Source organism: Hymenobacter terricola (assembly GCF_017921975.2).
GTDB classification, from domain to species: Bacteria; Bacteroidota; Bacteroidia; order Cytophagales; family Hymenobacteraceae; genus Hymenobacter; species Hymenobacter terricola.
The window spans coordinates 1-113821 of the sequence record NZ_JAGEMO020000009.1 but is presented as its reverse complement, the minus strand read 5'-3'; the positions used below and the strand labels follow the sequence as shown (position 1 = coordinate 113821).

Genomic DNA, 113821 nt, shown 5'->3' with positions numbered 1-113821 from the left:
GTGCTCAGCAATGAAATCCTCACCGAATACGAGGAGACTCTAGCGGCTCACTACTCCGCCACTACTGCCCGGCGCGTAACCGAAATTCTGCTGAACGCCCCCAATACGTCTTTTCAGGAAGCCTACTTCAAGTGGCAGCTCATCGAAGCCGACCCGGACGACAATAAATTTGTGGACGTAGCCATCGCGGCCAATGCCGACTACCTGCTGACCAATGACCGGCACTTTGAAGTATTGCGGCAGATTGACTTTCCGCGCGTACCGCTCATTGGCTTGCAAGCGTTTCTGGCAGAAATGCAGTAACGCCGCCCCGCCCCCCGGCCGCCACCCCAGCGGCGCAAGTAGCCGTAGTTTCTGCTGACGCCGCCGCCCACCCCCGCCCCCCAACCGCCACCCCAGCGGTACCAGTCGCGGGCGTTTCTGCTGCCCCCGCCCCCCGGCCGCCCGCCGCCCCCGCGCCCCAGCCACCACCCCAGCGGCGCAAGTAGCGGGAGTGTCTTAAAACGCGTGTACAAACACAGCAACAACAGTTGCAGCAAAGTAAGCCACGGAAATGATTACAAGAAGCCATTGCACTCGAAAACAATAGATTACACGTTCTGCAACAAGTAATTTTGGGTCATGATTTATCCTATCCGAGCTACCGCCGAATATAAAGGCGAAGCGGACAAGCCAAGACTTGTTCCGGGAATACGTTATGTTATTAACGTAGAGCCACACCCAATCTTTAAGAATGGGAATGAGTACCAAGTGACAACACTCGGTTTGGACCCACCCAAAGCTCATCACACCGAAGAAATGAGAGCAAGGATTATGGAAGCAGCCGCTGATTATCCATTTACTCAATTTGGCTATCACCACATCCCTGCCAAGATTGGCTACTACTACGAGTCAGCCAATGCATTCCATGATTCATGGAGTAATTTATTAGGGCAGGATAGTCAACCGCTTCCCGATGAGTTATCTGTGATGCTACCGTTTTAGACAAAAAATTCAGGCCGATTTCTAATAAAATCGGCCTGAATAAAAAAATCAATATCGTTTTTACTAATCAATATTCCAGTATGCCTCAGGTTCGCCATCAAAAGCGTCATCTATGAGTTTATCATTTACGTATCCACCATAACCATCAGAATAGTTATACTTAGATTCTGTCTCGTCATTTTCATTATATGATTCTTCGGAATTCAAAGTGTAAGTTATTGCTTCAAACAACCGCCATTTTTTTTCATTCAGTGACACCAGAGAATCAGGGGTGAATTCTTTCCTTTTCGTAATCAATGCACGTATCGGTAATATACTTTCAGTAATTTTATTTACTTGGAAGCCTAAAAAACTATTTACATCAAGCTTTGCTAACGCAATTAAATCGGATGGTCGCAAAGAAAAGAATTCAACATTTTTAATTAACCAATGGATGTAAGAAGGTTTACCAAAATGCAATGAGTACCTATCCTCCTCTAAATAGTATTCTTTACCAACCACTTCATTGTAATCAACTATTCCAGCCCTCGAAATATCTTCGAAGTACTGCTCACTATACATTACTATTGAACCTTGCGGGTCGTTTTGAGGCAATCCAAAATAATATTCTGCCAAAAAATTATTTATTTCTGTATGATAATCAAAATTAGTTAAATCAATTCTGGCCATCGCAGCAATATATTCGTGCCCTGCCTTTATCTTCAAAATCATTTGATTTCCTAAAAACGATACACTGAGATGGCTACAATATTTTTTCCCTGTTGACATGAAAGGAGAATCATGCTTCGAGAATATCCTTCTCAGTATTTCACGGCACCAAACTACAGGTAGAACTGCTGCACCACAATATATCTGTTGAATGGTTAGTTTTGAATATTGACCAAAGCCTATTGGCTCGTGAAGTTCAAAAACTCGTTTCTGGTATTTCATTTTGCGATTCAGATTAAACCAATCTACCACTCAAACATACATAAGAAAGCCCCGCCGACTTCACGCCAGCGGGGCTTTCCCACTCAAAACCAAACGCAATTACACCGCCGGCATCTCCACGTTCTCAAACTTTACCGCGCCGTCTTCCAGCACGGCTTCTACCACGGCATCTTTCGTCACGCGGCCGGAGAGGATGTCTTTCGACAGCTCGTTCAGAATCACGCGCTGGAGCACGCGCTTCAGCGGGCGCGCGCCGAATTGCGGGTCGAAGCCGGCTTCGCCGAGGAAATCGAGGACTTCGCTGGTGGCTTCGAGCTGGATGCCGGCCTCGGCCAGGCGCTGCTGGATTTGCTTGAACTGGATGTCGACAATTTTGCGGATTTCCTTGCGCTTGAGGGGTTGGAACATCACGATTTCGTCGATGCGGTTCAGGAACTCGGGGCGCATGTGCTGCTTGAGGCGCTCCACCACTTCGTCGCGGGTGCGGTCCACCACTTCCTCGTGGTTGTACTCGTTCAGCTCCTTGAAGTTCTTCTGGATGATGTCGGCACCCGTGTTCGAGGTCATGATGATGATGGTGTTCTTGAAGTTCGCCACCCGGCCTTTGTTGTCGGTGAGGCGGCCATCGTCGAGCACTTGCAGCAGGATGTTGAACACGTCGGGGTGGGCCTTTTCGATTTCATCGAGCAGCACCACAGAGTAGGGCTTGCGGCGCACGGCCTCCGTGAGCTGCCCGCCCTCGTCGTAGCCCACGTAGCCGGGAGGCGCCCCGATGAGGCGCGACACCGAGTGGCGCTCCTGAAACTCGCTCATGTCGATGCGCACCATCGCATTCTCGTCGTTGAACAAATACTCGGCTAAGGCCTTGGCCAGCTCGGTTTTGCCCACGCCGGTGGTGCCCAGGAAAATGAACGAGCCAATGGGCCGCTTGGGGTCCTGCAGGCCGGCGCGGGAGCGGCGCACGGCATCCGAAATGGCCGCGATGGCCTCGGCCTGGCCGGCCACGCGCTTGCCCAACTCGGCTTCGAGCTGGAGCAGCTTTTCGCGGTCCGATTGCAGCATTTTGCTCACCGGAATGCCGGTCCACTTGGCCACCACTTCGGCAATGCTTTCGCTGGTCACGACTTCCTGGAGCATGGTGCCGCCGTCTTTGTTGGCGGCGGCCTCGTCCTGCAGGGCTTTCAGCTTGGCTTCGGCTTCCTGAATCTTGCCGTAGCGCAGCTCGGCCACGCGGGCGTAATCGCCCTGGCGCTCGGCCTGCTCGGCTTCCAGCTTGAATTGCTCGATGGCTTCCTTTTGGGTTTGAATGCCGGTGAGGACGGCTTTTTCGCTTTCCCAGCGGGCTTTGAGGGTGTCGCGCTTGTCGTTCAGCTCGGCCAGCTCCTTGCTGAGGACGGCTTCGCGGTCGCGGTTGTCTTCGCGGCGAATGGCTTCGCGCTCAATCTCCAGCTGCATGATGCGGCGCTGGATTTCGTCCAATTCCACGGGCATCGAATTCAGTTCGATGCGGAGCTTGGCGGCGGCTTCGTCCATGAGGTCGATGGCCTTATCGGGCAAAAAACGGTCGGTGATGTAGCGCGAGCTCAACTCCACGGCGGCAATCACGGCGTCGTCGGTGATGCGCACGCCGTGGTGCAGCTCGTACTTTTCCTTGATGCCGCGCAGGATGCTGATGGCGTCGTCCTGGGTGGGCTCGTCCACCATGACGGCCTGGAAACGGCGTTCGAGGGCCTTGTCTTTCTCGATGTATTTCTGGTATTCCTTGAGCGTGGTGGCCCCGATGGCGTGCAGTTCGCCGCGCGCCAGGGCGGGCTTGAGCAGGTTGGCGGCGTCCATGGCGCCTTCGCCCCCGCCGCCGGCCCCGATGAGGGTGTGCATCTCGTCGATGAAGAGCACAATCTGCCCATCCGAGTCGGTCACTTCCTTGATGACGGCCTTGAGGCGCTCCTCAAACTCGCCCTTGTACTTGGCCCCGGCCACGAGCAGGCCCATGTCGAGGCTCATGATGACTTTGTCGCGCAGGTTTTCGGGCACGTCGCCGGCCACGATGCGCTGGGCCAGGCCCTCCACGATGGCGGTTTTGCCCACGCCGGGCTCGCCGAGCAGCACGGGGTTGTTTTTGGTGCGGCGCGAGAGGATTTGCAGCACGCGGCGGATTTCCTCGTCGCGGCCAATCACGGGGTCCATCTTGCCGCGCCGCACCTGCTCGTTGAGGTTCACGGCGTAGCGGTTCAGGCTCTGGTACTGGTCTTCGGCGCTCTGGCTGGTGACTTTGCGCCCGCCGCGCAGCTCCTGAATGGCGGCCTTCAAGTCCTTGTCGTTGAAGCCCGTGTCTTTGAGCAGCGTGGCCACGGCATCGCGGCCGGAGAGGATGCCCAGCAGCAGGTGCTCGATGGACACGAACTCGTCGCCCATGTCCTTCATGGCGGCGTTGGCGCGCTGCACGGCAGCGGCGGCGTCGTTGGCGAAGTAGGGCGAGCCGCCGCTCACCTTGGGGTAGGCGGCCACAATGGCATCGAGCCGCGGCGTGAGAATGTTGAGGTTGGCGCCCAGCTTGTTGGCCAGAAACGAGAAGACGCTCTCGTCGCTCTGGAAGATGCCCTTCAGCAAATGGCCGGTTTCGACGGCCTGCTGCTGGTTTCCGCCGGCAATTTCGGTGGCCTTCTGCACGGCCTCCTGCGCCTTGATGGTGAAGTTTTTAAAGTCCATTTCCGTTCGTCTCTAAGTGGGTGCTTCGGGTTAGGAAGTCGGTACAAAGGGACTAGCAAACGGGGTGCAAGAGGTGGGAAACGGACTTTTTGGCTGAAATTACTTATTTGAAGTCATTAGATGTCAGCCAAAATTTCATGTATTTGGGCTAGTCCTCGTCACTCTCATCAACCTCCTCATACCAAGACTTAACATCTTCTATAGTATAGTTTGCTTGTAAAATTTGACTGCTGTGATTAAACAAATCCTGTAAATAAGTATCATCAACTTTAATTTTTCTTTTACCAAAAACCTTCTTTGATACTGATAGCATTCCTTTGAATCTTTTCCTCTCGTATTCTATCTCAGGGTCTTCAAGACCTAAGTGCTCTAGTATTTTATTTGACTTCCAAGAGTTACGAGTAAGCTTGTATTCTATATCATTTAAAACTCTTCTTAAATCCCCAAATTCAAGTTGTTCCTTAATATCAGTGGTTTCTTGCTGAAGCGTATTCACAAAATCATCCATCTGTGACTCTAAGCTGCCAGTTTGCTGTTTTACGTCGTCAATAATAGCTTCCATCTCGAACCCTAGATTTTCCACAATCCTTCGGGTATTGATTTCTAAGTCTGCTGTGCTACTCTCGACATAATCTATAAGCTCTTGGTTCTGAGAAGAAATTTCAGTTCGCAGCTCGGTTGTAGCTTGTTTAAACCTTTCTATAAAACCCGTACCCTCACTTTCTAAAAAGACTTGAAGAAGCTCTATTGGCCCCAAAGCTACATTAAGGTTATCTTTTCTTATTTTATACGTTCCACCTGACGTACAATGCGGCTTATTGATACTGGACTGTATTTCAATTCGAAAGAACGGTACATCTGCGCTATTCTCGATGTGTATTGATACCGATACAGGTGGTACACACTGAAGAGATTTATTATTTATCGACAACTTATTTTCATCCGAAATAGGACACCCAATAATTCTTCCTCGTTGTTCACCACGCTCATTGGTGTATTCTTCTACACCAATGAGAATCGCACCTCCATCAACTGAATTTGCAAAAGCAACTATATCATCACTTTTGATACCAGCCATTCCAGCTTTGAAATCAACATGACTTCCTTCGTCCTTACTAAGTAGAAACCTAGCTCTCGCAGAAAGGCCTGAATAACTAGACTTACTACTACCAGCAGTAGCTAATGATTTAATCTTCTCAGCACTTGGCTTTTTCATAGTATTTTATTTCCTGTATTAGGCCTTCTTAAGTTATTCAAAAATAATTATTGATTTCTAAACACCGAATATAACAGCCGTCTCATATAGACTAAAAACCGGCCATTGGGTGGGGGGAGAAGAAGCTTAGTTCATTGAACCAGTTGACGCTTATTGAAAAAGCCTAGGATAACAGCTAAAAACCCTACAACAGAAAGCCCGGGAATAGATTTAGTAAAAATACTTTGACTGAAATAGAACAAGCCAAACGGAATTACAATAGCGAAAACGACTGCGAAGAAGACAAGACGCAAAACATCCCCTACCCCAACCTCTTTGACCTCTTTGCTCTGAACCTTGCCAAGAGCATAACAGAACACCACAAATCCTATTTCCAATGCCTTGCAAAAAGCGTCGTAGGCAACGGTTTCAAAAGACAAATCAGAAATAGACATGGAGCACTGTTGAATTCAGCAGAAATAGCAAGCTACACAGAAGCTCCTGTTTCTTCAGCGGCGGGGGCAGCGGGCGGGGGTGGCGTAGGAGCGGATGCTACTCCGAAGCGGTGGGTTCGCTCAGCGGGACCTGCGGGGCGTGGAGCGGCGGCAGGCGGGGCGCGTGGGGGCGTCAGGCGGGGCGGGCGCGCCGGGGAGTTTATCTATCGCCGTAGTGGAAACGGCAGGCGGCAATGCGCAATCCGTCGTCGGTGGCTTTGTAGACTAAGCGGTGTTCGTGGTTGATGCGCCGCGACCAGTAGCCGCGCAGGTCGCCTTTCAGGGCTTCGGGCTTGCCGGTGCCAACAAACGGCGTGCGCTGGCACTCCTTCAGCAGCGTGTTGATTTTGCGGAGAATGGCGCGGTCAGTTTCCTGCCAGTAGACATACTGTTCCCAAGCAGCTTCATCCCAAATAAGCTTCATGCGTCGATGAGGTTGTGCTGCACGCCCTTGCCGCTCTCCAGGCGCTCAATGGCATCCTTCAGGGCTTTTGCGTTGGCCGGGTTGCTCAGCAGATACTCCGTTTCGTCCTGCGGCTTGGATTTAACGCGGGCCGGTGTCGCTTTCACAAACGGCAGGCTTTGCAGCAGCTCCATCATGAAGGCCGCTTTGTTATCAGGGATTTCCAGCGTGATTTTCATACTATCCAAAACTACGAAGATTCCGCATAGTTCCTGCCGCCTGCTTGCCGCTACACATGAAGCTCCTGTTTCTTCAGCGGCGGGGCAGCGGGCGGGGGCGGCCGTTGGGGCGGCCGTGGGGCAGAAGCTGTCGTATCGTTCTAGCAGTGGGGACAGCGGGGGCGGTACTACGGATTGTCAATCCAGTTTTCCTGCACCAAGCCGGAGATATCGGCAAAGTGGCGGGTGTTGCGCGTAACCAGCGTGAGGCTGTGGCGGAGGGCCGTGCAACCTGTCATCAGGTCGAAGTCATCGACGGGACGGCCGGCGCGGCGCAGGCGGGTTTTCTCAGCGGCGTAATGCTCAAAGCAGTCCGCAATGGGTAAAATGTGGCCTTCAAAGGCAGTGCGCAGCCCATTTAGCGCCAGTCGGTTGGCGGCCTGCTTAGTTAGGGCACTATTGGCCACGCCGTACAGCATTTCGGCGATTGTCAGCTCACTGATAAAGCAATTGTCGAAACCAATGCTGTCCAGCTTTTCGACAATGCCGTATTCGTTTTTGGTGAAATGAATGCAGATATTGGTATCCAGCAAATAGAAGCTCATAGCTCTACGTCGCGGTCGCGGAAGTGCCGCGATTCCATTAACATCTTATTGATTTCATCCCCGCTCTCGTCGGACTGCCAGGAACCCGCAAACGCCAGAAAGCGCCGCCGCCGCTCTTCCTCGGAAATAGCAGCAGCCGGAGGCGTGGCAGTAGCTTTCACGCCTAGGCGCTGCGCCAGATTCAGAAGCAACTGCAGGTCAGAGTCATTAGTTGGCTCTAAAACAAGTATAGGTGTCATATTTGGCAGATGCTGAACGACGAAAAGAAACTATGCTGCTTCCAAAGCTAAGTTACGCAGAAGCTCCCGTTTCTTTCAGCGGCGGGCGCAACGGGCGGGGGCGGCACATGAGAGCAAGCTACTGAAGAGGCGGTGGTTTCGCTCAGGCGGGGCGGGCGCGCCGGGGAGTGCTTACGGAGCTAAAGTAGCTACTTTGGTACCATCAATTCGCATTTACCCGTGGGCCACTACACCAACGCACCCGAAGACAACCTGCTCGGCCTGACTGACCGCCGCCTGCTCGACGAAGCCGAGGCCGAAGGCGTCATCCGGGCCGAGAACTTTCTCTACGACCTACCCGAAGAAACCGACTTCACGGTAGCGCTGCTGCTCGACCTGCACCGCGCAGCCTTCGAGCGCGTGTATGGTTGGGCGGGGCAATACCGGCGCTCCAACCCCAACGTGGGCAGCTTCCTGCCGCCGTCGTTTCAGCAGGTGCCCACGCTGCTCTACCAGTTTGCCGACGAAGTGCAGCACCGGCAGCAGTTGGTGCGTACTGAAGCGGAGCTAGCAGCCTTGCTGGCGTATGCACACCACCGGTTTGTGGCCATTCATCCGTTCACCAATGGCAACGGCCGCACGGCCCGCTTGCTTACCAATTTTCTGGCATTTCGCTACGGCTATCAGGAACTTGCCTTGTACCAGCGCGTGGCTGGGGCTGACCGTGAGGCTTATCTAACCGCCATAAAAGCCGGGAACTCCGGCGACTATCGGGAACTGGAGAAGTTGATTAGCGCACAGCTTCGCCGGTTTGGCGAATAGTGGTGGCGGCACGCTCGGCTTCTACTTTTTCGTAAAGGGCTTCCAGCCGTTCCATCGGCACGGTCTGGTTTTCCAGCGCCATTGTGCCATATACCGAGCGCAGCATCATCTGCCGAACGAAGCTCGGGTTTTGCAATTGGGCATAGCGCTGGCGAAAAGTCATAGTGCAAATTTACGAATTGCTTTTGGGCCGGTTACTCTGGCGGGAGTCCATCAGCATCTTGTTTAGCTCATCCCGCTTTCATCCGATTGCCAGGAACCAAACAAGGCCAGAAAACGGCGCTCCAGCGACAGCTTAGCGGCTGGCGAAGCTGTCGCTGGAGCGCCCAGCCGCTGCGCCAGACTCAACAGCAGATGCAGGTCGGAATCGTTGGTGGGTTCTAATACAAGGGTAGTTGTCATTGTCGGAAGATTCTGCTTGCACAAGTTACACAGAAGCTCCTGTTTCTTTCAGCGGCGGGCGCAGCAGGCGGGGGCGGCGCATGAGAGGAAGCTACTCCAAAGCGGTGGTTTAGCTCAGCGGGACCTGCGGGTGTGGGGCGGCGGCAGGTGGGGCGCGTGGGGCGGGGCTGGGGGCGTCAGGCGGCGCGCGCGCGCCGGGGAGGGCTACTTTTTGTAATGGCCTTGTCGTTTTCGACAAGGTAGGCCACCGTACGCCCACACATCACCAGCTGGTCCTCGTACTGTTCCATCCAATTTAGAATGGAGTCGCTCCATCGGGCGTCGCAAGCCGAAGCTTACGACCGTCAACGCACACGCTCTTAAAGACAAATAACCAGCCTCTCTGCCAGCGCTCAAGCCCCCGCCACAACGCAAAAGCACTACCCCGCATCCCCAAAACACCTCCCGGCATCGCAACTATCCCCTGCCCCACTAAATAACCTGCTTTTGCTGAGCTTACCCCATCTTCCCAACAGGGCTTTCCTTCCAAAAACGTATATTCATAGCTCATTCAACCTTCTTTTTTCACTCCCCTCAAAAATATTTCCAGAATTAATATCTTAGAAAAATCAAATTTCTACCTGAATCAATACAGCAAATCCGGTAGTCCTGGCCCAAAATATGCTTTTAGTACCCTGGGCGCTAATTAGCCTCACCAGCAACATTTAAGCCTGCCAAAAACCTGTATGTCAGCCAGTATTTTCCCGCATTCGCCGACTATTTTCCGAACTTTGCCTACCCGAACGCCGTTTGCCCGTCATTATTTATTCCAAATTACTACCTTTCGAAACCGGGAAGTAGAACTATTTCAAAAGTCGCTCTCCCCTCTATTCTCCTTATACTATCCTCCGTGTCGATTGAACTAGAACAGATGGCCCAATTGGCCATCACCCCCGGCATTTCGCCCGAAACTGCCCCCGCCCCCCGCCGCTCCTACGACCATGTGGTGCTGCCCGGCGACTTCCCCGACCCCACCGTCACCAAAATCGGCGATACCTATTGGGCCAGCGCTACCTCCGCCGAGTGGGGCGCCGTATTTCCCCTCTTCACCTCCAAAAACCTACTCGATTGGGAACTGGTGGGCCACGTTTTCCCCGAGGCCCTGCCCGAGTGGGCCGGCTCCAACTTCTGGGCCCCCGAGTTCTACCAGGAAAACGGCCGCACCTACGTCTACTACACCGCCCGCCGCAAGGGCGGCATGCTCTGCGTAGCCGTCGCCAGCGCCGACCGTCCGGAAGGCCCCTACCTCGACCACGGCCCCCTCGTGGGCCAGGAAGCTGGCTCCATCGACGGCTTCGCCATCCCCGACGAGCATGGCGACCTCTACCTCATCTGGAAGGAAGACGGCAACTCCTGCCACCAGGACACCCCCATCTGGGCCCAGCGCCTCAACGACGCCCGCACCGCCCTCATCGGCGAGCCCACCGAGCTGTTCACCAACGACGTGAAGTGGGAAGGTCCCCTCGTGGAAGGCTCCGCCCTGGTGCGCCACCACGGCTGGTTCTACATGTTCTACGCCGGCAACAGCTGCTGCGGCAAAGGCTGCAACTACGCCACCGGCGTGGCCCGCTCCCGCCACCTGCTCGGCCCCTGGGAAAAGCACGACCAGAACCCCATCCTCGACCGCAACGCCGCCTGGAAGTGCCCCGGCCACGGCACCGTCACCGAGCTCGACGGCCGCTGGTTCCTTCTTCACCACGCCTACGCGGCGGAAAGCCACGAATTTGTTGGCCGTCAGGGCCTGCTCTCCGAATTCACCTGGAACGCCCAGGAGTGGCCCGAGTTTGTGAACCGCAGCCCCCAGGCCGCCCCCCTCGCCAACGTCGCCCACCTCAACATCGCCGACGAGTTCGAAGGCCATAAGCTGGGCCTCGGATGGCAGTGGCCCATCACCGCGCCCCAGCCCATCACCGCCGTGCGCCACGGCCAGCTGCACCTCGCCGCCGGCTCCTCGCGCCTGGGCACCCTGGTGGCCCGCCGCACCCACGCCGCTACCTACAAAGCCGCCACCACCCTCGATTTCGCCAATCTCCCCGTCGATACCTTCGCCGGCCTTGCCGCCGTGGGCGACCCCTACAACGCCCTCGCCCTCATGGCCGGCAACGGCCAGCTCCAAATCTGGCACGTCAAAAGCGGCAAGCAGCAAACCCTGGTGCAGGTGTTCATCGACCCCTGCGCCACCCTCACCCTCCGCCTTGAAGTATGGGGCGGCCAGCGCTACCGCTTCGCCTACAGCACCGACGGGGCCACCTGGCAGCCCCTGCCCACCGAGAACTTCTCCCTCAACGGCACCTACCTCCCCCCCTGGGACCGCGGCGTGCGCGTCGCCCTCGTCGCCCAAGGCGCCGAGGACACCGCCGCCACCTTCAACAACTTCATCATCCGCAACCAGCGCTAAGCCGCAGAACGAAGCTCATCGCCCGTCCTGCTCAGTTACCCTTCCTGACCCAAGTTGCGGAGTCGGCAGTCAAGCCCCAGCGGGGGCGTACCAGGAGGGCGGCGCTCGTTGGGGCTAAGGTTCAGTAGGCCGCAACTTGGGTCTCCTAAACAACTTCCATATAAAAAGGCCAGGTCCCCGCACGGGACCTGGCCTTTTTGCTACTGAGTTACAGTCGCCTCGGCAAGCTTACATTTTGCCCATCTTGTCGTGGTTCATCTTGCTGTGGTCCATTTTGCCTTTGGCCATCTTGCCGTGGCCCTTCGCCATTTTGCCTTTCGACATCTTGCCGTCGGCCATCTTGCCGTCCATCATTTTACCGTCGGCCATCTTGCCGTCAGCCATTTTTCCGGTGGCCATTTTGCCACCGTCCTGCGCCAGGCAGGTAGCCGGAGCCGCCAGCGCCACGCCAAGAAACAGAGCAGCGGCCAGAACCACTTTGGGAGCGAGAATGTGAAGAATTTTCATGGTATTGGGCTTAAAGTGAAAATGAAGAGTGGTTAGTATGGCCCGGCAGACGCCCCTCATCGCTGGGCCTTACGCCGCACTCCCTTTTTCTTTTGGCCGCTGCGCCCAACCGCACAAAAAACGGCAACGCCCGGCACTACAGTGCCGGGCGTTGCCGTTGAAACCTGATAAGCAGCCGTCCTAGCGGTGGTGCTTTTTGGTCTTGCTCTTCGTTTTCGAAGGCGTGCTTTTCTTCGTGGCTTTGTGGGCAGTGCTCTTGTTGCTGCTGCTTTTCTTGGCGCTGCTGTGGCTGCTTTTGGCTTTGCTGGTTTTGCTCTTCGACGTGCTTTTGCTGGTGTGCGCCGCCGATTTGGTTTTGGTCTTCGACTTGCTCGTTTTGCTGCTGTGCGAAGTGGCTTTGTGCGCTTTCGCCTCGCTCGATTTCGACTTGCTGCTGTGGCTGCGCGACGAATGGCGGGCGGCGCGGCGGGCTTCTGCCCGAGCCTCGGCCCGGGCAGAAGCCCGAGATTCTTCGCGGCGGGCGGCGGCCCGGCGGGCAGCCAGCCAATCGGCATGGCGGGCCTCATAGCTGCGGGTAGTGTGGGCGGGCACGGCGGCCTCACGGGCCTCATCGGCCGACTCGGCGTAGTGCGCCGTCGCATCCGATTCGGGAGCGGCGGTGTTCTCTTCGGCGCTGGCTTTGGGAGCCTCCGTCACGATTTTCTTGCGGCGCACCGGCATCAGGAAATCCCGCTCGGCGCGTTCGCGCAGGCTCAGGTTTTCTTCGCCGGGCAGCTTCGTTACGGGGATTTGCTTCTCAGTTTGGGCTTGCGCACCGCCCCAGGTCAGGAGCAGCGTGAGGAGGACAAATAGGTGCTTCATAAACAAATATAAATAAAATCGACAGAAGACAAAGCTACAGTCTACCTCGGTTAAATGCAAGTGAGCGCAGCCATAAAGTGGTTTCAAACGCAGGCAATGCTGTTTACAAAGCCTAAGAGCCTATTCGCGCGGATATTAGGCTACGGCGCCACCCGCAGCCGCACCCCGGCTGAATGTGCGCCAAATTCGGGAGCATACAGACACTGTACCTGACTGAGGCCACCCGAAAAATCACCGGCCTGGCTGGCCCGCAGCCGGTACTCAAACACATGCGTTCCACGCGGCACTTCGCTCAAAAAGAAGTTCGTGGCCGCATCCCGCGGCGACTCATAGTAGCCCAGGCCGTTCTGGTAGCGGTAGCCGCTGGTCTGGGCGATGGGCTCCAGCCCGGCGGCGCGCTGGTCCTTGAGGTGCACGTATTCCAGGGCACGGTCGGTGCGCAGCACGAGCCGCACCACCAGCGCATCGCCAATTTTAAGCGGCGAAGCGGCCGTGAGTTTCTCCAGCACCGGGCCTCCGGCCGTGCGCGTTTCGCGGTATAGCTCGCGCTCCAGGCTGAGCGGCGTGGCGGCGGACGTCACCTTGTCAATATCCTCGAAATACTGCCAGTAGAGCGCCCCCCAGGCCACGCCTGCATCGGGCTTGGTGAGGGTGACTTTGCCTTGCGCGGGCTGCACCTCGGCCGCCGGCCAGCTGGTTTTGAAATAGCCGGTGCCGGCTTGCGCCGCCTCGGGCTGGATGGCCTGGCCGCCCACAGTCACTTGCAGCGGCTGGGCAGGCACCAGCCAGTCGGAGCCGCGCAGCAGCAGGGCGTAGCAGGCATCGGCGGTGGCGCGGGTGCTTTCCCAGTTGTGGGTTTGCTTTTGCTTGAGCAGCCAGAGCTTCATTTCATCCACCGATTTCTGGTCGTTTTTGACTTCGTCGAAGGCTTCGATGAGGGTGGCCTGGGTTTCGGTGGGGGCCTCGCGCCAGTAGTAGCCACCGCGCACTTCCTTCCAGTACATGCCCAGCTCGGGCGAGTGCAGGGCGTTTTCGGCTAGAGCACGCAGGATGTCCTGCGACGCGGGCGCGGTTTTGCCGGCACGAAACAGGCTGAGCGCAACCTGCGCCTGCAGGTAGCGCGTCTGGGCGGACCAATACCTGGCGGCCTGCTCGCGGTAGTACGCGTAGGCAGCTTTGGCAGCGGCGCTTTCGGCCTGTTGCGGCCAGAAGCTCCGGGCGTACAGGGCCTGAATTTGCAGGTCGCCGAGGTGGTTATCGGCCAGCTTCACGTGTTGACGGCGGCGCAGTTCGGCGTAGTCGTGGGCCGTGGCAGCGTCGAGGTAGTGCAGGGCCTGCGTCAGCAGGGCGCGGCCAGCCTCGTCGTTGTCGGCATCAAAGGCCCCCAGCTTCTTTAGCTTGCCAAGCCCGGCCACGATGAGCTGGGTGATGTAGCGGTCATCGGGCATTTTATCGAACCACGGAAACCCACCGCCGGGCAGCTGCATTTTCTGCAGCTTGAGCAGGGCGCGGCTGGTTTCGCCCTGCAACCGGGTTTCGTCAAACAATTCGGTGAGGCGGGCCAGGCGCTCGGTTTCGCCCTGGGCGTCGCGCACCCAGGGCGTCTCTTGCAGCAGCAGGTTTTTCAGCTCCTGGTTTTGGGCCAGCTTGCTGGCAAGCGCGTTTTTCTGGGCCGCGGTGCCGCTTTGGGCCTGCCGCGCCCACTCGGCTAATATGGTTTTGAAGCGCGGATTGGACTTGAGAATCCGGGCCGCGATGAGGTTGGCGTAGAGGCGGCTGAATACCTGCTCGGAGCACTCGTAGGGGTACTCCATGAGGTAGGGCAGGCTCTGCACGGCGTACCAGGCGGGGTTGGCCGTCATTTCCAGCGTCAGGCCGTAGTTGCGGCGCGTGGGACTGCTGGTGCTGGTCAGCCTGGTCAGTTCGAACGTGCGGGTGCCGGGCCCCACGATGGGCAGCGGCAGGCTCTCGGTGATGAGAATGCGGTTGGGGAGCACGGGCAATGTGTTCTCCTCCCCATCGGAATACGAAACACCTGCCAACTTGTCTGATTTCGACTCTTTTTCTGCCACAACCGACTCTCCAAGGTCCGGTTTCGACCCTTTTTCTGCCACAACCGACTCTCCGAGGGTCGGTTTCGATGCTCCGAGGTCCGATACCGACTCTCCGAGGCCCGGTTTCGACCCTCTGTGCTTCGATTTCGGCTCTTTATGCTTCGGTTTCGACCCTTCGAGGTCCAAAACCGGCCCTCCGCCGGTCTGCGCTACTACCCGATATGTCACCGCCACCGGCGCAAAATCATTCGGGAGCGCAATTTCCCAGCCCAGCGCGGCGCTCTGGTGCGCGGCGGCCGACACGGCTTGCTGCGCCGGCCCTTTCACTAATTGACTGGTGATGTCCTGGCCCGTGGCGGCATCGAGCAGGAATAATTGGGCAGTGCCGCTGGTGGCGTGGTCGGTCAGGTTCGAGAACTTGGCGGGGAAGGTGAAGGTGTCGCCCTGCCGGAAGAAGCGCGGGGCGTTGGGCGAAATCTGAATTTCCTTTTGCGTCACAAGCTGCCGGGCCAGCTGGCCGCTGTGCAGGTTTTTGTCGTGGGCCAGGGCCAGCAGCTGCCAGCGCGTCACGGCCTCGGGCATCTGGAATTCGAGCACCACGTCGCCGTTTTTGTCGGTGCGCAGGGCCGGCTGCCAGAAGGCGGTTTCGCGGAAATCGGTGCGCGTGGGCACGGTAGTTAGGTCAGGGGCGGCGGGCTTTTTCGGATTGCCATAGCCTACGGCAACTACCTCGTTGAGCTGCTTTGAATCAGCCATTGCCGCCGAGGCCATTGGAGCAGGGGCGGCAATGGCTTCGGCCGCCATTGGCAAGGCAGCTCCTTTTATTCTAATAGCAACTCCACTTACCCGCCCTTGTAATGCTCTCGAACCATATCCTTCAGGGCGAACGGCACCACCTAGTGCTTGCACGAATCTATCCAGAAAGAGTCCACCACCATATTGAGTATTGAGGACCGGGTAGCTCATAACTACCATTTCAAACACGTTATTTTGTATTAGCAATGCTTGGGAATTCAACTCACCAAAATTCCCCTGCCACTGAAACCGGGGCGGGTAATACCCCGGCCCAAATTCCAGCCCCAGAAAGCTATGCGGCCGGAAAACATCCAGGCTCTGGTCGTACAGCGTGGCCAGCAGCTCGGCATCGGCAGCCTTGCCGTTGGCCTGGTGGATGGTCACGCGCCAGGTTTCCTTCTGGCCGGGCTGGAGCTTGTCGCGGAACGTGGCGATGGACAGCTGCAGCGGCTGCGGTTTCTCGGCCACCTGCACGGTGGCCTCGTGGCGGTAGAGGTGGTTGTCGCGCACCTGCGTGGTGTGAATGTAGAGCGGACCGAGCGCCGTGCTGGGGCCGCTTTCGATGCTCAGGCGGCGCTGCTCGTTGGCAGCCAGCGTGAGCCATTCGGAGCGCAGCAACTGGCCCTCGCGCTCCACTTCCAGCAGGATGCGGGCGCCGGCTTCGCTGCTGCCTAGCAGCACGGTGGCCGGCTGGCCGGGCGCCGCGGTATCGGCCAGGGCCACAAACCAATCGGGCGTGGCATAGGGCACGGTGGCCGCCCGCGAGTCGTAGAGCGTGAAATCAAGGTGCGTCGTGTCGGTTTCGGCCGTGAAGGCTTCGAGGCGGTAGCGGCCGGTGGGCAGGGCCGCCAGCGCAGCTTTCAGGTCGAGGGCCGGGCTGGTTTTGGTATCGAAAGACAGCGTGTTTACCAGCTCCGGCTTGGCCTCATTTTCTTCGGTTTCGGGCGCGGGACCGGGCACGCCGGCCGGGTTGGGGTGGTAGTGCCGGGCCAGCAGGCGCAAGGTGCCGGCCGCGGGCAGCGGCTCGCCGGTGGCGTTGGTACCCAGCAGCGTGATGATGGGCAGGTGCTGCTTGTCGGCCGCATCGGGGCCGGCCAGGCGCAGGCTGAGCGGATTGCGGCCAATGGGCAGGCTGCGGGTGCCGGTGCGGGTTTCGCCGGCCGCGTCGGTTACGTCGGCGGTTATCTCGAACAGGTAGCCCGGCTCCCATCCGCGCCGGCCCGGCACTTTGGGCACCAGCGGCGGCGTGAAGGTGATGCTGAAGCGGCCCTCGGCGTCGGTAGTGGTGGTGCCGTGGGCAATTTCCTGGGTGCCCCGGTTGCCGCCGGGCACGTAGCGGCCGCGCCCGCCGTAGCCGTAGTCAAACAGTGGAAGCAGCTCGCGGCGGGTGACGCGGTAGCTCACCGTGGCCCCGTCGGTGGCCTGCCCGGCGTAGGCGCGGGCCTGCCCGCCCACGCTGAGCGGCTGGCCCAGCTGCGGCTGCCCGGCCACGGGGTCGAGGGTGACGAGGAAAGTGGGCCGCTTGTAATCCTCCACCGCAAAGCTGAGGCTGCCGTGGTCGGTTTGCAGGCTCATTTCACCGTTCAGCAGGCCCGTGGGCAGCACCAGCGAACCATTGAACGAGCCAAACTCCGAGGTCGTGAACGGCAGCGTCTGCACGGTCTGGCCGTTCACGTCCACCAGCCGCACGCTCACCGATTGATTGACGACGAGGCTGCTTTTTTCGCGCTGGGTTTCGGTCAGAATGCCTTTGAAATACAGCGTTTGACCGGGCCGGTAAATGGCGCGGTCGGTGAAGAGAAAGGTGCGACGCTGGGCCTGTTCCGCTTGGTTACGATTGGGCTGATAGTACCCGCCAATATTGCTCAGTTGAAGTGAATCGGCCCCATGCCAGAGGTGGACGCCCCGGATGCGGCTGTTGTAGTCGAGGGCATCGGCAGTGGTGTTTTCCGGCGTGAGCAGCAGCGTTTCCCCCTTCACATCCGTCCGGACGATGCCCGTGGCACGCGTTATTTCTCTACTGGTTTTGCGGTCGTAATATTGATAGGTAACCTGGGCCTGCACCCCAGCCAACGGGGCGCCGCTCTGCCGCTGCAACACCAGCAAGCGCGCGGCACCCGTATCAACGTCGTGCCGGTTCACGGCACTCAGCTCACTGGCTCCCACAAACGCATAGCTCGTCACCGCGCCCGGCCGCTGGTCAGTAGGTTTGGTAGCCTGGTTGCTGATAATCACCAAATAGTAGCCAATAGGCAGCGCCGAACCCGCCGCCGCAAACTTTTGCTCCTTATAGTCCTGCGGATGCGTAGGAACCGGCACCGCCCAGGCAGCAGCCGGCGCATTGCGCAGGGAGCGAGCGTAACGCTGGGCCACCGTGCGGTTCTTCTCGTCGTAGTCTCCCGATTTTTCCCACTCTTTCAGCGAAATCCGATACGCCCAGGCGTGCAAGCTGGTCACGTTGCGGGCCGTCACATCAAACCGCCAGGGCTGGTTGGGAATCACGATATCGGCCGCCGAAAACGCTGATTCCGGCCGTTCAATCTGCTCCCGCAGCTGCCGGGCCCGCGCCGCGCCCCGCGATTTCGGAAACCGTGCCTCGGCTTCCCGCGCCAGCTTCACGGCGGCTACCGGGTCAGTTTCGCGCGCGGCCTCGGCCCGGCGGGCCATAAACTCGGTGCTGATGGGCAACGCTTTGTAAGCTTCCGCCATGCGCACCAGAGCGGGCTCGTACTGAGTGGCAAGGGTGGTGTTTGGGGTGAGGCCGTGCAGGTAATCAATACGGCTCAAGTCCACATCGGCCAGGGCCGCCAGGTTTTGCGGAGCCAGCTGCTGGCGCGAAGCCGTGAGGCGCTGCAATAGGTGCAGTACGTGCAGCTGGCTGTTCAGCGAGTCGGCATCGGGGGCCAGCAGGCGCAGGGCCGCAAACTCGGCGGCAGTGCCGAACAGCTTGGGGTCCGTGAGTTGGAACTGCTGCTCGGGCCGGGTCACGTACAATTCCTGGTTTTTCAACCCCTCAATGGCGCGCTGGGCCAGCAGGTCGTACAGCGTGGGGCGCAGGGCGCGGCCCTCCGCATCGCCACCCACGGCCAGGTCGCCGAGGTCGGCCAGGGTGGTTTTCAGCTGGCGCTGGGGCTCATTTTCCACCGACTGGTAGTAGTGCCGCACGATGGCGGCGCCCAGCCGGCCCAGGTCCCAGGTGGCGAGGCCGGTGCCGCCGTCGGCCGTTTGCTGGTTGCCAGCGGTGGGCGCGGCCCCGGCCGTGCGCTGGTAGAGGCGGTAGCGGTTTTGGTTTAAATACTGGGTGTATTGCTCGGCCAGCAGCGAGTGTAGAATGGGCCGCGCCGGGAAAGTGGCTGTTTTCAATTCTACTTCGAGCAAGCCGATAGCCTTTTCGGTTTCGTCATCCTCCCTGGCTTGCAGCAGTCGGATTTTATACAGCAGGGCCCGCACGTAGGCCGGGCTGTCGCCGGCTTTTTTGGCCTGTTGATAAATGGCTTCCACCAACGGCGCAGCCGTGGCGGTCTGGCTTTTGGCCAGTAGTGCGTTTATTTTTTTCCAGCGCGCCGCGTAGGGGCCGGGCGGCACGGGGGCGGCAGAGTCAGCATTGAAAATCATGGTGAGCAACAGGCAGGCAAACAGGAACAAGCGCATAGGCGAAAGGCAAGAAGGGAACGTTGAGGCCCTAAAGATGCCTGGCAGGCTTTTATTGCATACGCAGCCTCCAAAAGTCCCCCGGAGATTATGACGTTTCCCGCCCAAAGCCATCGGCCACGCCCAGCGCCTTTAGGCAAAGGGGTTGCTCGTTGTTAGTTGTTGGTTGTCAGCCAATATGCTGTCAACTAACAACGAGCAACTAATAACCGACAACTCAGCCTCCTGGTAAACAGCCCAACCCCGCGCCAGGAGCTAGCGCGGGGTTTGATAGCAAAACAATAAGCTGAGCTTAAGCTGCCGAAGCCTTTGCGTTGGCACTCACCCCGCTGCCCGCCAACACGGCTTCGGCCTGGGCCACGTGCCGCTGAATGTGCACCACCAGAAACTCCAGCTGGTCAGTAAGGCGCAGCAGCAGCAGCGGAAAAATGGCGTTGGGAATACGGATGGCATTGGCATTTACTTGCCGGGCCAGTAGCACAAGCCGCAGCAGCTCATCGAGCTGGCGACTAAAAACCTCGGTCACCGTGCGGGGCAGGCGGGTGCCGGTGGGGGCGTATCGCTGGGGCGAAATGTAGGCTTTGGTGCTGGCCGGGGCGCGCATCGACTCCACAAAACGGCGGCCGATAAAGCCTTGCTTGGCCGTAGCCGCCGGCTTGGAGCCTCGGGCCTGGGCCTTGGCAATGCGCGCCGCGATGCTGGGCAAGTAGTACCCGCCCACGATGTTAAGGTGCTCCAGGCACTGGCCGGCACTCCAGCGGCTGGGGCCGGGGCGGCGGTTCAGCTCTTCGGCGCTCAGCGGACGAAAACGCTGCTGGGCCTGCACCCGCAGCACCAGCAAGTCATTAGTTAGCTGGTCAAAAAAATCGGAGGTGGCGCGGACGGCGGCGGGCATAGGCGCAGGGGCTAACAAGCCGTAAACATACAATTTAGCAGCGGATTCCGGGCACTTTATCTCCTAACGGCTCAGCTTAACGGCCGTCAATTGGTGAAGGGTGGGTAGCTTGGCTGCATGGTAAAACAACGTTTTTTGTATCAAAGTGCACTGCTGGTTTTATTGGCCACCGCGTTTAGTACCAGCACGGCGTGGGCTCAGGCGGTGCCCAACCCCGGCGAGCGGGTGGAGAGCCTGGTCACCTTCGGCGCGCAATCGGATAAGCAGTGGGGCGACGACGATTTCAGCCAAACCTTCTTTTTCTCATCCCCGAAGAGCAACGCGCCCCGGTCTACATCCGGGTATTTGACCCCGACTACGGGGGCAAAAACGACGACCTGAAAGGCCCTGCCAACACCACTACCTCATTCAGCCTCTGCGGGGGCCGGGCACGTTCAGCGGCTCTCAAGGCCCGTGACCCGCGCCCCACCAACCCCGCTCCTACCGGCCGCCTGCTCAAGAGCCAGACCTTTGGCAGCAAGCCGCAATACGACAGCAAGTGGTACACTTTCGGCCCGCTCAACCCATTGAAAAGCGAAATGGTAGACGAGTTCAAAGGCCACGTTTTCAAGTTGGTGGCCCGCCCCGCTATCCGTACGACATCGGCGTAAAAATGCACCGCTAGCCTTGAGGGGCAAAGCAGACCGTCATGCTTCGACTCCGCTCAGCATGACGGTCTGCTTTGCCCCTTTCCTTACTTCTTATTCGTCGGCTTCGCCGTCGCGGCCGGCGTTGCGCTGCGGGGCACCGTGGTCGTCACTGTTTTCATCGCCGGCTCGGTTCTCCTGCCGGGCAGCTTCGCCGTAGTTCTGGCTGCGGTCTTCGCTGCGCTCCTCGCCTTTGGCAGGCGAGCCGGCCTTGCTGTTGGGGTTGCTGTCGTCGTAGGCATCGTTGTACGAGCCGCCACGCGAGCCCACGCCCTGGGCCGAGTCGCCGTTCTTGGCCTGGGGCTGCACGTAGCCGTTGCGGTCGTTGCCGGTGTTAAAATCGGGGGTGTCGTTGGGCTGGTTGCGGCCCCGGTCGTCGGAGCCCTGGCTGCTGGCGGGGCGCTGGCCGCGTTGGTCGGCCATCTCGGCATCATTGGTGGAGTAGCCGGGGTGCTGCTCTTCGTGGCGGCCCTGGTTATCGGTGCCGGTTTGCGTGGGCAGATAGTCCTCGGTCTGGTTACGGCGGTCGGGGTTGGTTGGGGCACTGCCTTGCGCGGCGGCATCGGCACCGGGGGTCGCGGCTCCTCGCAGCGAGGTGTGGCCGTAATCGCTGGCGTAGCCGCGGTCAGTGCCCAACGGGGAGCCATTGTCGTTCTGGTGCGCCCCCCCGGCATTCTTTAGGGTATCGGGGTTCGTGCCGGGCTCAAAACCGTAGTCCGTACGGTTATCGGGCCGCTCGTCGCGGCCGTCGTAGGCGCGGTAGGCATTGTCCTGCGGGCCGGGGGCACCGGGGCCGCCGTAGTACCGGTCCTCGGCCGAATCGCGCGGCTCGTAGTCGGCCAGCCGGTTTTGGTTGCCGAAGCCGCCGTGGGTGGTGCCACCCTGGCCCTGGGTCCCGAACTCGCCCCGGTTGGGGTCACTGTCCTGGTTTTCGCGGCGGTCCTCGTCGCGATAGCTGTTTTGGGTGCTGTTGCTGAAGTTGCCACCGTAGTCCCCGGTCGGCTCAAGGTCGGCGGGGTTGACCTCTTTGTTTTCCTGGGGCGGGGTGTCGGCATCCACGGCCCCTTTGCCGACGCTTGTTTCGGCGCTGGCCAGGGCTTCGCTCGATACGGGAGTGGCGTTGGTGGGGGCACCGCCCGGCATTCCCACGCCGGTGCCGGGGCGGCCGGGCTTGGCAGCAGTGTTGCCCACCGGCCCATCAATGCGGTTGCCCGCAATGTCATTGGACTCGGTATTCAGGTTTATTTCCTCGTTTTCCATGGCGTGCGAAAGGAGTTGCAATCAGTGAACGGATGAACTACTCAGCTATACGACGCGCGCCCCAGCCCGTTGCTGGCATTTGAAGGGGCCGCTTTCCGGCGCGGGCGCACGGCAGTTCGATGCCGTCATTTTACCTTTGCCGGGCCACGCGCTGGCGCCGCCCGCCTTACATGGCCAGCCCAACGGCGGGCGGCGTTATTCCAAGGCTCCATTCATTTTTTTATTACCCCACGCTTATGCTTACCGGCACCGTTAAGTTTTTCAACGACTCTAAAGGCTTCGGCTTCATCGTCGCCGACGACACCCAGGAAGAAATTTTCGTCCACCAAACCGGCCTCATCCACGAAATCCAGGACGGCGACCGGGTGCAGTTCACCATCAAAGCCGGCAAGAAAGGCCCCAACGCCGTTGACGTCACCCGCCTGCAATAAGGTTTCTCACCTCGCCATTAGAAATCAAAAAGCCGGCCCCGCGCAATGCAGGGCCGGCTTTTTTTGATGCGCGGCGCCTCTACTTCGTCGCTGCCACGTGCTTGGCCACCCGCACGCCCACGGCCATGAGGCCCGGCAGCTGGTCCTGGCGCATGTACTGCTCCAGGGTGAGGGTGTAGTTGCCGGCTTTGGCGAAGTGCTGCTTGGGCAGGGCCAAGAGTTGAATGTCGTAGATGTCGCCGGTGCCGCTGCCTTTGGGCTCGCCGGTTTTGGGGTCCATCAGCAGCATTTGGTGCAACAGCGGCGGGCCGGCCGGGCCAGCGGGCCCTGCCAGGGTGTGCTTCACATAGAGGTTATAAAAACCGTAGGCAGAGGCGTAGCGCACGTTGAAAAATACGTCGTACAGCGCCGCCGTATCCTGAATAGCGAAGGTAAAGGCCGGCTTTTGCTGCACGTCCCAGGAGTACTTCGGGAAATCAATATTCTGCTCAAACACCCGGTTGGGGTCGCAGGCGGTGAGCACGCACAGGAGCCCGACGGCCGTAGCCAATCGACAAGCAAAGCGCTGGTTCATGCGGATAGGTGGCATTCGAAAACGAAACGGCATTGCTTACGAGCCAGCCGGTGCGGGATTGGATGCTGGCGCCGCGCCACCTTCGCCGGCGGGGCCACGGCCGCCACGCCGGTTGCGGCCACCGCGGCCTTCGCGGCGCTCTTCGCCTTCGCGGCGGGGCCGGGGCTCACCCTTTCCTCCGCCTTCGGCCGCGGGCTTGGGCGTGGCCGTTGAATCGGAACGGCGGGGTCCTTCGGGGCGGCGGTTGCGGCCGCTTCCTTCGGGCCGGGGCTCGCCGGCTTCGCCTTCGGGGCGGGGCGTGTCGCTGCTCCGGGCCCGGCCACTGCGGCGGTTGAGGGGGCGGGCGGCAGCACCGCGGCGGCCGCGCTGCTCGGGCACATCGCCCAGGGCGGGCGTCGGGTTGTCGGGGTCGCCGGGGCCGGGGCTGGTCATTTGCTCGGGCGGGCGGGGGCCGCCGGGGGCGGCACCAGCGGGCCGGCGCCCATCGCGGGGAGTCCGGCCTTCCCGCGGTTCGCGGGGCGGGCGGGCTTCCCGGCCTTCACGGGGCTCGGTGCCGGGCTCGCGGGCGGCGCGGGGCTCGCGCTCGGGGCGCGGCTCCCGGCCTTCGCGGGGAGCGCGGGCTTCGGAGGTTTCGCCGGGGTTAGCGCCATCTTTCAGCTCGCCACGGGTTTTCTTGCGCTTGGTGCGCTTGCCGCCCGATTTGATTTTATCGTCAAGCCGGTCGAGCGAGCCTTCCACGATAGCCGACACTTCGGGCTCGGGAGCTTCCTCGCGCGGGGCCAGCAGGCTTTCAATTTTCTCGCCGCGCTTGTTCATATCCAGCAGCTCGCGCACGCGGGCCGTGTCGAGCATCACCCAGTTATTGTCGCCTTTGAAGGCAAACCACATGCGGCGGCGGAAGATGTCGGTTTTCTGCAAGAAGGCTTCGCCCTTAGCAGTTTGCAGGGGGCGCTGCACCTGCGGAATGTCCTTCAGGGCATCGAGGTAGGCGTCGAGCTCGTAGTTGAGGCAGCACTTGAGGCGGCCGCACTGGCCGGCCAGCTTCTGGGGGTTGAGGCTCAGGTTTTGGTAGCGGGCGGCGGTGGTGCTCACGGTTTTGAAGTCCGTCAGCCACGTCGAGCAGCACAGCTCGCGCCCGCAAATGCCCAGCCCGCCGATGCGGCCGGCCTCCTGGCGCAGGGAAATCTGGCGCATCTCGACGCGCACCCGAAACTCATCGGCCAGGCGGCGGATAAGCTCGCGGAAATCGACCCGGTCCTCGGCCGAGTAGTAAAAGAGGGCCCGGGTACGGTCGGCCTGGTACTCCACGTCCGAGAGTTTCATGCGGAGGCGCAGCTCGCTCACCACGGCGCGGGCCCGGAACATGGTGCCGGTTTCGAGGTCGCGCACGGCCTGCCAGCGCTCCTCGTCGTCGGGGGTGGCGATGCGCAGGATGGGGCGGATTTCCTTGGAGTCGGTGGGGATTTTCTTCTTGCGCATTTGCAGGCGCACCAGCTCGCCTTTCAGCGAAACGTGGCCGAGGTGCCAGCCGCTGCCGGCGGCTTCCACCACCACGGCATCGCCGGTCACAAGGGGCAGGCGCTGGTCGTTGCGCATGAACTCCTTGCGCCCGCCCTTGAAGCGGATTTCGACCATGTCGAACCCGGCAAACGAGTCGGGAATCTCCACGTCCTGGAGCCAGTCGAACACATTCATGCGGTTGCAGCCGCCGGAGCTACAGCCCCCTTTCGAGCCGCAGCCCCCTACTTTGGTGGTGCCGCAGCCCCCACCGGTTGAACAACTTGAGCAAGCCATTTGGCTGAATATCTATAAGTGAAGCGGCGCATTGTCCCGGCCGCTGATGAGTGGGAATTTAGCAAAGATAACCCGTTTGGGGAAGGGAAAGGTTTGCGCAGAGAAAGGTGCCATAACGGTCCCGGCGCGGTCTGGCGCGGCCGATAAGACCCGCGCTTTGGTTGCACTATGCCTGACCGTGGGGCCATCGGGTCCGCGTCGATGCTTCGCCGGAAGGGAGCTTTTGCGGATGGTGGTGTGCAGGTGGTCGGCCACGTACTAAACGGTGCATCATAAAAACGAAACGCGAGCGGCCCTCGAAGGCACTCGCCGCAAGGAAAACGCCCCGACCAAACCGGCCGGGGCGTTCGCCTGGCGAAGCGAAAGCGGCTAAAGATTCGCCGGCTTCTTGGCGGCGGCTACCGGGGCCACGGCCGCAATCACGTCGAAGCCGTAGTCGCCGAGGGCGGCGGGGTTGGCGGCGTGCTTGGCGAGCAGGGTGTCGCGCGAGCGCCGGTCGAGGTCGGTGAAGGAGGCCAGGTGCGGGTCGCGCTCGCCGTAGAGGGCTTTCAGCTCCTTTTCCAGCTCTTCGATGCGAATTTGGGCCGCCACGGCGGTGAGGACATCGGGGCCCAGTTCGTCCCAGGTGGGCGAATCGAGGATGAGGAGCGGCGACTTGGTGCCGAGTTTCTGGTGCTGGGCGTAGACGAGGCCGGTGAGCTTCATCAGCTCGCCGGGGTTTTCGGGGATAACAACACGCGGTTTGCGGGCCATGGTAGAAGGGCGCTCAAGGGTATGTGAAACTCAAGCAGCTAAATGTAACTGCTTTTTTTACAATCTCTTTCCCAGCTCCTGAGGCCCGTTCCGGGAAGCTGACTTTCCCAATCCGGGTTCCGGTTTGGCAAACCTGAACCCGGGAATGCCAAACCGGAACCCGGATTAGCAAACCTGAACTCCGATTTGGCAAACCTGAACCCGGGTTTGCCAAATCGGAGTTCGGGAACGGCAAACCGGAACCCAAGTTTGCCAAACTTGAACTCCCGGATGGCAAACCGGAACCCGGGAACGGCAAACCGGAACCCAAGTTTGCCAAACCGGAGCTCAGGTTTGCCATCCGGGACTTGCCGACATGAAACCGGGCAAGATGGCGGCCGCGGCCGCACTCATTTGTGCCGCCGGGCATTTGCGTCATGGCCGCTACGCGGGGGGGGCGGCCGCTACCGCCACGGTCAGGACCAATAAGGCTGCTGCCGGCCAGCGTGCTCACCCTCCCAGCGGGCGTAATCCGGCGGATTAGTTGGCTGCCGGCATCGGCCACGTACACGGTGCCCGCCGCAGCTACAGCTACGCCGGTAGGGTAATCGAAGGTCGGCATCAGTGCCCCGGCATGCGTGGGGGCCGCTTGGGAAGCGGCGCTCGCAGCAGGTGGCCCCGCACCGATACCGGACGGGCGGCTAATGGCGGCCCCACCCACAGCCACCACCGTGAAGCCGAGCAGCAGCCGGGTAGTTCTTTTTTGCATCATCAGAGAAGGGGGCGAAGGCCTTTCCAAATATAGCCTCCCTCCACACGCGGCCCCCTACCCTACCGGCTTTCAACCCAAAACGCCCCGACCAAACTGGCCGAGGCGTTTTTATAAGAGATAACAACCCTTCACTTTACTCGCCGGGCTTGAGCACCACTTTCACGCAGCCGTCTTTCTTGTGACGGAAGATGTCGTAGCCATGGGGGGCTTGGCTCAAAGGCAGGCGGTGGGTGATGATGTCATCGAGCTTCACATCACCGTTCGAAACGTGCTGCATGAGCTTGTCGATGTGCTTGTGGGCGGGGGCCTGGCCGGCCTGGATGATGATGCCCTTGTCGAAAATCTGGCCCAGCGGGAAGTTGTCGAACGGCGTGGCGTACACGCCCAAGATGGACACGAACCCGCCCCGGCGCACGGCGCTGATGCAGGCCAGCACCACTTTGTCGGAACCTTTTTCGAGGTTCACGACGGATTTGGCGCGGTCGCCCAGGTTGCGGTCGGGCTCGAAACCCACGGCTTCCACGCACACATCGGCCCCGTAGCCGCCGCTCATGCTCCGGATTTCGTCCACCACCTGCTGGTGGCTTTCCCAGAGAATGCCTTCGGCGTTGGCCGATTTTTTGGCCATATCGAGGCGGTACTGCCGGGTGTCGACGATGATGACGCGCCTGGCACCGCGCAGCCAGGCCGATTTGGCGGCCATGATGCCCACCGGACCGGCCCCGAAAATGGCAATGGTTTCGCCGCCCTTCACCCCGGCCCAGTCGATGCCGGAATAGCCCGTGGGGAAGATGTCGGTGAGGAAAAGCACCTGCTCATCGGTGAGGTTGTCGGGCACTTTGCGGGGGCCGAAGTTGGCGTAGGGCACGCGCACGTACTCGGCCTGGCCGCCGTCGTAGCCGCCATACAGGCTGGTGTAGCCAAAGAGGGCGCCGCCTTTTTCGGTCACCAGGCCGCCTTCGGGGCCGTAGTGGTCGGGGTTGGAGTTTTCGCAGTGGCCGGGCAGGTCGTGGTTGCAAAACAGGCAGTGGCCGCAGGCTACCGGGAAGGGCACCACCACGCGGTCGCCGCGCCGCAGGTTGGTCACGCCCTTGCCCACTTCCTCCACAATGCCCATGAACTCGTGGCCGAGGGTTTGGGGCGTGGGCTGGGGCAGGCTGCCGTTGTAGATGTGCAAATCGGACCCGCAAATGGCCGTGCTGGTGACGCGAATAATGGCATCGCGCGATTCGTGGATTTCGGGGTCGTCGACATTGTCGACACGGACATCACGCATGCCGTGAATTCGGAGAGCTTTCATGCCAGGAGCGTTAGAAGTGGAAAAGAAAAAACTCCCCGACTAACGGCCGGCTTTTCCGGCGGGTTGCCACGGTTCAGCCCGCCCCCGGCCCAACCTCCACCCTACGCCCCGCCCTTACATCTGATACACAGCCACGCCCGCCACCGTGAAAATGTAGGCGTAGGTTTCACCCACCAGCACTTGCCGCACGGCGCCGGGGTCCACGCCGGCGGGCAGGGCCACGCGGCGCTCGGTCAGGTTGTAAAGGTGGAAGAAATGAACCGCCCCGGCATCGAGGTAATACAGCTCATCACCTCTGAAGCCGATGGTATTCAGCCCCGGGAAAGGCAGCTTCTTCTTGTAGTTGCCCAGGTTGTCAAACACATACACGCCGGTGCTGCGGTCCACCAGGTAGGTGTTGTTCTGGTACTGCCGGATGAATCGGAAATCGGGCCGCGAGTGGCCGATTATCAAATCCAGCGGCGTGTTCTGCACCAGGCGCAGGGTATTGGGGTCGAATTCGCGCAGCACGAGGTTGCTCTCATCGAGCAGCCAGATGAAGTTGTCCGGGGCCAGCGTGGCCACGCGCACCGTGCCATCCAGGTAGTCGGCGAGCCGCACTTCGCTGATGAGCGACAGGAACCGGTCGAGCAGCACGAGCTGCTGCCGGTCGTCGTTGAAGACGAGCGTGGTGGTCACGTTCCAGGCCTCCACCTGCGCGGCGTGGCCGGGCTGGGTGGGCGCGTAGGTGTTCAGGGGCAGGCCTTCGGGGCCGTATTGGCGGAGGTTGTTGTCGGCATCGGCCACGTAAAGCGCCCCACGCCGGTCAAGTGAAGCCGCGCCAGGGTTATTCAGCTTGATGAGGCGTAGCAGCTTCCAGGCGGCCACGGTGGGGGCCGCGCTGGCGTCAGTTGGCGGCACCGCAGCCGGCTGCACCGGCGACACGGTTTGTCTCGAAGCCGGCGCGGCCGAAGCGGCGGAGGGGACGGTGACCTGGGCGTGGGCAGCAATGCCGCACAGTAAAAACATTGCGAGACACTGCGTTTTTAAACACTGCGTGACACTGCGTGAAATGCCGCCCACCCGGCGCAAGCTGAAGCATGCACTACCTCTCAAAATGCCGCAAAGCCAGCTCGTTGCCATCATACACGCCGTAAGAACAATAATTGACCCATTCGCCCAGGTTCACGTAGCGGCTGCCGGGGGCCACCTCCACATCGAGCGGCAGGTGGCGGTGGCCGAACACGTAGTAGTCGTGGTGCCAACGCGCTTCCAGCTCGCGGCAGTATTGCAGCAGCCATTCCTCTTCGCCGAAATAAGTCGCGTCGTCCTTGCCGGTTTGCATGCGGCTGCGGCGGCTCCACTTGTTGGCCATGCCGATGCCGAAGTTGGGGTGCAGCCGCGCAAACAGCCACTGCGCCAGCCCGGAGGTGAACACCTGCTTCAGGGCCTTGTAGCTGTAGTCCTTCGGTCCCAGCCCATCGCCGTGCCCAATGTGAAACAGCTTATCGCCGATGCGCTGCGACACCTCCTGCCGCAACACCGGAATGCCCATCTCCTCGGTAAAGTAGCCGAACATCCACATATCATGGTTGCCGGTGAAGATGGTGACGGGCATGCCCGCATCGGTGAGCTCCGCCAGCTTGCCTTGCAGTCGGATAAATCCCCTCGGAATGGCATGCTTGTACTCAAACCAGAAATCGAACAGGTCGCCCAGCAGGTAAATAGCCGCCGCATCCTGCGCCACCTCATCCAGCCAGCGCACGATGCGCCGCTCCCGTGCCAGCGACGAAGCCGCGTCCGGCGCTCCCAAGTGGAAATCGGAAGCAAAATAGACCCGCTTGCCGGGCGGCAGCGCCAAATCAGGCAGCGTAAGGGTTGGCTTCATTCAGGAAACAAGTAATCTAAAACGGCATTCGAGCTTGCCGGGACGTTCATTATTCTTAATTAAGCGCAGTGTCCTCGTCTTCGTCTTCCAGCAAAAACAGCGCGATGCGGCGCGGTCCATGCGCCCCAAGCACGAGGGTTTTCTCAATGTCGGCGGTGCGGCTCGGGCCGCTGGTGAGCGATACCATCGACGGCATTTGGGCGCCGTAGCGGGCCTGCACCACCCGCAGCGCGTCGCCGATTTCGGCCACCACCTGGCCGGGCCGGGCCAGCACCAGGTGCTGGTCGGGGTAAATGCTCAGCCGTCGCCCGCTGGCCGTGGCGGCCGATACCAGCACGCTGCCCGTGCGCGCCACCAGGGCCTCGCACGAAGTCAGCCCCAAATCGGCCTGCTCGATAAAATTCGTTTCATCGGCCCGGAACGCGATGCCCGCTTTGTACAGCAGGGACTGCATTTTCGGCTCCCACACGTAGGGCGCGCCCACCTGCTGCCGCTGCTGAAACCCGGCAATTTGCACGGCCAGGTGCGGCAGCGACTCGCAGTAGTAAAACTCGCCGCCCACCCGCTGGAAACTCTCCGCGAAGGCCACCACGGGGTCGGCAGTATTCAGCGGCGGGTGCACGGGGGCCGTAAAGTCGGGCCGGGGTGGCAGCGGCGCGGGCTGCGTCAGCCCCTGGCGGATGCGGGCGAGAATGGCGTTGCGGGAAGTGTCGGCCATAAGTGAAAGAGGCGCTGGTTGAGGTCGTCAAAGGTAGCGGGTGCGGGAATATGTCCTGGGCTACCACGCGGAATCAATAAAAAAGCCCATCCCTGAACCAGGAATGGGCTTTTGTTATAAATTTACTGCTTGGGGCTCCTTAGGCGCCGGCTATTGCGTTGCCGCTGGGCGCGGGGGCCTCGTTGTTGCGGTCGTCGTCCAGGCCGGGCAGGCGCAGGTCGGGCAGGTCGGTGCCCAGTTTGCCACCGGCGGCTTGTTCGCCTTTCACTTCGCTGGCGGTTTCGCTGCGGTCCGTACCGGCCATGTGGGCCTGGTAGTTGGTCTGGGTTTCGAAGGGGCGCGGGCCCACGAGGCGGGTCAGGTCCTCCTGTTGCAGCACCTCTTTTTCCAGCAGCTCCTTCGCCACTACTTCCAGCTCGTGGCGGCGCTCGGTGAGCAACTCCTTGGTGCGGGTGTAGGCGTTTTCGATGATGGTACGCACTTCCTCGTCAATCACCTGCGACGTAGCTTCCGAGTAAGGCTTCGAGAAACCGTACTCGTTCTGCCCCTTCGAGTCGTAGAACGACACGTTGCCGAGCTTGGCGTTCATGCCGTACATCGTCACCATGGAGTAAGCCATTTTGGTGATGCGCTCCAGGTCGCTCAGCGCACCAGTAGAAATTTTGCCAAACACCAACTCTTCTGCGGCGCGGCCGCCCAGAGCCATGCACATTTCGTCGGTCAGCTGCTCGGTGTTGTACAGGAACTGCTCTTTGGGCAGGTATTGTGCGTAGCCCAACGCAGCCACGCCACGAGGCACGATGCTCACCTTCACCAAAGGGTCGACGTGCTCCAGGAACCAACCCGCGATGGCGTGGCCGGCTTCGTGGTAAGCCACAATGCGCTTCTCGCCGGGCGAGATAATTTTGTTCTTTTTCTCCAAACCACCAATTACGCGGTCGATGGCATCGGTGAAATCCTGGTCGGTAATGAACTTCTTGTCGCGACGAGCAGCGATAAGTGCGGCCTCGTTGCAGACGTTGGCAATTTCAGCCCCCGCAAAACCAGGAGTTTGGGCCGAAAGACGACGGGCATCCACGTCGGGGCCCAGCGTCAGCGGCTTCAGGTGCACCTGGAAAATCTCGGTGCGGCCGTTGATGTCCGGCTTGTCGATGCTTATTTGCCGGTCAAAACGACCAGGCCGCAACAGAGCCGAATCCAGCGTATCGGGCCGGTTGGTAGCGGCCAGAATGATAACTCCCGAGTCGGTGCCGAAGCCGTCCATCTCCACCAGCAGCGAGTTCAGGGTGTTTTCCCGCTCGTCGTTGCCGCCGGGCATCGAGCCCCGCGAACGGCTCCGGCCCACGGCGTCAATCTCATCAATGAAAATGATGCACGGTGCCTTGGCTTTGGCTTGCTTAAACAAGTCGCGCACCCGGGCGGCACCCACGCCCACGAACATTTCCACGAAGTCGGAACCTGACAACGAGAAGAACGGCACGTCAGCTTCGCCGGCAACCGCTTTGGCCAGCAGGGTTTTGCCCGTACCGGGAGGCCCCACCAGCAGCGCGCCTTTCGGAATCTTACCCCCGAGGACGGTGAATTTGCTTGGGTTCTTCAGGAACTCCACAATCTCCTGCACTTCCTCTTTGGCTTCTTCGAGGCCGGCCACGTCTTTAAAGGTGATTTTCACCTTATCGCCGCCTTCAAACAAAGCTGCGCGGCTCTTGCCAATGCTGAAAATCTGGCCACCCGGCCCCCCGGCGCTGCCCATGCGACGCATCAGGAACCAGAAGCCCACAATCATCAGCACGATGAAACCGTAGCTACCGAGCAGGTCCAGGGGGCTTGACCGCGACTCGATATCGAGCGGCAGGCGTTTGGCGGGCAGCACGTCTTTCTGCAGCAGGTCGAAGTCCTTTTTAAACACCTCGCCGTTGACGACGGTGAAATAGAACTGCGCGCCTGCGCCCACCCCAAATGGGGCACGACGGGCCAGCAGCAGTTGCTGGTTGGTGGATTTGGCCAGGCCTTCTTTGGTTAGGGAAATGTCTACCTGCGTGTTGTTCACAATGGTCACATCGCGCACATCGCCAGCCGCCAGCATCACTTCAAACTGCTGCTGGTCGATTTTGGCGGGCGAATTCATGTTGTTCACCAGCATGACTCCGACCAGGAACACCAGCAGGCCCGCCAGCACCCACAGCTGCACGCCCGGCCGCGGGTTGGGAGTAGGCACCAGCGCCTTCTTCTTCTTGTTGTTATTGGGATTTTTATCCGACATGAAAATAGCTAGTTAAAATCAGGTATAACTACGACCAAAACACCACGCTCAAAACAAATGTTCGGCAAAAGCGGGTGTGTGCCAGCCTTCATTTCGAGCACAGTAAGGAAGGCATCGAAGCCCGGCGCAGGCCAAATCAGCTTCACTTCCTTGCAGCACTCGGAACAACGAGAGAGACGTGCGAGCGGGACAAATATTTTATCCCGCTTTGTCCCGCCTTAGGCCGGCTCGGCTTCGATGTAGCTGATGTCGGCATCACCCCACAGCTCTTCGAGCGCGTAGAACTTGCGGCGGTCGCGCAGAAAGACGTGCACCACCACGTCCACGTAGTCGAGCAGCACCCACTCGCGGTTGGTGCGGCCTTCGGTTTGCCAGGGGCTTTCGCCGGTTACTTTTTCAATTTCCTCTTCTACCGAGCGGGCCACGGCTTCGAGTTGGGTATCGGAATTGGCCGAGCAGATGATAAAATAATCTGCGACGGCGTTTTTGAGTTCCTTCAGATTCAGCACCACAATGTCAGCTGCTTTTTTGTCTTGCATGCCGCGGACGACTAAATCTGCCAATGTGTCTGAATCCTGCCGGACCAACGTGCTTTTCATATTGTCTTGTTAGGTGTGAGCTTTGCAGCCGAAAGTCAACGAAGTTAAAGATAAGCGAAAGAAGGCTGTGGTTGTCACCCCTCAAACCCTGTTCACGGGCCAGCAGTTGCTGTGGCTGCCGTCCTGTGCCTCCACCAATTCGGAGGCGCAGGCCCTGATTGTCCAAAACCGGGCCAGCGAAGGCTGCACCATAATTACGGACTTTCAGACCGCCGGCCGGGGCCAGCGCGGCAACCAATGGGAGGCCGCCCCCGCCGAAAACCTGATGCTTTCGGTGGTGTGGCAGCCCACGTTTCTGGCCGCTGCCCAGCAGTTTCGTCTTAGCCAGGCCGTGGCGCTGGGCGTGCACGACTGGGCCACCGCCCTGCTCGGCCCCGACCCCAAACTGAAGCTGAAATGGCCCAATGATTTGTATTACGCCGACCAGAAACTGGGCGGCATCCTTATCGAAAACACATTAACGGGCCCAAAGATTCAATACAGCATCATTGGTATTGGCCTGAACGTCAACCAGCAAGCCTTCGCGGTGGCCACGGCCACGTCCTTTCGCCAGCTTACGGGCCGCGTCTACAGCCGTGAGACCCTGGCCGCCCGCCTGCTCGAGTGTCTGGAGCGGCGCTACCTGCAGCTGCGGGCCGGGCAAGAGGGCACTTTGCGGCGCGACTACCTGCAGGCGCTGTACCGCTACCAGGAAACCCACAGCTTCGAAGTAGCTGGCCGGCGGGTGAGCGGCCAGATTGTCGGGGTGGAGGACGATGGCCGGCTGGCCGTGGCCATTGGCAATGAGCTGCGCCGCTTTGGCCTGCAGGAAATTCGGCACGTGTAGCAACCCTGGCAGCCTTTCAGGCATCTGGGTACTATATTCAATATTTTTAATAAAAAATAATTCCTGAGGCAACCATACCGGCACGGCGGCCGAGTTCTTTTTGTCATGGGCCATACAACTTTGGGCAGTTTCGTCGGTCTATCAAACCGAAACGCCCCGCCTGGCGTTGGTTGGGCCGAATCTTGGGGCAACCCGGCACGGTGCTTGTCTTTTGTGGCTTCAGGTCGTCACCTTTTTTGTTTTTACCATTTTCTGCAAATCTTATGAAACTCTTTACTCGTCTCACGTTGCTTTCTGCCTTGGTCCTTGGGTCATGGAGCAGTGCTTTTGCTGTTGATGTGGTTGTGCAGGTAGGCCCCAACGGAGCTAATACTTACTCGCCCGCCAACATCACCATCCGGCCGGGCGACGTGGTTGTATTCACCTGGGTTTCGGGTGTCCACCCCACCGTATCCGATAGTTCGCCCGCCGCATGGGCCATCTTCACCCCCGGCAGCGGTGCTGCTGCTACTACCCGCGTTGCCAATCTGCCAGTCGGCGTTTATCCTTACCATTGTTCCGCACATGCCTTTCAATCGGCACCGGGCCAGCCTTATCAGGGCATGATTGGTACCATCACGGTAGCGTTGGCCTCGGCGGCAACTGATGCTCAGCCCACCGCTACGCTGAATGTGTACCCCAACCCCAGCCACGGCCAGGTGACGGTGCAGCTGAGCCAGAAAGCCGGCCAGAGCTATGTGCTGCGCCTGAGCAACATCATCGGCCAGGAGGTGCGTACCATCGCCCTCAGGCCGGAGTTGACCAGTGCCGGCCTCCCGCTCGATTTGGGCGACCTGCGCACCGGCGTGTACTTCTACAGCCTGCTGGTTGACGGCAAGGTGGTGAGCACAAAACGCCTGGTGTTGCAGAACTGAGGAATTTTACAGCTAATGGATTGACAAAAAGCAGCCTCGGGCTGCTTTTTGTGTTTCTAGCCTGAATTGGTTTTCAGTTCATGCCAGTGCAACGCTGCATTGCCTACTTTTGCCTTTTAGCTGACTTACCAGCTTCATTTCCCGGCTGCGCTTTTGCCCATGTAGCCGGCCCTTGTGCGCCTCATTCGATTCTATGCGTTCCTTTAAAAGCCTGAATAACCTCGTTGGCTGGGTGGTTTTCGCCATTGCCTTCGCCACGTACCTGCTCACCCTGGAGCCCACGGCTTCGTTCTGGGACTGCGGCGAGTTCATTGCCTGCTCCTTTAAGCTGCTGGTGCCGCACCCGCCCGGCGCGCCCACGTTCCTGCTGCTGGGCCGCCTGTTCTCGCTGTTCTCGTTTGGCGACGTGACCAAGGTGGCGGTGCTCATCAACGCGTTGTCGGGGTTGAGCAGCGCGTTTACGGTCCTGTTTCTGTTCTGGATTATTACCCGCATGGCCCGCAAGCTGGTGCTGCGCGGCGAGGCCAACGACTACTCGCTGGCCGCCGAAAACATTGAGCCCACGGGCTACCAGACCTTCCTCATCCTGAGTTCCGGGGCGGTGGGGGCACTGGCTTTCGCGTTTTCCGATTCGTTCTGGTTCAATGCCGTGGAGGGCGAGGTGTACGCCATGTCGGCGCTGTGCACGGCGGCCGTGGTCTGGATAATGCTGAAGTGGGAAGCCCACGCCAGCGAGCCCGACTCCGACCGCTGGCTCATTCTTATTGCCTACGTCATCGGCCTCAGCATCGGGGTGCACTTGCTGAATCTGCTCACGCTGCCGGCCCTGGGCTTTATTTACTACTACCGCCGCACCGCCAACCCGACCATGAAGGGCGGCATCATTGTGCTGGTGGTGAGCATGATTATCGTGGGGTCCATCCTGGTGGGCATCATTCCCGGGTTGCCCACGCTGGCGGGCGGGTTCGAGGTGTTCTTCATCAACACCATTGGGCTGCCCTTTAACTCGGGCCTGTTCATCTTCCTGATTGTGTTTATCGGGCTGATTTACCTGGGCTTCCGGCTCTCGTTCAAGTACCGCAGCCAGCTGCTGAACACGGCCATGCTGAGCTTTGTGTTCATCCTGATTGGGTATTCGTCTTACCTGATTGTGCCGATTCGCAGTTCCTTCAAGCCCACCATCAACGAGAATGACCCGGAGGATGTGCTGAGCTTCGTGAGCTACCTCAAGCGCGAGCAGTACGGCTCGCGGCCCTTGCTCTACGGCCCGCAGTTCAACGCCCAGCCCGACCACTACGAGGAAGGCGCGCCGCGCTACGCCCGCGACGTGAAATCCGGCACCTACAAGGAAATTCTGCCCCGCCAGCAGGAGCCCGGCTACGCCGACGCCGACAAGATGCTGCTGCCCCGCATCTACAGCTACGAGCCCGACCAGATTGCCAACTACAAGAAGTGGGTGGACATTCAGGACGGCGTGAAGCCGACGATGGGCCAGAACCTGGGCTTCCTGTTCCGCTACCAGATGGGGCACATGTTCTGGCGCTACTTCATGTGGAATTTCGTGGGGCGCGAGTCAGATATCCAGCAGGCGGGCGTGGTAACGCCGCTCAGCCCCAGCGCCAAGAGCCTGCCGCCCCGCGTGGGTGAGAGCCCGGCGCACAACAACTTCCTGGCCCTGCCACTCATTCTAGGCCTCATCGGCCTGTTTTTCCAGAGCCGGCGCGACAGCAAGGACGCCTGGGTGACGGGCCTGCTGTTCCTGATGACCGGCCTGGCCATCGTGATTTACCTCAACCAGCCGCCGCGCGAGCCCCGTGAGCGCGACTACACTTTCACCGGGGCCACGTTTGCCTTTGCCATCTGGATAGGCCTCGGGGTGCTGGGGCTGGCCGAATTATTCGGCAAAGTGGTGAAGGCCGACGGGCTGCGCGCCGGCCTCGCGCTGGCGGTGGGCCTGCTGATTCCGGGCATTATGGCGGCCCAGGGCTGGGACGACCACAATCGCTCGGACCGCTACAACTCGGTGGATTCGGCCAAGAACCTGCTGAATTCCTGCGCCCCGAACGCCATTCTGTTCACGAATGGCGACAACGACACCTTCCCGCTCTGGTACGCCCAGGAGGTGGAGGGCGTGCGCACCGACGTGCGCGTGGCCGTGCTCTCGTACCTGAACACCGACTGGTACATCGCCCAGATGAAGCGCCGCTCCTACCTCTCGCAGGGCTTCCCCATCTCGATGCCGGCCGAGGCCTACGCCCAGGGCACCAACGACATGGTGCCCTACGCCGCTAACCCGGCGGTGCAGAGCGTGAACCTGAAGGAATTCATCCAGCTGGTGAAGGACAATAACCCACTGCTGCAAGTGCAGTACCAGGAAGGCGGCCCGAGCATGATGTCCTTCCCGACGGCCAATTTCTTCCTGCCCATTGATACCGTGGCGGTGCGCAAGCTCAACATCATCCCCAAAGACCGGGAGAAGCAGCTGGTGGCCCGCATGGACTGGAGCATGGGCAAGCGTGCCATCGAGAAGAAAAACCTGGTGATTCTCGACATGATTGCCACCAACAACTGGCAGCGGCCCATCTACTTCAGCAGCACCGTGGCGCCCAGCGACTACATGAACCTGCAGCCCTACTTCCAGCTGGAGGGGATGGCCTACCGCCTGCTGCCGCTGAAGGACCCGAACTACGACCCGCGCAGCGGCGACGAGGGCTTCGTGGAAAAAGACCTCACCTACACCCGCCTGCTGAAGGATTTCAGCTACCGCGGCCTGCAAAACCCGAAGATTTTCTACGACGAGAACAACCTGCGCTTCCCGGCCAACTACCGCGATAAATTCGCCCGCCTGTCTTCGGCCTACCTCTCGGCCGGCAACGTGGCCAAGGCCAAGGAAGTGGCCGACAAGTGCCTGGAGCTGATGCCCGACAACGCGATTCCCTACGACTACTACTCGCCGCAGCTGGTGCCCGCCCTGGTAGCGGCCGGCGAGAAGAAGAAGGCCGACGACCTGCTCGACACCATGACCCGCCGCTCGGAGCAAATGCTGGCCTACTACGCCACCAAGCCCGATGCCAGCCTCTTCGAAGACGACCAGCGCGGCTACCTCCTCAGCCTGCAAAGCGTGTACCGCGCCGCCGAGCTCAGCGGCGACAAAGCCCGCAGCGAGAAGGCCCTGGGCCTGATGAACCAGTACTACCCGCGCTAATCCGGCGTTCGGTAGCGGCGACCGTAGGTGGTGTCTACTAAGAAATAGTAATAGCTGCCGGCCGCGACGGTGGCATCGGCCGGCCACTGGCCCTGGTAGTCGGCGGCCTCGAAGAGGAGCTGGCCCCACCGGGAGAACACCTGCAGGCGTAGCGTCCGCGGGCTCGGGGCGAGGACGCGGAACCGGTCGTTCCGGCCGTCGCCATTGGGCGTGACGATGTTGGGGATGTTGAGCAGCGGGGCGCAGTCCTGCGGACGCACGCGCACGGTGGCCGCCACCGCCTGGCAGCGGGTGCGCACGGTGAGCGTGAAGGCCCCGCCCACCCCTGCCGGCACGAACAAGGCCGGGCCCGTGGCCCCCGTGCTCCAGTCGTAGCTGACGCCGGCCGGCGGCGGCGGCAGGGCCAGCCGCCAGGGCTCCTGCGCGCACACCAGGGTATCGGTGGGGAAGCCGGCGGGCACGAGCGGGGGCGGGAGTAATGCCACGTCCACGCTGTCGCGCACGGGGCAACCGTCGGCGGTGCGGGCCAGGAGGCGGTAGCGGCCGGGCTGGCTTACGGCACGGGCGGGGCCGGTGGGGCCATCGGCCCACTGATAGCCCTGCAAGCCGGGCGCGGCCGTGAGCGTGAGCGACTGGCCGGCGCACAGCGCCGGCGGCGGGGCCAGTAGTGGCGTGAGGCGCGGGTCGTAGCGGCGCACCTCCACGCTGTCTTTCACCAGGCCGCAGCCGAAATCGGCCGTGACGACGTAGCGGCCGGGCTGGCTCACCTGGATGCTGGCCGTGGTCTGGCCCGTGCTCCAGCGGTAGCCCTGGAAACCGGCCTGGGCGGTGAGGGTGGCCGGGCCGGCACCGGGGCAGGTGCCCAGCCACTGGTCGGGGCCCAGCTCCAGGGCCAGGCCGGCCGGCAGCACGGCTTCCACGGCCACGTCGTCGATGGAATACTGGGCATTGGGATACCCCGGGTTGACGCCGTAGGACCGGAGCCGGCGCACGGTGGTCGCGGCGTCGGGCTGGAAGTTGCCCAGGGTGAAGTACTGCTCGCCGCCCTGGGCCACGAAGGTGCGGCTGAGGTAGGTGTAGTGCAGGGTATCGGTCAGGGTCTGGCCCGGTGCCAGCAGCTGCGCCTGGGGCTGGTAGCCGGTGAGGACGCGGGCGGAGCTATTGCCGAAACGCGCGGGGGAAAAGTACACCCCCAAGTTGTCGGAGGAGGTGGGGGGGGATGGAATCTCGGCGGGAAAGGACACCCGGACCCAGGCGGAGACCCGGTACGTGCAGCCGGCCCGCAATGGCTGGCTGAGCTGCCCCTGCGCGTAGCTATGTCCCAGGTCACCGCCGTAGGTTGTCAGCATGATGTACCCACCGCCCGTCCGGGGCAGGTACCAGCCGTTGTAGCGCCGGCCGTACCGGCGAACCTCTGGCAAGGCGTTGCAGGCTATTACATGGCCAGCGGAGAGGGCAGTAGGAGAAAGCCAGCCCGGCGCGCCCGTACCCAGGCGGAAGCCGGAAAGTACGTAGTCCAGGTTACTAGCCCCGGTAGTAGCCTGCGTCGTACTATCCAAGCAGCGCGTGTACTGCTCAAACCCGGGATTAATCACCAAGTTCTGTCCAAGGGCAGCGGAGGCCCCGGCGGCCAGCAGCCAGCCCCAGAGGGCCAGGGAGGGTAGGTATTTCATGAATTTGGGAAGCCAAAAGCCCCGGCAGCCGGCATTTCTGCCAGCTGCCGGGACCCTTTTCCGGCCGGAAATACGAAGTTACTCTGCTTTCAGGACCCGGCCCACCGTGGTGCCGGCCGCCGTGGTCAGGCTCCTTTTATCTCCTTGGGAAGCACCCGCCACCGGCGTCCGGTCCTTCTTACCCCCCTGGCAAGCACCCGCCGCGCGCGTCCGGCCCTGCTTACCCCCCTGGCAAGCACCCGGCGCGCGCGTCCGGCCCTGCTTACCCCCATCGGATGGGCCGGACGCGCGCGCCGGGCCCTCCCTAAGCCGTTTTAGCCGCAGCTTTCTTGGTGGCCCCGGCCCGGCTGGGCAGGCTGGCGAAGTCGAAGTACTGCCGGGCCCGCATGGGCTCGCGGCGGTGCACATAGCAGGCGGCGGTGTGCACGTCCCACAGGGCTTCGACCACGGCCACGGCGCTGGGGCCCAGGTCGCCGATGGTTTGCTGCAAGGCGGTGCGGGCGGTGGTTTTGGTGGTGCTGGCTTTTTCGTACTTCTTCAGCAGCGCACGGGCCGGGGCGCCCTGGGCCCGCACGGTTTCATCGGGGCTGGTTTCCAGGGCCTGGGTGTAGGCGGTGAGGCGGGTAAGGCGCTGCTTCACCAGGGCCTGGGTGAGGCCGCCGAGGTTGTCGGGGTAGTAGGTGTCGTGGTCGTCGGCATGGTCGAAGAGGTAGGGAGCCAGCACTTTTTTGTCGGTGGCGGCGAGGAAGAGCTTGAAAGCGTCGTAGGCCGTTTGTTCGGCGCTGGTGCTGGTTTGGCTGCTGCCGCCCTGGCCCCGGCGGGTCACCATGTCGTCGCGCAGGCCGGCCACGGCGGTTTTCAGGTCGGCCCCGTGCCCGGCAATGAGGGCCTCGACGCCGGGCGCGGCCACGGCCATCGCCGTGAAGTCGCCGAAGGCCGCCAGGCCCTCGCGGGAGATTTTCAGGTTGAGGAAGAAGTTCTCGAACTTGTCGTTCTGGTAGTCTTTCATGGGGCAAACGATGAAATGGGTAAGGAATTGAAAACGAGCCCGCGCGGCCCGGCTAATGCCGGGGCAAAGTAGCAGGAAAATATGGGTTTGGGGGAGTGAGCCGCTTTTTTGGTATCTTAAATACATCCCGGCGGCCTGCCGGCATTTGCAGCAGGGCTTGCAACTGCTTTCCTGCCTCAGAAATAAGGCCTTTATACTTCCGTATCCGTAGTCTTACCTATGCACCCTATTCCGCGCTTTTGGCGCCGCCTCGGTTGGCTGCTGCCGCTGCTCTGCGCCGCCTTTATTCCCCTGGCCCCGCGCCCCGACTACGCCGGCCTTTACCGCGACGCCCCCCACCTCGACGTGGACACCCGCCGCGAGGGCGACAGCCTGCGCCTCTACCTGCGCCTGCCCGCCCCCGCCCGCCTGGGCCCCGGCCACGCCCTGCGCCTCACCGCCTGGCCCAGCTACGAAGCCAAGTACCCGCTGTGGCAGGACAGCATTCCGCGCCGCCGGCAGCACCCCCGCCCCACCGCCGATGGCAGCGTGCGGCTCAGCTTCTGCATCGCGGCGGCCCGCGTGCCCGCCGGGGCCATCCTGGAGCTGCGCACCGGCCCCGCCGAAGCCAAAGACGACTACCAGGAGCCCACCACCACCGCCTGGCTGCGCCTCACCGATGCCCAGCTGACGCGCCCCTTCGTGCTCACCGACTCGGCCGGGCTGCCGCTCCTGCGGCGCTACGTGCGGGCCGGCGAAACCTTCGGGGTGGACTGCTTCGGCCTCTACCAGCCCATCCACTGGAAGCGCTACGCCGTGACGCCCACCCCCGCCCTGCCGCCCATGACCAACGCGGCGGCCATGCCTGCCGGGCCCCGCGTGCTGCCGGTCCTCGACTCGGCCCAGACCCGGCCCGGCGAGCCCCTGCGCTTTGCCGGACCCGGCCTCTACGCCCTGCGCGTGGGCGGCAACGGCGCGCCCCTCTCCCGCACTCTGGCCGTGCTGGTGGCCGCCAACACCTACCCCGCCCTCACCACCGCCGCCGAGCTGATTGAGCCCCTGCGCTATCTCACCACCAGCAAGGAGCGCCAAAAGCTCACCGACGCCCCCGACCCCAAGCGGGCCGTGGATAAATTCTGGCTCGACATCGCGCAGGGCAACCAGGCGCTGGGCAAAGACCTGATAAAGCGCTACTACGGCCGCGTGACGGCCGCCAACCGCCTCTTTGCCGCCCACAAGGCCGGCTGGCTCACCGATAGGGGCCTGCTGTACGTGGTGCTGGGCGCCCCGCCCAGCGTGCGGCGGCTGTTCAACGGCGAGGAACGGTGGTTTTATCCGGACGGTAGTTTGGGTGGCGGACCCATTACCTACACCTTCCGGCCCCGGCCGAGTACCTTTGCCCCTGATTACTATGAATTGGTGCGCCGGCCCGAGTACGAATTGCTCTGGTATGCCGCCGTTGAAAAATGGAGAACCCCACCGACCGCCCTGACCGGCCAGAACGTCCCAACCGACCCGCGCGACCGGTAGCCGGCCGCCGCTTCTACGACGGCGCCAACCGCCCCGTCACCCCGAAACAGTTCCGCCCCGACCGGGGCGGCAGCGAATTTGACGAGCGCCCCGCCCGCCCCAAAGGCCGCGGCGGCTCCGACAACCGCGACGAAGCCGCCGGCGACCGCACCGGCCGCTCGGACCGGGGCGAGAGCCGGCCACCCTTCCGCGAGCGCAGCGAAAGCAGCGAACGCGGTAGCTCCGGCGACCGCCCCCGCTACGAAAACCGCCCGGCCCAGGCGGCAAGCATCGACATGCTGTTTGGCCTGCGCCCGATTCAGGAAGCATTGAACGCAGGCCGCACGCTGGAGAAGATTTTCCTGCTGCGCGGCACCAAAAACAGCCTCGTGACGGACATCTCCGCCGCTGCCCGTGCCGCCGGCATTCAGGTGCAGCTGGTGCCCGTAGAAAAGCTCGACAACCTGACCCGCAAGAACCACCAGGGCGCGGTAGCCTTCGTGTCGCCCATCGATTACGCGCCGCTCGACAGCATCGTGTCCGGCTTGTTTGAGGAAGGCAAAGTGCCCTTCCTGCTGCTGCTCGACCGCATTACCGACGTACGCAACTTCGGCGCCATTGCCCGCACGGCCGAGTGCCTGGGCGTGCAGGCCATCGTAGTGCCCGGCCGGGGCGCGGCCCAAATCAACGGCGACGCCCTCAAAACCTCCGCCGGGGCGCTGAATATCCTGCCGGTGTGCCGGGAGAATAACCTGCACGAAACCATCCGCTTTTTGCAGCAGTCGGGCGTCACCATCGTGGCCTGTACCGAGAAAGCCGACGAAGCCGTGGGCGCGGCCGAAATCGACTTCACCGGCCCGGTGGCCATCCTCATGGGCTCGGAAGAAGACGGCATCTCGCCCGACCTGCTGAACCTGGCCGACGTGAAGCTGCGCGTGCCCATGGCCGGCCAGATTCAGTCGCTGAACGTGAGCGTAGCGGCCGGCATCATGCTGTTCGAAGTGGCGCGCCAACGGGTCATTTAACAATTAGCATTTAACAGGACATGCTGCTAACTAACCGGCAGCCGGGCCAGACGAAAAAGGCTCTTCCAATGGAAGAGCCTTTTTGTTTTAAACACTCAATTAACAGCAACACACTGGACTGTTGAATGATAAATGTTAATTGTTAAATGACCTAGTTATACCCGCTGCCCTTCTTGGCCTTCACATCGGCCACGAATTCCTTTACGCGCTGCTCTTCGCTGCGCTTGCAAATCAGCAGCACGTTGTCGTACTCGGCCACGATGTAGTCTTCCAGGCCCTGCACTACCACGAGGCGTTCCGAAGGGGTTTTGATGACGCAGCCGGTGGTGTCGTAGAGCAGCACGTCGCCGCTCACCACGTTGTCGTTTTCGTCGTGCCGGCCAATGCGGTGCAGCGAGTCCCAGGTGCCTACGTCGCTCCAGCCGAAATCGGCGGGCAGCACATACACGTTATCCGCCTTCTCCATCACCCCGTAATCGATGCTGATGTTGCGGCAGCGCGAATAGGCCGCGCTGATGAAGTCCTCTTCCTGCGGCGTGCCCAGCACATCGCCCCCCTCGTCGAATACTTCGGCAATGTCGCCCAGGTACTGGTGGAAGGCATTCAAAATCACATCGGCCCGCCACACAAACAGGCCGGAATTCCAGAGAAAATCGCCGCTTTCCACAAACATGCGGGCCAGCTCCAGATTCGGCTTTTCGGTGAAGGTCTTGACTTTGTGCAGCTGGCCGCCGGGCAGGCTCTGCTCGTCCATGTACTGGATGTAGCCGTAGCCCGTGTCGGGCCGCGAGGGCTGGATGCCCAGGGTGATGAGCACATCGTTGGCGCGGGCTGCGGCTACGGCCGTCTTGATGAGGTGCCGAAACTCTTCCTCGCGCAGCACGGCGTGGTCGGCGGGCGTGACGATAATGGTGGCCTTGGGGTCGCGCTGGGCAATGCGGTAGCTGGCATAGGCGATGCACGGGGCCGTGTTGCGCCCGATGGGCTCGCCCAGAATCTGGTCAGCGGGCAGTTCGGGCAGGTGCTCCTGCACCAGAGCCCGGTAGTCGCGGTTAGTGACGACAAACACGTTTTCGGCCGGACACACCCCGGCAAACCGGTCGACGGTCAGCTGAAGCATGGAGCGACCCATGCCCAACACGTCGTGAAACTGCTTTGGATGGTGGGTGCGGCTAAAGGGCCAGAACCGGCTGCCAATACCGCCGGCCATTACGATGAGGTAGGTGGAGTTCATTACAATAAAGGTAAAGTAGAATCTCCGTGCTGCCACGGCGGGCAGCTTACACGAGGCCCTCGCGCAGCAAATCGTGCAGGTGAATAAAGCCCGCGAACTGGTCTTCTTCCGTCACCACCAGCTGCGTTATGTTGCGCTGCTGCATCCGGACCAGTGCTTCGGCGGCAAAGTCCTCGATGTCAATCGTGGCCGGGCGCGGCGTGAGAATGTCGCGCGCCTTGAGCTGTTCGAGGTCGGAAAAGCTGCCCAGCATGCGGCGCAGGTCGCCGTCGGTGATGATGCCGGCCAGCTGGCCAGCGGCGTCGAGCACGGCGGTGGCTCCCAGTCGCTTACCCGATATTTCGAGCAGTACTTCCTTGAGCGGAGCGTCCTCAAGCACCTGGGGCCGCTGGTTCTGGCGGCTCAGGTCGCCCACTTTCAGGTAGAGGCGCTTGCCCAGGGTGCCGCCGGGGTGCAGGCGGGCAAAATCGGCGGCGGTGAACTGCCGGCTTTCGAGCAGGCACACGGCCAGGGCATCGCCCAGGGCCAGGGCGGCGGTGGTGCTGGTGGTGGGGGCCAGGTTGTTGGGGCAGGCCTCCTTCTGCACCGGGGCGTGCAGAATGTAGGTGGCCTGCTGGCCGAGGTAGGAGTCGGCGTTGCTCACCAGTGCGGCCAGCGGCACGCCTTTGCGGCGCAGCAGCGGCACCAGCACCTTTATTTCGGGCGTGTCGCCGCTCTTGCTGATGGCCACCACAAAATCCTCGGGCTGAATCATGCCCAGGTCGCCGTGAATGGCATCAGCGGCGTGCATGAACAGGGCGGGCGTACCGGTGCTGTTGAGCGTGGCCACAATTTTGCCCGCGATGTGGGCGCTTTTGCCAATGCCCGTGACCACCACGCGGCCCTTGAGCTGCAGGATAGCCTGCACACAATTCACGAAATCTGGAGTGGCCGCCAGGGCGCCGGCCACGTCGAGCAGGGCCGCGGCTTCTTCGTGCAGCACCTGGCGGGCAATGGCCAACACATCGACAGAGGCTGGGGCAGTAAGGGCGTTGGGGGATGGGGCGGAAACGGGCATGGATAAATGGGGAATGATATTGCAAAATTGGGGGAAAGAAGCTAAGCGGAGAGCAGAACCTTGAAAGCAAGGCGCGGGCCCGAAAAGAATTGGCATACCGAACCAATTGGCCCATTTCTGTTGCAAATCTGTTCAAAAAGGCGCTGCAAAGTGCCTAAACGGCGGCAAGCAGCACGCCCAACCGCCTCGAACTGAGTAATTGTTCCGGTGCTGACCGCTGCTTCCGGACCAGCGGCCAATATGAATAAATTGTTTTCCACAATTTACAAAAATCACTAATTTTCACGTCGAAAATATTGGCTGTTGCTTATCTTCGTTATGAACCGTGCATCTGTGCGCATCTCACCTGAGTTTTCAACCTATGTCCTCCGCTGTTCTTCAGGAAGCCCCGGCCCTCACCGCCGACTTGAAACATACCCTTAAAGAAGTATTCGGCTACGGCCAGTTTCGGGGCACCCAAGAAGCTGTTATTCAAAATATACTGACGGGGCACAACACCTTCGTCATCATGCCCACCGGCGCGGGCAAAAGCCTGTGCTACCAGCTGCCGGCGCTGGTAATTCCGGGCACGGCCATTGTGATTTCGCCCCTCATCGCCCTGATGAAAAACCAGGTCGACCAGCTCGGGGCCTTCGGGGTGAATGCCCAGGTGTATAATTCGACGCTGACCAAAACGGAGATGAACCGGGTGAAAAAGGACGTCATGAACGGCGACGTCCGGCTCCTGTACGTGGCCCCCGAAAGCCTCACCAAGGACGACACCATTGAGTTCCTGCTGAAGTCGACCATCAGCTTCGTGGCCATCGACGAGGCCCACTGCATTTCGGAGTGGGGCCACGATTTCCGGCCCGAATACCGCAAGATTCGCGGCATCATTGATAACCTGGGCGGCAACGTGCCGATTATCGCCCTCACGGCCACGGCCACGCCCAAAGTGCAGCTGGATATCCAGAAGAACCTGCAGATGGACGACGCCTCGGTGTTCAAAACCAGCTTCAACCGCACCAACCTCTACTACGAGGTACGCGCCAAGCACAACACCAAAAAGCAGCTGATTCAGTACGTGAAGCAGCACAAGGGCAAGGCCGGCATCATTTACTGCCTGAGCCGCAAGAAGGTGGAGGAAATTGCCGAGCTGCTGCGCGTGAACGATGTGCGCGCCCGCCCCTACCACGCCGGCCTCGACCAGCAGGTCCGCATCGATAACCAGGACGCGTTTCTGAACGAAGAATGCGACGTGATTGTGGCCACCATTGCCTTCGGCATGGGCATCGACAAGCCCGACGTGCGCTTCGTGATTCACTACGACGCGCCCAAAAGCATTGAGGGCTACTACCAGGAAACCGGCCGCGGCGGCCGCGACGGCCTGGAAGGCAACTGCCTGATGTTCTACAGCTACGACGACATTCTGAAGCTGGAAAAATTCAGCAAAGACAAGCCGGTGACCGAGCGCGACAACGCCCACCAGCTGCTGGCCGAGATGACGAACTACGCGGAGTCGTCGGTGTGCCGGCGGCGGCAGCTGCTGCACTACTTCGGCGAACAGCTGGACAAGGACTGCGGCTTCTGCGACAACTGCCGCCACCCCAAGGAACGGTTTGAGGGCGAAGCCGCCGTGGGCCTGGCCCTGCGCGCCGTGGTGCAGACCGAAGCCCGCTTCAACCTGAACCACGTGGGCCAGGTGCTGCTGGGGTTGAGCAATCCGCACATCGAAAGCTACGCCCACAACGCCCTGCCGGTGTACGGCCGGGGCAAGGAGCTGGGTGACGCGCAGTTCTGGCATTCGGCGCTGCGCCAGTGCCTGCTGAATGGCTTTTTGGAAAAGGACATCGACAGCCTGGGCCTCGTGCGCATCACCGAAAAGGGCCTCGATTTCATCGAAAACCCGTATTCCATCACGCTCACCAAAGACCATAACTTCGACGAAGAGCAAAAGGCCGACGAGGAGAAAGTGGAGGAGCAGCAGGCCGCCGGCCACGACGAAGCCCTGTTCACGCAGCTCAAGGAACTGCGCAAGCAGGTGGCCAAGCAGAAAAACCTGCCGCCCTACGTCCTCTTTCAGGACCCGAGCCTAAAGGAGATGGCCACCACCTACCCCACTTCGCTGCACGACCTCACGCACGTATCGGGCGTGGGCCAGGGCAAGGCCCAGAAGTTTGGCGCGCCGTTCGTGGCCGCCATCAAGAAGTACGTGGAGGACAACGACATCGAAACCGCCGAGGACGTGGTGGTGAAGTCGGCCGTGAACCGCTCCAAAATCAAAATCTACATCATCCAGCAAATCGACAAGAAGATGATGCTGGAGGATATTGCCTCCTCGAAAGGCATTTCGATGGGCGAATTGATGGAGGAAATCGAGCACATCTGCTACTCGGGCACCCGCCTCAACATCGACTATTACCTGGAGGGAATGGTGGAAGAAGAAGTGCGCGACGAGATTTACGACTACTTCATGTCGGCCAGCACCGACAACATTGCCGTGGCCATGCAGGAGCTGGGCGATGATTTCACAGAGGAGGAACTGCGCCTGGTGCGCGTGAAATTCCTAAGCGAAGTAGCCAACTAGGACCACAGATTTAACGGATTTCAACGGATTGGGACGGATTTTTTGTGGTTCCGCTCGCTCTGTTGAGTAGTTGCTTTTCCTTTACTTATGGCTGGGCTGGTTGGTTTAGAGGAGTACAATCAGCTGACTCACGCCATTAATTGGCTGCGCGATGACGATGCACCGCAAGCTGGGGCGAGAGTTTCCGGAAGTGGTTTATCAACGGGCATTGGCCATTGAGCTTTTTAAGCAAGCACTGCGCGCCGAGCGGGAAATCGATTTGCCGATTTATTACGACAACGAAAAAGTCGGCTCTCGCAGGGCCGACTTTTTCGTTGAAGACAAGGTGCTAGTGGAAATAAAAGCCGTGGAAGGCCTATTGGCCGGCCACCATGTTCAGCTAATCAATTACCTCGAAGCATTCAAAATTTCAGTTGGGCTCCTAATAAATTTTGGGGCGTCCAGCCTGGAATTTAAACGTTTCGTAAAAACCCAGAAACTACACAGCGACTGAAAGCCGGAACCCCAAATAATCCGTTTCAGTCCGTTGAAATCCGTTAAATCTGTGGTCCCATGTGGATTGTTTTTGCGTTGCTGGCTGCCCTGGCCTCCGCTTCGGTGGTTACGCTCTCGAAAGCCGCCATCAAAGAGGTGCCGCCCAGCCTGGTGTTTGCCATTGAGGCCGTACTGATTTTGGTGGTGGCCTGGGGCACGGTGCTGTTTCAGGATTTGCTGCCCGAAATCGGCAAGATTGAACGCAAAACCTGGCTGGTGCTGGTAGCGGCGGGCGTGCTTACGGCCACCTCGTCGCTGCTGGTGTTTCGGGCGCTGTCGATTGGCGATGCTTCGCGGGTGTCGCCACTCACGAATATCACGCTGGTGTTTTCGGTTACGATGGCGGCCGTTTTCCTTAAAGAAAAGCTGACGTGGCAGGTGGTGCTGGGCGCGGCGCTTATGGCCGCCGGGGCCAGCATCATCGCCACCACCAAACCGGCCGCGAAGAAGGAAGCAACCAACAACAGAAATGGTCGCCCCGCTAGCGGAACGACCATTTACGAATCGGAAATCAACGGTTAATGGTGAGTAATTAATGGTCAGTCATTAACCATTAATCACTCACCATTAACCGTTATAAAACCTAGCAATACTCTTCGAACGCGCCTTGCAGGTTGTTCACGATGCGCATGGCGTCGGAGCCTTCGATGTGGTAGCGTTCAATCATGTGCACCAGCTCGCCGTCTTTGAACAGGGCGATACAGGGCGACGAGGGAGGGTATGGGAGCAGGTGCTCGCGCATTTTGGCCACGGCGTCGGTTTCCATGCCGGCGAAAACGGTCACGAGTTTGCCGGGTTTTTTGTCGGCGCTGGCCAGGGCCATTTTCAGGGCGGGGCGGGCTTTGGCGGCGGCGCAGCCACACACCGAGTTCACGGCCACCAGCACGGTGCCTTCGTTTGAAGCCAACGCGGAATCAACCTCTTCGGGCGTCATCAGCTGCTCGAAACCAACTTCGGTGAGGTCCTGGCGGATGGGCGCCACCATGTATTCGGGATAAACTGCCATTGTCGTAAGTATTATTAAAAAAGCGGCGGGCCGCGTGCGGGTACAAAAGTACGGGATGGGCGGCACTGTCCTGCATAAGTCCGCGACCGCCCAAAAGGTTCGGGCTACGGGCGTGGCTGCACAGCAGCTTCTTTAATTCCAAGTGGGCAGGCGGAGTCGCAAAGATTCACCATACCTTGGGTCGTTGCAAATCATTCTCAACTTTTTAACAAAAAATGCCAATGAGATTTTTTCTACCACTTTCTCGGCTGGGGCTGTGCCTGCTGCTGGGCGGTACGGCCTGGGCTAATTTCGGCCAACAGGCTGCTGCTCAAACGCTCCCTCGCCCTACATCCGAGGCGTTGCGTGCGCGTCACAAGCCAATGGCAACGGCCAAAACTAAAACCAAAGCCACTATCAGAGCGAACTCGCGCCTCGACAGCGAGCTAAAGCTCCTCGATGCGCAGGCGGGCAGCGCCACGGCCAGCGAGCTGCGGGTCAGCTTTCCGCAGCTGAGCTTTGGACTGCACGCGGGCCAGCCCACGGTGCTGGTGCGCATCACGGCCAAAGACGTGAATGCCCTGCTACCCGTGCTGCAAAGCCGGGGCTTTGAGGTGTCAACCTCTTACCCCAAGCTGCACTTTGTGGAAGGGATGCTGCCCGTGAGCCAGCTGGCCGCCGCCGATGCGCTGAGCAGCTACGGCCTGATGGGCATTCTGGCATCGCTGAAGCCGGAGAGCAACGGCGGACTGGTAACGAGCCAGGCCGACTACTTACTAGAAGCTGACCGCGCCCGTGCTACCCGCCCCAAGCAGGCAACGGGGGTGGGCGTTACCATTGGGGTGGTAAGTGATTCATTTAATGCTTTAGGAGGAGCCGGGACGGACGTGGCCTCGGGCGACCTGCCAGCTACCGGCGTACGCGTGCTGCACGAAGGCAATAGCACTGATACCGACGAAGGTCGCGGCATGTGCCAGCTCATCTACGACCTGGCCCCCGGCTCGCCGCAGGTTTTCAGTACGTCTCATGGCGGCGAAGGAGTCTTTGCCCAATATATCCGCGACCTGGCCAACCCGGCCATTGGCAACTGTAAGGTGATTGTGGACGATATATTCTACTTTGCTGAGCCAATGTTTCAGGATGGGGTCATTGCCCAGGCCATTACCGACGTGGTAACCAACCGAGGAGTGGCTTACTTTTCGTCGGCCGGCAACCATGCCGACAACAGCTACGAGAATGCCGCCCCGCAGTTTGTGGCTAACGCCAACGGCGTGCGCTGCCTCAACTTCGACGTGTCGGGCACGACCATTGACCTGACGCAGCGGCTCACGATAGGCAACGGCGTCAGATTCCGGCCCTATCTGCAATGGTCCGACCCGTTTTACACTACCAACGGGGTGCGGACGGACCTCGACATGTATTTACTTGCGGTAAGCAGTACCGGGGTTGTGGATACCGTGGCCCGGAGCAGCTCGCGCAACCTGCTCACCCAGACGCCCCTTGAATTCATGTCCTTTACCAACGCGACGGCGACCACCGGCACCACCACTTTCGACCTGGTCGTCGTGTTGAAAGGCGGGGCCATGCCCACTCGCGTCAAGTACATAAATGCGAACAACGGCAGCGCGGTCCCTATTGCCGAGTGGAACACGTCCAGCAGCACCACCTTTGGCCACAATACCGTCGCTGAGGCTATGTCCGTAGCCGCCGTGCCGTACTACAACCAGCGCGTCAAGGAAGGCTTCACCTCGAAAGGCGGCCCGCTGCCATTTCTGTTCTCTCCCACCGGGGCAGCGCTGAGCACCCCGGCCATTCGCCAAAAACCCAACATCGCCTCAATCGACGGCACGAACACGACGTTTTTTGGCTACGACTACGAGGGTGATGGTTTCGCCAATTTCTTTGGCACCTCGGCAGCGGCGCCGCACGCGGCGGCCGTAGCCGCGCTGCTACGCTCCGCCGAGCCTACCCTCACGCCCGCCCAGGTGTATAGCCGCCTGTTGGGCAGCGCCCGCCTCCTGCCCGGCACCTCGGCCGCCGACCCGTACACCGGCGCCGGCCTGGTTGATGCCTTCACGGCCCTGTATGGCCCGGTGGTGGCGGCCACGCCGCCCCTGGTGGAGGACCTCGAAAAAGGAGCTTTGCCGGTGAGCTGGCGGGTGGAAGGCACCGGCGCGGCGCGCACCCAGGTATCGACACTGGCGCCTGCCTCGGGCATCCAGGGTTTGCTGCTCGACGCTTACCCGAACATCACTTCGGTGTTTTCGCTGAACGAGGCCACGCTGTTTTTGCAGGGCGCGGCGGCCACCAACCTGCGGCTGACGTTCCGCGAGCGCAAGTACCGGGCTGAAACGGATGAGCCGATGCCCGCGCAGTTTGCGGGCCACAGCAACACCGATGGCGTGGCCCTGAGCGTGGACGGCGGCACCACCTGGTACCGCGTCGTCGACCTGACCGGCATCAATGCCACCACCGTTTTCCAAACCACATCAGTGGACCTGACGGCCTTTGCCACGGCCAACAGCCTGACGCTGGGCAATGATATCCGCATCAAGTTCCAGCAGTACGGCCGCGGGGGCGCTACGGCCGCCAACTTCTCCAACCGCGCCGGCCGGGTGTTTGATGACATTGTGGTGGGCAGCCGCATCCCGGCCCCCGCGCCGCTGTACATCTACAGCCAGCCCACCACCGGCTGCCCCGGCTTGCAGGTGCAATACGCCGACTCGTCGCTGTTTCGGCCCACGGCCTGGGCCTGGACATTTGCGGGGGGCACGCCGGCCAGCTCCACCCTGCCCAACCCCAACGTGACCTACAACACGCCCGGCCACCACAGCGTGACGCTGAGCGTAACCAACGCGGCCGGCACCGTGGCCCGCACCGATACCGGCGTGGTGGTGATATATGGCCGCGCACCGGTAGCAACCATCACCAGCACCAATCTCAGCGTCTGCCGTGGGGGCGCGGTCACGTTTGGCAGCTCGGCGCTATACTGCCCGGGCACTTTCCTGTGGAGTTTTCCGGGAGGCCTGCCGGCCACTTCAGCTGCACAAAACCCCAGCGCGGTGACCTACGCCACGGCCGGCAGCTACACTGCCACCCTCACCGTGAGCAATGCGTTTGGCAGTGCCACCACTTCAATCGTGGTGCTGGTGGGGGCTCCCCTGCCTTCGTCCTTCACCGAAACTTTCAACGCGGCGACGACGCTGCCAGGCGGCTGGTCGTTCGTTACCCCGGCTCCGGCCTTGCCGTGGGCCTTGGTCGACGGTATTTTTGGCCGCCTGGGTTCGGCCAGCCGGGCCCTGCGCGCGCCATTCGCCGACGACCCTACGGTGGGCAGCCATCCGGCAGTATACACGCCAACTTTCGACCTGACCACAAACGCCTCGGCCACCCTCAAATTTGACGTAGCCTACCGGCCCTATGCCAGCGTAGCGGGCGGCCCCGTTACCGCCAATGATTCGCTCATTGTGCAGATTGCCAGCGCCTGCACGGGCGCCATTCTGGGCCGGCCCTATGCCAAAGGGGCGCTGGGCACCCTGCCCACCGGTGCCAGCAAGCCCGGCTTTGTGCCAACCACGGCCGCCGAATGGCGCCAGGAAACGGTGGACCTGACGCCCTACGCCGGCAACCGGGTGGTTATTCGCTTTGTGGGCAGCAACGGCCACGGCAACTACCTGTACCTCGACAACGTGCAGCTGAGCAGCACCCCGCTTTCGATGACTTCGGCGGCCAACGCCGTGGGCTTCGAAGCCTGGCCCAACCCCACCCCCGGCGGCACGGCCCTGAACCTGCGCCTGCCCGCCTTCACCGGCCAGGTGAGCCTGCGCCTGGTGGATGCGCTGGGCCGTGTGGTGTGGCAGGAGCAGGTGCAGCAAACCGGCGGGGCGCTGGAGCACACCCTGCGCCCGGTCCTCGCCTCCGGCCTCTACGACTTGCTTTACGTGCCGGCCGGTAGCACGCCCGTGGCCCGCCACCTCGTGCTGGAATAGCTTACCAGCAAGCCAAAAAAAGGGCCGGGCGCTAAGCGTCCGGCCCTTTTTTTGGCTGTTAGATTTCCGCCTACGGCACAATCGTTTCAATCCCGCCATCGGCCCGTCGCTTCAGCTCGGTGACTTTGATGTTGCGCAGCCAGGTTTTGCCCGAGAGCTGGGTGTCGTGGTAGAAGATGTACCACTTGCCTTTCACCTCGATGATGGAATGGTGGGTGGTCCAGCCCTGCACGGGCTCCATAATCACGCCCTGGTAGGTGAAGGGGCCCGTGGGCGAGGTGCCGGTGGCGTACACCAGCAGGTGCGTGTCGCCGGTGGAGTAGGAGAAGTAATACTTGCCCCGGTACTTGTGCAGCCAGCCCCCCTCGAAGAATCGGCGCTCGTTGTCGCTGGCCAGCAGGGATTTGCCGGCTTCGTCCAGGATTTTGATTTCCTGCACCGGGCCGTCAAAATGCTTCATGTCGGCGCTGAGCCTGGCCACGCGGGGGCCGAAGGCGGGCACGTCGCTGGTGGGTTCTTTTTCGGGGGCGTTGGCGTTGTATTTGCCGGTTTGCCAGCGCTGGAGCTGGCCGCCCCAGAGGCCGCCGAAGTACATGTAGGCCTTGCCATCGGTGTCGGCAAACACGGCCGGGTCGATGCTGAAGCTGCCCGCGATGGGCGTGGCGTCGGGCTTGAACGGGCCGCTGGGCGAGGTGCTGGTGGCCACCCCGATGCGGAACACGTCCTGCTTGTCCTTCACCGGGAAGTAGAGGTAGTAGGTGCCGTTTTTGAAGGCCGCGTCGGGCGCCCACAGCTGGCGGCCGGCCCAGGGAATATCCGCCACGGACAGGGCCACGCCGTGGTCCGTAACCTTGCCGTTGATGCTGTCCATCGACAGAATGTGGTAGTCCTTCATGGCGAAATGGTCGCCCTTGTCATTCTCCGGAATGCCCGACTCGATGTCGTGCGACGGGTAGATGTAAATCTTGCCCGCGAAGACGTGCGCCGACGGGTCGGCCGTGTAAATATCCCGGACCAGCGGTTCCGACAAGGGCTTTTTCGCCGTAGAATCGGCTTTTACAGCTGCCGTGGTGGCCGTGGTTTCCGACTTGGTGCTGTTGCTCTGGCACGCACCCAGCAGCGCCAGGGAAGTGGCAAGCACGGCAGCCGGGGCTTTCATTTTTGATGAGTTGAGCATGGGGGAATTTTAGGGTTTGGAAGGCCAATTTCAGGGCCCGAGCCAACGGCCCAAAAGGCAGGGCGGCACTGGTAGCCGGCCGGGATTTCGCGTAAATATAGAAGCGCACCCCACCGGTACAACCATTTGATTTATAACCCATTTTACAGCTAAACTACCGAAACCGATTGTGATAGGCATAGCCGTAAGGCCCTCAAAAAAGGTGGCCCAGCCAGCGCCAAACGGATAACTATTTTGAACCCAAACGCTTTATCAGGCAACGGCCTGACGCTCGCCCCGCCCCTCCTTACTCCTACACCTCATGGACACTCCTTTTCGCAGAATCTTCCAGGTAATCGACGGCAACAAAAAAGCCGTCGGCGACGGCTTTCAGGTGACGAGCCCAATGCCGGGGCCGCGCATCCGCCAGCTCAGCCCCTTCCTGCTCATCGACCACATCGGGCCCATGACGGTGCCGCCGAGCGACAAGCCGCTGGGCTCGCCGCCCCACCCCCACCGCGGCTTCGAAACCGTGACCGTAATGTACCAGGGCGTGCTGGCCCACCGCGACACGGCCGGCCACGCGGGCAACATCGGCCCCGGCGACGTGCAGTGGATGACGGCCGGCGCCGGCCTGCTCCACGAGGAGCTGTACGAGAAGGAGTTTACGCGCCAGGGCGGCACGCTGGAGCTGGTGCAGCTTTGGGTGAATATGCCGAAGAAGGACAAAATGGTGCCCGCCAACTACCAGGACATTCCCTCGGCCGTCATCAAAACCCTGCCCACGCCGGATGGTAAAGGCTTCATCCGCGTCATCGCGGGCACTTACGAAGGCGTGAGTGGCCCCGCCACCACCTTCTCGCCCATCACCATGCTCGATGTGCACCTGACCGCCGGCACGGATTTCACCCTGAACCTGCCCGCCGACTACAACGTGGGCCTCTACGTGGTGCGCGGTGAAGTGACCCTCAACGGCAACCGCCCCGCCGCCACCCAGCAGCTGGTGGTGCTGGGCTGGGACTCGCCCGCCGTGCAAATCGCCGCCTCGGCCTACAGCATTATCCTGGTGCTGGCCGGCGAGCCAATTGAGGAGCCGCTGGCCACTTACGGGCCGTTTGTGATGAACACGAATAAGGAATTGGTGCAGGCCATTGCCGATTTTGAGGGTGGCGCGATGGGGAAGTTTGCGGACTAACTGCGTCCCGCTCACCTCACCCCCGGCCCCCTCTCCCGCAGAGAGGGGGAGCCTAACAACTCTTGTCCGAAATATAAAAAAGAGCCTTTTTGCTGATGCATAGCACATGACCGGTGCCCCCTCTCCGCGGGAGAGGGGGTCAGGGGGTGAGGTGAGCGCCCGCCAAATCCTGGCTGGCCGAGGCCACCGTGGACGCAAACATGCGTGGCGCACCCCGCACAATCACCACAATTTTACCTTTCACATCGAGGCCCGCGTAGTCGTCGTAGCCCAGCTCAGGCGCACTGATGCCGAAACCGGCCAGCAGCAGGCCGGCGAAGAGGGAAAAGTAGTGTTTCATAGGACGATTGCAGAGACGCATATTTGCGTCTCGTCGTTGACCATTCGTTCGAGGCAAATAGCAGCAACGACGAGACTCAGGAGGCCGAGCCGCTGCTTCGTTCAACGGCAAGACGCAAATATGCGTCTCTACAGCGCCAGAATCTGCTTTAGCTCGGCGCTGGTCACGGTGAGCAGGCCTACTTTGGGCAGGCGCTCGGTGAGAGTGCGCCAGTTGGGCTCCTGCTTGAAAATAGGGCGGAGCAGGGCCAGCGCGGCGGGCACCTGCTGCTTGTTGGCCAGCGTGATGGCGTGCCAATACTTCATTTCCAGGTTCTGGGGAAACATTTTTTCGGCGACCTGATATTCCTGGATGGCTTTGGGCATGTCGTTTTTCTCCACGGCCAGGTCGCCGGCGTTCATGTGGTCGTAGGCCCGGTTGAGGCTGAGCAGGCGGCGCAGCTCGGGGAGCGGGGCGGCGCTGTCGTCCACGCGCAGGTCGATGAGGCGGTCGGCCCAGGGACCTTCGGTGGCGGTGCCGCGCACCACCAGCAGCGCGGCCGACTGACGGCCCCGAATGTCGCCCCCGGCCGCCTGGGCCGCATCGAGAGCCGTTAAAACCCGCTCAGCGAGAGGTAATTGGGCATTGTGCTCGTAGGCCTTGGCCATGGCGGGCCATATTTTGTCGGAGAGCATCATATTGGCCTGCACCGAAAACTGGCTGCCCTGCTGGTGGCCGGCCATGTCGACGCACTTTTTGCCGGTGTGGGTGGCCACGCGGCCCTGGTTGTCGAGGATGGCCACCTGGCGCACGTCGCGGCCTTCGTCATTGGTCAGTAGCTCATCGAGCGCCTGCTGGGCCGATTTGCCGCTTTTCAGCAGGGCCAGGCCGCGCAGGCCGAAGGACTTGTTGGTGAACGACTGCGTGGCCACCACGCCTACGCCGGCCTCGCCCCAACTCACCGACGTGCCCACCGAAAACCAGTGGCTTTGCACGGCCACGGCCATTTCGCCGGTGGCCGGGTCGCGCGCCACGATGCTGAAGGTGTGCGCAAACGGGTCGGTGGCGGAGTAGAACTGCGCCGCCACCGGCAGGCGCAGCAACACAAGCAACAACAGGGGCAGAAGGTATTTGAGCAGCATAGAAGCAAGCGACGTTTGGAGTGAGGAGAAGAAGCTAGTGTGCGTGACGGCCGCGACCGGAGCCGCAGACGGCAAAAGAAGCCCGCAGCGGCACTATTGTTTGCTGCTGACGCGTTGGGACGATGGTTTAACCCAAGGCGGCTCAGTGGTTGACTGGGCCCGCAGATAATCTTTTTGCCGGTCCGACGGTTTCTTTCGCGGCAGTGGCTACGGCGCTTTTCGCCCAATGGCCGGGGCGAAGTGGTAACCAAATAGCGGTTGCTGTTCCGTTGAGGCTGGCGAAACCTTTGCACTCCGGACTACTGGCTGACAATCAATCCACTGGCCGACCCCGGCACAGATGTTGTGAAGGACAGTTACGAGGGAACCTCCTTGATATTCTTAACGTTAAAAAAGCTTGTCCCTATTTTATTGACTATCTTCAAGTAATTAAGCCCGCTATTTCCGGCTGAATTTCAGCTCCGAACCCCAGCAGATTCTCCGCCAACCCAGCGCACTGCTCTGCCCAAAGTGGGTTCCCCTTCAATAATGACCATCGCCATGACTACTAATGTAACCGCATTACCCGAGCAGTTTATCCCCCAGTTCCATATCGCCGACCCCGCTCACCGGCAAACCCACGAACTCATGACCTGGCCTTCCTGCTTTGCGGCGGTGAAGGCCGGCAACAAGCCTTTCGATGTGCGCGAAAAAGACCAGAACTTTCAGGTCGGCGACGTCCTGCTCTTGCGAGAGTTTGACCCCGAAGCGGGTCAATACACCGGCCAAAACATTACCCGCTGGGTGAGCTACGTGCTCGAAGGCGGCCTGTTTGGCGTGCAGCCCAACTGGTGCGTGCTAGGCTTTAGCGACATCCCCCCGATTCCTTCGGGCATCACCGATATCCGCCTGTGGTAAGGCTCCACCGGCACTGAGCGGCAGCACGGGGCCAGTGCTTTCCAAGACTGTTTTGTTCAATAAAGAGGCGCAAACCTGCGCCTCCCTGGCTTTTTCACCCCAAAATTTCCGGGTGCTATTTTCGCTTCGGGGCCAGGAAACTGCTGATGTTGTCGTTGAGAAACTTCGCATCGGCGGGGTTGGGCGCGGCGCCGGCGGTGTGGCCCCAAAGCGAAGGAATGGGCTTTAGTACCACGCCCGGAATGAAGGCGGCCTCGTAGCGCGCATCGGTGAGCGGAAAGTAGAGGTCCGTTTCCGAAGGCATGTACAAAATGGGCGCTTTGATGCTTCGTAAAGCTTTTTCTACGTCGCCGCCGAAGCCGGGCGTGGCTCCGACGTTGTTCGATTCCCAGGTCCGCATCTGCAAAATCAGGTCGTTGGCGTCGGCGCCGGGGATGAAATTGGTGCGGTACTCGTGCAGCACCTGCTCGAAAGTGGTGCCGGGCTTGCTATCGGCTTTCCACAGCTCCCGGCGCCACCATTCCTGCGAGTAGAGCCACGCCGTCCAGACGGTGGCGAAGGCCTCGATGCCCTTGGTGGGCGGCGCGGTGTAGTCGCCGTCCTTGAAGGCAGCATCGGCGGTGAGGGCGGCAATCTGGCCTTCGAGCCGCACGATGCCGTGCGGGTAGGTTTTGGCCGTGCCCGAGGTGGCCACAATGCGGTCGGCAAACGTGGGGTAGCTCACGGCCCACTGAAAGGCCTGCTGGGCCCCCATCGAAAAGCCAATAATGGCCCGCAGGCGGGTTATTTTGAGGTCCTGGGCCAGCAACTGGTGCACGGCTGCCACGTTGTCGCGGATGGTCATCACCGGAAAGCGCGGGCCATGGAAAGGCTCGGGCGTGTTGCTGGGCGACGACGAATGGCCGTTACCAAACAACTCACTAGCCACCAGAAAAACCTGGGTGGTGTCGAGGGCTTTGCCAGGGCCGATGAGCCACTCGTAGCCGCGGTGGTCGGCCATGTAGTGCGAGGGCAGCAGGATGGCATTGTCGCGGGCGGCGTTGAGGTGGCCGTAGGTACCATACACCACGCGGGCCTGGGGCAAGGTGGTGCCGCCTTCAGTCCGGAAATTTGGAATGGTGAAGGTGTGCACCTTGGCCCGGTCGGGGCGCGGGACCGGAGCATCCTGGGCGCGGAGCAGGCCGGCGGCCAGGCTCAGCAGGGCGGCGGCCAGGGCCGAAATCAGTACGCGGAAAGGCATAGCGGGAAGGAACGGGCCGGCGGAAGTTTGCCGGTAGCTGTAACTCAATTGCGCCCGCCGGGTTTACCTTGCTCTCCGCCATGCCCGACCCGCAACCGCCCGTTATCCGCGCCTCGCGCCTCCACAAAGCCTTCGGCGCGCACGCCGTGGTGCGGGACGTGTCGTTTGAGGTGGCGGCCGGCGAAACGCTGGTGCTGCTGGGCCCCAGCGGCTGCGGCAAAACCACGCTGCTCAAAATGCTCAATCGCCTGATTGAGCCCGACGGCGGCACCATCGAAATCAACGGCGAAAACGTGCTCACCCAGCGCCCGGAGCTGCTGCGGCGCGGCATGGGCTACGTTATTCAGCAAGTGGGACTGCTGCCGCACTACACCGTGGCCGAGAACGTGGCCGTGGTGCCGCGCCTGCTGGGCCACGCCCCGGCGGCCATCGCGGCGCGCACCACGGTCCTGCTCACGCGCCTGCACCTGCCGCCCGACCGCTACGCCGGGCAGCTGCCGCACCAGCTGTCGGGCGGGCAGCAGCAGCGTGTGGGCCTGGCCCGCGCCCTGGCCGCCGACCCGCCCATTGTTCTCCTCGATGAGCCGTTTGGCGCCCTCGACCCCATTACCCGGGCCAGCATCCGGCGCGAGTTTCGGGAGCTGGACGAGCTGCGCAGCAAAACGGTGGTGCTGGTGACCCACGACGTAACGGAGGCTTTCGAGCTGGCCGACCGGATTATGCTGCTCGATGCCGGGCAGATTCAGCAGCTGGGCACGCCGCGCGAACTGCTATTCAGGCCGGCCAGTGATTTTGTACATCGTTTTTTCGCGGCCGAGCGGCTGGCCCTGCAGCTGCGCACGCTCACGCTGGGCGACGTTTTCCGGGACAATGAAACCGAATTTCCGAAAGACTCTTTCCGCGCTGAAACCACCGTGCACGATGCGCTGGAAGCCTTAACTGGCCCCGCATCGGCCCCGGCGCCCCCCTTCACGATGGCCCAGCTGATGGCAGGTTTTGGCGCAGCTTTGCAACGGGAGGAGGACGCATGGAAACGCTAAGCGCCCTCCTCACTTTCTGGCACGAGCAGGCCGGCAAGCTGGGCGAGCAAACTTTGCAGCACATCGGCCTCACGGCGGGCTCGCTGCTGCTGGGGGTGCTGCTGGGCGTGCCGCTGGGGCTGTTTTTGTCGCGCAAGCCGCGTTGGGCGCCGGCCGTGCTGGGGGTGGCCGGCGTGCTTCAGACGGTGCCCAGCATCGCCCTGCTCGGCTTCCTGATTCCGTTGATGGGCATCGGGCCCAAACCGGCCATTTTCGCGCTGTTTCTGTATTCGCTGCTGCCCATTATTCGCAACACGCTGGAAGGAATCCGGGGCGTGCCGCCGGCCGTGGTGGAAGCCGCCCGGGGCCTGGGCCTGACGGATGGGCAGGTGCTGCGCCGCGTGGAATTGCCGCTGGCGCTGCCCGTGCTCATGGCTGGCATCCGCACGGCCACGGTAATAAACGTGGGCGTGGCCACGCTGGCGGCCTACGTGGCGGCGGGCGGGCTGGGCGAGTTCATCTTCGGCGGCATTGCGCTCAACAACCCGGTGATGATACTGGCCGGGGCACTGCCCGCCGCCGGGCTGGCGCTGGCTTTCGATGCGCTGCTGGGCGGCGTGCAGAAGCTGAGCACGCGCCGCCTGGGGCAGGTGGGCGCGGCGCTGCTGGTGGCGCTGCCGCTGCTGGGTGGGCTGTATCTGCTGCCGCGCGCCACGGGCAGGCTGCTGGCCGGCTTCAGCCCCGAGTTTGTGGGCCGGGCCGATGGGCTGCCGGGCCTCACCAAAAGCTACGGCCTCACGCACCTGCCCAGCGTGGTGCTGGCCCCCGCGCTGGTGTACGAGGCCGCCCGCAATGCCAACGTGGACGTGATTGACGGCTACAGCACCGACGGCCGCATCCGGGCCTACGGCCTGCGCGTGCTGCGCGACGACCGCCGCGTGTTCCCGCCCTACTACGCCGTGCCGGTGGTGCGCCCCGCGCTGCTGCGTGAGCACCCCGAGCTAACGGCCGTGCTGGCCAAGCTGGATAATCAGATTTCCGATTCGGTGATGACCGATTTGAACTACCGCGCCGACTACCTGCACCAGCCCCCCAAAGCCATTGCCGAGGCCTTTTTGCGGCGGCGCGGGCTGTGGCTGGCCCCGCGCCCGGCCGTGGCGGGCGCGCCCGTGGTGAAACTCGGCTCCAAGATTTTTGCCGAGCAATACATTCTGGCCGAGATGTACGCCGCCCTCATTCGGGGCAATACCGACCTGGCCGTGGAAACCAAAACCGGCCTGGGCGGCACCACCATCTGCTTCGAAGCCCTGCGCGACGGGGCCATCGATATGTACCCCGAATACACCGGCACGGGCCTTTTGGTGCTGCTGCAGCCGCAACCGGCCGTGGTCGACTCGCTGGGCGGGCAGCCGGCGGCAGTGCTGAACTACGTGCGCGCCGAATTCCGTCGCCGCTTCGGGCTGGAATGGCTGGCGCCGCTGGGTTTCAACAACACCTACGCGCTGCTCATGCGCGGTCAGCAGGCGCAGCAGCTGGGCATCGTGAGCGTATCGGACCTGGGCGGGTATTTGCGGCGGTAGAATTGTTTCGCACAGAGTCAGGAGAGTAAAAAGGAGGTTCACCGAGAGAGGCGATTGCTCCGTTAAACCCCTTTTTACGGCCCTGACTCTGTCCAAAAACGCTACTTTCGTTCCATGATTCTCACCACCGCCACTCCCGCCGACGCGCCCCGCCTCACCCAGTTCGTGAATGCCGCCTACCGGGGCGAAACTGCCCGCCAGGGCTGGACCACGGAGGCCGACCTGCTCGACGGCCAGCGCATCGATGAAGCCGGCCTGCTCGACCTGCTGGCCCTGCCCGATGCGGCCATTTTGCTGGGCCTGGGCGAGGAAGGCGAGCTGCTGGGCAGTTTCCACGTGCAGGCGCGCGGGCCGCTGGTCTACCTGTCCATGCTGGCCGTGAACCCCGCCGGTCAGGGCCGGGGCGTGGGCAAATTCCTGCTCCGCGCCGCCGAGGACTACGGCCGCCAGCACGGCTGCACCATCAGCAAAATGACCGTGATTTCCGTCCGCGCCGAGCTCATTGCGTACTACGAGCGCCAGGGCTACCGCCAGACCGGGGCCACCGAGCCCTTCCCCGCCGACCCGCGCTTCGGCATCCCCAGGCAGCCGCTGGTGCTGCTGGTGCTGGAGAAGCCGCTGTAGGAAGCGCCCCGACCACCAAGCCCGCCAAGGCCGCCACCGGAATGCCTGTGGGTCGAGGGCTCGCATGGTACGGAGCACGCCGTCGAGGTGGTCGCACTCATGCTGGAGCAGCTCCGAAATCGCGCCCTGCACGGCCCAGCGCTGCGGCTGCCAGTGCTCAAAGCCAATCAGCTCGATGGCTTCGATGGGCGCTGTTTCCCGGGCCGGAATGGTCAGGGGGAGGCTGTAGGCCACGCCGCTGATGGCACGCTTGCGCGCCACGGCCAGGGGTTTCGGACACGCCGGTGGTAACGGGCGGGTCGGGAACAACGGCCGGGGCCGGCGCGGCAGCCGCAGCGGGGCGGGGCCGGGCGGGCGGCACCACGGCGGTGAACATAGGCTGGCGCTGGCAGGCGGCGCCAAGCAGCGCGAGCGCAACCGCCCCGGCCCCGCCATATTTACGGAAGCTAATTTTCATTGGAAGTCCCCGGTGCTAAAAGCCCCAAAAGTAACCGCCGCCCCATGAGTTTCGCCCTGCCGCCACCTGCCGAAAGCCCGCTGCCCGTGCGGCTGTTTCCGCTGGGCGACGCGGCCGTGGCGCTGGAATTTGGCACCGGCATTGGTGCGGCCACGCACCGCGCCATTGCGGCATTCAGCGCCTACCTGGCGCGGCATCCGTTCGTGGGCTTGCGCGAAGTCGTGCCCGCCTTCACCACCCTCACCGTGTACTACGACCCGTGGCTGCTGAGCGAAAACGGCCAGCATCCGCCATATGAGCGGGTGGCGGCACTGCTGCAAAAGATGCTGCCCGCCGCCCGGGAATCGGTAGCGGCGGCATATTCCGTGGTGGAAATCCCGGTGTGCTATGGGGGTGATTTTGGGCCCGATTTAGCCTTCGTTGCCGCCCATACCGGGCTAAGGCCAGATGAAGTTATTGCCCTGCATTCCGCTCCCGAATACCTGGTGCACATGATTGGTTTCGCGCCCGGCTTCCCGTACCTGGGCGGGCTGGATGTGCGGCTGGCCACGCCCCGCCGGCCACAGCCACGCGCACTGGTACCGGCCGGCGCAGTAGGCATCGCAGGGCCGCAAACGGGCATTTACTCGCTGCCCACGCCGGGCGGCTGGCAGCTTATCGGCCGCACCCCACTGCGGTTGTTCAACCCGGAATGGTCGGCGCCCGGCCGGCTGCGGGCGGGCCAGCACCTGCGCTTCGTGCCCATCAGCGCAGAGGAGTTTCGAAATCTATTGTAGCGCGAACTTTGTAGTTCGCGTCCCCGCGCCGTTGTGCAATTGAACGCACAGCGACGCGAACTACAAAGTTCGCGCTACTCATGAGCCTGCGTATTCTCCGTCCCGGTCTCCTGACCACCGTGCAGGACCTCGGCCGCTTCGGCTACCAACAGGATGGCATCATCGTGAGCGGCGCGGCCGATGCGGTGGCCTTGCGCGTGGCCAATTTATTGGTGGGGAATGAGGAAAACGCCGCCGGCCTGGAAATCACCCTCCTCGGGCCTGCCATCAGCTTCGAAACCGACCAGCTCATTGCCCTCACCGGCGCCCACCTCTCCCCTACCATTAACGGCCAGCCGGTGGGCCAGCACCGGACCATCTGGGTGGTGGCCGGCGCAACGCTGGCCTTCGGCGCGGCCGTGGCGGGGTGCCGCGCCTACCTCGCGGTGGCGGGTGGTGTGGCCGTGCCGCTGGTGCTCGGCAGCCGCGCCACCTACCTTCGTGCGGGCTTCGGCGGGCTGCACGGCCGGGCCCTGCGGGCCGGCGATGAGCTGCCCATCGGGGAGGCTTCTGATGCCAGTGCTACGCTTCAGCAAGCCTTGGTTCGCCAGGGTACCGCCTGGGCCCAGGCCCGCTGGACGCCCGGCCCGGACCTCTGCCCCACACCGCGCCGCAGCCCCTTCGTTCGCGCCCTGCGCGGGCCGGAATACGAGCAGTTTTCAGCGAAAAGCCAGCAGGCCTTTTGGCGCGAGTCGTTTACCATCACCGCCGAAGCCGACCGCATGGGCTACCGCCTGCAAGGCCCAAAACTGGAACGAATAGAAGAAACGGAGCTGCTATCCAGCGCCGTCACGTTCGGAACAGTGCAGGTGCCGGCCGGTGGGCAGCCCATCGCGCTCCTCGCCGACCACCAGACGACGGGCGGCTATCCGCGCCTGGCGCAGGTTATTTCGGCCGATTTTTCGGTGCTGGCCCAGGCGGCCCCGGGCCAGCGGCTGCGGTTTCAGGAAGTGTCGCTGCCGGAGGCGCAGGCGCTGTACCTTGCGCAGGAACGGCAGGTGCAGGCGTTGCGGCGGGGCATTGCGGCGGTCTTTGGGAACTAGTACAGACCGTCATGCTCAGCCTGACTCTGACGTTCTTTTACACTAAATCAACTACCCCGCCCCTATGCCCCAAACCTACTCCATTGACCTGAACTGCGACATGGGCGAAAGCTTCGGGGCCTGGACCCTGGGCAACGACGCGGCCCTGATGCCCTTCATTACTTCGGCCAACATTGCCTGCGGCTTCCACGCCGGCGACCCGGCCGTGATGAAGGCCACCGTGCGCGCCGCGCTACCGCACGGCGTGGCCCTAGGCGCCCACCCCGGCCTGCCCGATTTGGTGGGTTTTGGCCGGCGCGATATGGCCATTTCGGCCGAAGAGGCTTTTGATATGACGGTGTACCAGTTGGGGGCCATCAACGCCATAGTGAAGGCCGAGGGCGGCCAGCTGCGCCACCTCAAGCCCCACGGCGCGCTCTACAACATGGCCGCCACCAACGCCGCGCTGGCCGAAGCCATTGCCGAAGCCGTGTACAAAGTGCAGCCCGACCTCACGCTCTACGGCCTGGCCGGCTCGGAGCTGACCAAAGCCGGCGAAAAGCTCGGCCTGAAAACTGCCCACGAAGTCTTCGCCGACCGCACCTACCAAGCCAACGGCACCCTCACGCCCCGCCGCCAGCCCGACGCCCTCATTACCAGCGCCGACGTGGCCATTGCCCAAGTGCTGCGCATGGTGCAGGGCGGCGGGGTGCGCACCCAGCAGGGCACCGACGTAGCCCTCCGGGCCGATACGGTGTGCCTGCACGGCGACGGCGCCCACGCGCTGGAATTTGCCCAACGCCTCAGTAAAGAGCTGCGCCAGGCCGGCGTGCAGCTGCAAGCGGGCCGGCCGGCCGCGGCTAAATGAGGCCGCTGCCCAAGGCCCGGTGGTGGGGCGGGGCCAGCCTGGGAGCGGCTTTTCTGATGGCGAATTCGTCCATTGGGCCAGGCTTTCTCACCCAGACCACGGTGTTTACCCAGCAGCTGCTCACCAGCTTCGGGTTCGTCATTCTGGTGTCGGTGGTGCTCGACGTGGGCGCGCAGCTCAACACCTGGCGCATCCTCACGGTGAGCGAGCTGCGGGCCCAGGACCTGGCCAACCGGCTGCTGCCGGGGCTGGGTTATTTTCTGGCCGGCCTGGTGATTCTGGGTGGTTTCGCCTTCAACATCGGCAACATTGCCGGCTGCGGACTGGGGCTGAACGTGCTCACGGGCATGTCGTTCGAGCACGGCGCAATGGTGAGCTGCGGCGTGGCACTGCTGCTGTTCTGGGTGCGCGAAATCGGGAAAATGCTCGATGGCTTCACCAAAATTCTCGGCACCGTTAAGATTCTGCTCACGCTGGGCATTGCGTTCAGCGCGCACCCGCCCTTGCTGCAAGTGCTGCACCACACGCTGCTGCCGGTGAAAATCAGCGCGGCGGCCATCGTCACGATTGTGGGCGGCACGGTGGGCGGCTACATCACGTTTTCGGGCGCGCATCGGCTGCTCGATGCGGGCATCAAAGGCCTTGGCAGCCAGGCCGAGGTGACGCGCAGCGCCGTGAGCGGCATTGTTATTTCCACCATTATGCGGTTTGTGCTGTTTCTGGCCATTGTGGGCGTGCTCAGCCACGGGGCCGTGTTGGAGGCCGACAACCCGGCGGCCGGCGTGTTCCGGGCGGCGGCCGGGGAGGTGGGCTTCCGCATTTTCGGGGTGATTTTGTGGAGCGCGGCCATTTCCTCGGTGGTGGGCGCGGCCTACACGTCGGTGTCGTTTTTCAAGACCTTTCACCCGGTGTTCGCGCGCTATGAGCGGGCCTGTATTTCGGTGTTCATCATCTTGTCAACCAGCATTTTTGTGTTTATTGGCAAGCCCACGCAGCTGCTGGTTTTCGCCGGGGCCATCAACGGCTTGATTCTGCCCATCGCCCTGGGCATCGTGCTGGTGGCCGCCAACACGCCGCGCCTGATGCGCGGCTACCGCCACCCGCGCTGGATGCTGGCCGCCGGCTGGGCCGTGGTGCTGGTGATGGGCGGCCTGAGCGTGCCCGTGCTGGTGCAGCAGGTGGGCGCGCTGCTGCGCAGCCCCGGGGAGCGAGCAACAACAGCACGTCATGCTGAGCTTGCCGAAGCATCTCTACCGCACAACTAATCCAATCGATTGAGTTACTTGCGCAAGCGAGATGCTTCGACTTCGCTCAGCATGACGTTCTTGTTTTCCTGACTACAGCAAATTGCTATGACGCCTGCTTCCAACCTCCCCGCCGCCCCCGGCCTCACCAGCCCCGACCTGGCCCCCGTGCCCCAGGCCGAGCGCACCTGGGGCACCGGCAACTACGCCGCGCTCTGGATTAGCATGAGCCTGTGCATTCCCACCTACATGCTGGCCAGTTCGCTCATCGAGGGCGGCATGAACTGGTGGGAGGCCCTGCTCACCATCTTTCTGGGCAACAGCATTGTGCTGGTGCCCATGCTGTTGAATGGCCGGGCCGGCGCGCAGTACGGCATTCCGTTCCCGGTGTTTGCGCGGGCCAGCTTCGGGGTGCGCGGGGCCAATGTGCCGGCGCTGCTGCGGGCCATCATCGCCTGCGGCTGGTTCGGGATTCAGACCTGGATTGGGGGCTACGCGCTGTACCAGATGGCGGTGTTGTGGGTGCCTTCGCTGGCCACGCTGCCGGCCGTGTTTCCGGCCAGCTGGGGACTGGCTACCGGGCCAGCCATTCTGTTCTTCCTGTTCTGGCTGCTGAACATGTATGTGGTGCACAAAGGCGTCGACAGCATTCGCAAGCTACTGGTATTCAAGGCATTTTTTCTGCCATTCGCGGCCTTGGCGCTGTTGTGGTGGGCCATTTCTGCCGGCCACGGACTAGGGCCGATACTGGCGCAGCCGAGCAAATTCACGTCCAGCGCGCAGTTCTGGGCCTTCTTCTTTCCCTCGCTCACGGGCATGGTGGGCTTCTGGGCCACGCTCTCGCTCAACATTCCCGATTTCACGCGCTACGCCACCAGCCAGCGCGCCCAGCAGATGGGCCAGGCCATTGGCCTTCCCACGTCGATGACCCTGTTTTCCTTTGTGGGTGTGGTGGTTACATCGGCCACGCTGGTTATCTACGGCAAAACCATCTGGGACCCGGTGGTGCTGGCGGGCCGTTTCGACAGCAAGCTGCTGGTGAGCGCGGCCATGCTGGCGGTGGCTCTGTCCACGCTGGCCACCAATATTGCGGCCAACATCGTGAGTCCGGCCAACGACTTCGCCAACTTCTCGCCCGCCCGCATCAGCTTCAAAACCGGCGGCTACATCACCGGCGTGCTCGGCGTGCTCATCTTCCCCTGGAAGCTAATCGCCGACCCTTCCGGCTACATATTTACCTGGCTGGTAGGGTATTCCGGCCTGCTCGGGCCCATCGGCGGCATCATGATTGTGGACTATTATCTCATCCGCAAGCAACAGCTCGACCTGCCCGACCTGTACCAATACCACGGCCGCTACGCCTACCGCAACGGCTTCAATCCGGCGGCCATCATCGCCCTCATCGTTGGCATTCTGCCCAACGTGCCGGGCTTCCTCACCGCCATTGGCGTGCTCGACAAAGGCACGGTGTGGCCGGGCCTGGTGGCCGTGTACAACTACGCCTGGTTTGTGGGCTTCCTGGTATCGGGCGGCGCCTACTTGCTGCTGATGCGCGGCCAGCCCGTCGGGGCTCCCGCGCCGTCCGCCGTCCGCGCCAGCTCGGCTCCTTCACTCGCTCAGTAAGGGCCCGCGGGCGAGGGCGGCCGCGGCCCGCTACACCCAGTGCAGGCCGGATGCGGAGATGGTAGCGGGCCCAAAAAGCGTGCGGCGATGTTCCTGTAGTATGAAAAGCTATTCTTGGGATAATTCCAAAAGAATTGCTCTGCGGCAAGTGCTGGTCGTGGGCTGCGGACCATTGGCTCAGAAAAAGAAAAATATTTTGGCCAACGCGCAATTTTTTACGTGTTTTTTAGCCGTTGTGCCAGGCCCGATTTTCCGGCAACGATTGCGGGTTTATTTCGGCCCAGCAGCCAGATTCGGCATGTGCTGTAAGTGTATAAGCTGGCGGCTACGCTGCTTGCCAAGGCCCTGAAAGGGTGCCGCCTGGGCCTTGTGTTGCCGGCAGAAAGGCTGACATTTGGCCACCCCCGCTCCGGCATCTCCTGCCTGCAGCGGCGGCAAACGGGCTGCTTCGGACGCTTTCGCCGCTCAGCATTTCTCCAGCCCCAGGCGGTGGCATTGCCGGCCTTTTCCACTGGGCGTACCCGGCTGCCGGCGGCTTCTCCTAACTTCTTTTTCCAGCCACATTTCACCAATTCCCACACCACCATGAAACTAACGCTTACTTCGATTTTGGGCGCGGCGGCCTTGCTGCTGCTTGGCCGCCCGGCCGCCCGGGCCCAAACCTACCAGCAGGTCTGGGCCGATGAGTTCACCACCGGCATTGGCCCGAACTGGGTGTTCGAGACTGGCGGCGGCGGCTGGGGCAACAACGAGAAACAGTATTACCAGTCCGCCAACGCCACGGTGGTGAACGGCGAGCTGCAAATCACGGCCCGCAAGCAGAGCGTGGGCGGCATGCCCTACACCTCGGCCCGTATGAAAACGCAGGGCCTGAAGCAGTTCACCTACGGCAAGATGGAGGCCCGCATTAAGCTGCCGCTGGGCCAGGGTCTGTGGCCCGCGTTCTGGATGCTGGGCGCCAATATCGGCTCGGTGAGCTGGCCCTACTGCGGCGAAATTGACATCATGGAGCAGATAAACGCCGACAGCCGCACCTACGGCACTGTGCACTGGGACAGCAACGGCCACGCTTCGTACGGCAACAACATCGCCACCACCCCCAATGCCTACCACGTTTACAGCGTGGAATGGACGCCGACCTACATCCGCTGGTTCATGGATGGCACCAAGTACCACGAAATCAACATCACCAACGGTACGGGCGGCACCGAGGAGTTCCAGAAGCCCTTTTTCCTGCTCCTGAACCTGGCCGTAGCCGGCGACTGGCCCGGCCAGACCGTGGACGAAAGCAAGCTGCCCGCCACCATGTCCGTCGACTATGTGCGCGTATACCAGTTGACGAGCACACCCCCGCCTTCCTCCGTTACCCTGCAGGCTGAGGCCGCCAACGTGAACAACGGCATGGTGGTGGAAAGCTGCGCCGACACCGGCGGCGGCCAGGACATGGGCTACATCGACGCCGGCGACTACCTGGTGTGGAACAGCATCAACTTCCCCACTTCGGGCACCTACAACATCGAGTACCGCGTGGCCAGTGGGGCAAATGGCGGCACCATTTCTTCGGATTTGAATGCCGGTTCCATCCAGCTGGGCAACACGGCCATCCCCGGTACCGGCGGCTGGCAGAACTGGACCACCGTGTCTAAATCATTGACCATCAACGCCGGCACCTACAACTTCGGCGTATTTGCCCAAACCGGCGGCTACAACCTCAACTGGGTGCGAATCACCCGCACCGGCGCCCGCTCGGCCGCCTCGCCCGATAAGCCCGTGCCAGCGGCCACGGCCTTCAACCTGGAGCTGTACCCGAACCCGGCCACCGACCGCCTCCAGCTGCGCTCCGAGCAAAGCCTCGCGGGCAGTCAGTTTCAGATTCTGGATGCCTGGGGCCGGCCGGTAGCCGCCGGCTCGGCCGCGGCCGGCCGCGTCGATGTTTCGGCGCTGCCGCCGGGCGTTTACACCCTCAAAGTCTCGGCCGAAGGCAAGCTGCCCGAAACCCGCCGCTTTACCAGGTAACTTTCCATGGGATGGTTGCCAGCGGGCAGGTTTTGACGAACTTGCCCACTGGTTTTTTCCGCTGAACAATGGCCACCAACCACCGATTTCAACGCCTTTCAACCCACCTGCTGAGCGGAATACTGGCGGCGCTGCTGGCTTTCGGCAGCCCTGCCACGGCCCAAACCCGCAGCCCCAAGCGCGGCCTCGCCTATGGCTACCACTCGGCCGCCGATTTGCAGGCGCTGGCTCCCGGCCTCAGCTGGTGGTATAACTGGGCCTCCGTGCCCGAAGCCGGCGCGGCCGGCGTGTACGCGGGCCTCGGTTTCGACTACGTGCCCATGCAGTGGGGCGCCACCCTGGGCAGCGGCACGGTTACGGCCAGCCAGCTGGCCGCCAACATCCCGAACGGCGCCCGCTACCTGCTGGGTTTCAACGAGCCCAACTTCCTCGACCAGGCCAACCTGACGCCCAACCAAGCCGCCGCGCTCTGGCCGGTGCTGGAAACCGTGGCCCGCCAGCGCAACCTGCAGCTGGTGGCGCCCGCCGTGAACTACTGCGGCAATTGCGTGGTGCAAAACGGGGTGACGTACTACTCGCCGGTACAGTACCTGGACGCCTTTTTTGCCGCCTGCCCCAGCTGCCAGGTCGACTACATCGCGGTGCACACCTACGTGTGCGAGGAGCGGTATCTGCGCGAAAAAATCGGAGAGCTGAAGAAGTATAACAAGCCCATCTGGCTCACCGAGTTTGCCTGCGGCGACATGCCCGCCGCCCAGATTTCCCCGGCCGTGCAGCAGAAGTATATGCTCGACGCCGTGAACTACCTCGAAAAAGAACCCGCCGTGTTCCGCTACGCCTGGTTTTCGGGTCGCAACGGCCAGATTCCCAACATCAACCTGCTGGGCGCTTCCGGCCAGCTCACCGCCCTGGGCCAGGAATACGTGGGCCGGCCCGTGGGCTGGGAACCGGGCCGGCTCACGCCCGTGGCCGTCACGGCATCGTCCAGCGAAACCACTTCCCTCAACGCCTCCAACGCCACCGACCACGACATCAACACCCGCTGGGGCAGCGTTTTCGCCGACCCGCAGTACCTGCAACTGGACTTCGGCGCACTCCAGAACTTCACTCGCGTGCAGCTCAGCTGGGAAGCCGCCCACGCCCTGGATTACCAAATCCAGACCTCTCCCGACGGCCTCTACTGGACGCCCATTCAAACAGTCATCAACAGCGACGGCGGCCTGGACAACCTCACCGGCCTTACGGCCCGGGGCCGCTACCTGCGCCTCTATGGCACCCGCCGCGCCACCACCTACGGCTACTCACTCTGGGAAATCGAAGTGTTTGGCAGCCCCGCCGGCACCACCACGGCCACCCGGCCCGCCGATGCCGATGCCCTGCGCCTCTACCCCAATCCGGCCGAAACCGAGCTGCACATCGCGCTGCCAACCAATGCCCGCCTTCAATCCCTGGCCGTGGTCGACGCGCTGGGCCGCACGGTGCTCACCAGCCGCCCTACTCCGGATGGCGTGCTGAACATTGCAGCCCTGCCCACCGGCCTCTACGTGGTGCGCGCCACCACCACCGGCCAGCGCCAGCTCACCCAGCGGTTCACGAAGCGTTAGCGCATTGGGGGACTTACCGCGCTCAGCGGCGCTGACGGCCATTATTGCACTACATAACAAAACCAATAGCGGCAAAATGAATTTCTGATTAGCATCGAATTCCGGCGATGCTTATATTTTGCAATTGTCTTTTTTTCAATGCTTTAAGCAATTTAATGAAATGTGATTTTACGGGCAAAAAATTTGAAGAATAGTCTTTTTCCGCGAAATAGTGAACCTAATTTCGCAGAGGCCAGTTAGGCTCGCAGTCAGGAACCAAGCTGGATTCTGCAAGTGACCGGTTGCCCGCTATAAATTTTATGTTCCATTAGTGCCAGTACCTAAAAGCAGGTATTGCATCAATTACCCAACGTTTGCATGAAAAAAACGCCCTTATTTATAGCTGTAGCCGCGGCTGCACTGACCTTTGCTTCTTGCAAAAAAGAGGAAGAAAAAGCCGTCGCTTCTCCTCAGGCTGTTGCCGCGACTTCGGTCCTGGCTAATGCCGACCTGCTGACCGCCGGCAACTGGCACCAAACCGGCCTCACCGTTAGCGTGGCCACCGAAGCTGGCAAACCGGCCGCTACTTCCGACCTGTTTCTGCGGGCCAAACCGTCCAGGCTGATTCAGAACGCCGCCTACAAAGCCGACGGCACGTTCACGCTGTTGCGCGGCCCCCTATCCGACGGCAAAATCGCCGACCCCGCTTTGGGCAAATGGCACCTGAACGCCGCCGCCGATTCGCTGGTTGCAACCGAGCAGGACCACCTGCGCAGCTATGGCATTGCCGAGCTGACAGCCAGCACGCTACGCCTGACGTCTGCCGCGCCGGCCGCCGACGGCAAAGCCTCGATTTGCACCATCACGACTACGTTCGCGCATTAAGCCCGAGTAACTATTCCCGGCATCCTGCACCGCCCGGCCACTCTGGCCGGGCGGTGTTTTTTTTTGGGGTGCTGCCAACAAACACTGCTGTGGACTATAACCAGCATACACGCCAGTGCTTTGCAGTTTCACTTAGGCTGTTGCCGGCATTATCACCGTATGCACCCGGGTATTCGTCTTTCGACCACCTGCTTCGTGTGTATGGCCAAGCATTCTCATCAGTTCCCTTCCGCTACTTTCTCCGGTTTCGTGCGCGTGCGCGGGGCCCGCGAGCACAACCTCAAAAACGTCGACGTCGACATTCCCCGCGATGCGCTGGTGGTGTTCACCGGCGTGTCGGGCTCCGGCAAGTCGAGCCTGGCGTTCGGCACGCTCTACGCCGAGGCGCAGCGGCGCTACCTGGAGTCGGTGTCGCCGTATGCGCGGCGGCTGTTTCACCAGATGGCGGTGCCTGAAGTCACTTCTATCGACGGGCTACCACCGGCTGTGGCCCTGCAGCAGCAGCGCGGCGCGCCCAGCACCCGCTCGTCGGTGGGTTCGGTCACCACGCTTTCCAATTTGCTGCGGATGCTGTACTCGCGGGCCGGCGACTACCCAGCGGGCCAGGGCATTGTCTACGCCGAAGCATTTTCGCCCAACACGGCCGAGGGCGCCTGCCCCACCTGCCACGGCCTGGGCCGCGTGTACGAAGTGACCGAAGCCAGCATGGTGCCCGACCCGTCGCTCACCATTCGGGAACGGGCCATTGCGGCGTGGCCGCAGGCCTGGGGTGGCCAGAACCAGCGCGACATCCTGGTGAGCATGGGCTTCGACGTGGACACGCCCTGGCGCGACCTCCCGCAGAAGGACCGCGACTGGATTCTGTTCACCGGGGAGCAGCCGGTGCTGCCCGTGTACCCCGGCTACTCGCCCCGGGAAACCCAGCGCGCCATCAAGCGCCGCGAGCCGCCCAACTACATGGGCACCTTCACGGGCGTAAAAAAGTACGTGCTGCACACCTTCGCCACCACCCAAAGCGCGCTGATGAAGAAGCGCGTGGCCCAGTACATGCTGGGCAGCGACTGCCCCACCTGCCACGGCAAGCGCCTGCGCGTGGAGTCCTTGTCGGTGAAATTTGCCGGGCTGGACATTGCTGAGATGTCGCGCCTGCCGCTCAAGCGCCTGGCAACTTTGCTGCAGCCCTTCGCCAAGGGCACCGCCCGGAAACAGCGGCACGATGCCGGGCACCCGGAGCAGGCCATCGTGGCCCAGCGCATTGCCGAGGACCTGGCCGCCCGCCTCACCGTATTGCTCGATTTGGGCCTGGGCTACTTGTCGCTGGAGCGCGGCACGCCCACGCTTTCGCCCGGCGAGCTGCAACGGCTGCGCCTGGCCACGCAGCTCTACTCCAACCTGTTCGGCGTGGTGTATGTGCTCGACGAACCCTCCGCCGGCCTGCACCCCGCCGATACCGAGGCCCTGCTGGCCGCGCTGGCGGGCCTGAAAAGCGCGGGCAACTCCCTGTTCGTGGTGGAGCACGATTTGGACGTTATCCGCCAGGCCGACTGGCTGGTGGATGTGGGCCCGGCCGCCGGCGAGAAGGGCGGCGAAATCCTCTACAGCGGCCCGCCCGAGGGCCTTCAACGCATCGCGGCGTCCCAGACCCGGCAGTTTCTTTTTGATGCCCCCGCGCTGCCCGACCGGCCCGCGCGCACGCCCACGGGCTGGCTCCGGCTGGCTGGCGTCACGCGCAACAACCTCAATCGGCTCGACGCGGCCTTTCCGCTGGGCGTGTTCACCACCGTCACGGGCGTGTCGGGCTCGGGCAAATCAAGCCTCGTGAGCCAGGTATTGGTCGAATTGGTAGCCGAGCAGTTGGGCCAGGAAATCAGCCCCGAAGAAGAGGAAACCGATGCCCTGGCGCAGCCCGCGCCCGTCACCCTCGGCGGCCGAATCACGGCTGGCATGGAAGGCATCAAGCGCCTGGTGCGCGTCGACCAGAAGCCCATTGGCCGCACGCCCCGCTCAAACATGGCCACCTACACGGGCTTGTTCGACCACGTTCGCAAGCTCTTCGCCGCCACCCCAGAAGCCCGCAAGCGCCGCTACGACGCCGGCCGCTTCTCCTTCAACGTGGCCAAGGGCCGCTGCGAGAACTGCCAGGGCGAAGGCTTCGTGATGGTGGAGCTGCTGTTTCTGCCCAGCGTGTACGCGCCCTGCCCGGTCTGCCACGGCGCCCGCTACAACGCTAAAACCCTGGAAGTCACCTACCGCAACCGCAACATCGCCGCAGTGCTGGCCCTGACCGTGGACGACGCCTGGGAATTCTTCGCCGACGAGCCTGCCATCTACCGTGCCCTCACGGTGCTGCGCGAAGTGGGCCTGGGCTACCTGCGCCTCGGCCAGCCCGCCACCGAGCTGTCCGGCGGTGAGGCCCAGCGCATCAAGCTCGCCACCGAGCTCCAGCGCATTGGCCGCGGCAACACGCTCTACGTCCTCGACGAGCCCACCACCGGCCTTCATCCCTCCGACGTGGAAAAGCTTCTGCTGCAACTCGAAGGCCTCGTGGCGGCCGGCAACACCGTCATCGTGGTGGAGCACGACATGCGCGTAGTAGCCGGCTCCGATTGGGTCATCGACATCGGCCCCGGCGCGGGCGAAGAAGGTGGCCGGGTAGTGGCCGCCGGGCAGCCAGCCGAAGTGGCGCTGGTGCAGGCCAGCTGCACCGCCCCGTACCTGACACGCTTCCTAAGCGAGGCGTAACAACCTAATTATTGATTAGCCCCAAAGAAAAAGGCCGTTTCCAGATTGGAAACGGCCTTTTAGGTAGCGGGGACTGGACTCGAACCAGTGACCTTTGGGTTATGAGCCCAACGAGCTACCAACTGCTCCACCCCGCACTGTTTGTGATACAAAGGTAAGGGGATTTTTTCTCAAAACAAGGCCTGGTCGCTTATTTGCGGCCTGGGGGCCTTCATTTCCGGCCAAAGCCGTTGCGCCAGGGCGGGTGCAAGTAGGATAAGACCGGCTCATTCAGCGAGTTTCGTGCGAGGAAGGCCCGGTGGAAATTTGTGGCGAAAGTCACGGCGCTACCTTTGCTTTTTGCCTTTCATCTGTCGCACATGAGTCCCATCCTGGTTCAGGATTTTCTGGAAATCAGCTACCGGGCCGATTTGGACCTGCTCCTGGGCCGGTGGCTGCGCCCCATTGAGCTGGCCGAGATGCAGCAGGGCTACGAGCTGCTGCTCGACGCGGCCGTGGCCGGTGGCTGCCGCCGCTGGCTGCTCGACGTGCGGCGCCGGCAGAACACGCACCAGGTCGGCGCGCAATGGATGGTGGACACCTTGCTGCCCCAATTGACAACCCGGCTGGGCGGCCGCACCCGCCTGGCTTACCTGATGGCGCCGGTTTACCTGCGCGACGAGGCCGCCGATGCGGCCTTTCCGCCCGCGTCGTATTTTGTGGACAAGCCCTTTGTGGGCGAGCGGTTTATTGAGGAAGACGCGGCCCTCTACTGGCTCCAGGCATAGCGGGGGCGCCCGGAGCCATCATCGCAAACGCGCAGCCTTCTTTTTTTGCTGTTATCCGATTTCTTATGAGTGACAAACGCTCCCCCGCCCTCGGCTTCATCTTCGTTACGCTGCTGATTGACGTCAGCGGGCTGGGCATCATCATTCCAGTGGTGCCCACGCTCATTCGGCAGCTCACGGGCGAGGGGCTGAGCCAGGCGGCGGTGTATTCGGGCTGGCTCACGTTTGCTTATGCGGGGGCGCAGTTCTGCTTTGCGCCGGTGATGGGCGGGCTCAGCGACAAGCTGGGGCGGCGGCCGGTGCTGCTGGCCGCGCTGCTGGGCCTGGGGCTCGATTACGTTTTTCTGAGCTTCGCCCCCACGCTGGCCTGGCTGTTTGTGGGGCGCGTGATTGCGGGCATCACGGGGGCCAGCTTCACCACGGCCACGGCCTACATTGCCGATATCAGCACGCCCGAGAAGCGGGCCCAGAACTTTGGCATGGTGGGCGCGGCGTTTGGCATCGGCTTCATTATTGGGCCGACGGTGGGCGGGCTGCTGGCGGGTTTCGGCTCGCGGGTGCCGTTTATGGTGGCGGCGGGGCTAAGCTTGTGCAACTTCCTGTACGGCCTGCTGGTGCTGCCCGAGTCGCTGGTGCCCGCCAAACGCCGGCCGTTCGAGTGGTCCCGCGCCAACCCGCTGGCGTCGCTGCTGCGGCTGCGGCGCTACCCGGCGGTGCTTGGCCTGGTGGCGTCGCTGCTACTGATTTACCTGGCGGGCTCCTCTATTCAGTCGGTGTGGACGTTCTACACCGAGCTCAAATTTGGCTGGACCGAGCATTGGGTGGGCATTTCGCTGGGCGTCATCGGCTTGTTTTCGGTGCTGGTGCAGGGCGGGCTGGTGCGGGTGGCCATCCCCAGGCTGGGGGCGGCGCGGGCCATTGCCATCGGCCTGCTGTGCTACACGGTGGGGTTTGTGCTGTTTGCGTTTGCCTCGCGGGGCTGGATGATGCTCGTATTTCTGGCGCCCTACTGCCTGGGCGGCATCGCGGGGCCGGCGCTGCAAAGCACTATTTCGGGCCAGGTGCCGGCCAATGAGCAGGGCGAGCTGCAAGGGGCCCTCACCAGCCTGATGAGCGCCACCGGCGTGGTGGGCCCGCTGCTGATGACGGGCTTGTTCCACTATTTCACGCTGGAAGGAGCACCGGTGCACTTTCCGGGGGCGCCGTTTATACTGGGAGCGGTGCTGGCCTTGGCTAGTGCGGCGCTGGCGGTGCGCTCCCTGCGCAAGCACCCGCCCGTAGAAACCGGCCAGCCTGCCGCCGAAGCCGTGCCGACGCACTAGTTTTGGGGAAGCCCGGCCTGCTCGGGTTCGGAGTCGGGCCCGGCGTTTGGCTGCGCCTATGGCACATTTTTCACCTCCCGCTGCCTTTCCTACATGACCTCAGACGACTCCTCGCCCCTGCTTCAACTCGCCTATCGCCCCGACCTGGACATTCTGGTGGGCCGCTGGGGCTACCAGCCCGAGCCGCAGGAGCTGCCGGCGGTGTACCAGCAGGTAACCCAAGTGGCTTTGCAGGAGCACAGCCGGTTCTGGCTCCAGGACATCCGCCGCCGCACTTTCAACGACCCGCACACCACGCGCTGGCTGCTCAGCGACTTTTTCCCGGAAATGGCCCGCCGCCTGGGCGGCCGCTTGTTTGTGGCCTACCTGGTGGGGCCCACGCTGCACCAAACCATTCTGAACCAGCCAGGCTACGTATCGGCCGAGGCGTATGACGATAAGCCCTTTGCCATCTCGTTTTTTGGCGACGAAGGCGCGGCCATACGTTGGCTGCAAATCCAGCAGACCAACAAAATCCAATAGCCCTCAGTGGCTTCGACGAACCGGGAGTAGCCGGTTAGGCAACTTAAACGGTAGTCGCCACCTGGGTTAGTTAATTATTTTTTTGGCATTAAAAAGGCCTTTCCAGATTCTGGGAAGGCCTTTTTGCTTTTCGTGAATCTTTTAAGAATATTTACCATTTTGGTTATTACGAAATCTTCGTAGATTTACGACACAATCGTAACACCTGCTATTCGCTGCTCTATGGAACGCCTCACCCAACCCGAAGAAGATACCTTGCGCGTGCTCTGGCCGCTGCCCAACGGCGGCTTCGTGAAAGACGTGCTCGATGCGCTGCCCGACCCGCGCCCGCCCTACACCACCCTCGCCAGCACCCTGCGCAACCTGGAGCGCAAGGGCTACGTGCACAGCGAAAAGCTGGGCAACTCCTTCCGTTTCGTGCCCCTGATTACGGCCGATGACTACCAGCGCCGCTCGCTGGGCACACTGGTGAAGCAGCATTTCCAGAATTCCTATAAGGAGCTGGTGTCGTTTTTTGCGCAGGAAGACAAAATCAGCGCCGCTGATTTGCAGGAGATTATTAAGCTCATCGAAAGCAAAAAAGAGGAATAGCCATGGCGCCCATTCTGCTCTACCTGCTGAAGGCCAACGCGGCGCTGCTGCTCTTTGGGGCGGCGTATTTCGGGCTGCTGCGCCGGCTCACGTTCTTCACCCTGAACCGGTTTTACCTGCTTTTCGCGCTGCTGTTTGCGGCCGGGTACCCGGCCCTGCCGGTGCCCGCGCTGCTGCCGGCCGAGGCCACGCCCGCCGTAGCTTTTGCGGTGGTGGAAGCTGCGGGGAGCCCGGGCGTGCCAACCGTGCCCGTGGCTCCGACGGTGGATTGGGCCACCGTGGGCGTGGCCTTATACGCGGCGGGCACGGCGGTGCTGCTGGCCCGGCTGCTGGGGCAGCTGCTGGCGCTGTGGCGGCTGCGGCGGCAGTCGCGCCCGGCGGTGGTGCACGGGCTGCCGGTGCGGGTGCTGGCGGGCGCGGTCAGCCCGTTTTCCTTCGGGCCCACCATTTACCTGAACCCGGCGCAGCACCCCGCGCCCGAGCTGGCCGCCGTGCTGCGCCACGAGCAGGTGCACGTGCGCCAGTGGCACACGCTGGACGTGCTGCTCACCCAGCTGGCCCTGGCGGCGGCCTGGTGCAACCCGGCCGCGTGGCTGCTGCGCCGTGCCCTGCTCGACAACCTCGAATACCTGGCCGACCACGCCGTGCTCGAAACCGGCCTCGACCGCCGCGCCTACCAATACAGCCTGCTGCGCCTCAGCCACGCGGCGGCCGGGCCTTCCCTCGTCTCCCATTTCACCTTTCCAACCCTCAAAAACCGCGTTGCCATGATGAACACTCCGCTTTCTTCGACCGGGCAGCTGGCCCGCTATTTCGTGGCCGGGCCGCTGGTGCTGGCCGTGGCCCTGGGCCTGGCCGGGGCGCGGGCGCAGGGCGCGGGGCCGGTGGTGCCGGCGGCCAAAACTGCCTCTGCCACAGTCCAGCCTGTTGCTACGTTGGCACCGGCCGCTAAGGCCGAACCGGCAACTGCGGCTGCACCGATGACTGCACATGCGACTACCGCAGCCCGGATGAAACAGCAGCCCCGGAAAATTGCCGGAGCAACGGCTTCACCAACTGCTGCGGCCCCGGCTATTATTCGGCTGGATGGCCCGCCCAGCGGCCCGCCCCCCGCTTATTATGTGGATGGCACGCTGTATACCCAAGGTCTCAACGCCCTGAATCCCGATGAAATTGCCCGCATCGAGGTGGTGAAAGGCACGGAAGCTGCGCAGGCCCTGCGGCAGCACCTCGGCGACGCCGCCACCAATGGCGTGGTATTCATCACCACCAAAGCCAACGAGCACCGCGCTGATGTAGTGGCGTTCAACCAAAAAATGAATAGCCCGGCTGCCCCTGCCCCCGTCGAGCCCGTCCAAAATGTCCCCTATCTGGCCGCGCCGGCGCTGGCCTACATCACCCAGCACTACCCCGACGCCCGACTCCTAGGAGTGACTGAAGTGCCTTCCGCCAACGGTGGGCCGGCGAACTACAAGGCCCAGCTCGCTATTGGCCGCCGGCCGGTGAGCCTGCTGTTTGATGAGCGGGGCCAGTTCATCTCCGAAGTGCCCTACACCCGCTAAGCCGGCCGCCGGGCCAATGACTTTTCGTGGCTTCACGGCCCTGCTTCCCTTGATTTGCATTCCTCATTTCCAACCCTCAAACCTTCCTTACGCATGCTGAATATTCCTGCTTCCGCACTGGCCCAAACCGGACGCTGCTTGCTGGCCCTGACCCTGACGCTGGGTGGCGGCGCGGCCCGGACTCCCGCCCCGGCCGCGCCGCTCACGGCCGCTGCCCCCGCGCCCGGCCCGGCCGTGTACTACCTCGATGGCAAGCTGAGCGACAAGACCACCGTGGATGGCCTCGACCCCAAAAGCATTGCCTACATGAACGTGCTGAGCGAAGAGGAGGCCCGCAAAGCCTTTGGGGCCGCCAGCGGGACGGTGGCCATCATCGTCACCACCGCCAACCAGAACTCGGCGGCGGTGCTGGCGCTCAACAAGAAAGTGGGGCCGCTGATATCGGCCACGCCCGCCCAAAATGCCGCGATAGCCGCCGGCCAGGCCTACATCGCGAAGACCTACCCCAACGCCAAGCTGCATTTCATTGGCCCCGACCACAAAGCCGACCCCGCCGCGCCGCGCTACCATGCGGAGATTGAAGACGGCGGCCAGGTTAAGCAGCTGCATCTCGACGACAAAGGCCAGCCGGTGCAGTAGCTAACTGCCCCAGGTTGCGGAATAGTCAGGCAAGCCCCGGCAGGGCTGCGTTCTATACTCCGCCCAACCAGAAGTTATAGGCATTATTCCCTGCTGTTACTGAAGCCCCGGTGCCCCGCGCCGGGGCTTCTTCGCGGCCCTATCTTTAGCCCGGCATTCTACCCCTGGCATACCGTTTCCTTCCTTTGATGAAGCACCTTTCCTCTTTGCTGCGCGGCTGGCCCACGGCCGGCCTGCTGTTGATTCTCCTGTGGCTGGCCGGGCCGGTGGCGCGGGCGCAGGCCCCGGCCTGGCAAACGGCGGTGGCCGCCAGTGGCAACTTCACGCTGGTGCGGGCTACGGCAACTGATGCCGCTGGCAATGTGTACATCACCGGTGACTTTTCCGGCACGGTCAGCTTCGATGGCATCGTGCTAACGGAAGCAGGGGCCGGCGATGTATTTGTGGCCAAGTGGAGCAACCTCACCAGTCGTTTTGTATGGGCTCAGCGGGCCGGGGGTGCGGGCTTCGACCACTCCTATTCCCTGGCTTTGAGCGGGGCCAGCGTTTACATCGCCGGTTCGTTTTATGGGAGTACCGCTGCCTATGGCAGCACGGTACTCACCTCGGCGGGCGGGACCGACCGGGAAATGTTTGTGGCAAAACTGACCGATGCCGGCTCCAGCGCCAGCTTTACCTGGGCCAAGCAGGCCGGCGGCCCCAACAGCGACGATGCCTACGCCGTAGCCGTGAGCGGCACCAGCGTGTATGTGGTGGGCGATTTCTTTAGCACTACGGCTTCCTTCGGCGGCATTACCCTGACCAATGCCGGCACCACCAGCTATGATGCCTTCGTGACCCGGCTCACCGATGCGGGCTCCAGCGCCAGCTTCGACTGGGCCCAGCGCATTGGGGGCACGGGGGGCGAGTATGCTAACTCCGTGGCGGTGAGCGGCGGCAACGTATATGTGGCGGGCACCTTCAGCAGCCCCAGGCTAAGCTTTGGCAATGCCAATAGCGGCCCCCTCACCAATGCCAGCACCACGGGCAGCGATGATATTTTTGTGGCCCGGTTCACGGACGGCGGCGGCTTTAGCTGGTCGCGGCAGGCCGGGGGCCTTGGCGTCGACCAAGCCTACGGCCTGGCCGTCACGGGCACCAGCGTGTATCTGGCTGGGGCTTTTGATAGCGCCCCCGCCACTTTCGGAAGCCTCAGCCTGGCCACCACCGGCGATAAAGACGGGTATGTGGCGAAGCTCACGGACAGCGGCAGCAGTACCGCTTTCACCTGGGTGCAGCCCATCACCGGCGCTGGCGGGGCCTTCGTCAATGCCATTGCAGTGAGCGGCCGCAACGTGGTGGTGGCCGGCTCATTTTATACCACCGCCGCCACCTTTGGCAGCACCACACTCGCCAATGCCAGCAGCAGCGGCACCCCCGACGCCTTTGTTGCCAAGCTGCTCGATGCTGGCAGCACCGGCACCTTTGCCTGGGCGCTGCCAGCCGGCGGCACCGGCAACGACGATGCTTACAGCGTGGCCTTGAGCGGCCCCAACGTGTACGCGGCCGGCGCGGCAGCCCCCCCTGCCACGTTTGGCAGCCAAACACTTACCAGTACGGCAACGGGCTTCCGGCTCGGCTTCCTCGCCTCCCTCACCGACCCCACCCTCACCGCCACCACGGCCGCCCAAGGCACCCTGCGCTTCACCCTGGCCCCCAACCCCGCCCGCGCCACCACCACCGTGCAGCTGCCCGCCCAGCCCGGCACCGCCGCCACCCTCACCCTGCGCGATGCCCTGGGCCGCACCGTGCGCACCGCCACCGTAGCCCTGCCCCCCGCCGGCCTGCGCCACGAGCTCGACCTGACCGGCCTGCCGGCTGGCCTCTACGCCCTGCAAGTGCGGGCCGGGGCCACGGCCGGCACCCGCCGCCTGGTAGTGGAGTAGCGCGGGCGGCAGGTGCTACCTTGCGGGCAGTCCACTATTACACCACCGTCCAGTCTGATGACCCAACAACTATCCACTTTTGCGGCGGTTCCGCGCTTGCCGCGCCGCTCATTCCTTTTATACACCGGCGCGGCCGGGGGCCTGTGGCTCACGGGCTGTAGCAGCAAAAAAGACGACCCGGTGGTGCCGGCCCCCGTCGTTGCCAGTTTCTCGCCCACCAGCGGCGCGCCGGGCACCACCATTGTTGTCACGGGGAGCAATTTCACGGGCACCACGGCCGTCACGGTGGGCGGCGTCACGGCCTTCTTCAACGTGGGCAGTGGCGGCACCCTCAACGTGGTGCTGCCGGCCGGGGCCGCCACCGGCCCCATCGCCGTCACCACCCCGGCGGGCACGGCCAGCAGCAGCAGCCCGTTCACGGTGCTGGTGCCCGTGGCCAATGGCATCACGGGCTTCGCGCCCGGCAGCGGCCCGGCCGGCACCCTCGTAACGGTGATGGGCAACGGCTTTGGGGGCGCTACCGCCGTGGCGGTGGGCGGCGTGGCGGCGGCCTTCACCGTGACAAATACCACGACCCTGACCCTGACCGTGCCCGCCACGGCGGCCAGCGGGCCCATTGCCGTGACCACGCCCGGCGGGGTACTCACCAGCGCCACGGCCTTCACCGTCACGGTGACGGTGGTGAACGTGGGCACCGGCGATGCGGGCATTCTCAACTACGCCTATGCCCTGGAGCAGCTGGAGGCCGCCTTTTACGCGCGGGTGCAGGCCACGGCCGCCAGCGTGTTTTCGGCCACCGAGGCGGCGTACTTCGCGCAGCTGGCGGCGCACGAAGCCATTCACCGCGACTTCCTGCGGGCCGTCATCACCCGCGATGCGCCCGCCAGCCTGATTCCCGTCCTGACCCCGGATTTTTCGACCATTGATTTCAGCAGCCGGGCCGGCATCCTGAGCGCCGCCCGGACGTTCGAAGACCTGGGAGTAGCCGCTTACAACGGCGTGGCCAGGTTCCTTCGCTCGGCCGCCTACCTGGTGATGGCCGGGCAGATTTCTTCGGTCGAAGCCCGCCACGCGGCGCTGGTACGCGAACTGACGACGCCCGGCTCGTTTGCCGCCAGTGACGTGGTGAACCCCACAACCGGCCTCGACAATGCCCTCATGCCCGCCGATGTGGCCGTGCTCGTCAACCCCTTCCTGGCCCCCGGTTCCAAGCTCGACGTTTCGGGTATCCGATAGAGGGCCCGGCGGGCCGGGGCAGGCGCGGGGGGCCTTCCGCAAGCCAGCGGAGCAGTGCCCGCACCCGCCACCACCACCCCGGAACATTCCGGGGTGCCCCCGCGCCCGCAAGCACGCCCCCGGAACATTCCGGCATGCCCCCCGCGCCCGCCACCACCACCCCGGAACATTCCGGGGTGCCCCCGCGCCCACAAGCACGCCCCCGGAATGTTCCGGGGTGCTCCCCGCGCCCGCAGGCACGCCCCCGGAATGTTCCGGCTCCAAGACAAGTGTTTTCAGAACGTTGCCGGTGTAATTCCCGCGCTTACCTTTAACCTGGCCGAGCACCCCGCCACGGGCTGGGCCCGCAAGTAGCCGCTTTTTCTACCCCATTTTTTTATCAGACAATGGAAGCATTTGAACACCTTTTCGACACGCACTTTACCGACAACGACCGGTCGCTGGCCAACACCTACGGCGGCTTCGTGGACCACGCCGTGCGCCTGGCCGCCGGCCTGCCCACCGCCGGCCCGCTGGCGGCCCTGCTCAAAACGGCCCTCACCGACACCCAGGCCCTGAGCCTGCGCGCCCAGACCGCCCAGCAGGCCCTCGGCCTCAGCCTGGGGGCCCAGAAGCAGGGCACCGCCCAAACCGCCACCGCCCAAACCACCGCCCTCGACCGCCTGCGGAAAAACGAGGCCACCCTCAAAGGCGACGCCCTGATTGAGGACGACACCGAGCGCCGGCGCCTCCACGCCCTACTCTACCCCTCGGGCATCAAGTACTACACCGCCGCCCGTCTCGGCACCCAGCTCACCGACCGCCTGGCCGAGTACCTCACCACCACCGAAGCCGAAGCCCCCGCCCTCGGCGAGGCCTTCGTCACGCGCACCCAGGCCGCCCTCGGCCCCTTCCGCAAAACCCGCGAAACCCAGGTGGCCGGCCTGGCTACCACCGACACCGCCCGCGACGACCGCCACGACCTGGCCGACGAGCTCGACCAGCAGTGCGACTTCAACTACCACCTGCTCTCGGCCCATTTCCGCCAGGACCTGGCCCGCCCCGCCACTTTCTGGAACCCCGCCTTCTACGCCCGCGCCGCCCCGGCGGCCCCGGCCGTAGTCCTGCCCAACCCGAAAGTGTAGCCCCCCGTTTTCCCGTTGATACTGAAGCCCCGGCACCCCGCGCCGGGGCTTCTTCGCGGCCCTATCTTTAGCCCGACATTCTACCCCTGGCGTGCCGTTTCCTTCCTTTGATGAAGCACCTTTCCTCCCTGATGCGCGGCGGGCCCGCAGCCGGGCTGCTGTTGACTCTCCTGTGGCTGGCGGGGCCGGCGGCACGGGCACAGGCTCCGGCCTGGCAGATGGCGGTGGCCGTAAACCAGACCCTTGGCACCAGTTCTGAAGTGCAGGCTATGGTGGCAGATGCCAACGGGAATGTATTTGTAGCCGGAAACTTTACGGGTACGACCAGCTTTGGCAACATCGACCTGACCAGTGTTGGCGGCAGTGACATATTCATAGCCAGATGGAGCCCTGTCACCGGCAGCTTCACCTGGGCCCAACGGGCGGGCGGCACGGCTAATGACTACGCCGGGGCGATAGCCGTGAGCGGCGGGGGTATCTACGTAGCGGGCCAGTTCCAAAGCGCTACCGCGGACTTTGGCAGCAGCAGCTTACAAAATGCGGGCCCGGCGAATACCGACGACGTTTTCGTAAGCAAGCTCACCGATGTCGGCGGTTTCGTGTGGACCCAGCGGGCGGGCGGTACGGGCATCGATGCGGCGGCGGCCATGTGCGTAGCAGCATCCGAGGTGTACATCGCAGGCACTTTTTCCAGTCTGGCAATTGGATTTGGCAATACGATGCTGACTAATGCCGATAATACGGGAACGTACGATGCCTTCGTGACCAAACTCACCGATGCGGGGAGCACGGCCGGCTTCGTGTGGGCCAAACGGGCCGGGGGGGCAGAGAGTGATTTTGTCACGACCATGGCCGTAACCGGGACCAACGTGTACATAGCCGGCGATTTCCGCAGCCCCACCGCCAGCTTCGACGCCCTCACGCTCAGCAACACCACCGCCAGTCCGCCGTTCACCGATGATGTGTTCGTAGCCAAGCTCACCGATGGGGGAACGAACAGCACTTTTAACTGGGTACAACGGGCGGGCGGCAGTGGCTACGACGATGCTTACGCGCTGACGACAGCAGGGGCAACGGTGTACCTGGCCGGGAGCTTCGGCTTCTCAAATGGCGGCCCGGCCAACGCCACGGCAACTTTTGGCAGCACCACCCTGACCACGGCGGGCCTTACTGACGTATTCATAACCAAGCTCACGGATAGTGGCAGCAGCGGCACATTCGTATGGGCGCAAAGGGCCGGCGGTGCTCTTTTTGATACGCCGAAGGGAATTGGCGTCGTGGGCACGAACGTGTGCATCGTGGGAAGCTTCGGTGGGCCCACGGCTGATTTCGGCGCCTTCAATTTGTCTAACACCAGCTCTATGGGTTCTGACGACATATTTGTGGCCAAAGTCATCGATGCCGGCAGCAGCAGCCGTTTTGCGTGGGCCCAACAGGCGGGCGGCCCTGCGATAGACGATGCCAACGCAATGGCAATAGCAGGAACAAGCCTCTACGTCGCCGGTGCCACTACTGCCCCAAGTACTTTTGGCAACCTGAGTATTACTGGTCCAACTACTTTGAAGCGTGCCTTCCTCGCCTCCCTCGCCGACCCCACCCTGCTCGCCACCGCCGCGTCAAAAGAAACGCTCAGTTTCACCCTCGCGCCCAACCCGGCCCGCGCCGCCACCACCGTGCAGCTGCCCGCCCAGCCCGGCACCGCCGCCACCCTCACCCTGCGCGATGCCCTGGGCCGGGCCCTGCGCACCGCCACCGTAGCCCTGCCCCCCGCCGGCCTGCGCCACGAGCTCGACCTGACCGGCCTGCCGGCTGGCCTCTACGCCCTGCAAGTGCGGGCCGGCGCGGCTACGGCGACGCGACGGCTAGTGGTAGAATAGCGCGGCACCCGTGGCCCAACGGCCTTTCTTCAACCGGTCAGACCGCCCCAGGCGGTCTGACCGGCGCAATGACCTCAAATAGGGACAAGCCCTGGTGCCTGGCATCGGGGCTTTTTTTGGACGGCTAACCTTACGCGACAAGCTACGTATTGGCGTGTCTTATCCCCCCTGTTAATGAAGCTTTTCTCCTCTTTTTTATTGCGCGGTGGCCCGGTGGCTGGCCTGGTGCTATTACTGGTGCTGCTGGTGGGGCCGGCGGCCCGGGCGCAGCTGGTACCCATCTGGCAATCGGCCATGGTAGTGGGCGGCAGCAATTCCAACTTAGCCATCAAAACCACGGCCACCAACGCCGGCGGCGACCTGTACGTGGCGGGGGGCTTCTCCGGCATCGTCACCATCGGCAACACCACGCTGATTAGCATTGGCGGCACCGACGGCTTTCTGGCCAAATGGAGCCAGGCCACGGACACCTTTGTGTGGGCCTACCGCTTTGGCGGCACCGACGTTGACCAGGTAACGGCGCTGGCCCTGAACGGCAACCGGGTGTACCTGGCCGGTACCTTCTTCAGCCCCACCGCCAGCTTTGGAGCCATCAACGTTCCCAACTACGGCGGCCAGTCCTTCATCGGCACCGATGCCTTCGTGGCCAAGCTCACCGATGCGGGCCCCACCGCCAGCTTCGACTGGGCCCAGCACCTGGGCGGCCTGGGCCAGGATGCGGCTACCACGCTGGTAGCCACGGGCACCAGCGTGTACGTGGGCGGCAACTTTGCCAGCACCACGGCCACCTTCGGCGGCATCTCGCTCACCAACTCTACGGCGGGAGCCGCGGTCACGTACCCGGATGGCTTTGTGGCCAAACTGGTGGACGCCGGCACGAGCAGCACCATGAGCTGGGTGCAGCCCATCACGGGCCCCGGCACCAAGGCCGTCAACGCCCTCGCCCTGAACGGCGCCAGCGTGTACGCCACCGGCTCTTTCGGGGGCGCAACGGCCACTTTTGGCGGCAGCGTTCTGCCCAATGCCAGCACGACGGCCAATGCTTACGTAGCCAAGCTGGTAGATACGGGCACGGGCAGCAGCTGGCAATGGGCCCTGCGCGCCGGCGGCCTGAGCCGCGACGTGGGCAACGCCCTCGCCGTGAGCGGCGGCCGGGTATACGTGGCCGGCAGCTTTTCCAGCGCCGTGCTCACGCTCGGCCCCCTCACCATCGCCAACACCGGCCCGAGCGGCATCACCACCGATGCCTTTGTGGCCGCCGTCACTGACGCGGGCAGCACCGCTGCCTGGACGTGGGCCCAGCAGGCCGGGGGCACGGCCAACGACCAGGGCACCGCCCTCACCGCCTGCGGGGCCGGCGGCGTGTACCTGGCGGGTGCTTTTGCCAGCGCCGCCGTCACCATTGGCACCACTGCCCTGCCCACCGCCAGCGGGGGCGCGCTGGTGGCCCGGCTCGCCGATACGGGCACCGGCGCCACGGTGGCCTGGGCCCAACGGGGCGGTGCCGCCAGCAATACCGATGCTTCCTGCCTGGCCGTAGCCGGCGCGCGGCTGTACATGGCGGGAAACTTCCAGAACACGGCCACCTTTGGCAGCCTAACCCTCGCCAGTTCGCCGCTGGGCGCGGCCACCAACTTCCTGGCCTTCCTCACCGACCCCACCTTTGGCGCCACCGTCACGGCCACCGCGCCGGCCCTGAGCGGCACGGCCTTCGCCCTCTACCCCAACCCGGCCCGTAGCGCCACCACCATCATGCTGCCCGCCCTGCCCGGCACCGCCACGGCCACCCTCACCCTGCGCGATGCCCTGGGCCGGGCCCTGCGCACCGACCAGGTCAGCCTGCCAGCGGCGGGCCTGCACCACGAGCTGAGCCTGAGCGGCCTCTCCGCCGGACTCTATGTTTTGCAGGTGCAGGCGGGGGAAACTACGGCTTCCCGCCGCCTGGTAGTGGAATAAGAAGATGGCCCTGTCGTTGCGAGGCGAAGCAATCCGTCCTGTCAAAACCAGACACCTTAACTAAACGACAAGCCCTGGCACTGCTCATTTGGAGCGGTACCGGGGCTTGTCACACTAGCGGGTCGGGCGCAGAGAAAAGGACGGATTGCTTCGGCTTCGCCTCGCAATGACAAAGCCCCGCTACCCTTCCATCACCTTGTTCTGGCGGTTGATGGACTCCAGGTGCACGGCGGCCAGATACTGCTCCACAAAATCGGTGGAGAGGCCCACCGACGTACCCTGGCGCTTGGCGCGGTCCAGCACCTCGTTCCAACGGTTGGTTTGGAGGATGGTGATGTCGTTTTCCTTCTTGTACTGGCCAATTTTCTCGGCCACGGCCATGCGCCGGCCCAGCAGCTGCATAATCTCGGCATCAAGCTGGTTGATTTGCTCGCGGAAGCTGGCCAGGGCCGTGAGGAACTCGCGCTGGTCGGTGGTTTCGTGGCGCCACACCAGTCCCTCGATGAGGTCGTGCAGGGCTTCGGGGGTAATTTGCTGCTTGGCGTCGCTCCAGGCCGCGTCGGGGTTCTGGTGCGACTCAATCATCGTTCCATCGAAGCCCAGGTTGAGGGCCTGCTGGGCCACGGCAAACAGTGTGTCGCGCCGGCCGCAGATGTGGCTGGGGTCGCAGAGCAGGGGCAGTTCGGGCAGGCGGCGCTTCATCTCGATGGGCAGGTGCCACATCGGCGCGTTGCGGAAATCGGTGTTGCCGTAGCTCGAAAAGCCCCGGTGAATGAGGCCCACCTGCTTCACGCCGGCCTTTTGCAGGCGCTCCACGGCCCCAATCCACAGCTCCAGCTCGGGGTGAATGGGGTTTTTCACCAGCACCGGCACGTCCACGCCGCGCAGCACGTTGGCAATTTCCTGCACCGAAAACGGGTTGCCCGTGGTGCGCGCGCCCACCCACAGAATGTCGACGCCGAAGGCCAGGCAGTCCTCCACGTGTTTGGCCGTGGCCACTTCCACGGCAATGGGCAGGCCGGTCAGCTCGCTGGCTTTCTTGAGCCACGGCAGGCCCTTGGTGCCCACGCCCTCAAACATGCCGGGCTTGGTGCGGGGTTTCCAGATGCCGGCGCGCAGGGCCTGCACCTTGCCAGTGGCGGCCAAACGCTGGCAGGTATCGAGCACCTGCTCCTCGGTTTCGGCCGAGCACGGCCCGGAAATGAGGTAAGGCTTGTCGTTGGGTTCGCGGTTGAATAAGGCGGATTTCATTTGGGATTGGGTAAGCATGGGAAGTTGCGTTTTTAATTTTTAAGTTCTTCTGAGCGGTCATGCAGAGCGTAGCGAAGCATCTTGCCCGCTTCGTCGCATTGGCATTGATTACTACTGCGGTAAAGATGTTTCGCCACGCTCTGCATGACGTTTTTTTTCGTGCTTAATGGCCATCACGGCAGAATTTTCTGGATTCGGTTGGCCTGTTTGAAGCATTCCGTCAGCCCGTCATAATCTTCCCGGGCCAGCAGCTCGCGCAGGTGCTGGAGCTGGTGCAAATGCTCATCCAGCACATCCAGCACATTCAGCCGGTTCTGGCGGAAGATGGGCACCCACGTCGCCGGCGCGCTCTTGGCCAGCCGCACCGTGGACTCGAACCCGCCGCTGGCCAGGTCGAAAATCTGCTGCTCCTCCTTTTCCTTTTCCAGCACCGTGAGGGCCAGCGCAAAGGAGGTGATGTGTGAGATGTGCGACACGTAGGCCGTGTGCAGGTCGTGGGCCGCGCCATCCAGATACAGCAGCCGCATGGGCAGCGCCTGAAACAGGGTGGTAACCGTCTGCACCGCATCAGCGTCGCTGTGCTCAGTATCGCAGAGCACCACGGTTTTGCCCTCAAACAAGCCCAAAATAGCCGCCTCCGGCCCCGAATGCTCGGTGCCCGCCATGGGGTGCGCGGCCACGAAGCGGCCCCGGCGCGGGTGCCCGGCCACGGCCGCCAGCAGCGCCTGCTTGGTCGAACCCACGTCGATAACCACCTGGTGCGCGGCCGTGGCATCGAGCACCGGCGGCAGCACGGCCACCATGGCATCCACGGGCACGGCTACTACGATGAAATCGGCCCGGCGCACGGCGGCGGCCAGGTCCGTTTCAATTTCATCGACCAGACCCAGCTCCAGGGCACGGCGGGCGTGGGCCGGGCTTTGCTCCACCCCGATGAGGTGCTGCGCCAGGCCGTGGTGGCGCAGGCTCAGCGCCAGCGAGCCGCCGATAAGACCCAGGCCGATGATGGTGACGGTCATTTTATTGGTTGTTGGTTGATAGTTGTTGGTTGTTAGCCCGTCATGCAGAGCGTAGCGAAGCATCTTGCCCGCTTCGTTGCGTTAGCATTGATTACTCCTGCGGCAGAGATACTTCACTACGTTCAGCACGACGCTCTTTTTTCCATTCCTGCACCCGCGCCAACGCCTCGCGCAGCAGCCCTTCCGGCTGGCACAGGCTGGCGCGGATGTAACCGTTCCCATTGCTGCCGAAGATGCCGCCCGGCGTGATAAACACCCCCGCCTCGGCCAGCACGGCGTCGCTCAGGGCATAGCCATCGGCAAAGCCGGCCGGCACGGCGGCCCAGATGAACAGGCCCGCCTGGCCCGGCGCAGGGTCGCAACCCAGGGCGCGCAGCAACGCTACCACCAGCGTGCGCCGGGCGCGGTAGGTGGCGTTCAGCTCCGTAAACCAGTCGTTGCCCAATGCCAAGGCAGCCACCGCCGCCTGCTGCACCGGCAGGAACATGCCCGAATCCATATTGCTTTTGAAGCGGAGGACGTCGGCAATGACGTCGGCGCGGCCGGCCAGCAGGCCTACGCGCCAGCCCGCCATGTTGTGCGACTTGCTGAGCGAGTTCAGTTCGATGGCCACTTCGCGGGCGCCCGGCACGGCCAGCAGGCTCACCGGCGGCGTCTCGTTCAGAATGAAGCCATACGGATTGTCGTGCACCAGCAGGATTTCGTGGGCTTTCGCAAATTCCACGAGGCGCGTGAGAAATGGCAAACCGGCCGCCGCGCCGGTGGGCATGTGCGGATAGTTTACCAGCATCAGCTTCACCCGCGAAAGGTCGGTTTGGGCCAGCGCGTCCAAATCGGGCAGCCAACCCGATGCAGCCGTGAGGTCGTACTCTCGCACCTCGGCTCCGCAGATTTCGGCCACGGCGCGGTAGGTCGGGTAGCCGGGGTTGGGGATGAGCACCGCGTCGCCGGCCTCCAGAAACGTCATCCCAATGTGCATCAGGCCCTCTTTGGAACCCAGCAGCGGCAGGATTTCGGTGGCCGGGGCCAGGGCTACGCCGTAGTGGCGCTGGTAGAAATCGGCCATCGCGCCGCGCAAAGCCGGCGTGCCCTGGTAGCTCTGGTAGCCGTGGGCGTTGGGCAGTGCGGCCGACTTGGCCAGGGCTTCCACCACGCTGGGATGCGGCGGCAAATCGGGACTGCCGATGCCCAGGCTGATGATGTTGGCCCCGGCGGCGTTGAGCGCAGCCAGCTCGCGCAGCTTGCGCGAGAAGTAGTATTCGCCGGTATGGGCCAGGCGGCTGGCAATGGGGATGGTCATGGTAAAGTCGGCTGTCATTGCGAGGAGGCACGGCGAAGCAATCCGTCCTGGTCTCAGCGCTGAGTTTTCTATTGTGATAAGCTCTTAAATACAGGGTTCAGAAGCGGGGAAGTTGCCTTTGCTATACCATCAGGCGGGGCGCTCAGAGAGAACGGATTGCTTCGTCGTGCCTCCCGGCAATGACAGCTCCTCCCCCGCTGCCTCGGCCATGCTGCCGCGGCGGTAGGCCCCCAGCACCCGCAGCTCCTCCGTCACGGGCGCCAAATCGGCCAGCAGTGCATCCAGTTGGCTCATTTCCTCAAATTCCACATCGGCGTGGAAGCCGTAGTGCCAGGGCTGGCCAGGACGCGGGCAGGATTGCAGCTTGCTCAGGTTGAAGCCGTGGGCGGCTACGCGGGTGAGCACGGCGGCCAGGCTGCCCGGCGCGTGCGACGTATGGAAGTAGAGCGAAGCTTTATTGGCCTCGGGGTCGGGCTGGGCCGTTTCGGCGCGCTCCAGCACCAGGAAGCGGGTGTAGTTGTGCGGGTCGTCGTGGATGGCGGGGGCCAGAATTTCGAGGCCGAACTGCGCGGCGGCCTGGGCCCCGGCCACCACGGCCACGCCGGGCGTCCGGTTTTCGGCCAGAAGCTGGGCGCTGTGGCCGGTGTCGTCGGTTTCCACCAGCTTCCAGTGCGGGTGCTGGTCCAGAAACTCGCCGCACTGGCGCAGGGCCATGGGGTGCGAATGCACGGCCTGGATATCGGCCAGCGTGGTGCCGGGCAGGCCCATCAGGTGCTGATGAATGGGCAGGTATACCTCGCCGGTCACGCGCACGGCGTGACGCTCCAGCAGCAGGTAGTTGGGCAGGATGCTGCCGGCCAGCGAGTTTTCCATGGCCATGAGGCCGGCGCCGGCCGTGCCGTTCACCACGTGCGCCACCACCGCCCCAAACGTGGCGCAGGCCAGCAGCTCCGGCTCCGCCCCGAAATACTGGCGGGCCGCTACCTCGTGAAAACTTCCCTGAAAACCCTGAATGGAAACGTGCTGGGGCATGATATTCGACTTTTTGAACAATAAAAAAGGGCCTCCGCTGTGCGGGGGCCCTGGGTTGCTGGTGGGAGTGTGGTGGTTAACACTGGCAACAAAGGGCCGGCTGCTTCTGGTAAAAGAAGCAGTAATAGCAATAAATAAAAAAGACGTGGAGCAGGGTGGTCATCGAAAAACCGGGCATTAAAAAAGCGCCTCCCGAAGAACGAGCGGCGCTGGAGAAGTTTGTGGGTTAGCTACAAACGGCGGCTCGTTCTACGCGGTGGCGTAGAAGTAATAAAAGCCGAAAAAGTAGCGCGTCTGGAGCATGGGTTGCGGTGTTTGCGGCTGCAAGGTAGGCACGCGAATGGGAAAAGCAAATTTCATAGAACGTCATGCCGAGGGCAACGAAGCCTCTTTACCGCAACAGTAATTCAATCGTTAGGATAGAGTTACGCAGTAAAGAGGCTTTGCTGCGCTCGGCATGACGTTCTTTTTCCCGCCCCCACCACCATAACCCAAACGCCCAAAACCCGGTTTAATCAGCTTCGCATTCTCCCCTAGCGGCTATCCCATGATTAAGCTATTTGAACCCCTCGCCCTGCGCGGCGTCACCCTGAAAAACCGCATTGTGGTGTCGCCCATGTGCCAGTACAGCGCCGTGGATGGCTTTGCCAACGACTGGCACCTGGTGCACCTGGGCAGCCGCGCCGTGGGCGGGGCCGGCCTCATCATCCTCGAAGCCTCGGCGGTTTCGCCCGAGGGCCGCATCAGCCCCGAAGACCTGGGCATCTGGAAAGATGAGCACCTGCCCATGCTCCAGCGCATCACCGCCTTTCTTGCGAGCCAGGGCAGCGTGGCCGGCATCCAGCTGGCCCACGCCGGGCGCAAGGCCAGCACCTTCAGCCCCTGGACGGGGGCCGGCGCGGTGCCCGAAAGCGACGGCGGCTGGCCGGTGGTGGGCCCCAGCGACGCACCATTTAACGATTCTTACCCCGTGCCGCAGGCCCTGGACACCGCTGGCATCGAGCAGGTTATCGCCGATTTCCGGACGGCGGCCGGGCGGGCGCTCGCGGCCGGTTTCCAGGTAATTGAGCTGCACGCGGCCCACGGCTACCTGCTGCACGAGTTTCTGTCGCCGCTGAGCAACCACCGCACCGACGAGTACGGGGGCTCGTTCGAAAACCGCGTCCGGCTGCTGCTGAGGGTCGTGGCCGCCACCCGCGAAGTGTGGCCCGAGGAGCTGCCGCTGTTCGTGCGCCTATCCGTCACGGACTGGACCGAAGGCGGCTGGAACGCCGACGAATCGGTGCAGCTCGCCGCCATGCTCAAAGTGCGCGGCGTGGATTTGATTGATGCTTCCTCCGGCGGCAACGTGCCCAACGCGCCCATTCCCGTCGGCCCCGGCTATCAGGTGCAGTTCGCCGAGCGCATCCGCCAGGAGGCGGGCATCCTCACCGGGGCCGTGGGCCTCATCACCACCCCGGCCGAGGCCGAAAGCATTTTGGCCAATGGCCGGGCCGATGTGGTGCTGCTGGCCCGTGAGTTTCTGCGTGAGCCCTACTTCCCGCTGATGGCCGCGCACGAGTTGGGCGTAGAGGTTTCATGGCCAGCGCAGTACGAGCGGGCCAAGCCGCGGCAACCTGTGGCGGCCGGCCCTCGCTCAAGCCATGGCATCGTTTAACCTGCCGCCTTTCTCCTTTTGAAGTAATAGTAAAAAGGAATCCCGCTCAGGATGAGAAATACGCCCGTCAGCGTTTGCCTGGGCTGGGAAACGAGGGTGTTCAACACCAGAGCCAACGCGAACAGCAGGATGATAAATTGGATAATGGGGTAACCCGTCACGCGGCCAGTAATGCGGCCCTGCTGCTTCATTTTAAGTACCGCCGCGGCCAATAGCCCATAAAACAGGAAGTTGGCAAAGATGACCAAGTCCGTCAGTATCTCGAACGTGCCGGAGATGACCAACACGCAGCTCCAGACCATGGTGTACAGCACCGCGACGTGGGGCGTGCGGTGCTGTGGGTGCACCGCTGCAGCCTTCGGAAAGAAAAATTGCTCCTGCGCCATGCGGAAATAAATACGGCTGTGCGAGAGCAGCACGGCGTTCAGGGAGCCAAACACGCTCACCATAATCAACACCAGCACCCCGGTTTTGCCCACGCGCCCCAGCAAGGTTTCGGCAACCACCGCCGCGCCGATGTCGTTGGCGCGCACCGCGGCCAGCTGCGGCAGGGGCACCGTCCGCATGTACACGTAGTTGACCAGCAAGTAGAGCCCGGTGGCAATGCACACTCCGGCCAGAATGGCCAGGGGTACGTTGCGCTTCGGATTTTTGATTTCACCGGTCACAAACGACAAGTCCAGCCAGCCGTCGTAGGCCCAGAACACGCCAAGCAATGCGCCAAAGAACGTGCTGATAAATGGCGCGCGGAGCGCCAGGCCCGGCAAGGCCGGCTGGGCAACCGGCGCCGCCGCCGCCAGCCCCACCACAATGAGCAGCAGAATGCCCAGGATTTTGGCCGCCGTAAAAACGTTGCTGAGGCCTCCGCTGGCCTCTGCCCCGCGGTAATTGACCCAGGTGAGCACCCCGATGGTGCCCAAGGCGAGAATTTTGATGCCGGAATCCGCAAACGGATGAATAAACCCGCCCAAGGAAACTGAAGCCAGCGGCTCCAAGGGGTTGGGCAGCGGTAGGAAGCTACTGATGGTTTGGGCAAAAATGAAGGCCAGTGCTGCCACCGACGCCGTGCCCACGATGGCAAAGTCGGTCCACCCAAACAGGAACGAGGCAAAGTTGCCAAACGAAAGGCGGAAGTACTCGTACACGCCCCCCGATTCCTCCGTCAGCGAGGACAGCCCGGCTAGGTTGAGCGCCCCGCACAGGGTGATGAGGCCCGCCAGCGCCCACGCCGCCAAAATCCAGCCTTCGCTCAAGCCCGTCTGTGCCAACGGCACAATCTTCTTGAATACCCCCGACCCAATTACCACGCCGGCTACCAAAAAGGTGCCCGTCACAACGCCAAATGCCCGGACCAGGGCCGGGCCAGCTGCGGAATCGGGCCTCTCAGAACTGTTCATGCAAACAAGGCACACAATTAGCTCAATAGCAGACTAATAACCGGTTCGATGAACGAAATAGCTGTTTTACCGTCCGCCTATAAACTGGGCGGCGACTCAATCAACAGGGTTGCCTTACGGGTGGCCTGCACCACGCGGGCCGTGACCAGCAGCTGGCCCAGGTGCCGGGTGGTGTGCTCGGCGGCGTGCACCAGCACGCCAATGAGCGTGGACGGCACCTGGGCCCGGCCCACGCCGCGCACTTCGGTCAGGCTGGCTTCGTCGGTGTTTTTTAGCTGGTTCAGGGCTTTAGCTACTTTGTCGCTAAATTCCCGCACCAGCTTTTTAACCGTTTCATTGTCAATGGCCAGCGGTGGAACTTCGGCCGTGAACGCGGCCAACTGCTGTTCGGTTAAGGTTTCGCGGCGGGCATACGTCAGCAGGCGGTCAAGCACGCCGGCGAGGTGCTGCAGGTGGAAGCCGACGGAGGCCACGCCAGCGGGCCGCTCGTTGAGCAAGGCCGGCGGAAAATCGTGCATCGCTGCGTTCAGCTCTTCGCGGGCCTGCAGCAGGGCGTGGGCCACGGGCTGGAGCAGCGGGGGCACATCGGGCAGCGGGCCGCGCAGCCAGGTTTCGAGGGTTTCGGGGGTGGGTGGACTGGGCATGAGCGAAGTGGCGGGAAACTATGGGACTGGGGTGGCTGTATTAACGGCTTGAGCTTCACCGAAGGCACCGCCTTCGGCCGTACTTTTGTAATTATGTCAGGTATTAACAATGCGCTGCGCGCTGCGGCCGACCAGTTCGGCACTCCCCTCTACGTGTACAATGTAGCGACCATCACCGGTCAGTACAAGAAACTCACCAAGGCCTTCTCCAGTCATAAAACGCGCTTTTTCTACGCCTGCAAGGCGCTGAGCAATATGGCCATTCTGCGCCACATTCACAGCCTGGGCTCGGGGCTCGACTGCGTGAGCATCAACGAAGTGCGGCTGGGCTTGCACGCGGGCTTCGCGCCCGACGATATTCTGTTCACGCCCAACAGCGTGACGTTTGAAGAGCTGGTGGAAGCCAAGGACCTGGGCGTTAATCTCAACATCGACAACATCTCGCTGCTGGAGCGGTTCGGGGCCACGTTTGGCGGTTCCTACCCGGTGTGCGTGCGCCTGAACCCACACATTGAGGCGGGCGGCAACTACAAAATTCAAACCGGCCACATCGACAGCAAGTTTGGCATCAGCATCCACCAAATGCGGCACCTGGAGCGCGTGGTGAAGGGCACCGGCCTGCACGTGCGCGGCCTGCATATGCACACGGGCTCCGAAATCAAGGACGTGGGCGTGTTCATGCGGGCCCTGGAAATCCTGTTCGATGCCGCCGGCCGCTTCCCCGATTTGGATTTCCTGGACCTGGGCTCGGGCTTCAAAGTGCCCTACAAGCCCGGCGACCCCGAAACCGACGTGGCCGCGCTGGGCCAGCAAGTGGCGGCGGCGTTCAAAACCTTCGAGCAGGAATACGGCCGGCCGCTGGAGTGCTGGTTTGAGCCGGGCAAATACCTGGTGAGCGAAAGCGGCTACCTGCTGGTGAGCGTGGCGGTGGTGAAGCAAACCACGGCCACGGTCTTTGCGGGCGTGAATTCCGGCTTCAACCACCTGATTCGGCCCATGTTCTACGACAGCTACCACCACATCAGCAACCTTACCAACCCCAAGGGCGCGGAGCGGCTCTACACCGTGGTGGGCAACATTTGTGAGACGGACACCTTCGCCTGGGACCGCCTGCTGCCTGAAATCCACGAAAACGACCTGCTGGCCTTCCACAACGCCGGGGCCTACGGTTTCGAGATGAGCAGCAGCTTCAACTCGCGCACCCGCCCGGCCGAGGTTTTACTGGATGAAGCCGGCGACCTGCGCCTTATCCGCAAGCGCCAGACGTTTGAGGACTTGCTGGCCGGCCAGGTGGATGTGGTGGTGGAAGCACCCGCGCAACCCGCCTAGGGCACGTTAGTACCAACGTAAATCCCAGAACGTTCTGCCAAGCGCAGCCGGAGCATCTCGCGTGGGGTAGTAATCCTGTTTTAACGATTGGTTTACTCTCACACGCGAGATGCCTCGGCTCCGCGGACGCCAGATGAGCAGGACGTTCTTGTTTTACCGCACCCGCTCCGCTCTAGTAGCGCTGCTCCAGTAGCCAGGCGACGGCCGTGTCCTCGGTTTCGAAGGTGCGATAGGTGGTGGACAGAGCCCGGGACGCCATCACGAACTGATTGGTAGCCAGGTGGGCAAATACGTTGTGGGCCAGCAGAATGGCGCCGTATTGGTAGCCGCTTTCGGCCACCGCGCGGGGCAGCCACTCGTTGGTCATCCAGTCCTGCTCGCCGGGGCTGAGGGAGGCCATCTCGCGCTGGTCGATGAGCATTTTCACCCATTGCCGCCGGCTCATGGCCTGGGCCGTGTGCGTGAGCAAGGCCCGAAACTGCACTATTTCGCGGGGGCCGGCACGGTATTCCAGCCGCACAAATCCTTCGGGTTCTTCCCAAATGCGGCCGGTGCTGTTTTCAAAATACAGGGAACGAGCAGGTTTATTCATCAACGATACAGCAACGAGAACGGGCAAGCTGCCGGCCCAATCCACAACAACGGTCCTGCCGAAGCAGCTGCCCGCCGCTGCTAACCACAAAAGCACGGTTGGGGTTAGCTTTCCCACCGCTTATTTGCCGCTTCGGCCTTTCCCAAGGCCTTGTGGTTGAGCAGCCGTTTAGGCCTCTTCCTCCTTCGGGGCCTCCCCGCGAAAAGCGTCCGGCTTGGCCACGGCGGGCAGTTTCACCGGCTTGTTTTCGCGGGCCGACTGGTAGATGGCTTCCATGATGCGCTGGTCCTGCAGGCCCTCTTCGCCGGGCGTGTAGGGGGTTTTGTTCTGGCGCACGCACTCGGCCATGTGGTCCATTTCGAGGGCGAACTGGTCTTTGCCAGGGTCGTTGGGCGTCTCCTTCACTTGCTTGCCATTGGGCGCGTGGATGCGCTCCTGATGCAGGCCATGGTAGGGAAAAGCCGGGTCCATTTTGATGCTGCCGGCTTCGCCAAAAACCGCGTAGCTTTTGTTGTTGAAGGAGCCGTAGCCCGTCATGCACTGGGCCAGCACCCCACTGGGAAATTTCAGCGTAAACGTCACATTTTCTTCAATTTCCTTGAACCGGTCGTCGCCCGGCGTGCTGTAAATCTGGGCCGAAACCTCGGTGGGCTCCTCGCCCAGCAGGAAGCGCGTGGTGTTGAGGCAGTACAGGCCCACGTCGGGCAGGGAGCCGCCGCCGGCCAGGGCTTTTTTGTGGCGCCACTGCTGGTCGTGGGCCTGGTTTTGGCAGTTCACCATCTGGATGAGCTTGGTGGCGCCGTAGATTTTGTCGCGCACCGCCTTCTGGGCCATGCGGTTCAGCGGCTCGTACTGAATGCGGTAGGCAATCATGAGCTTCTTGCCGGCCTTTTTGCAGGCTTCAATCATCTCCTCGCACTCCTTCACCGAATTCGCCATCGGCTTTTCGCAGAGGATGTGCTTGCCCGCCTTGGCCCCGCGCAGCACGTATTCGTGGTGCATGGCGTTGGGCAGCACGATGTAAATCACCTCCACTTCGGGGTTGTCCTTAATTTTATCGTAAGTCTGGTACGAGTAGCAGCTGCCCGGCTTGATGCCGTACTGCTTGGCGACTTTGGCCATTTTGTCGGCGTCGCCGCTCACCAGGGCCACCGGCTTGGCGTGCTTGCTCTGGCCAAAAGCGGGCAGAATCTCGTTCAGCGTGAGGTGGCCCAGGCCCACAATGGCGTAGCCCACGCGGCGCTCAGGCGCGTCGGGGTTGAAGGGGTCGGCCCCCTTGGGGTCGGTCGGCGCTTCCAGCGGCGGCAGCTTAACGTCGAGCGGGCCGGTAGTGGGCGGCAAGGCATTGGTGGCAGCCGCGGCCTCGGCCGCGGCGATAGGCAGGGCGGTGGCCACGCCCACGGCCAGCAGGCCGCGCCCAGCGTGGTTGATGAACTGCCGGCGCGACTCATCGTAACCGGGCTCGGGAGCTTCGGAGAAAGCAGCGGCAGAAGTATTTTCCTGTAACATAGACACTAACTGAAAAGGTGGATTTTGTGGTTAATTACCTAGCTTACGTGCCCGGCCCACCTCCGAGTTGCCGGCCCAAACCGTGCCGTTGAGCTTATCAACCTGGTTTTCAGGATTGCAGCGCAATCACCAAATCCTCCTACATTTACAGCCCCGCATCGGGGGCCTATTGATTTTGAACTGTATGACGCAGGTATTTACCCGCTCGTTTTTCCCCTTGCTCACGGCATTGCTGGTGGGTAGCCTGGCCACTGCACAAGCCCAAACCGTCACGCCCATCGGCGTTATCCAGGGCACCGGGGCGCTGGCCACCTCGGGCACCTACACCATCGAAGGCATCGTGACGGGCGTGTACGCGGGCCTGAGCCCGGCCGGCTTCTACGTGCAGAACGACGCCGCCAGCGCCGACGGCGACCCCACCACCTCCGACGCGCTATTCGTGGTGCAAACCGCGCCCACGGTGGCCGCGGGCACCAGAGTGCGCATCACCGGCGCGGTGCAGGAAATTGCCGGTACGCCCTCGTTCAACCAGGCAGTGCTCACGGGGCCGGCCATCACGGTGCTGGCCACCGGCCAAGCCCTACCCGCCTTCACCACCCTGAGCAACGCCACGTTTTCGAGCGCGGCGGCCGAGCAGTTTGAGGGCATGCTGGTGCAGTTCTCGGGCCCCGTCACGGTGGCGGATGTGGCCGCGCTGAAGTCGCGCGGCGAGCTCACCATTTCCACCCAGGGCCTGGTGTACCAGCCCACGCAGTTCGTGGACCCCAACGACGACCCGGCCAGCGGCACCAGCAGCACCGGCACCAGCAACGTGGCCGCCGTGAATGCCTACCAGGCCGCCAACGTGGCCAAGTCCCTTCTGCTGGACGACGGCAGCGCCGCCGCCAGCCCCACGCCCATTCCCTACCTCGACGCCGCCACCCACACCGTGCGCGTGGGCAGCACCGTGGCCAGCCTGCGCGGCATTCTGGGCTACGGCGGCAGCAAGTGGCGCGTGCAGCCGCTGGCCGGCGCCAACGCGCCGGTGGTCCTCACGGTGCGCCCACCGGTGCCCACCTTCGGGCCGATTGACGTGAAAATAGCCAGCATGAACGTGCTGAACTTCTTCAACGGCGACGGCGCGGGCGGTGGCTTCCCCACCTCACGCGGCGCCCTCACGCTGGTCGATTTCCAGCGCCAGCGCAGCAAAATCCTGGCCGCGCTCTCCCAGATGAACGCCGATGTGTTTGGCCTGATGGAGGTGGAGAACGACGGCACCCGGCCCATTTCGGCCGTGCAGGATTTGGTAAACGGGTTGAACCAGGTATTCGGGGCAGGTACCTACGCCTTCGTAAACGACGGCGGCCTCTTCACCCAACCCAATGATACCGACCTGATTCACTGCGCCATCATCTACAAGCCGGCGGTGCTCACGCCCTACGGCCCGGCCCTGCTGGCTACCGTGGCCGGCGTGTTCGAGCGCCCACCCCTCGCCCAGTTGTTCACCACCAACCTCACGGCGGCCCGCGACACCTTCGCCCTCGTCGTCAACCACCTGAAATCGAAAGCCAGCGGCACCGGCGCCAACGCCGACCAGGGCGACGGCCAGGGCGCTTCCAACCTGCGCCGCAAGCAGCAGGCCACGGCGCTGGTGCAGTTTATCAACGGCATGGTGAAGCCCGCCGGCACCCGCTACGTGGTGAGCGTGGGCGACTACAACGCCAACTACGAGGAAGACCCCATCGACATTTTGCGGGCGGCGGGATTCGTGCTGGGCAGCCCGGCCGGCAGCGCTTCCTACGTGTTCAGCGGCCAAAGCAGCAGCCTCGACCACGCCGTGCTCACCGCCAACCTGGTGGCCCACGCGGCGGTGGAAAAGTGGCACATCAACGCGGAGGAGCCCGAATTCCTGGAATACGACATCGCCGGGGCCGCTACCGACGTCAACAGCCCTTTCCGCTCCTCCGACCACGACCCCATCCTCATCGGCCTCAACTTTACCCGCACGGTGACGGCCGCGGCCAACGCGGCCCCCGGCCCCCGGCTGCAAGTGTTTCCCAACCCCGCGCCCGGGGCGTTCAACCTGCGCATCACGGGCTTGCCCGATGCCCAGCCGCTGACGCTGGAAGTGGTGTCGCTGCAGGGCCAAACGGTGCTGGCCCTGCACGGCCCGGCCGAAGCATTGCAGGCCGAAATCGGCCGGCGCACGGCCGGGCTGGCCCCCGGCACCTACGTGCTGCGGCTCAGCGGGGCCGGTTTCGGCCAGGTGCGGCGCGTAGTGAAGCTATAGGTTTGCTTTGGGGCAACTCCAAATAAATGAACGTCCTGCCGAGGGCAGCCGAGGCATCTTGCGCGGAGTAGTCATCCAGGTAAATGGGTTAGTTAAGCGGTAGAGATGCTTCGGCAAGCTCAGCATGACGTTCTTGTGAGTCTAACATCTCCGCTCATGAAACCCCGCCGCAAGCCCACTGCCCTCCGCAAGCCCACCTATTTCCCCGAAGAAAACCTGGCCGAGCGCTGGGATGCCCGCCTCCTGCCGGGGCACACCGAATTCGACGAATACCGCTTCGTAAACTGCGATTTCAGCGGGGCCGATTTGAGCGGCATTCGCTTCACCGATTGCCTGTTTGAGCGCTGCAATCTGTCATCGGCCCGGCTGGCGGGCACGGCCCTGCAAAACGTGGCGTTTGCCGATTGCAAGCTGCTGGGCCTGCAGTTCACGGCGTGCCGCGACATGCTGTTTGGGGTGCATTTCGACCAGTGCCAGCTGCGCTACGCCTCGTTCGCGGGCCGTGTCCTGCCCGGCACCCGCTTCGTGGGCTGCAACCTCGACGAAGCCGATTTTGCCGATGCCGACCTGTCGGCCGCCGTATTTCAGGACTGCTCGCTGGCCGGCGCGGTGTTCCAGAACACCCGCCTGCTGGGGGCCGATTTCACGGCGGCCACCGGCTTCGTCATCGACCCCGAAACCAACCCGCTGCTCGGGGCGCGCTTCACGCTGCACGGCCTACTGGGCGTGGTGGCAAAGTTTGGGCTGGTAGTAGAATAATGTATATACCCTGGTTCTGGCATAAATGAGGGCGTAAAAGGCCTTAATTACGCCCTTTGATGGTGAAATGCGTAAAAAATTCAGCGTGAAAAATTCCGGAATCGAATCCGGCTGTTAGATTGCGGTAGAATTCCCATCTAGCCCCGAAAGAAGCAGCCTTGCAACCCGGCTGCCGCCTACTTTCGGTCCCTTGTCAGCACACCGCGCCGGAGCGTTTTTGAGCAAACGGCTCACTCACTTTCGGCCGCACCGAGTCCGCCATCGGCCGCTTTCAGCGCTGAGGGGCGGGCATTTTTTCACCTTGCTACAACGAAACAGATGGCCAATCGCCGCGCTTCCATTACTGACCTGGCCAAGACGCTGGGCCTGTCCCCCTCCACCATTTCGCGGGCCCTGAGCGACCACGACGACGTGAGCGAGGCCACCAAAGCCCGCGTGCGCCAGCTGGCCGAAGAGCTGCACTACCAGCCCAACCAGCTGGCCGCCGCCCTGCGCCGGGGCCGCAGCAACACGCTGGGCGTGCTGGTGCCGCACATCACGGGGCACTTTTTCCCGCAGGTGGTGCACGGCATCGCCACCGAAGCCGCCAAGCTGGGCTTCAACGTGATGATTTGCCAGTCGAACGAGGACTCGCGCCAGGAGCAGAAAAACATCGACCTGCTGATGAACTCGCAGGTAGAGGGCATTCTGGTGTCGCTGGCCAACTCGACGCACAGCTTCGGCCACTTCGAAGCCGTGCGCCAGCAGAACATTCCGTTGGTGTTTTTCGACCGCGTGGTGGAGGATTTCAGGGGCAGCAACGTGAGTGCGGTGATGATTGACGACTACCAGGGCGCCTACCAGGTGGTGACGCACCTCATCGAGCAGGGCAGCACGCGCATTGCGCATTTCAGCGGCCCGCTGCACCTGAGCATTTACAAAAACCGCCACCAGGGCTACCGCGACGCCCTCACCGCCCACGGCATTCCCGTGGACGAAGAGCTAATCGTCTTCTGCGAGATGAACCAGAAGGGCGGCACCCAGGCCATGCGCCAGCTCCTGAAGCTGTCCCAGCGCCCCGACGCCCTGTTTTCGTCCAACGACCTGGCGGCCGTGGGCGCCCTGCAGGCCGTGAAAGCCCAGCGGCTGCGCGTGCCGCAGGACGTGGCCATCGTGGGCTTCAGCAACGAGATGTTCACCTCCCTCACCGAGCCCATGCTGAGCAGCGTGGACCAGCGCTGCGAGCAAATGGGCAAAACGGCGGTGCAGCTGCTCCAAAAGATGCTCAAAAGCGGCCCCAACCGCGTGGGCCCGCCCAAGCCCATCGTGCTCAAGCCCAAGCTGCTGGTGCGCGAGTCGTCGTTACGGCGGTAGGAAAGGGCAGTGAGCAGTGAACTGTTATCAATGGTTCACTGCTCACTGCTTTAAGCCGTAGGAAGTCGTTTTAGCCCCTCACTTGTTATTAAGGGGTAATTGTTGACTTTCATCAATGGCTGAAACCATTTCTCCACCCGGCCCGGCCGCCAAGGTCACGCTCTGGACGCCGTTTGCTTACTCCATTTTCCGGGCCATCTGGATTGCGGGCCTGGTATCCAACGTGGGCACCTGGATGCAGAACGTGGCCGGCGTGTGGCTCGTCACCACCCTCACCACTTCGGCTCTGCTCGTGGCCCTGATGCAGACGGCCACCTCCCTGCCGGCCTTTTTGCTGAGCATGCCCGCCGGGGCCATGGCCGATTTGATTGACCGCCGCAAGCTGCTGCTGTTCACGCAAGGCTTCATGGCGGTGGTGGCCACGGGGCTGGGCGTGCTCACGTTCACCAACGGGGTTTCGGCCTACGGCGTGCTGGGGTTCACGTTTTTGCTGGGCATGGGCGCGGCCCTGAACGCGCCCATCTGGCAGGCCGTGGCCACGGAGCTGGTGCCGCGCCCGGCCTTGTCCTCGGCCATCACCCTGAACGGGGTGAGCAACAACATTGCGCGGGCTATCGGCCCGGCCATTGGCGGGGCCATTATTGCGTATTACTCGGCGGGCTGGGTGTTTTTATTGAACGGGGTTTCCTTCCTGGGTACTTGGGCGGTGGTGTATTTCTGGAAGCGCGAGCCGACGGTGACCAACGGGCCGGCCGAAAATTTCGTTGGCGCGCTGCGGGCGGGGTTGCGCTACGTGCAGTATTCGCCGGCTATATATGGGGTGCTGGTGCGCACGTTTGCCTTCTCGTTTGGGGCGGCGGCCATGTGGGGGCTGGTGTCGGTGGTGGTGGCCCGCAAGCTGCACCTGAGCTCGGGGCACTACGGCGTAATGCTGTCGTGGCTGGGCGCGGGGGCTGTCACGGGCGCGTTCCTGATGAGCCGGGCGGGCTCGCGGCTCAACCTCAACCAGCGGGTGCTGCTGGGCGTGCTGGCCTTCGGCGGCACCAACCTGGCGCTGGCCCTCATCACCCGGATTTACCTGCTCTACGCCGTGATGTTCGTCTCCGGCATTGCCTGGCTGATGGTGATGACCAGCTTCAGCACCACCGTGCAGCTGAGCGTGCCCAAGTGGGTGCAGGCGCGGGTGATTAGCGTGTACATGCTGGTGTTTCAGGCGGGCCTGTCGGTGGGCAGCCTGGCCTGGGGCGAGTTGGCCGACCACCTCTCGCTGGAAATTTCGCTGTTAATCGCGGCCGGCTGGATGCTGGCCAGCGCCCTGCTGGCCCTCCCCTTCCCCATGCGCTCGGCCGAAGGCCTGAACCTGGACCCCGCCGAACACTGGCCCGACCCCGAAGTAGAAGGCACTATTGACCCCGACGACGGCCCCGTGATGGTGATGATTGAGTACCACGTGGAACCCGCCGACTGGCCCGCCTTTCAGGCGGCGGCCGAGCGGCTCAAGCGGCTGCGGCTGCGCGATGGGGCCCTGCGTGCCGGCGTATTCTCGGACGTGGCCAACTCCACCATCATCACCGAGTTTTTTTACGTGGCCACCTGGGGCGAGCACCAGCGCCAGCACCACCGCTTCACCCGCGAAGACCAGCTAGTGGAGGCCCAGGTGCGGCAGTTCCACACCGGGCCCGACGAGCCACGGGTCACGCACTTCCTGGCCTTCCCCAGCACCTCGAACGTGGAAGAGGCCACGCCCATGCAAACGCTGGAAAGCCAGCGGTAATGCTGCGCAAGAACGGTCACCCCTTCTTGCCGCGCCGGTGCTCGTCGAGCCAGGCATTGGCGGCGCCTTCGTCGATGAAACGGGCGTACTGCAACGGCCCGGTGGAAACGGACGCTTTGCCCGGATAATCCGGGTCGTCTTCCAGCTCCTGCAAATGGCTGGGCAGCACCAGAAAGGCCACGTACAACGGCATGCCCAGCTCTTGCTGCACCCGCGGCAGGAAGGCAGTCACCACCCATTCGGGGCCGTTGAGGCGGCGGTCGGTGCGCCGGCGCGCATCCATCAGCCAGTGGGGGCAGTGGTAGTCCATTGCTGCCAGGCGCATGGTTTCGTAGCCGGTGCGCAGCTGCGGCTCGGTGATGGAGCTCAGCCAGCGGCCAATCAGGATGCAGGAATCCGGCCGGTAGGCGACGTTTAGATAGGATGTCGACGCTAGTTCCTCGTACATGGCAGCAGCCGGCGCCCGCCGGAAGATAGACGGCAGGGCGGCCAAAGCTACGCATCTATTCCTGGTTTTGAACAGCTGTTTTGGCGGGTGGAAATTGCCAAAATTATTCGGCAATTACGCGCCGGATGCCGCGGCCGGTGGCGTCGGATTCCGCTCCCACAGCTGCTTGAGAAATTCCTGTTCGGCCAGCCACTGGCTTTGCCGGCTCAGCAGCCATTCGGCTGAATTTTCGTCGTTCGGGCCCGGCAGGGTGTGGCCCAACGGCTTGAGGCGCTCGGCGGCAAAGGCGAGGCAGGACCGCAAATCCTCGGGTTCCAGCGCGGGGTGTGCGGCCAGAATCTCCGCTTCCGTTTGACCCGCGGCCAGCCAGTCGAGCACTTGCCACACGGGGTAGCGCAGGCCGCGCACCGTGGGCTGGCCCTGGCAGATGGTGGGATGGAGAGTGATGCGGGAGAGAACCGGAAAATTCATGCGACCAAAGTACGAATCGCCGCCAAGCGGGCAATACCCGGCCGGCCGTTTTTGGCCGGAATTATGGCCTCACAGCAGTTGCTCCAAATCGGCGGGCTGGTTGATGCGCGACGGGGCCTCGGTGGTATCGAGGCGGCCGAAGCCGTAGGTGGCGAAGATGAAGGGCACGCCGGCTTCCTGGCTGGCGGCGAGGTCGCCGGGGGTGTCGCCCACGTACACGGGCGCTTCGAGGCCGTATTCGGCGATTATTTCGCGGATGTTCTCGGACTTGGGCAGCAGCCGGGTGCCGAAGCACTGGTGGCCTTCGAAGTAGTGCCCCAGCCCGCTGTGCTTGAAAAAGGCCTCCACGTAGCCCAGCTGGCAGTTGCTGACGATGAACAGCCGGTAGCCCTGGTTGAGGAGGTAGCGCAGCGTGGTTTCGAGGCCGGGGTAGGGCGCGCCGCCGTGCTGCTCGGCGGCGGCCAGCTCCTGGCGGGCGCACAGGGCGCGGTATTCGTCCAGCTTGTCGGCCGGCAGGTTGGGAAACAGGCGCTCGTAAACCACGGTGTAGGGCTGGCCGGTCACGGCCTGCACCTGGGCCAGGGTCACGTCGTCCTCAATGTAGTCGACGCTTTCTTTGGCGGCCTGGAAGGCGTGGGCGATGGCCGCCGAAGCGTCCCAAAGCGTGCCGTCGAGGTCAAAAATCACACTATCAAAACACAGGGGCATAAGCAGGGAAAAAGGATGGTATCGGCGCTGCAAACCGGCGCGCCGGGACGCCGGTTCTCTATTCGTACAAATCCTGCGGGTCGGCGGCGGCCAGCTCCACCAGAAACTGCCCGATGTTGGTGGTGACGGCTTCCAGAAAGGCGCGGCCTTTTTCGGCCGTGGCGGCGGCGGGGTTGCCCACGCCGGTATCGGCCGTCACTTTGCTCCATTCGCGCTGGGCCCAGGCCCAGCCCTGGCGCAGGGCTGCGATGCGAAACTGCCGCGCCGCGCCGGGGCCGGCCTCGGCCAGCGGGCTCACTAAATCGGGCGTGAGGTGCAGCATGGTGCTGGTTTCCAGCTCATCGGCGTGGTCGCCGGGCGCGGCGAAATACTGGTTGCGGTCGGCGGCCCGGAACCAGTTCAGCGTGCTCAGAAAGACGGTGGGAAACTCGGCCTGCAGCTCGCGCAGGATTTGGCGGAAATCGTTGCCGCCGTGCCCGTTCAGGATAACCAGCTTGGGAATGCCCTGGCGGGCCAGCACCTGCACCAAATCGCGCAAAATAGCCAGCTGCGTGCTGGGGTTCAGGTTCATATCGAGCGTGATATCGAGCTGACCGGTGTTCACGCCGAACGGGATACAGGGCAGCACCACCACTTTCGCGCCTTGCTCCCAGGCCTTGCGGGCGGCCTCGGCCGCCACGTAGTCGGCCTGGATGTTGTCGGTGGCGTAGGGCAGGTGGTAGTTGTGCGCCTCGGTGGCGCCCCACGGCAGCACCACCACTTCATAGTTATTTTCCTGAACAGTTTTCCAGGTAGTTTCGGCGAGGATGTAGGGACGGGGAGCCATGGCAAATATTATAGGGAAGCGTGGAAAACGGGAGTCGCTCATTATGCAAATAATGCCCTTTGCAACGGGCTGGTGGCCTCTAGCGCAGCAGCTGCCACTTGGCCCGCGTGTAGGCAATACGGAAACCGCGGCGCTCGGCGTTGCGCTGCGACTGGCCGCCGGGCAATGCGCCCATCGTAGCCAGGGTGCAGCCGTGCGCGGCGGCGTGCTGCAGGCGGGCCGCCAGCAGCGCCGCCTGGGCCCCCTGCCGCCGGCCCGCGGGCACGGTGCTGGCGCCCGCCAGCAGGGCCACGCCCTCGTGCATATACAGGCCGGCCGTGGCGATAAGCTGGCCGGCCGCTTCCGCCACAAACGACGACACGCCAACGCTGTGGGCGCTTATCTGGCCCAGCTCCCGGATAAAACCGGTTAGCTCGGGCGCTTCGGATTGCCACCCGGCGGCAGCCGTTTCGGCCCAGGCATCGGCCTCGTCCGGCCCGATGATGCGAACGCGCACGGCGGAACCCGGAGGCGGCTCCGGCAACGCAATGGCCGTCAGCTCCTGATACAGGACGCTGGTGAATTCGATGGGCTGGTAGCCCCGGGCGTGCAGCAGCGGCCACAAGCTGGCCGGCGCCAGCGGGCTGATTTCGTGCAGCACCGGGGCGTGACGGGCCGCAAAAAACGCCTCAATTTCGCCCAGGTCATCGGCCGTGGCTTCGGCAAACAAGCCCAGGCCAAAGGTTTGGGTAAGGGGCGAATCGGGGCCGTCGAACATGGCGTAGGCGCCGGCCACTTCCCGCCACTCGGCGCCGCTGGCCGGATGCAGCCGGGCACGCGCCTCCACAAAAGCGGCGTTGCTGTTCGCCTCGGTGCGCTCCAGGCGCTGGGCTAGCGGTAGGTCAGAGAAAATCATGGCTCAATGAATTGGCTGGTGAGCTGCCTGGCGGCGCAGGCAAGAGCTACCGCTGCCCGGGCCGCTCCAGCAGCACAATGGGCTCGTTATGGTAAGTGGAACGGGCATATTCGTGGTAGCCGAATTTGGCCGCCAGCCGCAGCGAAGGCTCGTTTTCGGGGTGAATGATGCACACCGTGCGCACCGGCCCGAAGTAGCTTTCGCCCCAGGCCAGCACCGCCGCCACGGCCTCGGTGGCGTAGCCCAGGCCGTGCACGGCGGGGTCCAGCACCCAGCCGATTTCCGGGGCCTCGCCCAACGGCGGCTCGATGGCGCGCTTGAGGTTGAGAAAACCGATGGCGCCGACGAACCGGCCGCTGGCTTTTTCCTCCACGGCCCAGAAGCCGTAGCCCAGGATGACCCAGTGGCCGGCGCTGCGCAGCACCAGCTTCCACACTTCCTCGGCGGGCATGGGCTCGGGGCTGAAGTAGCGGTGGTAAGCGGGCAGCCGGCTCATGGCAAACCAGCCCGTAAAGTCGTCGGCGCGGAAGCCGCGCAGGCGCAGGCGGTCGGTTTCCAGCACGGGAACAGCCGGTAAATCAGGGCTTTCGGAAGGCGAAGGCATGGTGGTGAAAGCAGCCGGATGGGCCAGAATCGAGGGGTGAAGCGGCCAGCCAACCGGAACCGTCCCGGCGCTAACCGGCCGCAACTTACTGCCCGGCGCCGCAACCCGTCAACAAAAAGCCCCGATGCTTTTCAACATCGGGGCCGAATCAGGAGTGCTCCACCGGGCTCTACCACGAGCCGCTGTTGTCGCTGCCGCTGTCGAAACCGCCGCCGCCGGTATCGCTGGAGGAGGTGTCGTCGGAGGAAGAGTTGTTGTCGTCGGACGAGAAATAATCGGAGTTGTTGGCCGCCGTGTTGTCGTCAGAGAAATAGTCGGGCGAGGCGGTATCGGCCGTGCCGCCGTCGCGGGAGGAGAAATAGTCGCCCGCTGCGGCCGTGCCCGCTGCACCAGCGCCTGCGGCCGTGCCCGCGCCGAAATTGGTGTTGTTGCCGTCGTTCGACAGGTTATTTCCGGAGGTGTCGTGGCCCGAAGCCATGCGGTTGCCGAGGTAAGCACCGGCCGCCGCCGCCGCGCCGGTGGCCAGCATGCCGCCCACGCCCATGCCACCACCCGAGCTGGGCGCGTTGCCGTAGCCCGGCCCGTAGTTGCCGGGGGCCTGGCCGTAGCCACCGCCGGCGGGGCCATTGGTCTGGTTAGGCAGGAAGTTGGGTGTGCCGTTCCCGGCGTTCCCGGCGTTGCTGGCGGCGCTACGGCCGCGAAACAGCCGCACCACAAACCACAGGATTCCGCCAATTATCAGCGCGCCGATGAGCAGCGTGCCCATGCCGGGGCCCGGCGAAACGGGCTCCGAAGCCGGCGGCATCATCACGGGGTCGTTGGTAGGCGTTTGGGTTTGCGGCTCCTGCGACAGGTTAGACTGCGCCGGCTCGGTAGCGGCTATATTGCCCGCAGCTCTGGCGGCGGCAGAGTTGGCAGCGGCCGGGTTTTTCTTCGGGTTCGAGCTGGGGTTGGCCGTCACCATCAGGGTGTTCAGGCCGGCGCGGAGGCCGGCAAAATAGTTACCCTGCTTGAAGCCCGGCGTCATTTCGTTGATGACGCGGCTGGTGACTTCCGGCGTAATCGTGCTCTGCAGGCCGCTGCCGGGCTGGATGGTGACCTTGTGCTCTTTGGCCCCTACCAGCACCACGATGCCGTTGTTTTTGTCGCGCTGGCCCACGCCCCAGGCCGTGCCCAGGGCCCGGCCGTAGTCGGCCACGTCGCGCCCGCCCAGCGTGGGCACGGTCACCACAACTACCTGGGTGCCGGTATTATCGGCGTAGCGGCGCAGGCCGCTTTCCAGCTTTTTGGCATCGGCCGGGGCCATGAGCTGGGCCTGGTCGTTCACGAAGCGGAAGGGCGTGGGCCGGGTTGGCAGGCCCTCGCCCGCGCCGGTTTGCGCGGCCGAGGGCTGACGAAGCCCGGCCGAAAAAATCAACAGGACGAGAAACAGGAAACGGGACATAGCTCGGCGAATGAAGAAGTGAAAGGAAAAACACGGTTTGCCTGCCTTCTACGTTTGCCGGGCATAGTTGGCTGCCTATGAGGCCGCCCGGACTTTTATCACCAGTTTTTTGTCCTTATCCACGCCGTCGACCTTGATGTTGGGCCGGTGCACATCCTGCGGGAAGAAAATGTAAATGGTGCCGGGCTTGGCTTCGTACAGCTTGCCCTCGGCGCTGTAGTTGGCGGCATCGCGGGCCTCTTCATAGGGCTTGGTTACGGTGGCTTTGGCGATGGGCACCACGCCAATTTTCTCGGCTCCCTGCACCACGTACTGCAGGTCGATGTACTTGCGGTGCGATTCCCAGTTGGTATTGGCAAACTCCTTGGTGGGATTTTCCGTCACGGCGGCAAACACGTTGTCGCCGTCCACGGGGTACTTGCCCGGCGTCAGCTGGTCGAGGTTGGTGTCGCGAAAATAGGCAAAAGCCTTGTCCCACCACGCCTTGTTGGCGGTGTACTGCCTGGCAAATTCGACCTTGTCGACCGACTCTGCCACGTTCAGCTTCAGGCCATTGGCCCAGGCGCGGCTCTTGAACCACTTCGCGGCCTTTTTCTTGGTCCAGGTTTCGGGAGCGGGCGTGGTTTGGGCGCGGGCACCGAAGCCCAGCGCCGCCAGCCCGAGCAAGAGCAAGACTGATTTCAACAGGGGATTTTTCATAAGAGGAAAAAGGGAAAGCTAGGACGTGTAAACAATTAAAGCCACATCAGGATGGCTCCGAGGGTGACCATTGCCAGAAAGGTGCTGGCGTTCTTTTCGTAGCGTGAAGCGAGGCCCCGAAACCGCTTGAGGCGGTTGAAGCAGCGTTCGATTTGGTTACGATTTTTGTAGACTTCTTCGTTGTGCTCAATCACTTGCGTCCGATTTTTTTT

98 protein-coding genes and 1 tRNA gene (1 of these 99 cut by a window edge) are annotated in these 113821 nt (G+C 62.7%); 46 read left to right on the top strand and 53 right to left on the bottom strand.

The window, feature by feature from the left end; genetic code table 11:
• Positions 1-303, top strand: the 3' portion of a protein-coding gene (locus J4G38_RS09225) for a putative toxin-antitoxin system toxin component, PIN family (protein ID WP_210516827.1). The gene continues 105 nt to the left of window position 1, outside the view; the window shows 303 of its 408 coding nt (coding positions 106-408); its start codon lies beyond the left edge, outside the window; it ends in the stop codon at positions 301-303.
• A 318-nt stretch (positions 304-621) separates the two neighbouring features.
• A complete protein-coding gene (locus J4G38_RS09220) occupies positions 622-984 on the top strand; it encodes a hypothetical protein (protein ID WP_210516829.1) in 363 nt (120 codons plus the stop codon).
• 63 nt (positions 985-1047) lie between these two features.
• Here J4G38_RS09220 and J4G38_RS09215 read toward each other — a convergent pair whose 3' ends face one another.
• The 8 genes from J4G38_RS09215 to J4G38_RS09180 form a co-directional block, all read right to left on the bottom strand.
• Positions 1048-1914 carry a hypothetical protein gene (locus tag J4G38_RS09215; protein ID WP_210516831.1) on the bottom strand — a complete coding sequence of 289 codons (867 nt, stop codon included), beginning with the start codon at positions 1912-1914 and terminating at the stop codon, positions 1048-1050.
• A gap of 99 nt (positions 1915-2013) precedes the next feature.
• Complete coding sequence (gene clpB, locus J4G38_RS09210) at positions 2014-4623, bottom strand: ATP-dependent chaperone ClpB (protein WP_210516833.1); 2610 nt, start codon at positions 4621-4623, stop codon at positions 2014-2016.
• 148 nt (positions 4624-4771) lie between these two features.
• The gene (locus J4G38_RS09205; RefSeq protein WP_210516835.1) at positions 4772-5839 is read right to left on the bottom strand and encodes an AlbA family DNA-binding domain-containing protein; all 1068 of its coding nucleotides are present in this window, start codon (positions 5837-5839) and stop codon (positions 4772-4774) included.
• Positions 5840-5970: 131 nt separating this feature from the next.
• Positions 5971-6273, bottom strand: a complete 303-nt coding sequence (locus J4G38_RS09200; protein ID WP_210516837.1) for a hypothetical protein — start codon at positions 6271-6273, stop codon at positions 5971-5973.
• 199 nt (positions 6274-6472) lie between these two features.
• On the bottom strand, positions 6473-6736 hold the full coding sequence (locus J4G38_RS09195; protein ID WP_210516839.1) for a Txe/YoeB family addiction module toxin: 264 nt from the start codon (positions 6734-6736) through the stop codon (positions 6473-6475).
• Positions 6733-6954 carry a type II toxin-antitoxin system Phd/YefM family antitoxin gene (locus J4G38_RS09190; protein WP_210517024.1) on the bottom strand — a complete coding sequence of 74 codons (222 nt, stop codon included), beginning with the start codon at positions 6952-6954 and terminating at the stop codon, positions 6733-6735. Before J4G38_RS09190 ends, J4G38_RS09195 begins: the two co-directional genes overlap by 4 nt.
• Positions 6955-7121: 167 nt before the next feature.
• The gene (locus J4G38_RS09185; protein WP_210516841.1) at positions 7122-7538 is read right to left on the bottom strand and encodes a type II toxin-antitoxin system VapC family toxin; all 417 of its coding nucleotides are present in this window, start codon (positions 7536-7538) and stop codon (positions 7122-7124) included.
• Positions 7535-7699, bottom strand: coding sequence for a hypothetical protein (locus J4G38_RS09180; protein WP_210516843.1), 165 nt, complete (start codon positions 7697-7699; stop codon positions 7535-7537). The genes J4G38_RS09185 and J4G38_RS09180 overlap by 4 nt, the downstream gene beginning before the upstream one ends.
• Before the next feature lie 297 nt (positions 7700-7996).
• Between J4G38_RS09180 and J4G38_RS09175 the strand changes: the two genes are divergently transcribed.
• The gene (locus J4G38_RS09175) at positions 7997-8578 is read left to right on the top strand and encodes a Fic/DOC family protein (protein ID WP_210516845.1); all 582 of its coding nucleotides are present in this window, start codon (positions 7997-7999) and stop codon (positions 8576-8578) included.
• Here J4G38_RS09175 and J4G38_RS09170 read toward each other — a convergent pair.
• A complete protein-coding gene (locus J4G38_RS09170) occupies positions 8547-8741 on the bottom strand; it encodes a hypothetical protein (protein WP_210516847.1) in 195 nt (64 codons plus the stop codon). The two genes, J4G38_RS09175 and J4G38_RS09170, sit on opposite strands and share 32 nt — an antisense overlap.
• 62 nt (positions 8742-8803) lie before the next feature.
• The gene (locus J4G38_RS09165; protein ID WP_210516849.1) at positions 8804-8980 is read right to left on the bottom strand and encodes a hypothetical protein; all 177 of its coding nucleotides are present in this window, start codon (positions 8978-8980) and stop codon (positions 8804-8806) included.
• An 889-nt stretch (positions 8981-9869) separates the two neighbouring features.
• Here J4G38_RS09165 and J4G38_RS09160 point away from each other — a divergent pair.
• Positions 9870-11417 carry a family 43 glycosylhydrolase gene (locus J4G38_RS09160; protein WP_210516851.1) on the top strand — a complete coding sequence of 516 codons (1548 nt, stop codon included), beginning with the start codon at positions 9870-9872 and terminating at the stop codon, positions 11415-11417.
• A 228-nt stretch (positions 11418-11645) separates the two neighbouring features.
• On the opposite strand, the gene J4G38_RS09155 is transcribed toward J4G38_RS09160, so the two are convergent.
• The 4 genes from J4G38_RS09155 to J4G38_RS09140 all read right to left on the bottom strand — a co-directional run bounded on the left by J4G38_RS09155 (position 11646) and on the right by J4G38_RS09140 (position 20180).
• Positions 11646-11924, bottom strand: coding sequence for a hypothetical protein (locus tag J4G38_RS09155; protein ID WP_210516853.1), 279 nt, complete (start codon positions 11922-11924; stop codon positions 11646-11648).
• 180 nt (positions 11925-12104) lie between these two features.
• The gene (locus J4G38_RS09150) at positions 12105-12785 is read right to left on the bottom strand and encodes a hypothetical protein (RefSeq protein WP_210516855.1); all 681 of its coding nucleotides are present in this window, start codon (positions 12783-12785) and stop codon (positions 12105-12107) included.
• Between the two features lie 140 nt (positions 12786-12925).
• Positions 12926-19285 (bottom strand): alpha-2-macroglobulin family protein, encoded by a 6360-nt coding sequence (locus tag J4G38_RS09145; protein WP_210516857.1) that lies wholly within the window; start codon positions 19283-19285, stop codon positions 12926-12928.
• Between the two features lie 292 nt (positions 19286-19577).
• Positions 19578-20180: a DinB family protein gene (locus tag J4G38_RS09140; protein WP_210516859.1), complete on the bottom strand. Its 603-nt coding sequence runs from the start codon at positions 20178-20180 to the stop codon at positions 19578-19580.
• Between the two features lie 266 nt (positions 20181-20446).
• Here J4G38_RS09140 and J4G38_RS09135 point away from each other — a divergent pair, with 266 nt between their 5' ends.
• On the top strand, positions 20447-20830 hold the full coding sequence (locus tag J4G38_RS09135; RefSeq protein ID WP_210516861.1) for a hypothetical protein: 384 nt from the start codon (positions 20447-20449) through the stop codon (positions 20828-20830).
• Positions 20831-20920: 90 nt separating this feature from the next.
• Here the strand turns inward: J4G38_RS09135 and J4G38_RS09130 are convergent, their stop codons facing one another.
• Positions 20921-22147 (bottom strand): hypothetical protein, encoded by a 1227-nt coding sequence (locus tag J4G38_RS09130; RefSeq protein ID WP_210516863.1) that lies wholly within the window; start codon positions 22145-22147, stop codon positions 20921-20923.
• Positions 22148-22362: 215 nt separating this feature from the next.
• Between J4G38_RS09130 and J4G38_RS09125 the strand changes: the two genes are divergently transcribed.
• Positions 22363-22557 (top strand): cold-shock protein, encoded by a 195-nt coding sequence (locus tag J4G38_RS09125; protein WP_210516865.1) that lies wholly within the window; start codon positions 22363-22365, stop codon positions 22555-22557.
• A 79-nt stretch (positions 22558-22636) separates the two neighbouring features.
• Here the strand turns inward: J4G38_RS09125 and J4G38_RS09120 are convergent, their stop codons facing one another.
• The 10 genes from J4G38_RS09120 to rsfS form a co-directional block, all read right to left on the bottom strand.
• The gene (locus J4G38_RS09120) at positions 22637-23131 is read right to left on the bottom strand and encodes a gliding motility lipoprotein GldH (protein WP_210516867.1); all 495 of its coding nucleotides are present in this window, start codon (positions 23129-23131) and stop codon (positions 22637-22639) included.
• Positions 23132-23167: 36 nt separating this feature from the next.
• Positions 23168-24826 (bottom strand): PSP1 domain-containing protein, encoded by a 1659-nt coding sequence (gene ricT, locus J4G38_RS09115; protein ID WP_226163310.1) that lies wholly within the window; start codon positions 24824-24826, stop codon positions 23168-23170.
• Between the two features lie 468 nt (positions 24827-25294).
• The gene (locus J4G38_RS09110) at positions 25295-25678 is read right to left on the bottom strand and encodes a hypothetical protein (protein ID WP_210516871.1); all 384 of its coding nucleotides are present in this window, start codon (positions 25676-25678) and stop codon (positions 25295-25297) included.
• A 13-nt stretch (positions 25679-25691) separates the two neighbouring features.
• Positions 25692-26279 (bottom strand): hypothetical protein, encoded by a 588-nt coding sequence (locus tag J4G38_RS09105; RefSeq protein ID WP_226163325.1) that lies wholly within the window; start codon positions 26277-26279, stop codon positions 25692-25694.
• Positions 26280-26562: 283 nt separating this feature from the next.
• Positions 26563-27729: a zinc-dependent alcohol dehydrogenase gene (locus J4G38_RS09100; RefSeq protein WP_210516876.1), complete on the bottom strand. Its 1167-nt coding sequence runs from the start codon at positions 27727-27729 to the stop codon at positions 26563-26565.
• Between the two features lie 114 nt (positions 27730-27843).
• Positions 27844-28737 (bottom strand): hypothetical protein, encoded by an 894-nt coding sequence (locus tag J4G38_RS09095; RefSeq protein WP_210516878.1) that lies wholly within the window; start codon positions 28735-28737, stop codon positions 27844-27846.
• 76 nt (positions 28738-28813) lie between these two features.
• A complete protein-coding gene (locus tag J4G38_RS09090; protein WP_210516880.1) occupies positions 28814-29596 on the bottom strand; it encodes a UDP-2,3-diacylglucosamine diphosphatase in 783 nt (260 codons plus the stop codon).
• Positions 29597-29651: 55 nt separating this feature from the next.
• Positions 29652-30314 (bottom strand): LutC/YkgG family protein, encoded by a 663-nt coding sequence (locus J4G38_RS09085; protein WP_210516882.1) that lies wholly within the window; start codon positions 30312-30314, stop codon positions 29652-29654.
• 139 nt (positions 30315-30453) lie between these two features.
• Complete coding sequence (gene ftsH / locus J4G38_RS09080; protein ID WP_210516884.1) at positions 30454-32577, bottom strand: ATP-dependent zinc metalloprotease FtsH; 2124 nt, start codon at positions 32575-32577, stop codon at positions 30454-30456.
• A 218-nt stretch (positions 32578-32795) separates the two neighbouring features.
• Positions 32796-33176, bottom strand: coding sequence for a ribosome silencing factor (gene rsfS, locus J4G38_RS09075; RefSeq protein WP_210516886.1), 381 nt, complete (start codon positions 33174-33176; stop codon positions 32796-32798).
• 67 nt (positions 33177-33243) lie between these two features.
• On the opposite strand from rsfS, the gene J4G38_RS09070 reads away from it, so the two are divergent.
• The 3 genes from J4G38_RS09070 to J4G38_RS09060 all read left to right on the top strand — a co-directional run bounded on the left by J4G38_RS09070 (position 33244) and on the right by J4G38_RS09060 (position 38121).
• Positions 33244-34002 (top strand): biotin--[acetyl-CoA-carboxylase] ligase, encoded by a 759-nt coding sequence (locus J4G38_RS09070; RefSeq protein WP_210516888.1) that lies wholly within the window; start codon positions 33244-33246, stop codon positions 34000-34002.
• Between the two features lie 263 nt (positions 34003-34265).
• Positions 34266-34916, top strand: coding sequence for a T9SS type A sorting domain-containing protein (locus J4G38_RS09065; RefSeq protein WP_210516890.1), 651 nt, complete (start codon positions 34266-34268; stop codon positions 34914-34916).
• Positions 34917-35109: 193 nt separating this feature from the next.
• Entirely contained in the window at positions 35110-38121 is a 3012-nt protein-coding gene (locus J4G38_RS09060) for a glycosyltransferase family 117 protein (protein WP_210516892.1), read from the top strand.
• Here J4G38_RS09060 and J4G38_RS09055 read toward each other — a convergent pair.
• Together J4G38_RS09055 and J4G38_RS09050 are read right to left on the bottom strand one after the other, a co-directional pair.
• The gene (locus J4G38_RS09055) at positions 38118-39794 is read right to left on the bottom strand and encodes a T9SS type B sorting domain-containing protein (protein ID WP_226163308.1); all 1677 of its coding nucleotides are present in this window, start codon (positions 39792-39794) and stop codon (positions 38118-38120) included. The genes J4G38_RS09060 and J4G38_RS09055 overlap by 4 nt on opposite strands.
• Before the next feature lie 304 nt (positions 39795-40098).
• Positions 40099-40803: a hypothetical protein gene (locus tag J4G38_RS09050; protein ID WP_210516896.1), complete on the bottom strand. Its 705-nt coding sequence runs from the start codon at positions 40801-40803 to the stop codon at positions 40099-40101.
• 219 nt (positions 40804-41022) lie between these two features.
• On the opposite strand from J4G38_RS09050, the gene J4G38_RS09045 reads away from it, so the two are divergent.
• Together J4G38_RS09045 and rlmB are read left to right on the top strand one after the other, a co-directional pair.
• Positions 41023-42312: a GWxTD domain-containing protein gene (locus J4G38_RS09045; protein ID WP_210516898.1), complete on the top strand. Its 1290-nt coding sequence runs from the start codon at positions 41023-41025 to the stop codon at positions 42310-42312.
• Positions 42249-43316 carry a 23S rRNA (guanosine(2251)-2'-O)-methyltransferase RlmB gene (gene rlmB / locus J4G38_RS09040; RefSeq protein WP_226163307.1) on the top strand — a complete coding sequence of 356 codons (1068 nt, stop codon included), beginning with the start codon at positions 42249-42251 and terminating at the stop codon, positions 43314-43316. Before J4G38_RS09045 ends, rlmB begins: the two co-directional genes overlap by 64 nt.
• 151 nt (positions 43317-43467) lie before the next feature.
• Here rlmB and J4G38_RS09035 read toward each other — a convergent pair whose 3' ends face one another.
• The 3 genes from J4G38_RS09035 to J4G38_RS09025 are packed head-to-tail and all read right to left on the bottom strand — an operon-like array spanning position 43468 to position 45867.
• Positions 43468-44550, bottom strand: a complete 1083-nt coding sequence (locus J4G38_RS09035) for a mannose-1-phosphate guanylyltransferase (protein ID WP_210516900.1) — start codon at positions 44548-44550, stop codon at positions 43468-43470.
• Positions 44551-44596: 46 nt separating this feature from the next.
• Positions 44597-45607 carry a KpsF/GutQ family sugar-phosphate isomerase gene (locus J4G38_RS09030; RefSeq protein WP_210516902.1) on the bottom strand — a complete coding sequence of 337 codons (1011 nt, stop codon included), beginning with the start codon at positions 45605-45607 and terminating at the stop codon, positions 44597-44599.
• Positions 45608-45648: 41 nt separating this feature from the next.
• Positions 45649-45867 (bottom strand): hypothetical protein, encoded by a 219-nt coding sequence (locus J4G38_RS09025; RefSeq protein WP_226163306.1) that lies wholly within the window; start codon positions 45865-45867, stop codon positions 45649-45651.
• A gap of 101 nt (positions 45868-45968) precedes the next feature.
• Here J4G38_RS09025 and recQ point away from each other — a divergent pair, with 101 nt between their 5' ends.
• The 3 genes from recQ to J4G38_RS09010 all read left to right on the top strand — a co-directional run bounded on the left by recQ (position 45969) and on the right by J4G38_RS09010 (position 49229).
• Positions 45969-48173 carry a DNA helicase RecQ gene (recQ, locus tag J4G38_RS09020; RefSeq protein WP_210516904.1) on the top strand — a complete coding sequence of 735 codons (2205 nt, stop codon included), beginning with the start codon at positions 45969-45971 and terminating at the stop codon, positions 48171-48173.
• A gap of 151 nt (positions 48174-48324) precedes the next feature.
• The gene (locus J4G38_RS09015) at positions 48325-48666 is read left to right on the top strand and encodes a GxxExxY protein (protein ID WP_210516906.1); all 342 of its coding nucleotides are present in this window, start codon (positions 48325-48327) and stop codon (positions 48664-48666) included.
• Between the two features lie 59 nt (positions 48667-48725).
• Positions 48726-49229, top strand: a complete 504-nt coding sequence (locus J4G38_RS09010) for an EamA family transporter (RefSeq protein WP_210516908.1) — start codon at positions 48726-48728, stop codon at positions 49227-49229.
• 61 nt (positions 49230-49290) lie between these two features.
• Here the strand turns inward: J4G38_RS09010 and J4G38_RS09005 are convergent, their stop codons facing one another.
• Entirely contained in the window at positions 49291-49713 is a 423-nt protein-coding gene (locus J4G38_RS09005) for a BrxA/BrxB family bacilliredoxin (protein ID WP_210516910.1), read from the bottom strand.
• 362 nt (positions 49714-50075) lie between these two features.
• Here J4G38_RS09005 and J4G38_RS09000 point away from each other — a divergent pair, with 362 nt between their 5' ends.
• On the top strand, positions 50076-53681 hold the full coding sequence (locus J4G38_RS09000) for a PKD domain-containing protein (protein ID WP_210516912.1): 3606 nt from the start codon (positions 50076-50078) through the stop codon (positions 53679-53681).
• A gap of 70 nt (positions 53682-53751) precedes the next feature.
• Here J4G38_RS09000 and J4G38_RS08995 read toward each other — a convergent pair whose 3' ends face one another.
• A complete protein-coding gene (locus J4G38_RS08995; protein ID WP_226163305.1) occupies positions 53752-54858 on the bottom strand; it encodes a glycoside hydrolase family 43 protein in 1107 nt (368 codons plus the stop codon).
• A gap of 301 nt (positions 54859-55159) precedes the next feature.
• Between J4G38_RS08995 and J4G38_RS08990 the strand changes: the two genes are divergently transcribed.
• Positions 55160-56032 (top strand): pirin family protein, encoded by an 873-nt coding sequence (locus tag J4G38_RS08990; RefSeq protein ID WP_210516914.1) that lies wholly within the window; start codon positions 55160-55162, stop codon positions 56030-56032.
• Positions 56033-56171: 139 nt separating this feature from the next.
• Here J4G38_RS08990 and J4G38_RS08985 read toward each other — a convergent pair whose 3' ends face one another.
• On the bottom strand, positions 56172-56372 hold the full coding sequence (locus J4G38_RS08985; protein ID WP_210516916.1) for a protease-associated domain-containing protein: 201 nt from the start codon (positions 56370-56372) through the stop codon (positions 56172-56174).
• Between the two features lie 128 nt (positions 56373-56500).
• Entirely contained in the window at positions 56501-57493 is a 993-nt protein-coding gene (locus tag J4G38_RS08980) for a DUF1028 domain-containing protein (RefSeq protein ID WP_210516918.1), read from the bottom strand.
• A 540-nt stretch (positions 57494-58033) separates the two neighbouring features.
• Between J4G38_RS08980 and J4G38_RS08975 the strand changes: the two genes are divergently transcribed.
• Entirely contained in the window at positions 58034-58390 is a 357-nt protein-coding gene (locus J4G38_RS08975) for an ASCH/PUA domain-containing protein (RefSeq protein WP_210516920.1), read from the top strand.
• 115 nt (positions 58391-58505) lie between these two features.
• On the opposite strand, the gene J4G38_RS08970 is transcribed toward J4G38_RS08975, so the two are convergent.
• Positions 58506-59630 (bottom strand): alpha/beta fold hydrolase, encoded by a 1125-nt coding sequence (locus tag J4G38_RS08970; protein ID WP_210516922.1) that lies wholly within the window; start codon positions 59628-59630, stop codon positions 58506-58508.
• 80 nt (positions 59631-59710) lie between these two features.
• On the opposite strand from J4G38_RS08970, the gene J4G38_RS08965 reads away from it, so the two are divergent.
• The 12 genes from J4G38_RS08965 to uvrA all read left to right on the top strand — a co-directional run bounded on the left by J4G38_RS08965 (position 59711) and on the right by uvrA (position 76108).
• On the top strand, positions 59711-60670 hold the full coding sequence (locus tag J4G38_RS08965) for an ABC transporter ATP-binding protein (RefSeq protein WP_210516924.1): 960 nt from the start codon (positions 59711-59713) through the stop codon (positions 60668-60670).
• Positions 60658-62229, top strand: a complete 1572-nt coding sequence (locus J4G38_RS08960) for an ABC transporter permease/substrate-binding protein (protein ID WP_210516926.1) — start codon at positions 60658-60660, stop codon at positions 62227-62229. Before J4G38_RS08965 ends, J4G38_RS08960 begins: the two co-directional genes overlap by 13 nt.
• A 114-nt stretch (positions 62230-62343) precedes the next feature.
• Positions 62344-62853 carry a GNAT family N-acetyltransferase gene (locus J4G38_RS08955; protein WP_210516927.1) on the top strand — a complete coding sequence of 170 codons (510 nt, stop codon included), beginning with the start codon at positions 62344-62346 and terminating at the stop codon, positions 62851-62853.
• A gap of 501 nt (positions 62854-63354) precedes the next feature.
• On the top strand, positions 63355-64086 hold the full coding sequence (gene pxpB, locus J4G38_RS08945; protein WP_210516929.1) for a 5-oxoprolinase subunit PxpB: 732 nt from the start codon (positions 63355-63357) through the stop codon (positions 64084-64086).
• A gap of 80 nt (positions 64087-64166) precedes the next feature.
• Positions 64167-65168 (top strand): 5-oxoprolinase subunit C family protein, encoded by a 1002-nt coding sequence (locus J4G38_RS08940; protein WP_210516931.1) that lies wholly within the window; start codon positions 64167-64169, stop codon positions 65166-65168.
• 64 nt (positions 65169-65232) lie between these two features.
• Entirely contained in the window at positions 65233-66015 is a 783-nt protein-coding gene (locus tag J4G38_RS08935; RefSeq protein WP_210516933.1) for a LamB/YcsF family protein, read from the top strand.
• A complete protein-coding gene (locus J4G38_RS08930; protein WP_210516935.1) occupies positions 66012-67280 on the top strand; it encodes an NRAMP family divalent metal transporter in 1269 nt (422 codons plus the stop codon). Before J4G38_RS08935 ends, J4G38_RS08930 begins: the two co-directional genes overlap by 4 nt.
• Before the next feature lie 87 nt (positions 67281-67367).
• Positions 67368-68882 carry an NCS1 family nucleobase:cation symporter-1 gene (locus tag J4G38_RS08925; RefSeq protein ID WP_210516937.1) on the top strand — a complete coding sequence of 505 codons (1515 nt, stop codon included), beginning with the start codon at positions 67368-67370 and terminating at the stop codon, positions 68880-68882.
• A 585-nt stretch (positions 68883-69467) separates the two neighbouring features.
• The gene (locus tag J4G38_RS08920) at positions 69468-70898 is read left to right on the top strand and encodes a carbohydrate-binding protein (protein ID WP_210516939.1); all 1431 of its coding nucleotides are present in this window, start codon (positions 69468-69470) and stop codon (positions 70896-70898) included.
• A 68-nt stretch (positions 70899-70966) separates the two neighbouring features.
• Positions 70967-72502, top strand: coding sequence for a glycosyl hydrolase (locus J4G38_RS08915; protein WP_210516941.1), 1536 nt, complete (start codon positions 70967-70969; stop codon positions 72500-72502).
• A 357-nt stretch (positions 72503-72859) separates the two neighbouring features.
• Positions 72860-73366, top strand: coding sequence for a hypothetical protein (locus J4G38_RS08910; RefSeq protein ID WP_210516943.1), 507 nt, complete (start codon positions 72860-72862; stop codon positions 73364-73366).
• Positions 73367-73567: 201 nt separating this feature from the next.
• A complete protein-coding gene (uvrA, locus tag J4G38_RS08905; protein WP_210516945.1) occupies positions 73568-76108 on the top strand; it encodes an excinuclease ABC subunit UvrA in 2541 nt (846 codons plus the stop codon).
• A gap of 64 nt (positions 76109-76172) precedes the next feature.
• On the opposite strand, the gene J4G38_RS08900 is transcribed toward uvrA, so the two are convergent.
• Positions 76173-76245, bottom strand: a tRNA-Met gene (locus tag J4G38_RS08900).
• 222 nt (positions 76246-76467) lie between these two features.
• On the opposite strand from J4G38_RS08900, the gene J4G38_RS08895 reads away from it, so the two are divergent.
• From J4G38_RS08895 to J4G38_RS08845, 11 genes are all read left to right on the top strand, one after another.
• A complete protein-coding gene (locus J4G38_RS08895; protein WP_210516947.1) occupies positions 76468-76875 on the top strand; it encodes a hypothetical protein in 408 nt (135 codons plus the stop codon).
• A 65-nt stretch (positions 76876-76940) separates the two neighbouring features.
• On the top strand, positions 76941-78197 hold the full coding sequence (locus tag J4G38_RS08890) for a TCR/Tet family MFS transporter (RefSeq protein WP_210516949.1): 1257 nt from the start codon (positions 76941-76943) through the stop codon (positions 78195-78197).
• 93 nt (positions 78198-78290) lie between these two features.
• Entirely contained in the window at positions 78291-78719 is a 429-nt protein-coding gene (locus J4G38_RS08885) for a hypothetical protein (RefSeq protein ID WP_210516951.1), read from the top strand.
• Positions 78720-78941: 222 nt separating this feature from the next.
• Positions 78942-79310, top strand: a complete 369-nt coding sequence (locus J4G38_RS08880) for a BlaI/MecI/CopY family transcriptional regulator (protein ID WP_210516953.1) — start codon at positions 78942-78944, stop codon at positions 79308-79310.
• A 2-nt stretch (positions 79311-79312) separates the two neighbouring features.
• Positions 79313-80872: a M56 family metallopeptidase gene (locus tag J4G38_RS08875; RefSeq protein WP_210516955.1), complete on the top strand. Its 1560-nt coding sequence runs from the start codon at positions 79313-79315 to the stop codon at positions 80870-80872.
• Positions 80873-80965: 93 nt separating this feature from the next.
• Positions 80966-81511, top strand: a complete 546-nt coding sequence (locus J4G38_RS08870) for a hypothetical protein (protein ID WP_210516957.1) — start codon at positions 80966-80968, stop codon at positions 81509-81511.
• Between the two features lie 188 nt (positions 81512-81699).
• Positions 81700-83436: a T9SS type A sorting domain-containing protein gene (locus J4G38_RS08865; RefSeq protein ID WP_210516959.1), complete on the top strand. Its 1737-nt coding sequence runs from the start codon at positions 81700-81702 to the stop codon at positions 83434-83436.
• A gap of 57 nt (positions 83437-83493) precedes the next feature.
• Positions 83494-84672 (top strand): ferritin-like domain-containing protein, encoded by a 1179-nt coding sequence (locus J4G38_RS08860; RefSeq protein ID WP_210516961.1) that lies wholly within the window; start codon positions 83494-83496, stop codon positions 84670-84672.
• 386 nt (positions 84673-85058) lie between these two features.
• Positions 85059-85796: a hypothetical protein gene (locus J4G38_RS08855; protein WP_210516962.1), complete on the top strand. Its 738-nt coding sequence runs from the start codon at positions 85059-85061 to the stop codon at positions 85794-85796.
• Positions 85797-85906: 110 nt separating this feature from the next.
• Positions 85907-87673, top strand: a complete 1767-nt coding sequence (locus J4G38_RS08850; protein WP_210516964.1) for a T9SS type A sorting domain-containing protein — start codon at positions 85907-85909, stop codon at positions 87671-87673.
• 174 nt (positions 87674-87847) lie between these two features.
• Positions 87848-89629: a T9SS type A sorting domain-containing protein gene (locus J4G38_RS08845; protein WP_210516966.1), complete on the top strand. Its 1782-nt coding sequence runs from the start codon at positions 87848-87850 to the stop codon at positions 89627-89629.
• A gap of 180 nt (positions 89630-89809) precedes the next feature.
• On the opposite strand, the gene J4G38_RS08840 is transcribed toward J4G38_RS08845, so the two are convergent.
• The 4 genes from J4G38_RS08840 to J4G38_RS08825 all read right to left on the bottom strand — a co-directional run bounded on the left by J4G38_RS08840 (position 89810) and on the right by J4G38_RS08825 (position 94231).
• The gene (locus J4G38_RS08840; RefSeq protein WP_226163304.1) at positions 89810-90880 is read right to left on the bottom strand and encodes a chorismate mutase; all 1071 of its coding nucleotides are present in this window, start codon (positions 90878-90880) and stop codon (positions 89810-89812) included.
• A 173-nt stretch (positions 90881-91053) separates the two neighbouring features.
• Entirely contained in the window at positions 91054-91899 is an 846-nt protein-coding gene (locus J4G38_RS08835) for a prephenate dehydrogenase (RefSeq protein ID WP_210516969.1), read from the bottom strand.
• Positions 91900-91990: 91 nt separating this feature from the next.
• Positions 91991-93217, bottom strand: coding sequence for a pyridoxal phosphate-dependent aminotransferase (locus tag J4G38_RS08830; protein WP_226163303.1), 1227 nt, complete (start codon positions 93215-93217; stop codon positions 91991-91993).
• 111 nt (positions 93218-93328) lie between these two features.
• Positions 93329-94231 (bottom strand): prephenate dehydratase, encoded by a 903-nt coding sequence (locus tag J4G38_RS08825; protein WP_210516971.1) that lies wholly within the window; start codon positions 94229-94231, stop codon positions 93329-93331.
• Positions 94232-94778: 547 nt separating this feature from the next.
• Between J4G38_RS08825 and J4G38_RS08820 the strand changes: the two genes are divergently transcribed.
• Complete coding sequence (locus J4G38_RS08820) at positions 94779-95888, top strand: NADH:flavin oxidoreductase/NADH oxidase (protein WP_210516973.1); 1110 nt, start codon at positions 94779-94781, stop codon at positions 95886-95888.
• On the opposite strand, the gene J4G38_RS08815 is transcribed toward J4G38_RS08820, so the two are convergent.
• Positions 95885-97285, bottom strand: coding sequence for an APC family permease (locus J4G38_RS08815; RefSeq protein ID WP_210516975.1), 1401 nt, complete (start codon positions 97283-97285; stop codon positions 95885-95887). The genes J4G38_RS08820 and J4G38_RS08815 overlap by 4 nt on opposite strands.
• 77 nt (positions 97286-97362) lie before the next feature.
• A complete protein-coding gene (locus J4G38_RS08810; RefSeq protein ID WP_210516976.1) occupies positions 97363-97929 on the bottom strand; it encodes a DinB family protein in 567 nt (188 codons plus the stop codon).
• Positions 97930-98022: 93 nt separating this feature from the next.
• On the opposite strand from J4G38_RS08810, the gene lysA reads away from it, so the two are divergent.
• Positions 98023-99258: a diaminopimelate decarboxylase gene (lysA, locus tag J4G38_RS08805; RefSeq protein ID WP_210516978.1), complete on the top strand. Its 1236-nt coding sequence runs from the start codon at positions 98023-98025 to the stop codon at positions 99256-99258.
• A 172-nt stretch (positions 99259-99430) separates the two neighbouring features.
• Here lysA and J4G38_RS08800 read toward each other — a convergent pair whose 3' ends face one another.
• Together J4G38_RS08800 and J4G38_RS08795 are read right to left on the bottom strand one after the other, a co-directional pair.
• Positions 99431-99850, bottom strand: a complete 420-nt coding sequence (locus tag J4G38_RS08800; protein ID WP_210516979.1) for a hypothetical protein — start codon at positions 99848-99850, stop codon at positions 99431-99433.
• A gap of 168 nt (positions 99851-100018) precedes the next feature.
• Positions 100019-101359 carry a Gfo/Idh/MocA family protein gene (locus tag J4G38_RS08795; protein ID WP_210516981.1) on the bottom strand — a complete coding sequence of 447 codons (1341 nt, stop codon included), beginning with the start codon at positions 101357-101359 and terminating at the stop codon, positions 100019-100021.
• Between the two features lie 184 nt (positions 101360-101543).
• Here J4G38_RS08795 and J4G38_RS08790 point away from each other — a divergent pair, with 184 nt between their 5' ends.
• The 4 genes from J4G38_RS08790 to J4G38_RS08775 all read left to right on the top strand — a co-directional run bounded on the left by J4G38_RS08790 (position 101544) and on the right by J4G38_RS08775 (position 107514).
• Positions 101544-103628 carry an ExeM/NucH family extracellular endonuclease gene (locus J4G38_RS08790; RefSeq protein ID WP_210516982.1) on the top strand — a complete coding sequence of 695 codons (2085 nt, stop codon included), beginning with the start codon at positions 101544-101546 and terminating at the stop codon, positions 103626-103628.
• 156 nt (positions 103629-103784) lie between these two features.
• A complete protein-coding gene (locus tag J4G38_RS08785) occupies positions 103785-104387 on the top strand; it encodes a pentapeptide repeat-containing protein (protein ID WP_210516983.1) in 603 nt (200 codons plus the stop codon).
• A 318-nt stretch (positions 104388-104705) separates the two neighbouring features.
• Entirely contained in the window at positions 104706-105740 is a 1035-nt protein-coding gene (locus tag J4G38_RS08780; RefSeq protein ID WP_210516984.1) for a LacI family DNA-binding transcriptional regulator, read from the top strand.
• Between the two features lie 115 nt (positions 105741-105855).
• Positions 105856-107514, top strand: coding sequence for an MFS transporter (locus J4G38_RS08775; protein ID WP_210516985.1), 1659 nt, complete (start codon positions 105856-105858; stop codon positions 107512-107514).
• A gap of 16 nt (positions 107515-107530) precedes the next feature.
• Here J4G38_RS08775 and J4G38_RS08770 read toward each other — a convergent pair whose 3' ends face one another.
• The 9 genes from J4G38_RS08770 to J4G38_RS29145 form a co-directional block, all read right to left on the bottom strand.
• Positions 107531-107962, bottom strand: coding sequence for a hypothetical protein (locus J4G38_RS08770; protein ID WP_210516986.1), 432 nt, complete (start codon positions 107960-107962; stop codon positions 107531-107533).
• A gap of 114 nt (positions 107963-108076) precedes the next feature.
• Positions 108077-108433: a DUF433 domain-containing protein gene (locus J4G38_RS08765; RefSeq protein ID WP_210516987.1), complete on the bottom strand. Its 357-nt coding sequence runs from the start codon at positions 108431-108433 to the stop codon at positions 108077-108079.
• A 69-nt stretch (positions 108434-108502) separates the two neighbouring features.
• The gene (locus tag J4G38_RS08760) at positions 108503-109141 is read right to left on the bottom strand and encodes an HAD family hydrolase (RefSeq protein ID WP_210516988.1); all 639 of its coding nucleotides are present in this window, start codon (positions 109139-109141) and stop codon (positions 108503-108505) included.
• A gap of 58 nt (positions 109142-109199) precedes the next feature.
• Positions 109200-109967: a creatininase family protein gene (locus J4G38_RS08755; RefSeq protein WP_210516989.1), complete on the bottom strand. Its 768-nt coding sequence runs from the start codon at positions 109965-109967 to the stop codon at positions 109200-109202.
• 79 nt (positions 109968-110046) lie between these two features.
• A complete protein-coding gene (locus J4G38_RS08750; protein ID WP_210516990.1) occupies positions 110047-110862 on the bottom strand; it encodes a GNAT family N-acetyltransferase in 816 nt (271 codons plus the stop codon).
• Positions 110863-110908: 46 nt separating this feature from the next.
• Complete coding sequence (locus J4G38_RS08745; RefSeq protein ID WP_210516992.1) at positions 110909-111466, bottom strand: GNAT family N-acetyltransferase; 558 nt, start codon at positions 111464-111466, stop codon at positions 110909-110911.
• Positions 111467-111635: 169 nt separating this feature from the next.
• Entirely contained in the window at positions 111636-112910 is a 1275-nt protein-coding gene (locus J4G38_RS08740) for a TPM domain-containing protein (protein ID WP_210516994.1), read from the bottom strand.
• Positions 112911-112985: 75 nt separating this feature from the next.
• Positions 112986-113609, bottom strand: a complete 624-nt coding sequence (locus J4G38_RS08735) for a YhcH/YjgK/YiaL family protein (RefSeq protein WP_210516996.1) — start codon at positions 113607-113609, stop codon at positions 112986-112988.
• A gap of 35 nt (positions 113610-113644) precedes the next feature.
• The gene (locus J4G38_RS29145; RefSeq protein WP_226163232.1) at positions 113645-113803 is read right to left on the bottom strand and encodes a transposase; all 159 of its coding nucleotides are present in this window, start codon (positions 113801-113803) and stop codon (positions 113645-113647) included.
• Between the last annotated feature and the right edge of the window lie 18 nt (positions 113804-113821).

Excerpts from the sequence above, each read along its gene's own strand:
- J4G38_RS09195 (WP_210516839.1), bottom strand. The coding sequence starts at position 6,736 with ATGAAGCTTATTTGGGATGAAGCTGCTTGGGAACAGTATGTCTACTGG.
- J4G38_RS08745 (WP_210516992.1), bottom strand. The coding sequence starts at position 111,466 with ATGCCTTCGCCTTCCGAAAGCCCTGATTTACCGGCTGTTCCCGTGCTG.
- ftsH (WP_210516884.1), bottom strand. The coding sequence starts at position 32,577 with ATGTCGGATAAAAATCCCAATAACAACAAGAAGAAGAAGGCGCTGGTG.
- J4G38_RS08830 (WP_226163303.1), bottom strand. The coding sequence starts at position 93,217 with ATGACAGCCGACTTTACCATGACCATCCCCATTGCCAGCCGCCTGGCC.
- J4G38_RS08920 (WP_210516939.1), top strand. The coding sequence starts at position 69,468 with ATGAAACTAACGCTTACTTCGATTTTGGGCGCGGCGGCCTTGCTGCTG.
- J4G38_RS09125 (WP_210516865.1), top strand. The coding sequence starts at position 22,363 with ATGCTTACCGGCACCGTTAAGTTTTTCAACGACTCTAAAGGCTTCGGC.
- recQ (WP_210516904.1), top strand. The coding sequence starts at position 45,969 with ATGTCCTCCGCTGTTCTTCAGGAAGCCCCGGCCCTCACCGCCGACTTG.
- J4G38_RS09155 (WP_210516853.1), bottom strand. The coding sequence starts at position 11,924 with ATGAAAATTCTTCACATTCTCGCTCCCAAAGTGGTTCTGGCCGCTGCT.
- J4G38_RS08930 (WP_210516935.1), top strand. The coding sequence starts at position 66,012 with ATGAGGCCGCTGCCCAAGGCCCGGTGGTGGGGCGGGGCCAGCCTGGGA.
- J4G38_RS09170 (WP_210516847.1), bottom strand. The coding sequence starts at position 8,741 with ATGACTTTTCGCCAGCGCTATGCCCAATTGCAAAACCCGAGCTTCGTT.
- J4G38_RS08780 (WP_210516984.1), top strand. The coding sequence starts at position 104,706 with ATGGCCAATCGCCGCGCTTCCATTACTGACCTGGCCAAGACGCTGGGC.
- J4G38_RS08840 (WP_226163304.1), bottom strand. The coding sequence starts at position 90,880 with ATGAAATCCGCCTTATTCAACCGCGAACCCAACGACAAGCCTTACCTC.
- J4G38_RS09090 (WP_210516880.1), bottom strand. The coding sequence starts at position 29,596 with ATGAAGCCAACCCTTACGCTGCCTGATTTGGCGCTGCCGCCCGGCAAG.
- J4G38_RS09165 (WP_210516849.1), bottom strand. The coding sequence starts at position 8,980 with ATGACAACTACCCTTGTATTAGAACCCACCAACGATTCCGACCTGCAT.
- J4G38_RS08765 (WP_210516987.1), bottom strand. The coding sequence starts at position 108,433 with ATGAATTTTCCGGTTCTCTCCCGCATCACTCTCCATCCCACCATCTGC.
- J4G38_RS09060 (WP_210516892.1), top strand. The coding sequence starts at position 35,110 with ATGCGTTCCTTTAAAAGCCTGAATAACCTCGTTGGCTGGGTGGTTTTC.
- J4G38_RS08775 (WP_210516985.1), top strand. The coding sequence starts at position 105,856 with ATGGCTGAAACCATTTCTCCACCCGGCCCGGCCGCCAAGGTCACGCTC.
- J4G38_RS08825 (WP_210516971.1), bottom strand. The coding sequence starts at position 94,231 with ATGCCCCAGCACGTTTCCATTCAGGGTTTTCAGGGAAGTTTTCACGAG.
- J4G38_RS08955 (WP_210516927.1), top strand. The coding sequence starts at position 62,344 with ATGATTCTCACCACCGCCACTCCCGCCGACGCGCCCCGCCTCACCCAG.
- J4G38_RS08845 (WP_210516966.1), top strand. The coding sequence starts at position 87,848 with ATGAAGCTTTTCTCCTCTTTTTTATTGCGCGGTGGCCCGGTGGCTGGC.
- J4G38_RS08885 (WP_210516951.1), top strand. The coding sequence starts at position 78,291 with ATGACCTCAGACGACTCCTCGCCCCTGCTTCAACTCGCCTATCGCCCC.
- J4G38_RS08980 (WP_210516918.1), bottom strand. The coding sequence starts at position 57,493 with ATGCTGCTCAAATACCTTCTGCCCCTGTTGTTGCTTGTGTTGCTGCGC.
- J4G38_RS08790 (WP_210516982.1), top strand. The coding sequence starts at position 101,544 with ATGACGCAGGTATTTACCCGCTCGTTTTTCCCCTTGCTCACGGCATTG.
- J4G38_RS08735 (WP_210516996.1), bottom strand. The coding sequence starts at position 113,609 with ATGAAAAATCCCCTGTTGAAATCAGTCTTGCTCTTGCTCGGGCTGGCG.
- J4G38_RS08995 (WP_226163305.1), bottom strand. The coding sequence starts at position 54,858 with ATGCTCAACTCATCAAAAATGAAAGCCCCGGCTGCCGTGCTTGCCACT.
- J4G38_RS09010 (WP_210516908.1), top strand. The coding sequence starts at position 48,726 with ATGTGGATTGTTTTTGCGTTGCTGGCTGCCCTGGCCTCCGCTTCGGTG.
- J4G38_RS09220 (WP_210516829.1), top strand. The coding sequence starts at position 622 with ATGATTTATCCTATCCGAGCTACCGCCGAATATAAAGGCGAAGCGGAC.
- pxpB (WP_210516929.1), top strand. The coding sequence starts at position 63,355 with ATGAGTTTCGCCCTGCCGCCACCTGCCGAAAGCCCGCTGCCCGTGCGG.
- J4G38_RS08940 (WP_210516931.1), top strand. The coding sequence starts at position 64,167 with ATGAGCCTGCGTATTCTCCGTCCCGGTCTCCTGACCACCGTGCAGGAC.
- J4G38_RS09055 (WP_226163308.1), bottom strand. The coding sequence starts at position 39,794 with ATGAAATACCTACCCTCCCTGGCCCTCTGGGGCTGGCTGCTGGCCGCC.
- J4G38_RS09050 (WP_210516896.1), bottom strand. The coding sequence starts at position 40,803 with ATGAAAGACTACCAGAACGACAAGTTCGAGAACTTCTTCCTCAACCTG.
- J4G38_RS08815 (WP_210516975.1), bottom strand. The coding sequence starts at position 97,285 with ATGAACAGTTCTGAGAGGCCCGATTCCGCAGCTGGCCCGGCCCTGGTC.
- J4G38_RS09110 (WP_210516871.1), bottom strand. The coding sequence starts at position 25,678 with ATGGCCCGCAAACCGCGTGTTGTTATCCCCGAAAACCCCGGCGAGCTG.
- J4G38_RS08970 (WP_210516922.1), bottom strand. The coding sequence starts at position 59,630 with ATGCCTTTCCGCGTACTGATTTCGGCCCTGGCCGCCGCCCTGCTGAGC.
- J4G38_RS09145 (WP_210516857.1), bottom strand. The coding sequence starts at position 19,285 with ATGCGCTTGTTCCTGTTTGCCTGCCTGTTGCTCACCATGATTTTCAAT.
- J4G38_RS09035 (WP_210516900.1), bottom strand. The coding sequence starts at position 44,550 with ATGAACTCCACCTACCTCATCGTAATGGCCGGCGGTATTGGCAGCCGG.
- J4G38_RS08810 (WP_210516976.1), bottom strand. The coding sequence starts at position 97,929 with ATGCCCAGTCCACCCACCCCCGAAACCCTCGAAACCTGGCTGCGCGGC.
- J4G38_RS08910 (WP_210516943.1), top strand. The coding sequence starts at position 72,860 with ATGAAAAAAACGCCCTTATTTATAGCTGTAGCCGCGGCTGCACTGACC.
- J4G38_RS08800 (WP_210516979.1), bottom strand. The coding sequence starts at position 99,850 with ATGAATAAACCTGCTCGTTCCCTGTATTTTGAAAACAGCACCGGCCGC.
- J4G38_RS08795 (WP_210516981.1), bottom strand. The coding sequence starts at position 101,359 with ATGTTACAGGAAAATACTTCTGCCGCTGCTTTCTCCGAAGCTCCCGAG.
- J4G38_RS08935 (WP_210516933.1), top strand. The coding sequence starts at position 65,233 with ATGCCCCAAACCTACTCCATTGACCTGAACTGCGACATGGGCGAAAGC.
- J4G38_RS08915 (WP_210516941.1), top strand. The coding sequence starts at position 70,967 with ATGGCCACCAACCACCGATTTCAACGCCTTTCAACCCACCTGCTGAGC.
- J4G38_RS08755 (WP_210516989.1), bottom strand. The coding sequence starts at position 109,967 with ATGGCTCCCCGTCCCTACATCCTCGCCGAAACTACCTGGAAAACTGTT.
- J4G38_RS08960 (WP_210516926.1), top strand. The coding sequence starts at position 60,658 with ATGGAAACGCTAAGCGCCCTCCTCACTTTCTGGCACGAGCAGGCCGGC.
- J4G38_RS08895 (WP_210516947.1), top strand. The coding sequence starts at position 76,468 with ATGAGTCCCATCCTGGTTCAGGATTTTCTGGAAATCAGCTACCGGGCC.
- J4G38_RS09150 (WP_210516855.1), bottom strand. The coding sequence starts at position 12,785 with ATGAAGCACCTATTTGTCCTCCTCACGCTGCTCCTGACCTGGGGCGGT.
- J4G38_RS09045 (WP_210516898.1), top strand. The coding sequence starts at position 41,023 with ATGCACCCTATTCCGCGCTTTTGGCGCCGCCTCGGTTGGCTGCTGCCG.
- J4G38_RS09000 (WP_210516912.1), top strand. The coding sequence starts at position 50,076 with ATGGCAACGGCCAAAACTAAAACCAAAGCCACTATCAGAGCGAACTCG.
- J4G38_RS08985 (WP_210516916.1), bottom strand. The coding sequence starts at position 56,372 with ATGAAACACTACTTTTCCCTCTTCGCCGGCCTGCTGCTGGCCGGTTTC.
- J4G38_RS08820 (WP_210516973.1), top strand. The coding sequence starts at position 94,779 with ATGATTAAGCTATTTGAACCCCTCGCCCTGCGCGGCGTCACCCTGAAA.
- J4G38_RS08850 (WP_210516964.1), top strand. The coding sequence starts at position 85,907 with ATGAAGCACCTTTCCTCCCTGATGCGCGGCGGGCCCGCAGCCGGGCTG.
- J4G38_RS09065 (WP_210516890.1), top strand. The coding sequence starts at position 34,266 with ATGAAACTCTTTACTCGTCTCACGTTGCTTTCTGCCTTGGTCCTTGGG.
- rlmB (WP_226163307.1), top strand. The coding sequence starts at position 42,249 with ATGGAGAACCCCACCGACCGCCCTGACCGGCCAGAACGTCCCAACCGA.
- J4G38_RS09185 (WP_210516841.1), bottom strand. The coding sequence starts at position 7,538 with ATGAGCTTCTATTTGCTGGATACCAATATCTGCATTCATTTCACCAAA.
- clpB (WP_210516833.1), bottom strand. The coding sequence starts at position 4,623 with ATGGACTTTAAAAACTTCACCATCAAGGCGCAGGAGGCCGTGCAGAAG.
- lysA (WP_210516978.1), top strand. The coding sequence starts at position 98,023 with ATGTCAGGTATTAACAATGCGCTGCGCGCTGCGGCCGACCAGTTCGGC.
- J4G38_RS09140 (WP_210516859.1), bottom strand. The coding sequence starts at position 20,180 with ATGCCCGCCGCCGTCCGCGCCACCTCCGATTTTTTTGACCAGCTAACT.
- J4G38_RS08860 (WP_210516961.1), top strand. The coding sequence starts at position 83,494 with ATGACCCAACAACTATCCACTTTTGCGGCGGTTCCGCGCTTGCCGCGC.
- J4G38_RS09190 (WP_210517024.1), bottom strand. The coding sequence starts at position 6,954 with ATGAAAATCACGCTGGAAATCCCTGATAACAAAGCGGCCTTCATGATG.
- J4G38_RS08835 (WP_210516969.1), bottom strand. The coding sequence starts at position 91,899 with ATGACCGTCACCATCATCGGCCTGGGTCTTATCGGCGGCTCGCTGGCG.
- J4G38_RS08740 (WP_210516994.1), bottom strand. The coding sequence starts at position 112,910 with ATGTCCCGTTTCCTGTTTCTCGTCCTGTTGATTTTTTCGGCCGGGCTT.
- J4G38_RS08855 (WP_210516962.1), top strand. The coding sequence starts at position 85,059 with ATGGAAGCATTTGAACACCTTTTCGACACGCACTTTACCGACAACGAC.
- J4G38_RS08750 (WP_210516990.1), bottom strand. The coding sequence starts at position 110,862 with ATGATTTTCTCTGACCTACCGCTAGCCCAGCGCCTGGAGCGCACCGAG.
- J4G38_RS08785 (WP_210516983.1), top strand. The coding sequence starts at position 103,785 with ATGAAACCCCGCCGCAAGCCCACTGCCCTCCGCAAGCCCACCTATTTC.
- uvrA (WP_210516945.1), top strand. The coding sequence starts at position 73,568 with ATGGCCAAGCATTCTCATCAGTTCCCTTCCGCTACTTTCTCCGGTTTC.
- J4G38_RS08925 (WP_210516937.1), top strand. The coding sequence starts at position 67,368 with ATGACGCCTGCTTCCAACCTCCCCGCCGCCCCCGGCCTCACCAGCCCC.
- J4G38_RS09105 (WP_226163325.1), bottom strand. The coding sequence starts at position 26,279 with ATGCCGACCTTCGATTACCCTACCGGCGTAGCTGTAGCTGCGGCGGGC.
- J4G38_RS09215 (WP_210516831.1), bottom strand. The coding sequence starts at position 1,914 with ATGAAATACCAGAAACGAGTTTTTGAACTTCACGAGCCAATAGGCTTT.
- J4G38_RS08990 (WP_210516914.1), top strand. The coding sequence starts at position 55,160 with ATGGACACTCCTTTTCGCAGAATCTTCCAGGTAATCGACGGCAACAAA.
- J4G38_RS09095 (WP_210516878.1), bottom strand. The coding sequence starts at position 28,737 with ATGTTTTTACTGTGCGGCATTGCTGCCCACGCCCAGGTCACCGTCCCC.
- J4G38_RS08890 (WP_210516949.1), top strand. The coding sequence starts at position 76,941 with ATGAGTGACAAACGCTCCCCCGCCCTCGGCTTCATCTTCGTTACGCTG.
- J4G38_RS09200 (WP_210516837.1), bottom strand. The coding sequence starts at position 6,273 with ATGTCTATTTCTGATTTGTCTTTTGAAACCGTTGCCTACGACGCTTTT.
- J4G38_RS09205 (WP_210516835.1), bottom strand. The coding sequence starts at position 5,839 with ATGAAAAAGCCAAGTGCTGAGAAGATTAAATCATTAGCTACTGCTGGT.
- J4G38_RS08875 (WP_210516955.1), top strand. The coding sequence starts at position 79,313 with ATGGCGCCCATTCTGCTCTACCTGCTGAAGGCCAACGCGGCGCTGCTG.
- J4G38_RS08770 (WP_210516986.1), bottom strand. The coding sequence starts at position 107,962 with ATGTACGAGGAACTAGCGTCGACATCCTATCTAAACGTCGCCTACCGG.
- J4G38_RS08975 (WP_210516920.1), top strand. The coding sequence starts at position 58,034 with ATGACTACTAATGTAACCGCATTACCCGAGCAGTTTATCCCCCAGTTC.
- J4G38_RS08865 (WP_210516959.1), top strand. The coding sequence starts at position 81,700 with ATGAAGCACCTTTCCTCTTTGCTGCGCGGCTGGCCCACGGCCGGCCTG.
- J4G38_RS09015 (WP_210516906.1), top strand. The coding sequence starts at position 48,325 with ATGACGATGCACCGCAAGCTGGGGCGAGAGTTTCCGGAAGTGGTTTAT.
- rsfS (WP_210516886.1), bottom strand. The coding sequence starts at position 33,176 with ATGAAAAGCACGTTGGTCCGGCAGGATTCAGACACATTGGCAGATTTA.
- ricT (WP_226163310.1), bottom strand. The coding sequence starts at position 24,826 with ATGAATGTGTTCGACTGGCTCCAGGACGTGGAGATTCCCGACTCGTTT.
- J4G38_RS08760 (WP_210516988.1), bottom strand. The coding sequence starts at position 109,141 with ATGCCCCTGTGTTTTGATAGTGTGATTTTTGACCTCGACGGCACGCTT.
- J4G38_RS09085 (WP_210516882.1), bottom strand. The coding sequence starts at position 30,314 with ATGGCCGACACTTCCCGCAACGCCATTCTCGCCCGCATCCGCCAGGGG.
- J4G38_RS09030 (WP_210516902.1), bottom strand. The coding sequence starts at position 45,607 with ATGCCCGTTTCCGCCCCATCCCCCAACGCCCTTACTGCCCCAGCCTCT.
- J4G38_RS09100 (WP_210516876.1), bottom strand. The coding sequence starts at position 27,729 with ATGAAAGCTCTCCGAATTCACGGCATGCGTGATGTCCGTGTCGACAAT.
- J4G38_RS09005 (WP_210516910.1), bottom strand. The coding sequence starts at position 49,713 with ATGGCAGTTTATCCCGAATACATGGTGGCGCCCATCCGCCAGGACCTC.
- J4G38_RS08880 (WP_210516953.1), top strand. The coding sequence starts at position 78,942 with ATGGAACGCCTCACCCAACCCGAAGAAGATACCTTGCGCGTGCTCTGG.
- J4G38_RS09120 (WP_210516867.1), bottom strand. The coding sequence starts at position 23,131 with ATGAACCAGCGCTTTGCTTGTCGATTGGCTACGGCCGTCGGGCTCCTG.
- J4G38_RS08965 (WP_210516924.1), top strand. The coding sequence starts at position 59,711 with ATGCCCGACCCGCAACCGCCCGTTATCCGCGCCTCGCGCCTCCACAAA.
- J4G38_RS08870 (WP_210516957.1), top strand. The coding sequence starts at position 80,966 with ATGCTGAATATTCCTGCTTCCGCACTGGCCCAAACCGGACGCTGCTTG.